General features: G+C 70.8%; 93 protein-coding genes, 1 rRNA gene and 1 pseudogene (3 of these 95 running past the window's edge). 27 read left to right on the forward strand and 68 right to left on the reverse strand.

Annotated features, from left to right (window positions below; translation table 11 throughout):
* The 4 genes from OHS81_RS09135 to thyX form a co-directional block, all read right to left on the reverse strand.
* Positions 1-44: ribosomal RNA gene (locus OHS81_RS09135) — 16S ribosomal RNA — on the reverse strand (it extends 1,485 nt beyond the left edge of the window).
* 679 nt (positions 45-723) lie between these two features.
* Complete coding sequence (locus tag OHS81_RS09140) at positions 724-2,409, reverse strand: ribonuclease J (RefSeq protein ID WP_328384138.1); 1,686 nt, start codon at positions 2,407-2,409, stop codon at positions 724-726.
* A 114-nt stretch (positions 2,410-2,523) separates the two neighbouring features.
* Positions 2,524-3,423 (reverse strand): 4-hydroxy-tetrahydrodipicolinate synthase, encoded by a 900-nt coding sequence (dapA, locus tag OHS81_RS09145; RefSeq protein WP_088800361.1) that lies wholly within the window; start codon positions 3,421-3,423, stop codon positions 2,524-2,526.
* A 197-nt stretch (positions 3,424-3,620) separates the two neighbouring features.
* Positions 3,621-4,379 (reverse strand): FAD-dependent thymidylate synthase, encoded by a 759-nt coding sequence (gene thyX / locus OHS81_RS09150; protein ID WP_328384140.1) that lies wholly within the window; start codon positions 4,377-4,379, stop codon positions 3,621-3,623.
* Positions 4,380-4,611: 232 nt separating this feature from the next.
* Here thyX and OHS81_RS09155 point away from each other — a divergent pair, with 232 nt between their 5' ends.
* Together OHS81_RS09155 and OHS81_RS09160 are read left to right on the forward strand one after the other, a co-directional pair.
* The gene (locus tag OHS81_RS09155; protein WP_088800359.1) at positions 4,612-4,851 is read left to right on the forward strand and encodes a hypothetical protein; all 240 of its coding nucleotides are present in this window, start codon (positions 4,612-4,614) and stop codon (positions 4,849-4,851) included.
* A gap of 99 nt (positions 4,852-4,950) precedes the next feature.
* Positions 4,951-5,508, forward strand: a complete 558-nt coding sequence (locus OHS81_RS09160; RefSeq protein ID WP_328384143.1) for a hypothetical protein — start codon at positions 4,951-4,953, stop codon at positions 5,506-5,508.
* A 115-nt stretch (positions 5,509-5,623) separates the two neighbouring features.
* Here OHS81_RS09160 and OHS81_RS09165 read toward each other — a convergent pair whose 3' ends face one another.
* From OHS81_RS09165 to eccD, 6 genes are all read right to left on the reverse strand, one after another.
* Positions 5,624-6,079 (reverse strand): hypothetical protein, encoded by a 456-nt coding sequence (locus tag OHS81_RS09165; RefSeq protein ID WP_328384144.1) that lies wholly within the window; start codon positions 6,077-6,079, stop codon positions 5,624-5,626.
* 5 nt (positions 6,080-6,084) lie between these two features.
* Entirely contained in the window at positions 6,085-6,837 is a 753-nt protein-coding gene (gene dapB / locus OHS81_RS09170) for a 4-hydroxy-tetrahydrodipicolinate reductase (protein WP_328384145.1), read from the reverse strand.
* 36 nt (positions 6,838-6,873) lie between these two features.
* Entirely contained in the window at positions 6,874-8,253 is a 1,380-nt protein-coding gene (locus tag OHS81_RS09175) for a M16 family metallopeptidase (protein ID WP_328384146.1), read from the reverse strand.
* The gene (locus tag OHS81_RS09180) at positions 8,250-10,469 is read right to left on the reverse strand and encodes a polyribonucleotide nucleotidyltransferase (RefSeq protein WP_328384147.1); all 2,220 of its coding nucleotides are present in this window, start codon (positions 10,467-10,469) and stop codon (positions 8,250-8,252) included. Before OHS81_RS09180 ends, OHS81_RS09175 begins: the two co-directional genes overlap by 4 nt.
* A 293-nt stretch (positions 10,470-10,762) precedes the next feature.
* Entirely contained in the window at positions 10,763-11,050 is a 288-nt protein-coding gene (gene rpsO, locus OHS81_RS09185; RefSeq protein ID WP_006602744.1) for a 30S ribosomal protein S15, read from the reverse strand.
* Between the two features lie 156 nt (positions 11,051-11,206).
* A complete protein-coding gene (gene eccD / locus OHS81_RS09190) occupies positions 11,207-12,670 on the reverse strand; it encodes a type VII secretion integral membrane protein EccD (RefSeq protein WP_328384148.1) in 1,464 nt (487 codons plus the stop codon).
* Between the two features lie 256 nt (positions 12,671-12,926).
* Here eccD and eccCa point away from each other — a divergent pair, with 256 nt between their 5' ends.
* Positions 12,927-16,883: a type VII secretion protein EccCa gene (gene eccCa / locus OHS81_RS09195; RefSeq protein WP_328384149.1), complete on the forward strand. Its 3,957-nt coding sequence runs from the start codon at positions 12,927-12,929 to the stop codon at positions 16,881-16,883.
* A 126-nt stretch (positions 16,884-17,009) separates the two neighbouring features.
* Here the strand turns inward: eccCa and OHS81_RS09200 are convergent, their stop codons facing one another.
* Both OHS81_RS09200 and OHS81_RS09205 read right to left on the reverse strand, forming a co-directional pair.
* Positions 17,010-17,795: a WXG100 family type VII secretion target gene (locus OHS81_RS09200; protein WP_328384150.1), complete on the reverse strand. Its 786-nt coding sequence runs from the start codon at positions 17,793-17,795 to the stop codon at positions 17,010-17,012.
* The gene (locus OHS81_RS09205) at positions 17,792-18,100 is read right to left on the reverse strand and encodes a hypothetical protein (protein WP_328384151.1); all 309 of its coding nucleotides are present in this window, start codon (positions 18,098-18,100) and stop codon (positions 17,792-17,794) included. The genes OHS81_RS09200 and OHS81_RS09205 overlap by 4 nt, the downstream gene beginning before the upstream one ends.
* 238 nt (positions 18,101-18,338) lie before the next feature.
* On the opposite strand from OHS81_RS09205, the gene OHS81_RS09210 reads away from it, so the two are divergent.
* The 3 genes from OHS81_RS09210 to OHS81_RS09220 all read left to right on the forward strand — a co-directional run bounded on the left by OHS81_RS09210 (position 18,339) and on the right by OHS81_RS09220 (position 22,771).
* Positions 18,339-18,746, forward strand: coding sequence for a hypothetical protein (locus OHS81_RS09210; protein ID WP_328384152.1), 408 nt, complete (start codon positions 18,339-18,341; stop codon positions 18,744-18,746).
* A 432-nt stretch (positions 18,747-19,178) separates the two neighbouring features.
* Entirely contained in the window at positions 19,179-21,443 is a 2,265-nt protein-coding gene (locus tag OHS81_RS09215; RefSeq protein WP_328384153.1) for an ATP-binding protein, read from the forward strand.
* The gene (locus OHS81_RS09220) at positions 21,440-22,771 is read left to right on the forward strand and encodes an SUKH-4 family immunity protein (RefSeq protein WP_328384154.1); all 1,332 of its coding nucleotides are present in this window, start codon (positions 21,440-21,442) and stop codon (positions 22,769-22,771) included. The genes OHS81_RS09215 and OHS81_RS09220 overlap by 4 nt, the downstream gene beginning before the upstream one ends.
* 182 nt (positions 22,772-22,953) lie before the next feature.
* Here OHS81_RS09220 and OHS81_RS09225 read toward each other — a convergent pair whose 3' ends face one another.
* Positions 22,954-23,253 carry a hypothetical protein gene (locus OHS81_RS09225; RefSeq protein WP_311625347.1) on the reverse strand — a complete coding sequence of 100 codons (300 nt, stop codon included), beginning with the start codon at positions 23,251-23,253 and terminating at the stop codon, positions 22,954-22,956.
* A 521-nt stretch (positions 23,254-23,774) separates the two neighbouring features.
* On the opposite strand from OHS81_RS09225, the gene OHS81_RS09230 reads away from it, so the two are divergent.
* Complete coding sequence (locus OHS81_RS09230) at positions 23,775-24,104, forward strand: WXG100 family type VII secretion target (protein WP_328384155.1); 330 nt, start codon at positions 23,775-23,777, stop codon at positions 24,102-24,104.
* A gap of 217 nt (positions 24,105-24,321) precedes the next feature.
* On the forward strand, positions 24,322-25,350 hold the full coding sequence (locus tag OHS81_RS09235) for a WXG100-like domain-containing protein (protein WP_328384156.1): 1,029 nt from the start codon (positions 24,322-24,324) through the stop codon (positions 25,348-25,350).
* Between the two features lie 163 nt (positions 25,351-25,513).
* Here the strand turns inward: OHS81_RS09235 and OHS81_RS09240 are convergent, their stop codons facing one another.
* From OHS81_RS09240 to eccB, 7 genes are all read right to left on the reverse strand, one after another.
* Positions 25,514-26,824 carry a S8 family serine peptidase gene (locus tag OHS81_RS09240; RefSeq protein ID WP_328384157.1) on the reverse strand — a complete coding sequence of 437 codons (1,311 nt, stop codon included), beginning with the start codon at positions 26,822-26,824 and terminating at the stop codon, positions 25,514-25,516.
* Positions 26,825-26,914: 90 nt separating this feature from the next.
* Positions 26,915-28,420 (reverse strand): hypothetical protein, encoded by a 1,506-nt coding sequence (locus OHS81_RS09245; RefSeq protein WP_328384158.1) that lies wholly within the window; start codon positions 28,418-28,420, stop codon positions 26,915-26,917.
* A gap of 40 nt (positions 28,421-28,460) precedes the next feature.
* The gene (locus OHS81_RS09250) at positions 28,461-28,808 is read right to left on the reverse strand and encodes a hypothetical protein (protein ID WP_328384159.1); all 348 of its coding nucleotides are present in this window, start codon (positions 28,806-28,808) and stop codon (positions 28,461-28,463) included.
* A 20-nt stretch (positions 28,809-28,828) separates the two neighbouring features.
* Positions 28,829-30,067: a type VII secretion-associated serine protease mycosin gene (gene mycP / locus OHS81_RS09255; RefSeq protein ID WP_443058669.1), complete on the reverse strand. Its 1,239-nt coding sequence runs from the start codon at positions 30,065-30,067 to the stop codon at positions 28,829-28,831.
* A 218-nt stretch (positions 30,068-30,285) separates the two neighbouring features.
* Positions 30,286-30,579: a WXG100 family type VII secretion target gene (locus OHS81_RS09260; RefSeq protein ID WP_006602760.1), complete on the reverse strand. Its 294-nt coding sequence runs from the start codon at positions 30,577-30,579 to the stop codon at positions 30,286-30,288.
* 123 nt (positions 30,580-30,702) lie between these two features.
* Positions 30,703-31,026: a WXG100 family type VII secretion target gene (locus OHS81_RS09265; RefSeq protein ID WP_311625340.1), complete on the reverse strand. Its 324-nt coding sequence runs from the start codon at positions 31,024-31,026 to the stop codon at positions 30,703-30,705.
* A gap of 388 nt (positions 31,027-31,414) precedes the next feature.
* Positions 31,415-33,034 (reverse strand): type VII secretion protein EccB, encoded by a 1,620-nt coding sequence (gene eccB, locus OHS81_RS09270; RefSeq protein WP_328384161.1) that lies wholly within the window; start codon positions 33,032-33,034, stop codon positions 31,415-31,417.
* Between the two features lie 345 nt (positions 33,035-33,379).
* Here eccB and eccE point away from each other — a divergent pair, with 345 nt between their 5' ends.
* The 3 genes from eccE to OHS81_RS09285 all read left to right on the forward strand — a co-directional run bounded on the left by eccE (position 33,380) and on the right by OHS81_RS09285 (position 38,784).
* A complete protein-coding gene (eccE, locus tag OHS81_RS09275) occupies positions 33,380-34,606 on the forward strand; it encodes a type VII secretion protein EccE (protein ID WP_328384162.1) in 1,227 nt (408 codons plus the stop codon).
* Complete coding sequence (locus OHS81_RS09280) at positions 34,606-35,451, forward strand: hypothetical protein (protein ID WP_328384163.1); 846 nt, start codon at positions 34,606-34,608, stop codon at positions 35,449-35,451. Before eccE ends, OHS81_RS09280 begins: the two co-directional genes overlap by 1 nt.
* A gap of 342 nt (positions 35,452-35,793) precedes the next feature.
* A complete protein-coding gene (locus OHS81_RS09285) occupies positions 35,794-38,784 on the forward strand; it encodes an SCO5717 family growth-regulating ATPase (protein ID WP_328384164.1) in 2,991 nt (996 codons plus the stop codon).
* 456 nt (positions 38,785-39,240) lie between these two features.
* Here OHS81_RS09285 and OHS81_RS09290 read toward each other — a convergent pair whose 3' ends face one another.
* From OHS81_RS09290 to rimP, 9 genes are all read right to left on the reverse strand, one after another.
* Positions 39,241-40,188 carry a bifunctional riboflavin kinase/FAD synthetase gene (locus OHS81_RS09290; RefSeq protein ID WP_328384165.1) on the reverse strand — a complete coding sequence of 316 codons (948 nt, stop codon included), beginning with the start codon at positions 40,186-40,188 and terminating at the stop codon, positions 39,241-39,243.
* Between the two features lie 271 nt (positions 40,189-40,459).
* Positions 40,460-44,557 carry a hypothetical protein gene (locus tag OHS81_RS09295; protein ID WP_328384166.1) on the reverse strand — a complete coding sequence of 1,366 codons (4,098 nt, stop codon included), beginning with the start codon at positions 44,555-44,557 and terminating at the stop codon, positions 40,460-40,462.
* Between the two features lie 435 nt (positions 44,558-44,992).
* Entirely contained in the window at positions 44,993-45,976 is a 984-nt protein-coding gene (gene truB, locus OHS81_RS09300) for a tRNA pseudouridine(55) synthase TruB (protein WP_328384167.1), read from the reverse strand.
* Positions 45,973-46,425: a 30S ribosome-binding factor RbfA gene (rbfA, locus tag OHS81_RS09305; protein ID WP_086720471.1), complete on the reverse strand. Its 453-nt coding sequence runs from the start codon at positions 46,423-46,425 to the stop codon at positions 45,973-45,975. Before rbfA ends, truB begins: the two co-directional genes overlap by 4 nt.
* A gap of 63 nt (positions 46,426-46,488) precedes the next feature.
* On the reverse strand, positions 46,489-46,782 hold the full coding sequence (locus OHS81_RS09310; RefSeq protein ID WP_033269483.1) for a DUF503 domain-containing protein: 294 nt from the start codon (positions 46,780-46,782) through the stop codon (positions 46,489-46,491).
* A gap of 176 nt (positions 46,783-46,958) precedes the next feature.
* The gene (gene infB, locus OHS81_RS09315; protein ID WP_328384168.1) at positions 46,959-50,108 is read right to left on the reverse strand and encodes a translation initiation factor IF-2; all 3,150 of its coding nucleotides are present in this window, start codon (positions 50,106-50,108) and stop codon (positions 46,959-46,961) included.
* Between the two features lie 163 nt (positions 50,109-50,271).
* Positions 50,272-50,568, reverse strand: a complete 297-nt coding sequence (locus tag OHS81_RS09320) for a YlxR family protein (protein ID WP_328384169.1) — start codon at positions 50,566-50,568, stop codon at positions 50,272-50,274.
* 137 nt (positions 50,569-50,705) lie between these two features.
* Complete coding sequence (gene nusA, locus OHS81_RS09325) at positions 50,706-51,698, reverse strand: transcription termination factor NusA (protein WP_159469595.1); 993 nt, start codon at positions 51,696-51,698, stop codon at positions 50,706-50,708.
* A gap of 2 nt (positions 51,699-51,700) precedes the next feature.
* Entirely contained in the window at positions 51,701-52,243 is a 543-nt protein-coding gene (rimP, locus tag OHS81_RS09330; protein WP_328384170.1) for a ribosome maturation factor RimP, read from the reverse strand.
* A gap of 160 nt (positions 52,244-52,403) precedes the next feature.
* Here rimP and OHS81_RS09335 point away from each other — a divergent pair, with 160 nt between their 5' ends.
* Genes OHS81_RS09335 through OHS81_RS09345 form a run of 3 tightly spaced genes read left to right on the forward strand, consistent with a single transcriptional unit; the run spans position 52,404 to position 54,480 of the window.
* A complete protein-coding gene (locus OHS81_RS09335; RefSeq protein ID WP_328384171.1) occupies positions 52,404-52,952 on the forward strand; it encodes a hypothetical protein in 549 nt (182 codons plus the stop codon).
* Positions 52,953-53,001: 49 nt separating this feature from the next.
* Positions 53,002-53,520 (forward strand): ferritin-like domain-containing protein, encoded by a 519-nt coding sequence (locus OHS81_RS09340; RefSeq protein ID WP_328384172.1) that lies wholly within the window; start codon positions 53,002-53,004, stop codon positions 53,518-53,520.
* A gap of 48 nt (positions 53,521-53,568) precedes the next feature.
* A complete protein-coding gene (locus OHS81_RS09345; protein WP_328384173.1) occupies positions 53,569-54,480 on the forward strand; it encodes an aminoglycoside phosphotransferase family protein in 912 nt (303 codons plus the stop codon).
* A 106-nt stretch (positions 54,481-54,586) separates the two neighbouring features.
* On the opposite strand, the gene OHS81_RS09350 is transcribed toward OHS81_RS09345, so the two are convergent.
* The 10 genes from OHS81_RS09350 to OHS81_RS09395 all read right to left on the reverse strand — a co-directional run bounded on the left by OHS81_RS09350 (position 54,587) and on the right by OHS81_RS09395 (position 70,712).
* Positions 54,587-56,296, reverse strand: coding sequence for a proline--tRNA ligase (locus OHS81_RS09350; RefSeq protein WP_328384174.1), 1,710 nt, complete (start codon positions 56,294-56,296; stop codon positions 54,587-54,589).
* 339 nt (positions 56,297-56,635) lie between these two features.
* Positions 56,636-57,169 carry a GNAT family N-acetyltransferase gene (locus OHS81_RS09355; RefSeq protein ID WP_328384176.1) on the reverse strand — a complete coding sequence of 178 codons (534 nt, stop codon included), beginning with the start codon at positions 57,167-57,169 and terminating at the stop codon, positions 56,636-56,638.
* A gap of 24 nt (positions 57,170-57,193) precedes the next feature.
* Positions 57,194-58,039: a GNAT family N-acetyltransferase gene (locus OHS81_RS09360; RefSeq protein ID WP_328384178.1), complete on the reverse strand. Its 846-nt coding sequence runs from the start codon at positions 58,037-58,039 to the stop codon at positions 57,194-57,196.
* 172 nt (positions 58,040-58,211) lie between these two features.
* The gene (gene ispG, locus OHS81_RS09365) at positions 58,212-59,369 is read right to left on the reverse strand and encodes a flavodoxin-dependent (E)-4-hydroxy-3-methylbut-2-enyl-diphosphate synthase (RefSeq protein WP_088800325.1); all 1,158 of its coding nucleotides are present in this window, start codon (positions 59,367-59,369) and stop codon (positions 58,212-58,214) included.
* 173 nt (positions 59,370-59,542) lie between these two features.
* Positions 59,543-60,844 (reverse strand): M50 family metallopeptidase, encoded by a 1,302-nt coding sequence (locus OHS81_RS09370; RefSeq protein ID WP_328384181.1) that lies wholly within the window; start codon positions 60,842-60,844, stop codon positions 59,543-59,545.
* Positions 60,841-62,115 (reverse strand): 1-deoxy-D-xylulose-5-phosphate reductoisomerase, encoded by a 1,275-nt coding sequence (dxr, locus tag OHS81_RS09375; RefSeq protein ID WP_328384183.1) that lies wholly within the window; start codon positions 62,113-62,115, stop codon positions 60,841-60,843. The genes OHS81_RS09370 and dxr overlap by 4 nt, the downstream gene beginning before the upstream one ends.
* 150 nt (positions 62,116-62,265) lie before the next feature.
* Complete coding sequence (locus OHS81_RS09380; protein ID WP_328384185.1) at positions 62,266-64,185, reverse strand: acyl-CoA dehydrogenase family protein; 1,920 nt, start codon at positions 64,183-64,185, stop codon at positions 62,266-62,268.
* Between the two features lie 522 nt (positions 64,186-64,707).
* Complete coding sequence (locus tag OHS81_RS09385; RefSeq protein ID WP_328384187.1) at positions 64,708-66,168, reverse strand: aldehyde dehydrogenase family protein; 1,461 nt, start codon at positions 66,166-66,168, stop codon at positions 64,708-64,710.
* A gap of 326 nt (positions 66,169-66,494) precedes the next feature.
* Positions 66,495-68,135: a PucR family transcriptional regulator gene (locus OHS81_RS09390; RefSeq protein WP_328384189.1), complete on the reverse strand. Its 1,641-nt coding sequence runs from the start codon at positions 68,133-68,135 to the stop codon at positions 66,495-66,497.
* A gap of 351 nt (positions 68,136-68,486) precedes the next feature.
* Complete coding sequence (locus OHS81_RS09395) at positions 68,487-70,712, reverse strand: ATP-binding protein (RefSeq protein WP_328384191.1); 2,226 nt, start codon at positions 70,710-70,712, stop codon at positions 68,487-68,489.
* 277 nt (positions 70,713-70,989) lie between these two features.
* Between OHS81_RS09395 and gabT the strand changes: the two genes are divergently transcribed.
* Positions 70,990-72,339, forward strand: a complete 1,350-nt coding sequence (gene gabT / locus OHS81_RS09400) for a 4-aminobutyrate--2-oxoglutarate transaminase (RefSeq protein ID WP_328384193.1) — start codon at positions 70,990-70,992, stop codon at positions 72,337-72,339.
* A gap of 596 nt (positions 72,340-72,935) precedes the next feature.
* A complete protein-coding gene (locus tag OHS81_RS09405) occupies positions 72,936-73,724 on the forward strand; it encodes a phosphatase PAP2 family protein (protein ID WP_328384195.1) in 789 nt (262 codons plus the stop codon).
* Positions 73,725-73,868: 144 nt separating this feature from the next.
* Here the strand turns inward: OHS81_RS09405 and OHS81_RS09410 are convergent, their stop codons facing one another.
* The 6 genes from OHS81_RS09410 to OHS81_RS09435 all read right to left on the reverse strand — a co-directional run bounded on the left by OHS81_RS09410 (position 73,869) and on the right by OHS81_RS09435 (position 81,169).
* Complete coding sequence (locus tag OHS81_RS09410) at positions 73,869-75,287, reverse strand: NAD(P)/FAD-dependent oxidoreductase (RefSeq protein ID WP_443058670.1); 1,419 nt, start codon at positions 75,285-75,287, stop codon at positions 73,869-73,871.
* A gap of 5 nt (positions 75,288-75,292) precedes the next feature.
* Positions 75,293-76,141 (reverse strand): ABC transporter permease, encoded by an 849-nt coding sequence (locus OHS81_RS09415; protein ID WP_328384197.1) that lies wholly within the window; start codon positions 76,139-76,141, stop codon positions 75,293-75,295.
* Positions 76,141-77,079: an ABC transporter permease gene (locus OHS81_RS09420; RefSeq protein ID WP_328384199.1), complete on the reverse strand. Its 939-nt coding sequence runs from the start codon at positions 77,077-77,079 to the stop codon at positions 76,141-76,143. The genes OHS81_RS09415 and OHS81_RS09420 overlap by 1 nt, the downstream gene beginning before the upstream one ends.
* Entirely contained in the window at positions 77,076-78,239 is a 1,164-nt protein-coding gene (locus OHS81_RS09425; RefSeq protein WP_328384201.1) for an ABC transporter ATP-binding protein, read from the reverse strand. The genes OHS81_RS09420 and OHS81_RS09425 overlap by 4 nt, the downstream gene beginning before the upstream one ends.
* 59 nt (positions 78,240-78,298) lie before the next feature.
* Positions 78,299-79,546: an ABC transporter substrate-binding protein gene (locus tag OHS81_RS09430; RefSeq protein ID WP_328384203.1), complete on the reverse strand. Its 1,248-nt coding sequence runs from the start codon at positions 79,544-79,546 to the stop codon at positions 78,299-78,301.
* Positions 79,547-79,651: 105 nt separating this feature from the next.
* Positions 79,652-81,169 (reverse strand): gamma-aminobutyraldehyde dehydrogenase, encoded by a 1,518-nt coding sequence (locus tag OHS81_RS09435; protein ID WP_328384205.1) that lies wholly within the window; start codon positions 81,167-81,169, stop codon positions 79,652-79,654.
* A 201-nt stretch (positions 81,170-81,370) separates the two neighbouring features.
* On the opposite strand from OHS81_RS09435, the gene OHS81_RS09440 reads away from it, so the two are divergent.
* On the forward strand, positions 81,371-81,994 hold the full coding sequence (locus OHS81_RS09440) for an NADAR family protein (RefSeq protein WP_328384207.1): 624 nt from the start codon (positions 81,371-81,373) through the stop codon (positions 81,992-81,994).
* A gap of 180 nt (positions 81,995-82,174) precedes the next feature.
* Positions 82,175-83,197 (forward strand): adenosine deaminase, encoded by a 1,023-nt coding sequence (locus tag OHS81_RS09445; RefSeq protein ID WP_328384209.1) that lies wholly within the window; start codon positions 82,175-82,177, stop codon positions 83,195-83,197.
* Between the two features lie 126 nt (positions 83,198-83,323).
* Here OHS81_RS09445 and OHS81_RS09450 read toward each other — a convergent pair whose 3' ends face one another.
* Together OHS81_RS09450 and OHS81_RS09455 are read right to left on the reverse strand one after the other, a co-directional pair.
* On the reverse strand, positions 83,324-84,505 hold the full coding sequence (locus OHS81_RS09450; RefSeq protein ID WP_328384211.1) for a polyamine ABC transporter substrate-binding protein: 1,182 nt from the start codon (positions 84,503-84,505) through the stop codon (positions 83,324-83,326).
* 154 nt (positions 84,506-84,659) lie between these two features.
* Positions 84,660-86,114, reverse strand: a complete 1,455-nt coding sequence (locus tag OHS81_RS09455; protein WP_328384213.1) for a gamma-aminobutyraldehyde dehydrogenase — start codon at positions 86,112-86,114, stop codon at positions 84,660-84,662.
* 168 nt (positions 86,115-86,282) lie between these two features.
* On the opposite strand from OHS81_RS09455, the gene OHS81_RS09460 reads away from it, so the two are divergent.
* The 4 genes from OHS81_RS09460 (at position 86,283) to OHS81_RS09475 (ending at position 90,244) form a co-directional block, all read left to right on the forward strand.
* Positions 86,283-86,777, forward strand: coding sequence for an Lrp/AsnC family transcriptional regulator (locus OHS81_RS09460; protein ID WP_088800306.1), 495 nt, complete (start codon positions 86,283-86,285; stop codon positions 86,775-86,777).
* Positions 86,778-86,779: 2 nt separating this feature from the next.
* A complete protein-coding gene (locus OHS81_RS09465) occupies positions 86,780-88,141 on the forward strand; it encodes an aspartate aminotransferase family protein (protein WP_328384215.1) in 1,362 nt (453 codons plus the stop codon).
* A 214-nt stretch (positions 88,142-88,355) separates the two neighbouring features.
* The gene (locus tag OHS81_RS09470) at positions 88,356-89,096 is read left to right on the forward strand and encodes an ABC transporter ATP-binding protein (RefSeq protein WP_328384217.1); all 741 of its coding nucleotides are present in this window, start codon (positions 88,356-88,358) and stop codon (positions 89,094-89,096) included.
* The gene (locus OHS81_RS09475) at positions 89,078-90,244 is read left to right on the forward strand and encodes a hypothetical protein (RefSeq protein ID WP_328384219.1); all 1,167 of its coding nucleotides are present in this window, start codon (positions 89,078-89,080) and stop codon (positions 90,242-90,244) included. Before OHS81_RS09470 ends, OHS81_RS09475 begins: the two co-directional genes overlap by 19 nt.
* Before the next feature lie 153 nt (positions 90,245-90,397).
* Here the strand turns inward: OHS81_RS09475 and OHS81_RS09480 are convergent, their stop codons facing one another.
* Entirely contained in the window at positions 90,398-90,556 is a 159-nt protein-coding gene (locus tag OHS81_RS09480) for a hypothetical protein (protein WP_328384221.1), read from the reverse strand.
* A gap of 9 nt (positions 90,557-90,565) precedes the next feature.
* Between OHS81_RS09480 and OHS81_RS09485 the strand changes: the two genes are divergently transcribed.
* The 3 genes from OHS81_RS09485 (at position 90,566) to OHS81_RS09495 (ending at position 93,054) form a co-directional block, all read left to right on the forward strand.
* Positions 90,566-90,781, forward strand: coding sequence for a hypothetical protein (locus tag OHS81_RS09485; RefSeq protein WP_328384223.1), 216 nt, complete (start codon positions 90,566-90,568; stop codon positions 90,779-90,781).
* A gap of 1 nt (position 90,782) precedes the next feature.
* Positions 90,783-91,946: an LOG family protein gene (locus OHS81_RS09490; protein WP_443058671.1), complete on the forward strand. Its 1,164-nt coding sequence runs from the start codon at positions 90,783-90,785 to the stop codon at positions 91,944-91,946.
* A 178-nt stretch (positions 91,947-92,124) separates the two neighbouring features.
* On the forward strand, positions 92,125-93,054 hold the full coding sequence (locus OHS81_RS09495; protein WP_328384227.1) for a hypothetical protein: 930 nt from the start codon (positions 92,125-92,127) through the stop codon (positions 93,052-93,054).
* Positions 93,055-93,229: 175 nt separating this feature from the next.
* On the opposite strand, the gene OHS81_RS09500 is transcribed toward OHS81_RS09495, so the two are convergent.
* The 4 genes from OHS81_RS09500 to rlmN form a co-directional block, all read right to left on the reverse strand.
* Positions 93,230-94,303 (reverse strand): ABC transporter ATP-binding protein, encoded by a 1,074-nt coding sequence (locus OHS81_RS09500; RefSeq protein ID WP_328384229.1) that lies wholly within the window; start codon positions 94,301-94,303, stop codon positions 93,230-93,232.
* On the reverse strand, positions 94,304-96,034 hold the full coding sequence (locus OHS81_RS09505) for an ABC transporter permease (RefSeq protein ID WP_443058838.1): 1,731 nt from the start codon (positions 96,032-96,034) through the stop codon (positions 94,304-94,306).
* A complete protein-coding gene (locus OHS81_RS09510) occupies positions 96,010-97,083 on the reverse strand; it encodes a thiamine ABC transporter substrate-binding protein (RefSeq protein ID WP_328384231.1) in 1,074 nt (357 codons plus the stop codon). The genes OHS81_RS09505 and OHS81_RS09510 overlap by 25 nt, the downstream gene beginning before the upstream one ends.
* Before the next feature lie 257 nt (positions 97,084-97,340).
* Complete coding sequence (rlmN, locus tag OHS81_RS09515; protein ID WP_328384233.1) at positions 97,341-98,447, reverse strand: 23S rRNA (adenine(2503)-C(2))-methyltransferase RlmN; 1,107 nt, start codon at positions 98,445-98,447, stop codon at positions 97,341-97,343.
* 403 nt (positions 98,448-98,850) lie between these two features.
* Here rlmN and OHS81_RS09520 point away from each other — a divergent pair, with 403 nt between their 5' ends.
* Positions 98,851-99,072 carry a hypothetical protein gene (locus tag OHS81_RS09520; protein ID WP_328384235.1) on the forward strand — a complete coding sequence of 74 codons (222 nt, stop codon included), beginning with the start codon at positions 98,851-98,853 and terminating at the stop codon, positions 99,070-99,072.
* Between the two features lie 158 nt (positions 99,073-99,230).
* Here the strand turns inward: OHS81_RS09520 and OHS81_RS09525 are convergent, their stop codons facing one another.
* The 6 genes from OHS81_RS09525 to rpsB form a co-directional block, all read right to left on the reverse strand.
* A complete protein-coding gene (locus tag OHS81_RS09525; RefSeq protein WP_328391010.1) occupies positions 99,231-99,584 on the reverse strand; it encodes an RNHCP domain-containing protein in 354 nt (117 codons plus the stop codon).
* Between the two features lie 524 nt (positions 99,585-100,108).
* Complete coding sequence (locus OHS81_RS09530) at positions 100,109-101,278, reverse strand: phosphatidate cytidylyltransferase (RefSeq protein ID WP_328384237.1); 1,170 nt, start codon at positions 101,276-101,278, stop codon at positions 100,109-100,111.
* A complete protein-coding gene (gene frr, locus OHS81_RS09535; protein WP_030087489.1) occupies positions 101,278-101,835 on the reverse strand; it encodes a ribosome recycling factor in 558 nt (185 codons plus the stop codon). The genes OHS81_RS09530 and frr overlap by 1 nt, the downstream gene beginning before the upstream one ends.
* Positions 101,836-102,010: 175 nt before the next feature.
* Positions 102,011-102,781, reverse strand: coding sequence for a UMP kinase (pyrH, locus tag OHS81_RS09540; RefSeq protein ID WP_088800294.1), 771 nt, complete (start codon positions 102,779-102,781; stop codon positions 102,011-102,013).
* Positions 102,782-102,943: 162 nt separating this feature from the next.
* Complete coding sequence (gene tsf, locus OHS81_RS09545) at positions 102,944-103,780, reverse strand: translation elongation factor Ts (RefSeq protein ID WP_328384241.1); 837 nt, start codon at positions 103,778-103,780, stop codon at positions 102,944-102,946.
* A 108-nt stretch (positions 103,781-103,888) separates the two neighbouring features.
* Entirely contained in the window at positions 103,889-104,821 is a 933-nt protein-coding gene (rpsB, locus tag OHS81_RS09550; protein ID WP_328384243.1) for a 30S ribosomal protein S2, read from the reverse strand.
* A gap of 1,102 nt (positions 104,822-105,923) precedes the next feature.
* Between rpsB and OHS81_RS09555 the strand changes: the two genes are divergently transcribed.
* Positions 105,924-106,751, forward strand: a complete 828-nt coding sequence (locus OHS81_RS09555; RefSeq protein WP_328384245.1) for a murein hydrolase activator EnvC family protein — start codon at positions 105,924-105,926, stop codon at positions 106,749-106,751.
* 353 nt (positions 106,752-107,104) lie between these two features.
* Here OHS81_RS09555 and OHS81_RS09560 read toward each other — a convergent pair whose 3' ends face one another.
* On the reverse strand, positions 107,105-107,644 hold the full coding sequence (locus tag OHS81_RS09560) for a TetR/AcrR family transcriptional regulator (protein WP_328391012.1): 540 nt from the start codon (positions 107,642-107,644) through the stop codon (positions 107,105-107,107).
* 127 nt (positions 107,645-107,771) lie between these two features.
* On the reverse strand, positions 107,772-108,608 hold the full coding sequence (gene whiG, locus OHS81_RS09565; RefSeq protein ID WP_088800290.1) for an RNA polymerase sigma factor WhiG: 837 nt from the start codon (positions 108,606-108,608) through the stop codon (positions 107,772-107,774).
* 360 nt (positions 108,609-108,968) lie between these two features.
* Positions 108,969-110,288, reverse strand: coding sequence for a DNA-processing protein DprA (dprA, locus tag OHS81_RS09570; RefSeq protein WP_328384247.1), 1,320 nt, complete (start codon positions 110,286-110,288; stop codon positions 108,969-108,971).
* Between the two features lie 3 nt (positions 110,289-110,291).
* Complete coding sequence (locus OHS81_RS09575) at positions 110,292-111,953, reverse strand: YifB family Mg chelatase-like AAA ATPase (RefSeq protein WP_328384249.1); 1,662 nt, start codon at positions 111,951-111,953, stop codon at positions 110,292-110,294.
* A pseudogene (locus tag OHS81_RS09580) lies at positions 111,953-112,303 on the reverse strand (YraN family protein); the annotation flags it as partial. The gene OHS81_RS09575 and the pseudogene OHS81_RS09580, both read right to left, overlap by 1 nt.
* Positions 112,304-112,727: 424 nt before the next feature.
* Positions 112,728-113,036, reverse strand: a complete 309-nt coding sequence (locus OHS81_RS09585) for a DUF2469 domain-containing protein (protein ID WP_003980220.1) — start codon at positions 113,034-113,036, stop codon at positions 112,728-112,730.
* Between the two features lie 38 nt (positions 113,037-113,074).
* Positions 113,075-113,611 (reverse strand): NUDIX hydrolase, encoded by a 537-nt coding sequence (locus OHS81_RS09590; protein WP_328384252.1) that lies wholly within the window; start codon positions 113,609-113,611, stop codon positions 113,075-113,077.
* Between the two features lie 16 nt (positions 113,612-113,627).
* On the reverse strand, positions 113,628-114,356 hold the full coding sequence (lepB, locus tag OHS81_RS09595; RefSeq protein ID WP_328384254.1) for a signal peptidase I: 729 nt from the start codon (positions 114,354-114,356) through the stop codon (positions 113,628-113,630).
* A gap of 54 nt (positions 114,357-114,410) precedes the next feature.
* A protein-coding gene (lepB, locus tag OHS81_RS09600) for a signal peptidase I (RefSeq protein WP_328391014.1) crosses the window boundary here: on the reverse strand, positions 114,411-115,343 show its 3' portion. 39 nt of this gene lie beyond the right edge of the window; the window shows 933 of its 972 coding nt (coding positions 40-972); its start codon lies off the right edge, out of view; it ends in the stop codon at positions 114,411-114,413.
* Positions 115,324-115,343: the 3' end of a signal peptidase I gene (gene lepB / locus OHS81_RS09605; RefSeq protein WP_328384256.1), read on the reverse strand. The gene runs 1,165 nt beyond the window's last position; only the last 20 of its 1,185 coding nucleotides appear in the window; its start codon lies off the right edge, out of view; it ends in the stop codon at positions 115,324-115,326. The genes lepB (OHS81_RS09600) and lepB (OHS81_RS09605) overlap by 59 nt, the downstream gene beginning before the upstream one ends.

Genomic DNA, 115,343 nt, shown 5'->3' on the forward strand with positions numbered 1-115,343 from the left:
CGCCGCCAGCGTTCGTCCTGAGCCAGGATCAAACTCTCCGTGAATGTTTACCCGTAATCGGGTGAAACACACACGAGAGCGGAACAACCAGACGGAATAGGTCCGGTCGTTCACAGCGTCCTCGCTGTGTGTGCCACCCCGACCGCTTGGGCCGTGGTGGACTTTCAAAGGAACCTCATCCACCGAAGTGGACGGGGTATCAACATATCTGGCGTTGACTTTTGGCACGCTGTTGAGTTCTCAAGGAACGGACGCTTCCTTTGTGCCTGTTTCACCAGGCTCTCCGGGCGCTTCCCTTCGGTCTTGCGTTTCCGACTCTATCAGATCCTTGCGGGCCCGATTTTCGCCGGTGCGTTTCCGCCTTTCGGCTTCTTCGCGTTTCCAACCTTACCAGATCCGTTTCCGTGTCTGGCTCCCTGTTGGAGCGGGTCGGCCGTTCGGCTTTCGCTTTCCGGCCTTTCCGACTCTAGCAGACCCGATTTCGTTCCGTTGCCGGTTCTCATTCGGTCCGATTTCCCGTCGGAGGGGGTTTGCCTTTCAGCTGATCCGACTTTATCAGATTGCTCTGGGCCGGAATTCCGCCTGGTTTTGCGGGGCACTCCGTACGCAGAGGCGTGCGGTGCTTCCCGTTCAGGAGGAGACGTAAACGTACTGGAGCGGGGCGCCCGGATGCAAATCCGGGCGCCCCGCTCCTACTTGCGTACCTGCGTACTGCCCTGGGCGTCAGACCTCGACGACCACGGGGAGGATCATCGGGCGGCGCCGGTAGTTGTCCGACACCCACTTGCCGACCGAGCGGCGGATCAGCTGCTGGAGCTGGTGCGCTTCCGCGACACCGTCCTGGGCCGCCTTGGCCAGGGCCTCATCGATCTTGGGGACCACGCCCGACAGGGCGGAGTCCTCGATGCCGGAGCCGCGCGCATGCAGGTCCGGGCCTCCGACGATCTTGCCGGTGCTGCTGTCCACGACCACGAAGACCGAGATGATGCCTTCGTCGCCCAGGATGCGGCGGTCCTTGAGATGGGTTTCCGTGACATCACCGACCGAGAGGCCGTCGACGTAGACATAGCCCGCCTGGACCTTGCCGACGATCTTGGCGACGCCGCCGACCAGGTCGACCACGACACCGTCTTCGGCGATGACGATCCGTTCCTTGGGGACACCGGTCAGTGCCCCCAGTTCGGCGTTGGCGCGCAGATGGCGCCATTCGCCGTGGACCGGCATGAGGTTCTTCGGCTTGCAGATGTTGTAGAAGTACAGCAGCTCGCCGGCCGAGGCGTGGCCCGAGACATGGACCTTGGCATTGCCCTTGTGGACGACGTCCGCGCCCCACCGGGTGAGGCCGTTGATCACGCGGTAGACCGCGTTCTCGTTGCCCGGGATGAGGGAGGACGCCAGGATCACGGTGTCGCCCTGGACGATCCGGATCTGGTGATCGCGGTTGGCCATCCGGGACAGGGCGGCCATCGGCTCGCCCTGGGAGCCCGTGCAGACCAGCACGACCTCGTCGTCGGGGAGGTCGTCGAGCGTCTTGACGTCCACGACCAGGCCGGCGGGGACCTTCAGGTAGCCCAGCTCGCGGGCAATGCCCATGTTGCGGACCATCGAACGGCCCACGAAGGCGACCCGACGGCCGTACTCGTGCGCCGCGTCGAGGATCTGCTGGATGCGGTGCACATGGCTGGCGAAGCTCGCCACGATGATGCGCTTCTGGGCGTTCGCGAAGACCGTGCGCAGGACGTTGGAGATGTCCCGCTCGGGCGGTACGAAGCCCGGGACCTCGGCGTTCGTGGAGTCGGAGAGGAGAAGGTCGATGCCTTCCTCGCCGAGCCGCGCGAACGCGGGGAGGTCGGTGAGCCGGCGGTCCAGCGGAAGCTGGTCCATCTTGAAGTCGCCGGTGTGGACGACCATTCCCGCGGGGGTGCGGATGGCGACGGCCAGGGCGTCGGGGATGGAGTGGTTGACGGCGACGAATTCGCAGTCGAACGAGCCGATCCGCTCCGTGTGCCCCTCCTGCACCTCGAGGGTGTAGGGACGGATGCGGTGCTCCTGAAGCTTGGCCTCGATGAGGGCGAGGGTCAGCTTCGAGCCGATCAGGGGGATGTCCGGCTTCTCCCGCAGGAGGTAGGGGACACCACCGATGTGGTCCTCGTGGCCGTGGGTCAGCACGATGCCGTCGATGTCGTCGAGGCGATCCCTGATGGACGTGAAGTCCGGCAGAATCAGGTCGATTCCGGGCTGCTCCTCCTCGGGGAAGAGCACTCCGCAGTCGACGATCAGCAGCCGGCCGTCGTATTCGAAGACCGTCATGTTGCGGCCGATTTCACCCAGGCCGCCGAGGGGGGTGACGCGCAGGCCGCCCTTGGGAAGCTTCGGCGGGGCGCCGAGCTCAGGATGCGGATGACTCAAAAGACTCTCCTCACCACACACGCCACGCTGCCGTCGAGGGCACGTGGCGCGCATGACATTCGTGCACTTGCTATGAGGCGGTTGTTGGTCCGTATTCAGTTGTGAAGTCTGTGATCAGAGCTGTACCCCGCCGGCGGCGAGATCGCGCGTGAGCTGTTCGGTCTCCTCGGGGGAGAGCTCCACGAGCGGCAGCCGCAGCGGACCGGCGGGCAGACCCTGGAGGCCGAGGGCGGCCTTGGTCGTGATCACGCCCTGGGTGCGGAACATGCCGGTGAAGACGGGCAGCAGCTTCTGGTGGATCTCGGTGGCCTTGGTGACATCGCCGTTGAGGTGGGCGTCCAGGAGGGCGCGCAGCTCGGGGGTGACGACATGGCCGACCACGGAGACGAAACCGACGGCGCCGACCGAGAGCAGCGGGAGGTTGAGCATGTCGTCGCCGCTGTACCAGGCGAGGCTGGAGCGGGCGATGGCCCAGCTGGCGCGGCCGAGGTCTCCCTTGGCGTCCTTGTTGGCGACGATCCGGGGGTGCTCGGCGAGCCGGACGATGGTCTCGGTGTTGATCGGGACACCACTGCGGCCGGGGATGTCGTAGAGCATGACCGGCAGGTCGGTGGCGTCGGCGATGGCCGTGAAGTGCCGGAGCAGGCCCTCCTGGGGGGGCTTGCTGTAGTACGGCGTCACCGCGAGCAGGCCGTGGGCGCCGGCGTCCTGGGCGGCGCGGGCCAGCTCCAGGCTGTGGCGGGTGTCGTTGGTACCGGCTCCGGCGACCACAAAGGCGCGATCGCCGACCGCATCGACCACCGCGCGGACCAGCTGGGCTTTCTCCGCATCGCTGGTGGTCGGGGACTCTCCGGTGGTGCCGTTGACGACGAGGCCGTCATTGCCGGCGTCCACCAGGTGGGCAGCCAGCCGCTGTGCGCCGTCGAGATCGAGGGCGCCATCCGGCGTGAACGGCGTGACCATGGCGGTCAGCACCCGCCCGAAGGGGGTCTGCGGTGTGGAAGTCGGAGCCATGGGTCCCACGCTACTCGTAGCTCACCGCGGGATGCGCCTCTGGGGAGCAGGGATGTGGACTCCGGCACTGCCTGCTCGGGGGTTCAAGCAGTGCCGGGTCCGTCTGTTCAGCGTAGATGAACTTCTCAAAATGCCGCAATCCGGACACTTCGCACGTCTGTCCTGCGCGCTCCGGTATCCGGCCCGCAACCTGGGCCTTACGGGGCGATCCGGCCGTTCGCATTGAATGCGCCGTACGTGAGCGGCATGAGCTTCGCCCAGTGGGCCTCCATCTGCTCGCCGACCATTTCGATCTCGCGCTGCGGGAAGGACGGCACCTTCGCCTGCTCGTGCTGGGTGCGCAGGCCGAGGAAGTGCATCAGGGAGCGGGCGTTGCAGGTGGCGTACATGGAGGAGAACAGGCCGACCGGGAGCACCGCGCGGGCGACCTCGCGGGCGACGCCGGCGGCGAGCATCTCCTGGTACGCCTCGTAGGCCCGGCGGTAGGAGTCCTCCATGACGCGGCCGGTGAGCTCGTGCTGCGCCTGGGTGCCCTCGACGAATTCGTACTTCCCGGGGCGGCCCTGCTGGACGAGCTTGCGGGACTCGCCGGGGACGTAGAAGACCGGGTCCAGGCGGCGGTAGCGGCCGGACTCCTCGTTGTACGACCAGCCGACGCGGTGCCGCATGAACTCGCGGAAGACGAAGATCGGCGCGCTGATGAAGAACGTCATGGAGTTGTGCTCGAAGGGGCTGCCGTGCCGGTCCCGCATGAGGTAGTTGATCAGGCCCGTGGAGCGCTCCGGGTCCTTCTGCAGCTCCTCCAGGGACTGCTCACCGGCCGTGGAGACCCGGGCCGCCCACAGCACGTCGCTGTCCGCGGCGCTGTGCTTGACCAGCTCGACCGTCACCTCGCTCCGGAAGCTGACGGCTGCACTGTCGGGGCTCTCAGTGCTCTCGGCGGGGGTCTGGGACACCGGCGGTTCCTTCCAATCGATCCTCGTGCGCGACCACCCTACGGCCCGCCACCGACAGTCCGGGAAACACCGCGTGATGCCGCGTTAGCCGCAAAACGGGCGCGCCGTGGCGGTGCGCGGAGCGGCCGTTGATATTTTTCACAGAAGTCCCTGAAAACGGGCACCAACTGCACGCCACAAACGTCTAACCCTGTGACAGTGCCCACTTCGAGGTTCCTAGGAGAGCCCGCTCATGTTCCGCCGGCGAGAGCCCGTCCCGTTCGCCTTCGTTGCCGAGGCAGACCGGTTCCGCAGCAATGTCACTCCCCCGCCGCGGCAGCGCGCCTCGCGCGCGCAGCTCCTCGGCCAGTCTCTCATCACGCTGACAGTCGTGGGCGGCCTGGCCGGCGCCCTGCTGTTCGGCGTTCCCGCACTGCAGCAGGACAGCTCCGGGTCCAGCCGGGTGCATCAGTCCGAGGCATCACATCGCTGAACGGGCGGGCGGGGCGTGCCGCGAAGTGGTTCCGCTCCGCCGGTCCCGATAGCCTCACCGGTCACAGCTTCCGTGCGTGCCCATGAGTGAGGATCAGCCGTGCCCCTGCCCTTCCTGACGGCCGACCGCGACCTCGATCCCGACACCTGTGCCGCGGATTCGGCCGCGCTTGCGCATGACGAGCCCGACCACTGGCGCCGTCCCTACCGCCCCGGACCGTGGCGGGTAGGGGCGGCGGCGGTGTTTTTGCTGCTCGCCTCGTTCGTGCTGATCTCCGCATTGATCATCGCGATGGCCGGCTCGCTGCCCGGCGCCGCGGCCTGTGCGGTGGTGGGGGCAGCGATGATCATCCTGGCGCTGCGGCTGTTGCGGGTCGGGGTGTGGGTCAGCGCGCACGGCCTGCGGCAGGTGAATCTGCTGCGTACGACGACCGAGCCCTGGAGCGCCGTCGCCTCCGTGCAAACGCGCCAGCAGCCGGTGCGCTGGCTGGGGCTGCCGCGGACGGTGCAGGGACAGGCGCTGATCATCGAGCGGACGCAGGGCGAACCGCTGCGGTCCCTGCTCACCGACCACAACGGCGACTTTCTGTCCCGCCCGGAGGCGTTCGAGCGGGCCGCGGATGTGCTGGAGGCCTGGGCGGCGGAGTACCGCGCCTGAGGCACGGTGCCGCGGGAACGCCCACCGCGCCGACTCCGTGGAAGACCCCGTGGAACCGCCGGATCCGGCCCCCGTGAGAACCGGATCCGTCCGTCCCTGAGCGCCCGTACCCGCCCTACGCGGCCGGTACGGGCTTGTCGTCGTGCAGGGCGATGGCGCGCTGCATCGCCTTCCGGGCCCGCGGGGTGTCCCGGGCGTCGTGGTAGGCGACCGCGAGCCGGAACCACGCACGCCAGTCGCCGGGGGCGTCCTCCGTCTCGGCCTGCCGCCGGGCGAAGACCGCGTCGGCGGCGTCCCGGTCGACCCGGCCGCCGGGGGTCCGCGCCGGCTCGTCGGCCGGCAGGCCGCCCTCGGCCTCGAGGGCGTGCGCCAGCCGGTGGGCATCACGCGCGAAGCGGGTGTTGTGCCGGAGGAACCAGGCGCCGATGCACGGCAGCACGAAGGCCACCGCGCCCATGCCCATGGCGGCAGGCTCGCCGGTCATCAGGAGGAGTACCCCCTCCAGCGCCACCACCCCGAAGACGAGGACCAGCACGGTGGCGAGGAAGAAGTACGTGATCTTTCCGCCCATACCCGTCAGCCCAGGTCGAGGAAGTTTTCCAGGCCCACGGTCAGGCCCGGAGTGGTGACCACGCGACGCACACCGAGCAGGATGCCCGGCATGAAGCTGCTGTGGTGGAGGGAGTCGTGGCGGATGGTGAGGGTTTCGCCCTCGCCGCCGAGCAGCACCTCCTGGTGCGCCAGCAGACCGCGCAGCCGTACGGAGTGCACGGGGATGCCGTCCACGTCCGCGCCACGGGCGCCGTCCAGCGCGGTGGTGGTGGCGTCCGGCTGCGGGGCGCAGCCGGCCTCCTCCCGGGCCGCGGCGATCAGCTGGGCGGTGCGGGCGGCGGTGCCGGACGGGGCGTCCGCCTTCTTCGGGTGGTGCAGCTCGACGATCTCGGCCGACTCGAAGAAGCGGGCCGCCTGCTGTGCGAACCGCATGGTCAGCACCGCGCCGATGGAGAAGTTCGGGGCGATGAGCACGCCCGCCCCGGGCGAGGCGGCGAGTGAGGTGCGCAGCTGCGCAAGGCGCTCATCGGTCCAGCCGGTCGTCCCGACCACCGCGTGGATGCCGTGCCGCACACAGAAGTCGAGGTTGCCCATCACGGCACCGGGGTTGGTCAGCTCGACCACGACCTGGGCGCCGGCCTCGACCAGCGTCTCCAGCTTGTCGCCCCGGCCGAGCCCGGCCACCAGCTCCATGTCGTCGGCGGCCTCGACGGCCCGTACGGCCTCGGAGCCGATGCGTCCCTGGGCTCCCAGTACGGCCACGCGCAGCTTGCTCATCGTTTCCCGTCCTTCTCTTGGTGGTGTCGCGGGGGCCTAGGCGACGATGTCGTCCAGCCGGGCCGCCTGCCGGTCCTTCAGAGGGCCGATGACGGACAGCGAGGGCCGGGTGCCCAGCACCTCGCGGGCCACCTCGCGCACCTCGTCCGGGGTGACGGCCGCGATCCGCGTCAGCATCTCGTCGACCGACATCTGCTCGCCCCAGCACAGCTCACTCTTGCCGAGGCGGTGCATCAGCGCTCCGCTGTCCTCCAGGCCGAGGACGGTGGACCCGCGCAACTGTCCGACCGCGCGGCGGATCTCGTCGTCGGTGAGGCCGTGGGACGCCACCTGGTCGAGTTCGTCGCGGCAGATCTTGAGGACGTCCTGCACCTGGTTCGGGCGGCAGCCGGCGTAGACGCCGAACAGCCCGCAGTCGGCGAAGCCGGAGGTGTAGGAGTACACGCTGTAGGCCAGGCCGCGCTTCTCGCGGACCTCCTGGAAGAGGCGCGAGCTCATCCCGCCGCCCAGGGCGGTGTTCAGTACGCCCATCGCCCAGCGCCGGTCGTCGGTGCGCGCCAGCCCCGGCATCCCGAGGATCACATGGGCCTGCTCGGTCTTGCGGTTGAGCAGTTCGACGCGGCCGGCGGCCTTGACGGTGCGGGTACCGGAGCGGGGCGCGATCGGGGCGGCGTCCGTGCGGTCCAGGGCCCCGGCCTGCTCGAAGGCGCGGCGGACCAGGCGGACGACCTTGGCGTGGTCGACGTTGCCGGCGGCCGTGACGACGAGGTGCGTGGGGTCGTAGTGCTTCTTGTAGAAGCGGCGGATGCGCTCGGGGGTGAGGGCGTTGACGGTGTCGACGGTGCCCAGGACCGGGCGGCCGAGCGGGGTGTCACCGAGCATGGTGTGCGCGAACAGGTCGTGCACACAGTCGCCCGGGTCGTCCTCGGTCATCGCGATCTCTTCGAGGATGACCCCGCGCTCGGCGTCCACGTCCTCGGACTCGACCAGCGAGCCGGTGAGCATGTCGCACACCACGTCGATGGCGAGCGGCAGATCGCTGTCCAGCACCCGCGCGTAGTAGCAGGTGTACTCCTTCGCGGTGAAGGCGTTCATCTCGCCGCCGACCTCGTCGATCGCGGCGGAGATGTCCAGTGCGCTGCGCCGCTCGGTGCCCTTGAAGAGCAGGTGCTCGAGGTAGTGCGTGGCGCCGTTGAGCGACGGGGTCTCGTCGCGGGAGCCGACGTGCGCCCAGATGCCGAAGGTGACGGAGCGGACCGTGGGGAGCGTCTCGGTGACGATCCGCAGCCCGCCGGGGAGGGTGGTCCGGCGGACCGTGCCGGCGCCCGCGGTGCCCTTGAGAAGCGTTTGGGTACGGGCGACGGCCCGCCCCTCCGAAGAGGTGCGGGCCGTCGTCGCGTGCGTACGGGACGTCACTTGGCAGCGTCGTCCTTCGTGTCCTCAGCTGCGTCCTCTTCCTCGATCACGGGGATCAGGGAGAGCTTGCCGCGCTGGTCGATCTCGGCGATCTCGACCTGGACCTTGGCGCCCACCGCGAGCACGTCCTCGACGTTCTCCACGCGCTTGCCACCGGCGAGCTTGCGGATCTGCGAGATGTGCAGCAGGCCGTCCTTGCCCGGGAGCAGGGAGACGAACGCACCGAAGGTGGTGGTCTTGACGACCGTGCCCAGGTAGCGCTCGCCGACCTCCGGCATGGTCGGGTTGGCGATGCCGTTGATCGTGGCGCGGGCGGCCTCGGCGGCCGGACCGTCGGCGGCACCGATGTAGATCGTGCCGTCGTCCTCGATCGTGATGTCGGCGCCGGTGTCCTCCTGGATCTGGTTGATCATCTTGCCCTTGGGGCCGATGACCTCACCGATCTTGTCCACCGGGATCTTGACGGTGATGATCCGCGGGGCGTTCGGGGACATCTCGTCCGGGACGTCGATGGCCTCGTTCATGACGTCGAGGATGTGCAGACGCGCGTCACGGGCCTGCTTCAGCGCGGCGGCCAGGACCGAGGCGGGGATGCCGTCGAGCTTGGTGTCGAGCTGCAGCGCGGTCACGAACTGCTTGGTGCCGGCGACCTTGAAGTCCATGTCACCGAAGGCGTCCTCCGCACCGAGGATGTCGGTGAGGGCGACGTAGTGGGTCTGGCCGTCGATCTCCTGGGAGATCAGGCCCATGGCGATACCGGCGACCGGGGCCTTGAGGGGCACACCGGCGTTCAGCAGCGACATGGTCGAGGCGCAGACCGAGCCCATGGACGTCGAGCCGTTGGAGCCCAGCGCCTCGGAGACCTGGCGGATCGCGTAGGGGAACTCCTCGCGGGTCGGCAGGACCGGCATGATGGCGCGCTCGGCGAGCGCGCCGTGGCCGATCTCGCGGCGCTTGGGGGCGCCCACGCGGCCGGTCTCACCGACGGAGTACGGCGGGAAGTTGTAGTTGTGCATGTAGCGCTTGCGGGTCACCGGGGAGAGGGTGTCCAGCTGCTGCTCCATGCGGAGCATGTTGAGGGTGGTGACGCCCAGGATCTGGGTCTCGCCACGCTCGAACAGGGCGGAACCGTGCACCCGCGGGATGGCCTCGACCTCGGCGGCGAGCGTACGGATGTCCGTGACGCCGCGGCCGTCGATGCGCTTCTTCTCCTTGATGACGCGCTCGCGGACCAGGCTCTTGGTCAGCGAACGGTACGCGGCGGAGATCTCCTTCTCGCGGCCCTCGAACTGCGGGAGCAGCTTCTCGGCGGCGACGGCCTTGACGCGGTCCAGCTCGGCCTCGCGGTCCTGCTTGCCGGCGATGGTCAGCGCCCGGGAGAGCTCGTCCTTGACCGCGGCGGTGAGCGCCTCCAGGACGTCGTCCTGGTAGTCGAGGAAGACCGGGAACTCACCGACGGGCTTGGCGGCCTTGGCGGCGAGGTCCGACTGGGCCTTGCACAGCACCTTGATGAAGGGCTTGGCGGCTTCCAGACCGGCGGCGACGACCTCTTCGGTCGGGGCCTCGGCGCCGTCCTTGACCAGCTGGATGGTCTTCTCGGTGGCCTCGGCCTCGACCATCATGATCGCGACGTCGCCGTCCGGGAGGACGCGGCCGGCCACGACCATGTCGAAGACGGCGTCCTCGAGCTCGGTGTGGGTCGGGAACGCCACCCACTGGCCGTTGATCAGGGCCACCCGGGTGCCGCCGACGGGGCCGGAGAAGGGCAGGCCGGCGAGCTGGGTGGAGCAGGAGGCGGCGTTGATGGCGACCACGTCGTAGAGGTGGTCGGGGTTGAGCGCCATGACCGTCTCGACGATCTGGATCTCGTTGCGCAGGCCCTTCTTGAAGGAGGGGCGCAGCGGCCGGTCGATCAGCCGGCAGGTGAGGATGGCGTCCTCGGAGGGACGGCCCTCACGGCGGAAGAAGGAACCGGGGATCTTCCCGGCTGCGTACATCCGCTCCTCGACGTCGACGGTCAGCGGGAAGAAGTCCAGCTGGTCCTTCGGCGTCTTGGACGCGGAGGTGGCCGACAGCACCATGGTGTCGTCGTCCAGGTACGCCACGGCGGAGCCGGCGGCCTGCTTGGCCAGGCGGCCCGTCTCGAAGCGGATGGTGCGGGTGCCGAAGGGGCCGTTGTCGATCACGGCTTCGGCGTAGTGGGTCTCGTTCTCCACCAGGAATATCTCCTCGTCTGCGTCTGCTGCCCGTATGGCTGCAGACCGTCTTCGGTGGAGCGCCGGTGCGGGCCGGTCTTCGATCGAAGCACCCGGAGTGATGACACATGGCGTCCATGGATCGTCCGGGGGCCACTACCGAGGACCGGCGGCCAGGAGGCGCTCCTACCGCGTTCAGTTTTGCGATATGGCACCAGACTACAAAGCTTCCGTCCACCATGAGGTGGCGCGAGTGTCCGGTGCGTACGGCAAAGGGAGCGGCCCCTGACAGGAACCGCTCCCTTTACGGCGTCTTACTTGGCGCCCGCCGCGCCGCGGCGGATGCCCAGGCGCTCGACCAGCGCTCGGAAGCGCGTGATGTCCTTCTTCGCCAGGTACTGCAGCAGGCGGCGGCGCTGGCCGACGAGCAGCAGCAGACCACGGCGGGAGTGGTGGTCGTGCTTGTGGGTCTTGAGGTGCTCGGTCAGGTCCGAGATGCGGCGGGAGAGCATCGCGACCTGGACCTCGGGGGAGCCGGTGTCACCCTCCTTGGTGGCGAACTCGGCCATGATCTGCTTCTTCGTAGCGGCGTCGAGCGACACGCGGTACTCCTCTTGGTTGCGGTCCGTGAGCGCCCCTGGTTTGCCTCACAGGGAATCTTGGATGACTCGACCGGACCGTCACACAGCGTACCAGCTGAAAACGGCCCCCCGACCGGGTGGTCGGGGAGCCGCGGAGCAGGCCGGTGAGCGGGGGCCTCAGCTGCTGGTGAGGCCGCGTACCTTGCCGTAGACGTCCAGGACCGCCAGGCACAGCGGCACCAGGGAGAGCAGGACCAGGCCGTCGAAGATGTCGAAGATCCGGCCCCAGAAGGGGGTGACACCCTTCTGGGGGACGATCAGGCCGACGGCGACCAGGAGGGCGGCGCCCGCCGCGATGCTGCCGGAGAACCAGACGGTGTGGATGTTCAGCGGACCGGAGTCCTGGTAGCGGGCCAGATCGACGAACATGTCCGTCGGCGGGTTCAGCGCGATGCCCAGGATGAGCAGGACGATCGTGAGGATGCCGGCGATGGTCAGGCAGGCGACCTGCGCGGTGTAGTCGAAGAGCCGGGCGCGGAGCATGATCGTGATACCGGCGGTCAGCGCGAGCAGCTGGGCCCACACGTTGTCCGAGAAGCCGAGGACCACGCCGGCGGAGCCGACGGTCAGGGCGGAGCAGCCGGCGACGAGGCCGAGCAGCAGCTCGTGCCCGCGCTTGGCCTGGTTGCCGATCTTGACGAAGTCGACGGACTCGGTCTCGCCGCCGTTGTCGTAGGAGCCCTTGGCGATCTGGTCGGGCGACTTGTAGCCGATGGGCAGCCGGGCGAAGCGTGCGGAGAGGCCGGGCAGCCAGGCGACCAGGGCGATGGAGACTACGGCGGTGACGGCGGCGACCTCACTGGGTGCGGCGTCGGTGAGGATCGCGGCGAAGACCGCGAGGGTCCCCGTGGCGGCCAGGAACGCGGCGGCGACGAAGGGGGCGTCACCGCGCGGCAGCATGACCACCAGCAGCACGGAGGCGATCAGTACGGTCACACAGCCGACGAGGAGGTGCAGCCGGCCGGGGTCGGCTCCGGCGTCGACGGGGAAGATGCCGGAGCCGGCGAGCAGGAGGTGCGGAAGCGAGGCCAGGCCCAGCGCGATGGAGGAGCCGTGGTCGTCGTAGACACGGGCGCGGACGCCGGACAGCGCGACCAGCACGATGCCGACGACACCCGCGATGATGCCGGGCAGGCGGTGCATATCGCGGTGCTCGGGGTTGGAGACCCACAGGGCGAACGCCATCATGACGAGCAGCAGCACACCCGCGGTGAGGCCGACGACGCGCATGAGGTCGTCGCTCCAGCGGCTGCGGTTGCGCTTGACCGCGGAGGCGACGGCGTCGGAGACATCGTCGAAGACCGGGAGCGGCAGCGACTCGGCGAACGGCTTCAGAAGAAGAAGGTCGCCGTCGAGGATCTGCTGCTGCGCCAGCGACTGCCCGGCGTCAAGAACCGTGCCGTCGCGGCGTACGAGGTGATAGCCGGTCGGAGCGCCCTCCGCCTGCGACTGACCGGAGAGCCTCAGGATCTCCGGATAAATGTCGACGAGTGCGACGTCCTCCGGCAGAGCCACGTCAATCCGTGCATCGGGCGCGGCGACTGTGACCCGGCAAAAGCCGGTGCCAGTGCTCGTGCTCACCTGGCGGTTCCCCCTATCCGTTGGGCGTTTTGTCGCGTCGCGCGCCCTCTATAGAGAGCCGTCACTTCGGGGCTGTGGGCACGCTCGCGAGGCGTCAGCGTACCGTCCAATTCAGCGCTCGCCCCACCCACCCCGAGGCTTGACGGTTAACAGTAGGATCAACGCCTGGTTCGGGCCAAGCACTTGGTCCGGGGGGACCGTCGAATCCAACGGGGGCGGTCCGAGACTGCGAGATGCATGAAGGACTGATGCCTCGGTGAGCGTTGTCATCGTCAAGCGCCCGCCCCGCGCGCTGCCACCCGAAGTTCCCTCCGAGGAGGTGACACTCGAGGCACCCCCGGAGCTTCCGCGTGAGGGCGAATCAGAAAACATGCTGATGACCCTTATGCCCATGATGGGTATGGCGTCTTCGGCGGGATTCTTGTTCATGGGCAACCAGCCGTTCATGAAAATCATGGGCGGCTTTATGGTGGCGTCCACCCTGGCAATGGCGATCGTGCAGATCGTCAAAGCCCGCCAAGGGCCTTCCGGGCAAATGCTCCAGGAACGCCAGGATTACCTCAAGTACCTTACGCAGAAGCGGAAAGAGGTGCGGCGCACCGCGCGCAAGCAGCGGGACGCGCAGTTGTTCACCCACCCCGACCCGAGCCAGTTGTGGTCGCTCGTGGCCGAGGGCAAACGGGTATGGGAGCGCCGGGCGGGCGATCCGGACTTCGGGCAGGTGCGACTGGGGCTGGGGCCGCAGCAGCTGGCCACTCCCCTGCGGGCTCCGGAGACCGCTCCGGTCGACGAGCTGGAACCGCTCACCGCGCATGCGATGAAGGAATTCCTCGACAAGCACGGGCAGCTGGACGATCTGCCGCTGGCGGTCTCGCTGCGCGCCTTCTACCACCTGACCGTCTCCGGCGACCCGGACACGGTCTACGGCGCCTCGCGCGCCATCGTCGCCCAGCTGTGCACCCTGCACTCGCCCGAGGACCTGGTGGTGGCCGTCGTCGCCGCGCCCGGTGCGCAGGCGGAGTGGGAGTGGACCAAGTGGCTGCCGCAGGTGCAGCACAAGTCGACGGACGGCGCGGGCAGCCGCCGGCTGGTCGTCGGTGACCTCGGTGAGGTCGAGGAGCTGCTGGCGGACGAGCTGGAGGGCCGCGGCCGGTTCAACCCGCAGGGCACCCCGGTGACCGACTCCCCGCATGTGCTGGTCGTGCTGGACGGCGGCGAGGTGCCGATGGATTCGGTGATCGCCGGGGCCGAGGGCCTGCAGGGCGTCACCATCCTGGAGGTCGTCCCGGGCGATCTGGACGAGATCCGCGGCGGTCTGGCCGTCCAGGTGCGGCCGGGCAAGCTGGTGCTGGAGTCGGCGGGCGGCGCGGTCTACCACGGCGTCTGCGACACCCTGTCGATCGCCGAGTCGGAGGCGCTGGCGCGCCAGCTGGCCCCGCTGCGGGCGGGCTCCGGCGCGGACGGCGAGGAGCCGCTGCTGTCGAACCTGGACTTCACCGACCTGCTGAACCTCGGTGACGCCGGTTCCGTCGATGTGTCGCGTACCTGGCGGCCGCGCACGCTCCACGAGCGGCTGCGGGTGCCGATCGGTGTCGACAAGGACGGCCAGCCCGTCATGCTCGACATCAAGGAGGCCTCGCAGGAGGGCATGGGCCCGCACGGTCTGTGTGTCGGTGCGACCGGTTCCGGTAAGTCCGAGGTGCTGCGCACCCTGGTGCTGGCGCTCGCGGTCACCCACTCCTCGGAAACCCTCAACTTCATCCTCGCGGACTTCAAGGGTGGCGCCACCTTCACCGGTATGTCGGAGATGCCGCACGTCGCGGCGGTCATCACCAACCTCGGTGAGGACGTCACGCTGATCGACCGCATGCGCGACTCGATCACCGGTGAACTCCAGCGCCGTCAGGAGCTGCTGCGCTCGGCGGGCAACTACGCCAACATCACCGACTACGAGAAGGCGCGTGCCGCGGGTGCCCCGCTGGACCCGCTGCCCTCGCTGGTGATGGTGCTCGACGAGTTCTCCGAGCTGCTGACCGCCAAGCCCGACTTCATCGACATGTTCATCCAGATCGGCCGTATCGGCCGGTCGATGGGTGTGCACATGCTGCTCGCCTCGCAGCGTCTGGAAGAGGGCAAGCTCCGCGGTCTGGACACCTTCCTCTCCTACCGGCTGGGCCTGCGGACCTTCTCCGCGGCCGAGTCGCGGACCGCCATCGGCGTGCCGGACGCCTACCACCTGCCGAACGTCCCCGGTTCCGGCATCCTCAAGTACGACACCGAGACGATGGTCCAGTTCAAGGCCGCGTACGTCTCGGGTCCGTACCGCGGTCCCGGTGCCGGCGGCGGCGGGGGCGGCAGCCGGACGAACCGGCTGCCGGTGCCGTTCACGGCGGCCCCGGTCGTCGAGCAGATCGTCGAGGACCCCACGCCGGTCACGCCGGCCGAGCCGGAGCAGGACGACGCGCTGGCCGACACCGTGCTCGACGTCATCGTCCAGCGCATGCAGGGCCAGGGCCCGCCGGCGCACCAGGTGTGGCTGCCGCCGCTGGACGAGGCGCCGACGGTCAACCAGCTGCTGCCGACGCTCGCGGTCACGCCCGAACGGGGTGTGCACGCGCCGGAGTACACCGCGCTCGGCAAGCTGGTGGTGCCGGTCGCGCTGGTGGACAAGCCGTTCGAGCAGCGGCGTGACGTGATGTACCTGGACTTCTCCGCCGGCGCCGGTCACGGCCTGGTCGTGGGTGGTCCGCAGTCCGGTAAGTCCACGCTGATCCGGTCCGCCATCGCCTCGTTCGCGCTCACCCACACCCCGTCCGAGGTGCAGTTCTACTGCCTCGACTTCGGTGGCGGCGGCATGCTGACCATGGAGGGCCTGCCGCACGTCGGCGGCGTCGCCTCGCGTCTGGACGCGGAGAAGGTGCGCCGTACGGTCTCCGAGGTCGTCGGCATCCTCAACGAGCGGGAGGAGTTCTTCCGCGCCAACAGCATCGACTCGATCGGGACCTACCGCCAGCGGCGGGCCTCGGGCGCCTACCCCGACCAGAAGTGGGGCGACGTCTTCCTGGTCATCGACGGTTGGGCGACGTTCAAGACCGACTACGAGCAGATGGACCCGGTGATCCTGGACATCGCCGCCCGGGGTCTCGGTTTCGGTGTCCACCTGATCATCGCCGGTGCGCGCTACACCGAGGTGCGGCCCGCGCTGCGCGACCAGCTCCTCAACCGCGTCGAGCTGCGTCTGGGCGACCCGATGGAGTCGGAGTTCGACCGCAAGCGCGCGGAGAACGTGCCGATGGGCAAGCCCGGTCGCGGTATGTCCCCGGAGAAGCTCGACTTCCTGGCGGCGCTGCCGCGGCTGGACGGGATGAGCGACCCGGAGACGCTGAGCGAGGGCATCGCGAACCTGGTGTCGACGGTCAGCGAGCACTGGCAGGGCGAGCCCGCCCCCGCGGTGCGGATGCTGCCGACGATGCTGCACGTCAACGAGCTGCCCAAGGGCAACGACTACCCCGATCACGGCATCGCGATCGGTGTCGACGAGACCACGCTGTCGCCGGCGTTCATCGACTTCGAGACCGACCCGCTGCTGGTCATCTACGGCGAGAGCGAGTCCGGAAAGTCCTCGCTGCTGCGCCTGCTGACCAAGCAGATCGCCGAGCGGTACCCCTCCGACAAGGCACTGATGGTGGTCTCCGACTACCGTCGCGCGCTGCTCGGCGAGGTCCCCGAGAGCCACATGTACAAGTACTGTGCAGCGGGGCCGCAGTTGCAGGAGGTCATCACCGGTCTGGCCGGTTCGCTGGGCCGCCGGATGCCGGGCCCGGACGTCACGCCGGAGCAGCTGCGCAACCGCAGCTGGTACGACCTGCCGGACGCGTTCGTGATCGTGGACGACTACGACCTGGTGGCGACCAGCAGCGGCAACCCGCTGCAGCCGCTGCTGGAGTACCTGCCGTTCGCCCGTGACCTGGGTCTGCGCCTGATCATCGCGCGCAGCTCCTCGGGCGCCGGACGCTCCTCGTTCGAGCCGGTGATGCAGCGGACCAAGGAGCTCGGTGCGCAGGGTCTGATCCTGTCCGCCGACCCGGCCGAGGGCCCGCTGATGGGCAACGTCAAGGGCCAGAGCCTGACGCCGGGACGGGCCACGTTCATCACGCGCAAGCGCGGTGCGCAGCTGGTCCAGACGGGCTGGCTGCCGGCGAACAGCCGCTGACCGGTCCGTACGCCACAACGGCGGTGGGGCGCCTCTCCCGGGAGGGGCGCCCCACCGCCGTTTCGTCTGTGCGGCCGGTGCGTCCGCGCAGTCCGTGCGTGCCGGGCCCGCGCCCGGCCGGATGCGTCAGCCGAAAGCCCCGTGCCGGGTGATGTCGGGGCGGGGACTGCCGGGTGCGTCGCGGCCGGACGCCGCGGGGGCCTGGGGTTCGGGGGCGTCAGCCGTGACGTCGGCGGTGGCGGGCGCCGCGGCCCGGGCGGCGGGCTCGGCGGCGGGGGCCGCCGAGCCCTTCTTCTGCGGCCCGGTCGTCAGGTCCCGTTCATGGCCCGGCGCCGGCACCGGATCCGGCTCCGTCCCGGACGGCCGGCTCCGTACGCCCTTGGCAATGCCCCCGCCGCCCCGCCTCGTGGCCTCGCCGCCTTGCGCCGGGCCGAACGGGTCGGGCCCCTGCGCCGCCGCGGAGGTCGCCCACTCGTGCCGTACGGGCGGCCGCTGTCCCTGGCCGCCACCACCGCGCCTGCCGAACGCGCCGCCGAGGCCGTTTGCGAGCTGGCCGAGCGCCATGAAGCCGTAGGCGATCTCGGGGCCGGACGACGACTGCGCGCCGTCGGCCGAGTGGTGCACCGGGGGTGCGCCGTGGTCCTTGTCGCCCTGGTCGTCGGCGGGCTGCGCGGCGGCGGTCTCCAGGTCGGCGGCGGCCAGTTCGAAGACCGGCAGGGAATCGTCGACGGACCGCTTGAGGCGGTGCCACTCCCCCGCGAACGCCTCACCGGCCGGGCCGTGCCAGTTGGCCGCCGCCGCGGTGCCGACGTGCCGGTCCAGATCGCGGACGAGGCCGTCGAGGTGCTTGCCCATCTCCCGCCAGCCGGCCGCCGCGTCCCGCAGGGCCTCGGGATTGCCTCGCTCGTTCACTGGACGCTCCGCATCATCCCGGCCAGCTCTTCCTCGGCCGCCTGCGCATTCGCGACGGTCTCCTTGATCCCTCGGCCGACCTCCGCGAGGCGCTGCTGCAGCTGGACGAGCGCCTGCTCGGCCTGCTCGTACAGCTCACGGTGGGACCGGGCCGCCTCGTCGCTGCCGAATCCGTCCCGCAGGGCCTCGGCATCCGCCCGCCGCCTGAATGCGGCAAGCTGCCGGCTCAGTTCTTCCGCACGTATCTCGAAGGTCGCACCGAGCCTCTGCAACTCCTCGGTACTGAGCCGGACTTCATCGGACATCATTTCTCCCCGAATTGCATGACGGCTACCTGCCGGCATCGCTTCAGGTCTAGCACACCGGCAATAGGCCCGAAGCCCTCTGCGCAGCGGGCGGGCGGCACATCACGGAATTCGGCATGCCGCAATGTCCGGAAATACCGACAACCCCCGCCTTGACGCCCCGTTCACACCCGTCATTAGACTTCGGCACGCCGGTGCCGCACTCGCGGCCTGTGCCATCACGTTCCAGGGGGCAGACATGAGCAATGAGCGGCAGATCCAGGACGAAGACCTGATGGACGTCGCCCAGGATCCCGAGCAGGCGCACCGGCTGCGCAAGGCGCTGAAGGTCCTGGCGGACAATCCCCATGTCGGCGGCAAGCTCCAGGAGATGGCCCAGGAGGTGCTCTCCGGGCGTATCGGTATGAAGGACGCCATCGCGACACCGGGGTACATGGACGCCCTGGGCGACCGGATGAACGAGATCCGGCGGGCCGCGGAGAACCAGACCATGGCCGAGCGCGAGGAGTCCCGCGAGAAGTTCGCCGCGTGGCAGAAGGAGCAGGAGGCCAAGGAGGACGAGGAGCGTGCCGAGCGTGACGGCCCTTCCGGCACCCTCGTGACCGCCCCGCGGCGCGGCGGCCGGAGCGGCGGGCACCGGAACTGACCCGGGCAGGCACCGCGGGGCCGGTCCGCGGTGCTCACCCGGGCGGCTCGGCGGTGCGGCAGGCGACGGCTCGCTCTTCCCTCCGGCCCGGCGCCTGACGCCTCTCGCCTCTCGCCGAAATCCGTTCCCCCAGCACGGAAAGCCGCTACGGAAGAAAGCAGACCGACCGCCGCGTCATTCGGAACGGACCTGCTTTCTTTCCCCACACGGTGATCTCGATTTCTCCACATCGGACCCCGGGAACAACTCACTTCACTCTCCCCCCGCCCGTCTTCCGTTACGACCGCCGCACACCGGCCCCGGCCTGCCGGTTCCCGTTCCGGCACAACCGCCCCGCACCATCCTCCGCGTACGGAACGGACCATAGGATCGGGCCGGAACACGCAGGAATCCACAAAGGTGGAGGCGGGATTGATGGGGGACGAGGAAGCCATGAGCGCCTCAGGCGAAGGAAAAGCCACGACGGCCGGATATGCACCACATCCGTACGTCGGCGGCCGCACCGCCGTGCTCCGCGCGCTCGCGGCCTGGCGCATGCGGTGGCCGGGCGCGCCGCGCGTCATCGTGCTCACCGGCAACCCGGGCAGCGGACGTTCGCGCCTGGTCACCGGCTTCCTGATGCTGTGCGACCCCGCCCACCGCAAGCAGTTGCCGCTGGACGATCTGGACCCGGCAACGGTGCCCCCCGACCTCCCGGAGCCCGCCGTACCGATCCCCGCAGGGCGCACCGCGGCGCAGCTGTTGTGGCTCATCTCCGATCATTTCGGGCTGAGCGCCGACCGCGACGACGATATCTTCACCGAACTCGCCGCCCGTGAAGAGCCGGTGACCCTTGTGGTGCCCGATGTCGACCGGGCCGGTCCGGTACGCGCCGCGAACGAGCCGGCGCGCGTCGTCCGGGACGTCCTCAAGCCGCTCGCCGCCACCGAAACGGTGCACCTGCTCGCCGAGGTGCCGCGCGAACTGGCCGCGGAGCTGGCCGGGGCGCTGCCTCCCGGCCAGGCGCAGATCATCGATCTCGACGCGCCCGAGTGGGCCGACCCCAAGGGCCTGGTGCGGCACGCCGAGGCCGCGCTGACCCCCGACGCGGGGGCGCCGGAACTCCCGTACACCACCGACCCGTCCGCGCGCCGGGCGCTCGCCGAAGCCCTCGCGACGCGCGCGGACGGCAACCGGCTGACCGTCCAGCTCGCCGTGCAGTCGCTGATCGTGCGGCCCGAGGGCTTCGACCCGGCGGACCCGTCCCTGCTGCCCGGCAGCGTCGGCGAGGTGCTCGATCTGCATGCGCGCCGGCTGGGCGCCGATCCGCAGACCCTGCGGCTGATGCTGGCGCCGCTCGCGTTCGCCGAGGGCGAGGGGCTGCCCGTCCAGCTGTGGGGTGCGCTGGCGAGCGCCGTCGCCGGCCGGGACATGAGCCAGGACCTCGCCGACGGCATGCTGCTGGCCGCACCGTTCATCGAGCCGGTCGAGCCGTCCCGGGGCACCGACGACGGGAACGGGGAGGGCGACGGGGACCGGAACGGCGACGGCGAGAGGGGCAACACCGCGGACGGCGGTGGGGCCGGCTCCGGGGCCGGCGAGGGCCGTACGCTGCTGCGCCTGATGCACCCCGGGATCGCCGAGGAGATCCGCTCCGGTCTGCCGGACGTCCGCGACGCCCAGACCAAGATCGCCATGGCGCTGCTGGAAGCGGTGCCCCAGCAGGACTGGGCACAGGCCGATCCGTACCTCCGCGACCACCTCGCGGCGCACACCCTCGATGCCGGTCTCCTCCCCCAACTCCTCACCGACCCGGGCCTGTTCGCCCACGCCGACCCCGTGACGATGCGCGCCGCCGTCGAAGCCGTACCGCTGGAGCAACTGGGCGCGCCGGCCCGTACGTACCTGCGCACCGCCCCGCTCCTCACCCGCTCCGAGGCACCGGCCGATCTGCGGGCGGCGTTCCTGGAGTCCGCGTTCGTCGAGGACGGGCTGGTGGCCTACGCGGACGCGCTGCACACGCTCGGCTTCACCCTGCCGTGGCGGACGCTGTGGAGCGTGCCGCTGGTCGGCGTCCGCGCCGTGACCACGGGTTCCCTGCCCGCGCGGAACGGGGACGGTGCGACGGCGGGCGCGGCCGGGGGCCCGGACGGGACACCGGCGGAGACGGCCCTGGGCCCCGGCGGCGCGGCTGCCCCTGCCCCGGACGGCAGCGCCGGGCCGGTACCGGCGTCCCCCGCCGCCGCTCCCCGCCCCGTGGCCGCATTCCTCGTCCCCGAGGGGACCCCCGGTGCCCGTACGGTGCCCGGCCCGGACGGCGACGCCTCCGAGACGGGCGGCCGGGCGCTCCTCGTCCACGACCTGCTGCGTCCGGGGTATATCGACGCCGATCCGGCACAGGTGCAACTGCCCTCTGCGCAGGCCCAGGAGGCAGCGCCCTTCGGGCTCAGCCGCGGCGCCGACTATCTGCGGGTATGGGCCCGCGCCGACGAGGAAGTGGTGGCCGCGCTACTCTCCGACACCCCGTTCACCGGCGCCGACCTCTCACCGGACGGTGTGCTGGTCGTCGCCACCGCGCGCGGTGTGACCGCCCGGCAGATCCTTGCCGCGACCCCCGCGCCCGTCCCCTCCGTGCCGGCCCAGCGCACCGGCACCGCCGACTCCGCTTCGTCCGACGGCCTGAACGGCCTCGACGGCCTCGAAGGAGACCACTCGTGATCACCCAGGCGCAGGCCCACGCCACCGCGGCCCGCTGGCTCAACCCCGGGGGTCGGCAGGGCCCGCCGCGGGAGGTGGCCATGCAGGAGTTCGACCTCGGCTGGGTGGTGTGGGCGGTGCCGCCGCCCCCGGAGGCCGACCCGCACACCGGGCAGCGACGCCCGCCCGCCGAGGTCGGTGCCGCCTGTGGTGTGGTCGACCGGGCGTCCGGCGAACTGACGGTGTGGCCGCCGGTGCCGGTCGACGAAGTCGTACGGATGTACCGGCAGAAGCACGGCACGGGTGGCGAAGCCCCCCCCTCGGCGCCCGCGGAGCGTCCGGTCACCGGCCCCGGCAACACGGCCGTCGCGACCTACAACGACCCGTCGACCGGCGAGGAGACCAGCGTCGCCCGGGTCTCGGCCCCCGGTCAGCCGCCCGCCGAGTACCAGCTCCACGACGAACTGCGGCGGCTGGGCATCGACCCCGCGGACGTCCGCGCCGTCCACACCGATCTGCGGTCGGCCCTGCTGCCCGGCGGCTACCCCGGTGACTTCATCCTCCGCACCTTCCCGAACGCCGCCTTCTCCTGCACCGAGGGCTACGGCATGCGTCCCGAGGAACGCGCCGAGGGCATCGCCGGGCTGGTACGGCACGTCGGGATGATGCACCAGCTGGCCGGCCGGCCCGCACCGCCGCGGCCGCACCGGCTGCCCGTGCCACAGCGCGTCGAGGCCGCACCACCGATGCGGGACGTGGCCCTCGGCAAGCACCTCGTGGAGGTCTTCGGGCCCCAGGGCGTCCACCGCCCGGACGCCGATGACCTCGCCACGACCCAGCTCCCCGAGGCCACGAAGAACACCCTGGTCTGGGCCGGACTGCCCGCCCAGGTGCCGTACTTCTTCACCGCCGACCGCCCGGACGCCCCGCCGGCCGGCGGCCTGTTCCCGGACGTGGCGGCCCACCTGCGGGAAAGCGGCACCCAAGCGCGCGAAGAGACCCTGACGACCCTCGCCGGCTACGTCCGGATCGGCACCGACGGCCTCTACACACTCGCCGTTCAGTGCACCGCTTCGGAGCAGAACCAGAATCTCGTCGGCACCGTCTGGGCGGTCCAGCCGTCGTCGGGCGGCGGCCGGTTCGTCAACCGCACCGCGTCGGCATACCTGCGCTCACTCGCTGGGTTGGTCACCACGCGCCGGCAGATGCAGGGCATGGACCCGTACGCGGCGGGTGCGGCGGTCGCCGCCTTCCAGGAGCAGATCGCGGCGATCGACTCCTGGGCGCTGGATGACGACGGCAATTGGTGGTCGCTGGTCATCGAGCAGATGTGGCACGGGTTGTTCTGAGGGCAGGTGCAGCCCTCGAGGCGCGCCAACTCGGGGGCTGTGCGTGGGACCGTGCGCGGGGCTGTTTCCGGTCGGGCTACCTCCGGTTCGGTCCCTCCCTGTGGCGATCCGAGGGACCGGGCGGTCGGGCGCAACACCAAAGGCTCACTGAGCTATACGCCCGGCGCCCCCTCCCCAACCCCTCAGGGCAGCAGCAGCCAGTCAGCCGCCAGTGCGGCCGCCAGACCGATGCCCAGCAACCAGGTGCCGAGGCGGGTGCGTCCGTTCCGGCTGAGTTCGATCACCACGCCACAGAGCACCAGCGCGGCCCCGTACACCCCGACCACCAGCACCGACGTTCGCGACGCCAGGCGCACCACGAGCACCCCCGCCATCGCGGCCATCAACACCGAGGCCAGGACGATGCGTATTCGCCTGGCCTGCCGGGGCGTCAGTCCCACTCGGCTCTCGGGAAGGGGCTCTTCTGCACCGGCTGCGTCCATGAGCGGGAATGCTACGGGACGAGTGATCGCCGGGCCGCCCCACTCCCCTGAGCAGCACCAACCGACCGGGCAGCCGGGCCGGTTCGGCTATCCACCACTGACGGGCGGACCGCCGGCCGCCGGGACTCTCACCCGGCGGTCGAATTCCCTGCCTCCGCGCACTCCCAACCGTCAACCTGCCGGGGCCACCCGTACGGCTCATTCCGCAAGGCCCCCGGTTGACGCCCCCATCCCCTGCCCCTCCGGCCCCGAATAATTGACCAACCACGCACCCATACTTAACCTGCCCTTTCAGTACACCGACCGGGGGACACCCCCCAGGCACCCCAGACTCCCCCTCGCGCAAGATTCGCCAATGCCACAGGTGGGTCAATTCCCTTGCATTCGCACGCGGTTGAGCCCCCAGGATGCCCACGTTCTCTCCACACACCTCGCCTTGACATGCCTGCGTTCAGATCGCCTAATGTGTGGTTCGTTAAAGATGCGACAGGTATCCAGGGCGACGCATGACGGGGGCACGGGTGGCAGGCAAGGCATTTGACGTCGATCCGGATGTGCTGCGCAAGCAGGGCGACGCATTCGTCCACATCGGCAGCGATTTCTCCAAGGCGTCGAAGAAGCTTCAAGACGATCTCGAAGGACTCGGCAGCCCCTGGGAAAACTGCGACTTCGGCGACATCTTCGAAACGATCTACACGCCCGTCAGGGACGGCATGTTCGAATCGATGGACTCCCTGGGCGAGCGCCTCGAAAGCATCGGCGACAAGCTCCAGAACATGGCCGGCTCGTACACCGAATCCGACGAGCAGGGCATACACACCATCAGCGCGGTCGGCCGCCCCGCCATCTGACGCCCGGTGGGCATCCCGCCCATGAACCCGGGCGCCGGGGCCCCCGGACAACCGACCGAGGCCCATCTCGGCCGCATTCCCGCAGCGCCTTTTGAGGGCGCGGCCGAGCACCAGCGGGACCTCCCCACGGGCCACCGCCTGCCACCCCTCTCACGCTTTCCTTCACCGACGCCATTGCACTCCGCAATCGGCTACCACTGCACGGGGGACGATCACTGTGTCATTGACGCTGCCAGGCGAGGTTGCTTGGGTCCTGGATTTGCTCGGCTACAACTGGCCCGATGCCGACGAGGACAAGCTCCACGAGTGCGCCCAGACCTGGCGCAACTTCGCCGAGGCGGTCAATCAAGCGTCCACCAAAGGCTCTTCGGCAGCCGGTGAGGTCGTCTCCGCCAACTCCGGAGAGGCGATCGAGGGCTTTTCCCACGAATGGGGTTCCTTTTCCGGCGGCGGGGACAGCGGCGACCACTACCTTCGTGACGCCGCCGCGGCAGCCGAGGTGATCGCCGTCGCCTTCGATGCCGCCGCCATCGCCGTTCTCGCCGGCAAGATCGCCGTCATTGTCCAGCTCGTCATGCTGGCCACCGAGCTCATCGCGGCACAGGCCGCTGCCCCCTTCACCCTGGGCCTGTCCGAACTCGGTGCCGCGGGCGCCACCCAGGCCACCCGCCTGATCGTCCGCCAGATCCTCGACAAGATCAAACGCGAGGTCATGGAGGCGGCCACCAAGGCCATGGAGCACGCCACGATGGATGCCATCAAAAAGATGGCGAAGAAGGCCGTCTCCAAGGAAGCCCGCAAAATCGCGGCGGACTACGTCAAGAAGACGGTCAAGGAGACCGTCAAGGACAAGGTCATCGATCAGGCGAAGGAAATCGCCAGGGACAAGATCGTCGAAGAGGGCAAGGCAAAGGCCCAAGAGGCCGCCACGGAGATGACCCAGAACGTCGCCCAGCAGGGCATCGAAAGCCACTTCGGCGCCCGCGACGGAATCGACTGGGGCGAAACCGCCGACATCGGCAAGGAAAAAGCCGGCGAATACGTCGACGGCATCAAGGAAGGCGCCCAGGAGTACAAGGACGGCGTCACCAGCCTCGCCGACCCCACCACCTATGTCGACCACGCCAAGGAAGACCTCACCAACCGGGGCCTGGACCACGCACAGCGCCATGTCGACCGCCGCACGGGCGGGGCGGCCACCCGCCACCAGGACGTCACGGACGAGGTGCGTTCGGTGTTCGGCTGAGCCATTCGGTACCGGCTCGTTCGTTCCGCTGCCCGGACCACAGCAGGGGTGGGACCGCAGTCATCAACTGCGGTCCCACCCCTGCTGCCATCTGGCTGCGATCTGGCTGCGCTCCCCGGCTCATACCGGCGGATGAGCTCACCAAGCCTGCAAGCCTGCGTCCCTACTGACGAGGCGGATAGTTGGGCGGTGCCGACTGGTACCCACCAGGGCCGCCCGGCTGCTGGTAGGCACCGGGATACTGCGGGGGAACCCCCACACCACCGTGAGGACCGCCGAAGCCGCCACCACCCGGAGGCGGACCATTCCGGCGCTTCTTGTTGGCGACGATCACCCCGATGACAATCCCCAGCACAACGAGCACACCCACCGCGATACCGACAACCGCAAGGGGGCTCACACTCACACCACTGCTCTCCTCAGCACCGCTGCTCGCCGAAGGGCTTCCTCCGGGCGCATCCGCGCCGGCACCGGCGGAAGGCTCCGTGTCCTTCGGCATGGTGAGGGGCCCGTTCTTCGAACCGGCAGGGATCTTCTCCGAGAGGGCACGGTACGGGCGAATCACTCCGTAGCCGTACTTGGGATCAGGAGACGTGACGCCCGTCTTGCCGTCCGGGGTAATCGCCGTCTTCGTGAGGCGATTGGCGACCTGACCTGCGGTGAGATCCGGGTACTTCGAGCGAACGAGGGCTGCGGCGGCGGATACGTAGGCCGTTGAGTCAGACGTTCCGGTGGCCTGGCGATACTTCATCGAGGTGCCCGCAGAATAGATTTTCTCGCCAGGGGCAATCAAACGGATGTGGGGGCCGTAATTTGACCGAGAAAGGACCTTTCCGTCCTCCCCCACTGCTCCTACAGCCAGAACACCGGGCGCCGCAGCGGGGTAAAGAGGCTTGCTGGAGCCATCGTTACCGGAACCAGCGACCAGCAGCACGTCCTTCTTGAGGGCGTAGCTGACTGCACTCTTCTCCTGGTCGTCCAGCGAGGCACCGGCAAAAGACATGTTGATGACCTTTGCGCCGTGATCAACCGCATACCGAATAGGGCCATCGATGCCTGTACCGGCGCCAATTTCATTGGTCTTGATGGGGAGGATTTTCGCATCCGGCGCCAGCCCCATGATTCCATCGGCACGCTTAGGACCGTGCCCATGCCCCGCGATCAAAGCGGCCATGGCGGTTCCGTGATCATCACCGGTTTCGTGATCTGCCGTACCGCCCCCGCCGGTGAAGTCCTTCCCCGGAAGGACATTGCCCTTGAGATCGACGTGGTCTCCGTTGACACCCGAGTCAATGACCGCCACGATGACGTTTTTGCCGGTCGACTCTTTCCACACCTTTTGCGGATTGAACGCATCAAGCGCCCATTGCCCGTCCCTGATGTAGTCCGCCGAAGCGGTCGGCGCGGCGGTGAAGAGCAGTGCTCCTGCCACCGCCACGCCGCCAACTGCACGCAGCGTCCGCGTGAAGCTCATGCTGCAACACCTCTCCTCAACAGGTTGCGGCCCGCAGCCCGAAGACTGCGGGCCCAACTCGTTTCCGCCGCTGTCACACCCGAAGGCTAGCTACTCAATCACCTTCGGAGCCACATTGCGGTCGGTCGTCCACGTCTCCTCGTCCTCGACCAGGTAGTCCGGCCGCTCGCCGTTCTGGCCCTTGTCGTTCTTGCCCTTGGCTCCGTGCATACCGTGCGCTCCGGGCATCCCGGCCGGCCGACGACCACCGGAAGCCGCAGCGCCCGACTGGCCACCCCCGCGGCTGCGGTGCAGACCCGATCCGCCCTGGGAGCCACCGGCCCCCTTGCCTTCGGCGCCGCCGCCGATGACGCCACCCTTCTGGCGCGCGAGGCCAAGGCCGCGCCCGGCTCCCCCGGCACCCTTGGCGCCACCCTTGGCACCTGCCGCACCGACGCCACCCATACCTGGCATGCCGGCGCGTCCGGTCCCACGCCCGGTGGCCCCGGGGCCGGTGCTCCCGCCAGTACGACCACCAACGCTCCCCGTCGTCCCACCAGTACGGCCACCAGCGCCACCGTTCATGCCGCCCGGCACACCGGGAAGCCCCCCGGATCCGGGCCCGGTACCGCCGCCAGGACCGGGCCCACCGCTCATGCCTCCAGTGCCGGGGCCAGTACCACCACCGCCTGGGATGCCTCCTCCGCCTCCACCGGGGCCCACGCCGCCTTGCGGAGGAGTCAGGCTTTCAAGACCAGTGCCCACATGCGGCGTCAGGGAGCCCGGGGCCGGCATCGTGTTGCCGATACCCCCGCTGATCCCCGGCGTCTTCACACCGTCGCCCGAGAACCCCGGACCCTTCTCCATGGGCTTCATCGAGCCCTTAGACATTCCCTTGGGCCTGGTGACAGCGGCCGGCAGGGGGTAATGAACCGGCGGGATACCCGGGTTGTCGGGCGGCGGGATGCTGGACGAATCGTCGTCAACCCTTCCGCGCGGCTTCCCGATAGCTACCGCATTTGTCCGGTAGGCAGCCCCGAGGTACTCCATGGTCGCCGCAGCCTTCAGCTGCGTCTCCTTCTGCGCCGACAGGTCGTCTTCATTGTCCTCAACGACCTGAGTCGCGCTCTTTCCACCCGCCAGCTGTGCATCAGCGTTCTTGTCCTGGCGCTCGATGTGGTCCGTCGCCCAGTCCCAGGCCCGGTCACCCCAGTCGGGCATCTCCATGCCATCGAGGTGCTGCTTGTACGAGCTCAGAGCCTCGTGTGCGCGGCCCATGCCTTCGCTCACGTTCTTGGCGTACAGAGCACCGTTCCCGATGTTCTCGCTGATCATCTTGGCGCGCTCGCGAAACGCCTTCGCGGCAGCGCCATCCCAGTGCTGCAAGACCTCGTCGATGGCCTTGTCGAAATACGCGCGGATGCCACCGCCGTTGTCGACCACCATCGTGTTGTGCACCTGTCCCCAGGCGTGGGCGACCCCGGCGACCGTCTCCGGCTTCGCATCGGCCACCATGGCCTTCAGTGACGTGAAGTCAATCTTGTAGAACTTCGTGGTGTTCTCGATTGCGTAGCACTTGTCTTGTGGTGCGTACTTGCCATCCGCGTAACTACCCACGTCCCTGCCCCCTCTTCCTCTGTGAGCTCATGGCTGCCGCTCAGGAGTAGTTGTTGTGCGACGAAGACTGACCCTTCTTCATCGCATTGCTCGTGTCCTGCTCCTGGTCCTGGTAAGCGCCATGAGCCTGCGAGGTCTTCTTCTGAAGATCACCGATCAAACGCTCGAGCTTACCGAGCACATCCGTCTCGATGAAGGTCTTCATGTCGGCATGCGTCTGCCGCAGGGCGGCCTCCTCCTCGAACCCCTTGCCCAGCGAGCCTTCCGGAAGATGTGTCCCGCTCTTCGCCTTGCCCGAGGCGCTTTGCATGTCCTTGAGCACGCTGTTGAGCTTCTTGACGACTTCATCGAGCCTGTCAAGATCGACGCGGTAGGAATCGTTAGCCATCCTTGGCCTCCCCGTGTTTGCTATGAAGTTTTCCGACGCCAGTCACGAAGTGCGATGGCGCAACCCACCACCGTACCGACGGCCAGAAGTCCGCCGCCGACAATGTAGACGGCCACACGGGCACGCCGGTCCTCGGGGCTTTCGCCGAGTGTGACCGCGACCGGATGGATATCGGAGCCGTCAGCCATATTCGAGGGCTTGTCCGGCTTGGGTTCGGCAGTGGGCTCGGTGTCGTCGTTGAGAGCTGCCACCGGGTCGACGACGCCCCAGCCGATGAAGTTGTCGCGGTCCTTGCGCACACGCTCGGCGGTCTGCTCGAGATGCCAGATGAGCTGCTGCGGCGACCAGTCCTTGTGCTTTGCCTTGAGAAGGGCCGCGGCTCCCGTGACATACGGAGCGGAGAAGCTGGTGCCCTGGTCGACGCAATTGCCGCCATCGGGGACCGTGGAGACCATGTCGACGCCGGGGGCGGCGATCTGGACGAAGGGCCCGGACTGCGAGAAGGGCGCGCGCTCGTTGTTGCGGTCCGAGGCGGCCACGGCCAAGACATTGGGGTACTTGTTCGAGTACGCGGCGGGGAACATGTTCTTTTCGCCGCCGTCGGCGCCACCGTTGCCGGCCGAGGCGACCACCAGAATGCCCTTGGTGTTGGCGCGGGCGATCGACTGCTCGAGGGTGGGCAGAAGGCGTGGGTCCGCGCCGGTTCCCTGGGAGATGTTGATGATGTCGACGCCCTCCGCCACGGCCTTGTCCACGGCCTTGGCGAGGCTGTCGGCGGTGCCGGCCTTCTCGTCCGAAGTCTGCTGGAACGGGATGACGGTGGCCTTGGGCGCGATCCCGAAGAAGCCGGAACCCTTGACCGGGCGGGCGGCGATGATGCCTGCGACCTTGGTGCCGTGGCCGACCTTGTCCTCGGTCGGCTTGCCGTTGACAAAGGACTTGCCGCCGCTGCCGATCGCGTGTTTCAGCTGCTGATTACCGTCGTCGATACCGGTGTCGATGACACCGACACGGATCCCCTGCCCCTTCATTCCGTTGGCCCACAGCTGATTCGTCAGGAGGCGCTGCAGTGACCACGGGGTCTCAGCGATGTTGTCCGTGCCGAACTTGCACTCACCGCTGTTGAGCGGCACGTTCTCGTCCGCGATCGCCGGCGCGGCGGTCACGCTCGACAGGCCGGCAATGCACACCGCCAAAACCAGTGCGCTCGCCGCTCGGCGACGGTGCCCGGCTCGATGACCAATGGCGCGAGATCCCACGGGTTGTCTGCTCTCCATGTGTGACGGAACGGTCGGGGCGAGAGGTGAGGAAACGGCGGAGAAAGGGGCGGTGTGGAGGAGATGGCGGGGATATTGCGGAGCGGTATCGGACGGCAGAAGGGCGAGCGCACTGATGCAGCGCGCTCGCCCTCATTGACCACTGTGCGAGCCTTCGGGCTGCTCAGCCGGTCGCTATCCGTACCGTTGCTGCCGTGAGGTCAGCCCGCCCAGATACCGGAGTTCTTGTGCTCGGTGGCCTGGTAGTTCTGGGCGGCCTGGTCCAGCGCCTTGGCGATGGCCTCAAGCGTCGAGTGCAGGGAGGCCGCGCGCTGGTCCCACTCGCGCTGGCGGGCCTGGTAGCCCTCCTGCGCGGCACCTTCCCAGCTGGCGGCGATCTTCTTGACGCCCGCCTCGAGGTCGTCGAGCTGCTGGCGGATGTTGTTGGCAGTACCGCGCACGTCGGAACTTGCCTGCGAGATCGTCGCGAAATTAACGAGGATCTGGCCTGACATGGTGTCTCCTCAGGAGTTGATGAAGCCTGGTCGATGCAGGTGCCACAGCGGGCCGGCGGGCGAACCGGCGGGCCCGGGCTGTGGCGGCTGGGCCGTTGCGTCGCGGTCAGCGACGCGGCCCCATCATCCGAACGGGGAAGCCGAGGCGGAGATGTGCGAGATCGACTGGGCCTGCTCCTCTTCGGAGGCGGAGTAGTTCTTCGTGGTCGCGTCGATCGCTTCCTTGATCTCACCCAGCAGCTGGTTGAGACGGGTGGCGTCCTCGTTCACCTGGGACTGGAGCTGGTTGTACGAGGAGGCCGCAGCACCCTTCCAACCAGACGTGATGGTGTCGACGACCGTGTTCAGGCGCGAGATCTCGCCCTGGATCGACTGGTTGACCGAGGAGATCTTGCCGCTGAACGCGACCATCTCCTCCTCGGTGGTTGTGTACTGCTGACCAGCCATAGTCAACGTCCCCCATGAGACTTGTACGTCGTACCGCGGCATGCCGCCACAGGCGCTCGCGCGGTAGGCATCTCCTGCTGACGCCTTTGGCTACTTTAACCACTCCATATGCCTGTTCCCAACAGGGGGAGCGTTCTTGTGACGGGATCACAACATCGTCAACTGGCCGCCATGGAAACGCCGTTCAAAAGAACCGGACGAAAGCGATGCTATCGGTCAGGTCCGGGCGTTCGGAAGTAACGAAGATCGCACCGGAAGGCCACGGTGATCACCGTGAATTCTACGGTGCACGGAATACGGACGCCGAAGTCCGCGCCGATTCCCGTGACGGAACCGGCGCGGACCTCGTACCGCTCAGAACCTCAGACCCTCGGGCCCCTGGTGCCTCTCAGGACGACTGCGGCTTCCTGGCGCTGCGGATGTCCAGCGCCGGCCCCTCGGAGAGCAGCGAGGACCAGGCCTTCAGAATCAGTGGCGGGTGTGTACCCCCGTAGCCGAGGTGAACCATCGACTGGTCGACTTCCTGCTTGTCGTTGCCGGCCTTGCCCCCGCCGTCGTTGTTCCGCGGAACGGAGTAGCGCAGCCCCGTGTCGGTGGCCAGGAACAGGCTGCCGTTCTTCGACTGGGGAGTGGGCACCTCCGTGTACAGCAGGCCGCTGCCGGGGGTGACGTACGAGCTGGCGCCGCTGGCGAGCTTGGCCGGGTAGTCCTTGCCGACCCAGGTCTGCATGTCCGGCACACCGTTCGGGTAGCCGAGCTGCTTCTCCTCGCCTCCCGGGTACTTGTTGTCGGTGCCGTTGTAGACACTGCAGGACACGCCGCTGCGCGTGGGCGTGACCAGCCCGCCGTCCTGGGAACCGAAGTTGTTGGCCGGGGAGACCGCCTCCTTCGGCCACGGCGAGTCGAAGTCGCCGAAGGTCTTCCCGAGGAACGTCGTCAGGTTCCCCGAGTCATCCTTCTTGGGGGAGATGCTGCTGGCGGCGACGGGTACGGGGACGATCGGCGAACCGTCGGAGTGCAGCTTCCTCGCGTTCGAGCCCTGCTCCAGGAGCCTGGCGACGAACTTCGTCACCTGCTCGACGCCGTCCTTCTCCACGACGTACTTCTGGCCGTCGCTGTCCTCGAGGATCGAGCCGACCCGCTTGCCCTTCTCCGGGACCTTCGGGTCGTTGGTCATCGTTCCCGCCTGCTCGACCTGGGGCATGCTGATGGACAGCTGGTCCGGGAGGGTGAGGAGGGTGTCCATGTACTGCTGCGACACCTTCTGCGGCTGGGTGTTGGGGCCGAAGACGATGCGGCGCAGAAGGGCGTCGCCGTCCGCCCTGCTGCCGGACCACCCGCCCATACGGGTCGAGTTGAACCCGAAGGCCATGCCGTTGTTGTCGACCAGCCACCTCTTGCCGCGGGGGTCCTCGACGTACAGGGCCTGATGGACGTCGAGCTTGCCCTTGCCCTCGACGAGCTTCTTGTCCTTGCCGGCCAGCACGAAGACGGCCTGCTGCGGCTTGGCGTTCACGCTGGCGCCAGGGCGGTTGCACACCGCCCAGGTCTTCGGCTTGTCGGCATCCTTGGTGCCGGGCAGCCGGTCGGGTGCGTACGGAATGCCGAGAGCGGGCCCGTGCGGAAGCTTTCCGTCCAGCTCGGATTCCTTGACCTTGACGACTTTGAAGTTCGGGTCGATAAGAAGCCGGGCGGAGGCGAGATTCAGGATGGGATGCAGCAGTTTCTGGTGGTGGCTTTCCAAGACGATGTAACGCGTGGTCGATTCGTCCCCGACGACGACATTCTTGCCGACCTCGTCCCATCCCTGCGGAGCAACCGGCTTGAGAATGCCGCACGCGCCGAATCCCACGAGCATCACGACACCCATGACGATACTCGGCACGACCGCCTTGAGCGGCTTGGGGGCACTCTCGATCGATCCGTTCGGCAGCGGCTTCAGAAATGCCGCATTCGTGCGCTTTCGAGCAAACGAATACGCATTCAGCTCGTCCCGACGTGATGCCATTGTTGCTTTCTCTCCCCGCCTGTCGGATCTACCTCGACCGCCCCCGGCACTCACGCCGTAGCGCCCTCTACTATGCCGTGTGTCGATCGACCCGTACGGTACGGGTGCCACCTTCCAACGCACCAGTCTCAGCGGGCGACCGACACGTCCAGAGGCCACACCACCAGTAGAGGAGCAGGCCGGGGGATGTCCAGCGCCACCAGGGCTCGACGCCGCAATGGGCGGCAACAGCAGCAACAGCCTTCCGCTGCCCCGCAATACGCGGGAAATGCTGACCAAAACGGTACAGCTTCGGGCAACAGAGGAAATGGCGGCGGGGATTCCGCGGCCCGTCCGGCCGGTCCGGTGGCACCGCGGCTGCGCCAACAGGCCGGAACCATCGGCGGGGTGCGCGTCCAGCAGCTGGCCATCATCGAACTCGCCGCGGCGCTGGTGCTGGTGGGCTGGACGATCCACCCGGCCGCGCTGACCGCGGCCATTGTGATCGCGGCTCTTCTGGTCATTTTCGCGCTCGGCCGGCGGCGGAGGATTCCGCTGCCGGAATGGATCACGACCGTGCGCGCCATGAAGCGCCGCGGCAAGGACAGCAACTCCGCGCTCGCGGCGACGCAGGGCGTGGACCCCGCGTTCGCGCCGGTGGTGGAGTGCGAACCGGCCCTGCGGACCTATGAGTTCACCACCGAATCGGACCAGCGCGCCATCGGGTTCGTCGGTGACGGGACGTTCCTGACGGCCCTCGTCCAGGTGGACGCCCGTGACGAGCCGCTGCGGCCGCAGCGCGGCAGCCACATGCTGCCGCTCGAGGTGCTGCACACCGCGCTCGACATCGAGGACATCCACCTCGAATCGGTGCAGTTCGTTCAGTACAGCCAGCCCGCGCCGGCCCCGCACCTGCCCGAACAGGCCGTCGCGGCCCGTTCGTACGCGCCGCTGCAGGCCCAGTCGCAGACGCCGGCGCTGCAGCTGACGTGGATCGCCCTCAAGCTGGACCCCGAGCTGTGCTCGGAGGCGATCGAGGCCCGCGGCGGCGGGATGGAGGGCGCCAAGCGTTCGCTGCTGCGCGCCGCCGACCAGCTCGTCAGCCGGCTGACCGCACACGGCGTACGCGCCAAGGTGCTCGCCGAGCGGGAGATCGTGGCCGCGATCGGCACCGCGGTGTGCGTCAGCCCGCGGGCCGCCAACGGAGCGATGGGGCGCGACGGCCGGGCGGCCCGCCGCACCCAGGAGACGACCCGGGCGATGCGCTGCGACGACCGCTGGCACACCACCTACTGGATCGGCCGCTGGCCCCAACTGGGGCAGGGCGGTGCCCCGTTGGCGGCCATCACCCAGCTGCTGACCAGCACCAGGGCAATGGCCAGCACCTTCACGCTGACCGCCACGCACGGCGGTGGCCGCGCCCCGGCCATCTCGGGTTACGTCCGTCTTTCCACCCGCAGTGAGAACGAACTCTCCGCCGCACAGAGCGAGTTGGAGCGCCGCTCCGGTTCCGTGAAGGTCGGGCTCGTACGGCTCGACCGGGAACAGCTGCCCGGCCTGCTGGCCACGCTTCCCCTCGGAGGTACCCGCTGATGGCCTCTCCCACCTATCAGCCCCGCGTCAACACCAGCGGCAACGGCTGGCGCAATCCCCCCGTCGCGGGCGGCGGCACCGGTGGCGGCCGTCTCTCACACCAGCCGCGTCCGGACGAGGGGCAGTCGGGTCCGAACGGCCCGAAGCCCCGGCCCGGTTTCGGCCTGCGCGGCCCGCGGCGCAGCCCGCACATCCTCACCGCGGAATCGCTCGCCTCGCTGACCCTGCCGGTCGGCGACGACGGCGTGATCATTGGCATCGACCCGCAGAACCAGCCCGCCGTGCTGAGCCTGCTGCGGCCGGCGCCCATGGAGATCGCGCTGGTCGGCAGCATGTGGATGGCGCAGGTGCTGGCGCTGCGTACGGTCGCCACCGGCGCGCGGGTCGCGGTCGAGACGGCGCGGCCGCCGGCCTGGGGGCAGATGGCGCAGGCCGCGGGCGGCGGGCAGCAGTGCGTCTCCGTCCACGATGTGCGTCAGATCGCGCCCCAGGGACCGTCGGTTTCCAGCCCGGTGCTGGTCGTACGGGACATGGGGGCGCGGCCACCGCGCAATCAGCTCGCCCCGAGCCCCTGGCAGTCGGTGCTGACCGTGCTGCCCTTCCTCGGTCCGCGGTCGCCGCAGATGCTCAGCCGTGCCGATCTGGTCGGTCTGCAGCGGCTTTCGCCCGAGGAGAGCGAGGTTGTGACGCGAATCATGCGGCTGCCCGAGCAGGTCGGCTCGGTGCTGCCGACGCTCAGCGACAACGCCATGCTGTGGTGTTCGCGCGACGGCCACCAGTTCGTCATGACCCAGCCCACGGAGGCGGAGACCAACCTGCTCGGCGGCCCGCGCCGTATGGACTGATGGACTGACCGACGCTGCGGGCCGGTTGCCCTTCGGGGCACCGCGCACCGCACGTGCACCACCGGCCCCAGGCACGGCGTGACGGGCGCACCCACGGGTGCGCCCGTCAGCGTGCCGAGGGGCTTGAAGACGATATGACACCGACTGCCGCTATGGGCCGAGTCTTGATTAGGCTGTGCAGGAGAGCCGCAGGAGCACAGCACGACGGCAGTCGAAACGGGGACGGAGACAATTAGTGTTGGCGCAACCCCGGGTGGTGTGTTCCGACTTCCGCTACATCCGATCGATCCGCCTGTATCCGGTCCTGCCGTTCAGGTGCGTTGCAGTACACCAGGAGGCACAGTGAACGAGCAGGAGGCTTTCCGTCCGGACGGAAACGATCCTGACGACGACCAGTCCGAGTTCGACCTGACCGGTGAGTTCAAGATCGATTTCGCCGCACCGGCCTGGTACGCGAGCAACGACACCAGCGGTGGGGGCACGAGTGCCGCTTCCCCCGCGACTCCTCCTGCGTCTTCGCCCACCGCTCCGCCCGCCGCCGCCCAGCCCCCGCTCGACCCGCCCACCGGCCGGCCCCTGCCCGGGCCTGCCCAGGGGGCGCCCGGAATCCAGGGGGCGCCCGGAATCCAGGGGGCGCCCGGCATTCAGGGGGCGCCCGGCATTCAGGGGGCGCCCGGCATTCCGCCGCAGCAGAATGCGCCCGGGATTCCACAGCAGGGTGTACCGGCGGCCCCGCCGCCCGTGGACGCCGCCCCGCCGAGCTTCCCGACCCTGCGCCCGCAGGGCACCGGCAATGACGCACCGGCCGCCGGCAGCGACGCACCGGCCACCGCAACTCCCGGCCCCGAGCCGACCGCGGAGGCCGCACCGGCCACGGACGACGGTGCGGACGCCGGCAATCGCCGCTCGGGCACGGGTGTCGACCCGTCGATTTCCCTCTGGGGCGACGACGATGACGACGAACCGGAGGCGACGGGCGCGTCCGAGCCCGAGGCCACGCCCGAAGCCGAGGCAAAGCCCGAGGCCGACGCCGCTCCCGCGCCGGCGCCGGAGACCGCACCCACCGCGGTGCCGCAGCCCGAGGCCGCCCAGCCGCCGTACGCCGCCGAGGGCGGAGCTCCGGCCCCTGAGGCGGTCACCCCCGCCCAGCCCGCCCCCGAGGCCACGCCGCAGGGCGGACAGCCCGCACCGGCCCAGCCGCAGCCCCAGCCCCAGCCCCAGCCCCAGCCCCAACAGCCCGCACCGCAGCAGGGCATGCCGCAACAAGGCGCGCCCCAGCAGGGCATGCCGCAGCAGACCGCTCCGCAGGGCGTGCCTCAGCAGGGGGTACCTCAGCAGGGCGCTCCCTGGGGCGCTGCGGCCGAGGGCCGGCAGCAGGGTGTGCCCGGGCAGGGCACCCTGCCGCCGCTGCCGGCGGAGTTCCAGCCGGCGGACCCGCGGATGGCTCAGGCTCAGGCGCAGGCCGCCCAGCAGGCGCAACAGCCCCAGCAGGGACAGCAGCAGGCGCCGGCCCAGCAACAGGCGCCGGCTCACCAGCAACAGCAGGCGCAGCAGCCGCAGGCCGGCTATCCGCAGGGACAGCCCGCTCAACACGGTGGCTACCCGCAACAGCAGCAGGGCGTCCCCGGCCAACAGCAGTCCGGTTACGGCTATCCGCAGTCCGGTTACGGCTACCCCCAGCAGGGCCAGCAGCAGCCGCAGCAGCACGCAGCGGCGCAGCAGTCCGGTTACGGCTATCCGCAGACCGGTGCGCAGGGCTACCCGCAGCAGGGCCAGTACCCCCAGCAGGCGCAGGGCTACCCGCAGCAGGGCCAGTACCCCCAGCAGGCGCAGGGCTACCCGCAGCAGGGCCAGTATCCCCAGCAGGCGCAGGCCGACTACGGCCGGCAGCAGGCCGCCGCCCAGCAGGCGGCACAGGCACAGGCCGCCCAGCAGGCGCAACAGGCCCAGCAGCAGGCGCAGCAGGCGCAACAGGCCCAGCAGCAGGCGCAGCAGGCGCAGCAAGCTCAACAGGGCCAGCAGCCCCAGCAGGCCTACCAGCCGCTCCCCGGTCAGCAGACCGGCGACCCCAACGCGGCGGCGAACTACGCGTCGTACTCGCAGCCGGGTCAGCAGCAGCCGCAGCAGCGGGCCGCTCCCGGTGCGCCGCTCGGCTACAGCGCCGCGGTGGAGCTGACCTCCGACCGGCTGCTGCGCAACCAGCCCAAGAAGCGCAAGCCGGGCGCCAACGCCCAGCCGTCCAAGTTCAAGCTGGGCGCGAAGAAGGAAGAGGCGGAGCGCCAGCGCAAGCTGGAGCTGATCCGTACGCCGGTGATGTCCTGCTACCGGATCGCGGTGATCAGCCTCAAGGGCGGTGTCGGCAAGACCACCACGACGACCGCGCTCGGCTCCACCCTCGCGTCCGAGCGGCAGGACAAGATCCTGGCGATCGACGCCAACCCGGACGCCGGCACGCTCGGCCGACGGGTGCGGCGCGAGACCGGTGCGACCATCCGTGACCTGGTGGGTGAGATCCCGCATCTGCACAGCTACATGGACATCCGCCGGTTCACCTCGCAGGCCCCCTCGGGCCTGGAGATCCTCGCCAACGACGTGGACCCCGCGGTCTCCACGACGTTCAACGACGAGGACTACCGCCGGGCGATCGACGTCCTCGGCAAGCAGTACCCGATCATCCTCACCGACTCGGGTACGGGTCTGCTCTACAGCGCGATGCGCGGAGTGCTCGACCTCGCCGACCAGTTGATCATCATCTCCACCCCGTCCGTGGACGGTGCGAGCAGCGCGAGCACCACCCTGGACTGGCTGTCCGCGCACGGCTACGCCGACCTGGTGCAGCGGGGTATCACGGTCATCTCGGGGGTCCGCGAGACCGGCAAGATGATCAAGATCGATGACATCGTGTCGCACTTCGAGACCCGCTGCCGCGGTGTGGTGGTCGTCCCCTTCGACGAACATCTCGCCGCCGGTGCCGAGGTCGACCTGGACATGATGCGGCCCAAGACCCGTGAGGCGTACTTCAACCTCTCCGCCCTGGTGGCCGAGGACTTCACGCGGGCGCAGCAGGCGGCGGGGATGTACCCGCAGCAGCAGATGGGCGGCGACCCCTACGCCCAGCAGCAGTACGCCCAGCAGGGCCAGCCGCAACAGCAGCCGCAGCAGGGCACACCACCACCGCCGCCGACCGGTTACAGCCAGCAGCAGGGCGGCTGGACCCAGCAGCCCGCCCAACCGCCGGCCCACTGGCAGCAGCAACAGCCCGCTCCGGACGCGCCGCAGCCGGAACACCCCGGCCTGGCGCCGGGATGGCAGCAGCAGCCGCCTCCGCAGTGAGGCGGGCATAACGGCACGGCCATAGCGCACTACGGGGCGGGGCCCGGCATCAGCGAGATGCCGGGCCCCGCCCCGTAGCACGTCATCCCTCGGACGAGTGAACCCTTCTTAGCCGAACTGCACCTGCCATCAGCCGAGTTGGCGACACCGCACCTCACGCCGCCCGGCCCCGAGTCGGCGATGCCGGTCCTCCACACCCGCCCACCCCCCGAAGGGGGGTGGGCGGCGGGGAAAAACCTGGGGGAGGGGAGACCGGCGGGGGGGGAGGAAGGCCGGACCGGGGAAGACCGGCGGAGGGAAGGCCGGGCGGGGAAGACCGGACGGGGAAGACCGGACGGCGGGAAAAACCCGGGGGAGACCGGAGGAGGGAAGGCCGGGCGGGGAAGACCGGGCAGCGGGCCCCTGGGGGGGAGGGTGGCCGGCCCCGAAGGGAGGAAACGCGAGAAGCGCGAAGCCTCAGCCCGCGTCCGCGATCAAGCCCCGGGCCAGCTTCACATCGACCGCCATCCGCTCCAGCAGCGCGTCGAGCGTGCCGAACTTCTCCTGGCCGCGGATGTAGGCGACGAAGTCCACCCCGACGTGCAGCCCGTACAGATCCAGGCCGACGCGGTCGATGGCATACGCCTCGACGGTCCGTGCCGTGCCGTCGAACTGCGGGTTGGTGCCGACCGAGATGGCCGCCGGCATCGCCTCCCCCTCGACCTGCAGCAGGCCGGCGTAGACGCCGTCGGCCGGGATCGCGGTGTGCGGCAGGGTCTCCACATTGGCCGTCGGGAAGCCCAGTTCACGGCCGCGCTGGGCACCGCGTACGACGACGCCCTCGACCCGGTGCGGCCGTCCGAGGACTTCCATCGCGCCGGCCACATCGCCCTCGGCGACCAGGCGGCGGGTGAGCGTGGAGGAGAACGGCTCGCCGCCGCCCGCCGCCCCGCGCTCGTAGAGGTCGATGACCTCGACGGTGTAGTCGTAGGTGGTCCCGAGCTCCGCGAGGGTCGCGACATTGCCGGTCGCCTTGTGCCCGAAGCGGAAGTTGGGGCCCTCGACGACGACCTGGGCGTGCAGCTTGTCGACCAGTACCTTGACCACGAAATCGGCCGGCGCCAGCTTCGAGAACTCCTTGGTGAACGGGAGAATGAGCACCGCGTCCACCCCCAGACCGGCCATCAGCTCCGCACGCCGGTCGTGCGGCGCCAACAGCGGCGGGTGGGTACCGGGCCGCACGACCTCGCTCGGGTGCGGGTCGAAGGTGACGACCACCGCGGGGACCCCCAGCTCACGGGCGCGCGCGACGGCCTTGCCGATGATCAGTTGGTGGCCGCGGTGCACTCCGTCGTAGGAGCCGATGGTGACGACGCTGCGTCCCCAGCCCTCGGGGATGTCCTCCAAGCCACGCCAGCGCTGCACAGTGCCCGCTCCTCGCCCGAACCCTTGTCCGTCCATTGCGCCAATTCGGCATGGCGCAGGTCTAAGACTGCCATGCCGCGGGTGATGCTCCGCGCGAAGGGTGGCTCAGGGCACCCGTCCCAGCCGCTGTCCGACCCTGATCCCACAGACGGTCTCGCGGGACGCGGAGCCCGGCTCCGCCGGGCCGGCCCCGGCCCCGCAGCCCCCCTTCGCGCCCCGCAGCCCCTTCCGCCCCCAACGCCCCTTGGCGCGCCCCGACAGCCCTTGCCCGTCAGCTGTGCGACCCGGCGAGCGTGGCACGGGCACCGGGGCCCACCACTGCCGCCCACTCCCCCGGCTCATCCGTCACCCAGTCCTGCACCCGCCGCGCGAAACCCGGCAGCCGCCGCCCCAGTTCCACCAGCCGCCGGTCGAAGCACGCCGCGCCCGCAGGCGTGCGCACCAGCAGCATCCCGGTGCGGTGCACCAGCTCCCTGGTGCGCTCCGCCGGCCGCCGCTCCGCGCCTTCGGCTGCGGCTTCCAAAAGTGCCTCCAGCACACGGGTGTCCCGGCCCCCGCTCTCCTCGTAGGCGCGGTGCGGCGCCGCGTACGAGGCCTCCTGCGCCAGCAGCGCATCGAGCAGTTCACGGCGCAACGCAACCGAGTCGCCACGCCCGGTCTCGGCCACCACGGCCGCGAGCGCGCACCGGACCGCTACGGGGGAGCCGGTCAGCAGCTCCACGGCGAGCGGGCGGAGCTCGGCGCGGGCGGCCGGGCCCCGTTCGAGGCGGCGGTCGATGAACTCCGCGACCGGCCGTGCGGCACGCTCCGGGCAGTGCCGGGCACAGTCACGGACGAGGTCGGCGACGCGGGTGACGAGGTCCGGCGCATCGGTGCGGGCGAGCATGCGCAGCAGGGCGGCCGCCACCGGCGGACCCGCGCCGCCGATCAGCCGGGCCCGGAAGGCGGTCAGTACCGGTTCGGGGTGGTCGGCGAGGGCGGCGGTGAACGCCGTGGGCGGCAGCTGCGGATCCCCCGCGACAAAGCGGGCCAGCGCCCGGTCCAGGAAGCGGGAGCGGGTGGCCGGGTCGCCCATCAGCAGGGCCAGCGCGGACCCGTGGTGGGCGCTGTCGGCGCTCCGGGCGAGAAGGCAGAGGGCCGCGTAGCGCAGCAGGGCGCGGTCGGCTCCGGCGGTCACGTACCGGGCGGCCCGCAGACCGTACGACACGGCGGCGGCCCGCCGCTCGGGGCGCGCGTCGTGCGCCCACCGGTCCACGGCACGGCACACCGCGGCCGGCTCGTCCTCGGCCAGCGCGTCCATCAGTTCGTCGCCCCTGGGGTGCGCGGCCTGCACCAGCGCCTCCGTGAGGGCGTCGAGCGCCCGGTGGCGATGGGTGTGCAGCAGCGCCTGCGCTGCGGTGGCCACGGTGATCTCGCCGGGCACAGCCTCTGCGGGGTGGGCCGGACCGCCGTCCTCCGCGCCGGGACGTTGCAGCGGGCGGGTGTCGTCGAACCAGGCGCACAGCAACGGCTGCATCCGCTGCGGGTCCGCGCACAGCAGTGCGGCCGCGGCATCGAGAAACCGGGGCGAGCGTGCCGCGATGCGCCGGCTCCCGGTGGCGGGGACCGCTGCGGACGCGCTGCCGCCGGTGTCCGCCCGGACGGGGGTGGAGCGCGGGCCACCGGTGGCGTCCGGCCGGCCGTCGCCGTCCCGGTCGGACGCCGGGTCGTCGGCGGGGTGGACGCGTACCCGCGGCGGCGGCGCGAAGCGGTGGCCGGCACCCGGACCGCCGGCGGATACGGCGGGGGACGACGGATTACCCGGCGCGGGGCCGGACGCCCCGGGCGGGCCTGACGGTGATGGCAACCGGTCGGACCACGAGGACGGACCGGACGACAAGGACATACCGGGTGAAGAGGGCGAGCCGGACGGCGGCAACCGGTCGGACAGCGATGACGGACCGGGCCCCGACGACTGCGACGGCACCCCGGACGGCACAGCTCCCGCGGCCCCCGCCCCCACCTCCGCCCCTGCCCCCGCATCCGCCTCCGCGTGCCGCCCCGCGCCGGCCGCCCTCCACCCCGCCCCGCACGGCGGCCCATCGGCCGGCAGCAGGCGGCGCAGCAGGTCCATCCGGTCCTCGTCGGCCAGCGCCAACCGCTCCCAGAACCACGGCCCGAAGGCCTCCAGCCCCGTCTGCACGAAGCCGCCCGCCCGGAGGGACCGTTCCGTGATCCGGTCGGCGAGCAGCCGTAGGACGCCCGTGTACGGCCTCGCGTCGGGGACCCGGAGCAGCACACCGGACAGCAGGTGAGCGGCCCACCAGCGGCCGTCCACGGCCCGCGCGGCCGGTGAACCGCCGGCGGGGGCGGCCGCGGGGGCGGTCGCCATCGGCACCAACTCGGCCAGCCGGAAAGTCAGTTGCACCGTCCCCTCGCGTCTGCCGAGCAGCAGCAGCGCCTGGACGGCAGGACCGACGCGGTGTCCGGGGACGGGCAGCAGGTCGAGGTCGGCATGGGCGCCCTGCAGCCACTCCGCGAACTCCTCGTGGGCGAAGCGGAATCCGGTGCCGGCCGGGACCAGCAGCCCCTCGGCCAGCACCGCACGGGCCCAGCCGGGCTCGCGCGGGAACACCTCCTCGAAGGACGTACGGTCCAGCGCGCCGGAGCCGGGGCCGAGGCAGCGGCGGGCCGCCTCGTGCACCTGCCCGGCGACCTGGGCGGCCAGCCGGCGCACGGCGGTGCCGCGCGGCGCGGGCCGGTGGCCGGCCGCGAGCCGTACGGCGATGCGCAGGCACACCAGGTCCAGGTAGGCGTCGAAGATCTGGTGGCGGTCGGGTGTGCCGAGGCCGGGCGCCTCGCCGGCGCACCGCCCGGACCCGTCCCCCTCGGTGAGTGCCGCGCCGACCTCCGCGAGCAGGCGCAGGGCCAGCGGATGGCGGGCGTCCGGCCCGGCCGGTGCGCCGGACGGCAGGCCGTAGCGGCCACGGGCGCGCTCCGCCTCCTCCTCGGTGAGGTCACCGAGCTCCACGCAGGCGGGCAGCGCGGGCGCCGGACGCAGCGGCCGGTGCAGCACGCCGGGCGGGAAGAGCGCACCGGCCCGCTCCCAGTACTCGGGGCGGCAGGCGACCACCAGCCGCACACCGGCACTGCGCAGCCAGTCGGCCGTCGCCGCGGTCCACCCGGCCAGCCGCTCCCCCTGTGCCAGGGCCGCCGGCATCTCCTCCGGCCCGTCGAGGAGCACCAGCAGCGGACGGCCGGCCGCGGCCGCCGCCCGCGCGACGTCATGGGCGGTGGTGTCCGCCGGGTCACCGGCGGTGCGGCCCTCCCGGGCGACGATCCGGCCCGCGGACCGCAGCGCGCGTTCGACGGCGGTACGTACCCCGTCGTCGTCGGGCCGCAGTTCCGCGCCGCGCAGCCGGATGGTCGCAGCGGGGCGGGGGCTCTGGGCCCGGCGTGCCGCGAGCCCGGCCAGTTCCGTGCTCCGTCCGCATCCCGGCTGCCCCACCAGCCCCAGCACGCATGCCGCCGCCGTCCCGTGGCCCTCCTCGAAGCGCACGAACTCGGCGGCTGCCTCCGGCCGTTCGACCGGCTCCCGCCACAGCCGCGGCCGCTCGGCGGAGCCCATGGACAGCTCGGCAAGATGCCGCGCGCCGGCCGGGTTCAACTCGCTGCCGTAGGCCGGGACGGTCGCCGCATTGCGCTCCAGCAGCGCGGCCAGCGCGCCCTGTGGCGCGGCTTCGGCGACCGCGCGCAGCGGAATCGCGAAGCCGCCCGCCCGGCGCCCGAAGGCGTTCTCCCCCGGGCGGCCGCGGCCGGGAGCCTGGGGGTGCAGTGCGGTGCCGAGGATGCCGAGCACCGCGCCGGTCCGGGCGTCCAGCACCGGCCCGCCGACCGCCAGACCGCGCAGCCGCAGCGCCTCCCGGCCCCCGGCGCACAGGCCGAGCTCCAGCGTGTCGTCGAGAAGGTGGACGCGCTCGGCGGCCGTGTACATCACCCCCGCGCCCGGCCCGACGACCGTGCCGTCCAGCCAGCCGCCCGCCCAGAGCCGCGCGGTGGTGCCCGCGGCCGGCCGGGCCGCGGCGATGGGCAGCGGCGTGAGCCGGTGCGGTCCGAAGCCGCCGGCCCGGACGAGGGCGAGCCCGGCCTCCGGCAGGGGCGTCAGCGCATCGGCCGCCACCACGCACGTCCATCCGCCGCCCCCGGCCGCGCCGCCTCCGGCGCCGTCCGCCATGGGCTGCAGCACCAGTTGCGTGGCGCCGTCCACCGCTTCGTGGCTGGTGATCACGGTGCCGTCGTGGTCCGCGAGAAACCCCGTACCACGCGTCCGACCTGCCAGATCGCGGATCCGCACCAGTGCCGTGTCCGCATCGGCATCCAGCAATGCCATCGCCGGTCCTCTCACCCTGTGCCGTCCCCCGCACGGTAAGCAGGCGGTGATCGTCTCGACAGGGCCCCATGGCAACGCGCCCCCGTCCGCGCCTTGATTCACTTCAAGCGCCTCACCGAATGAGTGAATAGGCGGAACCCCCGCAGAACCGGAGTACCGGAGTACCGGAGAACCGGAGAACCGGAGAACCGGAGTACCGGAGTACCGGGAGCATCAGCAGAACCGCGGGGGCCGGGAGAACCGGAGGGTCCGGAGTACCGGCCGGAGGGTCCGGAGTACCGGAGCGACAGCAGGTGAGGCCGGACAGCGGGCAGGAAGAGGGCGCACGGACCGCATACGGGCGCGCAAAGGGCCGGGCCCGGAGCGCGTCTGCGCGTCTCCGGGCCCGGCCCCACGGGTGCCTGCTCGCCGGCCCCTGGCACGGCAACTGCGGTACTAGACCGCGAACACCGCCAGGCTCTTCGCCTTCCCGCCCTGGTTCTCCACCAGCGCGAGGAACCGGCCGTCCGGCCCGAACGCCGCGACCGGGCCGTTGCCCTCGAAGCGCGGCATCGGGATCCGTGCGCCGTTGAGCAGCAGCCGGGCCTGCGCCTCGGGCACGTCCCAGCGGGTGAAGGCCGCGGCGGCCGCGTCCCCGAGCGGCATGACCGGCAGGCCCTCCCCCTCGGTGTCGTCCACGGCGGCCTGGAGCTGGTCGAGGGTGCGCGCCCGGTCCAGCTTGTACGGGCCGACGCGGGTGCGGCGCAGCGCCGTCAGATGACCGCCGACGCCAAGCCCCTCCCCCAGGTCGCGGGCGAGGGCGCGGATGTACGTACCGGACGAGCACTCGACGGAGACCAGCAGATCGGTCACCGGGGTGCCGTCCTCGGCCTCGGCCTCGTGCGCGGAGTGCACCACGAACGAGGAGACGGTGACCGGCCGGGCCGGGATCTCCACGTCCTCGCCGTCGCGGACCCGCGAGTACGACCGCTTGCCGTTGATCTTGATGGCGCTGACCTTCGACGGGACCTGCATGATCGCGCCGGACAGCCGGCCGACAGCCGCGTCGATGTCCTCGCGGGCGAGACCGTGCGCCGCCTTCGACGCGGTGAGCTCGCCCTCGGCGTCATCGGTGACCGTCGTCTGGCCGAGCCGGATCGTGCCGACGTACTCCTTCTCCGTCAGCGCGAGATGGCCGAGCAGCTTGGTGGCCCGCTCGATGCCCAGGACGAGCACGCCCGTCGCCATCGGGTCGAGCGTGCCGGCGTGCCCGACCCGGCGGGTGCGCGCCATCCCGCGCATCTTCGCCACCACGTCATGCGAAGTGAAGCCGGACGGCTTGTCGACGATGACGAGGCCCGCCCGTCGCCCACCACCACCCTTGCCGGAGAGCGCATCGCGCTCGCCCCTTTGGATGGGCTTGTTGCTCTCACGCTTCATTCTGCCGCGGTGCCCTCGTCGTCGTCCTCGCCCGGCTTACGGTACGGATCGGCCTCGCCGGCGTACTGGGCGCCCGAAGAGACCTCGCGCACCTTGGCGTCCGAGGCCCGTGCCTTGTCGAGGAGGTCGTCGATCGTCTTGGCGTTCTCCGGCAGGGCGTCCGGCACGAAGGCCAGGGTCGGCGTGAACTTCGTCCCTGCCGCGGCCCCGACCGCGGAACGCAGGATGCCCTTGGCGCTCTCCAGCCCGGCGGCGGCGCTGGCCCGCTCCTCGTCATCGCCGTAGACCGTGTAGAAGACCGTAGCCTCCCGCAGGTCGCCGGTGACCCGGGTGTCCGTGATGGTCACGTGCGAACCGAGCCGCGGGTCCTTGATACCGCGCTGCAGCTTCTGGGCGACCACCTCCCGGATGAGGTCCGCCAGCTTCTTCGCCCGCGCATTGTCGGCCACTGGTCCGTCTCCTTCTTTCTTCCACAATTGTGCTTCCACCGGCGGCGGCCTGCCCGGTCCGGGTCAGTCGTCGTCGCCGTGCAGCCGCCGGCGTACCGACAGCAGCTCCACTTCGGGCCGTGCGGCGACCAGGCGCTCGCAGCGGTCCATGACATCGGTCAGATGCCCCGTGTCCCCGGAGACCACCGCCAGGCCGATGGTGGCCCTGCGGTGCAAATCCTGGTCCCCGACCTCCGCGACGCTCACCGCGAATTTGCGGTGCAGCTCGGCGACGATCGGGCGGACGACGGAGCGCTTCTCCTTCAGCGACCGTACGTCGCCGAGAAGCAGGTCGAAGGACAGCGTCCCTACGTACATGCAAGACGGGCTGAGCCGCCCGTGGGGCCTTAGGTGTCCGTTTCAGTTCGAACCGTACACGGAACGGCCGGGGCCGATCGACGGAAATATTCTCCGCCGACCGGCCCCGACCGGACGCCCGCCCGTCGCCCGGCCACCACACCGGTGGACCGCGCTACGGGCGGGCTGCTGCACGATCAGCCGCGCGGCTTCTCGCGCATCTCGTACGTCGCGATGACGTCGTCGATCTTGATGTCGTTGAAGTTTCCGAGGTTGATACCGCCCTCGAAGCCTTCGCGGATCTCGGTGACGTCGTCCTTGAACCGGCGCAGACCCTGGATGTTGAGGTCCTCCGCGACCACCTTGCCGTCGCGGATGAGGCGCGCCTTGGTGTTGCGCTTGACCTCGCCGGAGCGGATGAGCACACCCGCGATGTTGCCGAGCTTGGACGAGCGGAAGATCTCGCGGATCTCCGCGGTACCGAGCTCGACCTCCTCGTACTCCGGCTTGAGCATGCCCTTGAGGGCCGCCTCGATCTCCTCGATCGCCTGGTAGATGACCGAGTAGTACCGGACGTCGACGCCCTCGCGCTCGGCCATCTGCGTCGCGCGGCCTTCGGCGCGCACGTTGAAGCCGATGACGATCGCGTCGGAGCCGGACGCCAGGTTGATGTCGGTCTCGGTGACCGCACCGACGCCGCGGTGCAGCACCCGGATGTCGACCTCTTCGCCGACGTCGAGCTGGAGCAGCGAGGACTCCAGTGCCTCGACGGAACCGGAAGCGTCACCCTTGATGATGAGGTTGAGCTGCTGGACCTCGCCGGCCTTGAGCACCTTGTCCAGGTCCTCGAGGGACACCCGGCGGGTGCGCTTGGCGAAGGCGGCGTTGCGCTCGCGCGCCGCGCGCTTCTCGGCGATCTGACGGGCCGTACGGTCCTCGTCGACGACCAGGAAGTTGTCGCCGGCACCCGGGACGTTGGTCAGACCCAGGACCAGGACGGGGGTCGACGGACCCGCTTCCTCGACGTTGTTGCCCTTGTCGTCGAACATCGCACGGACCCGGCCGTACGCGTCGCCGACCACCATCGTCTCGCCGACGCGGAGCGTGCCGCGCTGGACCAGGACGGTCGCCACGGCGCCGCGGCCACGGTCGAGGTGGGCCTCGATCGCGATGCCCTGCGCGTCCTGCTCCGCGTTGGCGCGCAGGTCGAGCGAGGCGTCCGCGGTCAGGACCACGGCCTCGAGCAGCTGCTCGATGTTCAGACCCTCACGGGCGGAGATGTCGACGAACATGGTGTCGCCGCCGTACTCCTCGGCCACCAGACCGAACTCGGTGAGCTGGCCGCGCACCTTGGTCGGGTCGGCGCCCTCGACGTCGATCTTGTTGACCGCGACCACGATCGGCACCTCGGCCGCCTTGGCGTGGTTCAGCGCCTCGATCGTCTGCGGCATCACACCGTCGTTGGCCGCCACCACGAGGATCGCGATGTCGGTCGACTTGGCACCACGGGCACGCATGGCGGTGAACGCCTCGTGACCAGGGGTGTCGATGAAGGTGATGCGCCGCTCTTCGTCGTTGACCTCGGTCGCGACCTGGTAGGCACCGATGTGCTGGGTGATGCCGCCGGCCTCGCCCGCGATGACATTCGTCTTGCGGATCGCGTCGAGCAGCCGGGTCTTACCGTGGTCGACGTGACCCATGACGGTCACCACCGGCGGACGCGCGACGAGCATGTCCTCGCCGCCCTCGTTCTCACCGAAGTCGATGTCGAAGGACTCGAGCAGCTCGCGGTCCTCCTCCTCCGGGCTGACGATCTCGACGACGTAGTTCATCTCTTCGGCGAGCAACGTCAGCGTCTCGTCGGAGACCGACTGGGTCGCCGTGACCATCTCGCCGAGGTTCAGCATGACCTGGACCAGCGACGCCGGGTTGGCGTTGATCTTCTCGGCGAAGTCCGTCAGCGAGGCACCACGCGACAGGCGAACCGTCGCGCCGTTGCCGCGCGGCAGCATGATGCCGCCCACCGACGGGGCCTGCATGGCCTCGTACTCCTGACGCCTCTGCCGCTTCGACTTGCGGCCACGGCGCGCCGGACCGCCGGGACGGCCGAACGCACCCTGCGTGCCACCACGGCCACCGGGACCGCCGGGACGGCCGGCGAAGCCGGGACGACCGCCGAAGCCGCCGCCACCACCGGGACCGCCGCCACCGGGACGACCGGCGAAACCGCCGCCGCCACCCGGACGACCGCCGCCGCCACCACCGGGACGACCGGCGAAGCCGCCGCCGCCACCCGGACGACCGCCGCCGCCACCGGGACGACCGGCACCGCCGGGACCGCGACCGCCGCCACCGCCGGGGCCCGGACGCGGGCCGGCAGCGGGACGCTGCGGCATCATGCCCGGGTTCGGGCGGTTACCGCCGCCACCGCCGGGACGCGGGGCGCCACCGGGAGCGGCACCCTGCGGACGGGGCATGCCACCGGGGGTGGGACGCGCGCCGCCCTGGCCGCCCTGGGGACGGGGGCCACCCTGGCCGCCGCCCTGCGGACGCGGACCGCCGGGACCACCCTGGCCGCCGGGACGCGGGGCGCCACCGGGACGGGGGGCCTGCGGACGGGCCATGCCCGTGGAGCCACCGGACGTGAAGGGGTTGTTGCCCGGACGGGGGCCGGAGGCACGGCCGCCGGGACGCGGGGCCGGACGCTCGCCACCGGGACGCGGAGCGTTACCGCGGCCCTGACCACCCTGACCACCCTGACCACCCTGGCCGGGCGCCGGACGGGCCGGACGCGGGCCGGGGGCACCGGGACGGGGAGCCGACTGGCCGGCGGCGGGAGCGGCCGGCGCGGACGGCGGAGCCTGGAACTCGGGCTGCGCGGGGGCGGCCGGAGCGGGCTTGGGCGCCGGAGCCTTCGGGGCCGGCGTGGGCCGCGGACCCGGGGTGGGGCCGGCGGCGGGAGTGCTCTTGGGAGCCACCGGGGCCTCGGGGGCCTTCGGTGCCTCGGGGACTGCCGGAGCCGCGGGGCCCGGCTTGGGGGCGCCCGGCTTCGGGGCAGCAGGACGCTCCCCCGCTGCCTTGGCGGCAGGGGAGGTGCCACCGGCCTGCGCCGGGGACGGCGCGGACGGCTTCGCGGGGGCCGACTTGCGCGGCGCCGCGGGCTTACCGGCGGCGCGGCCATTGCCACTGCCTGCCTGGAAAGCGTCGGTCAGCTTGCGAACAACCGGCGCCTCGATCGTCGAGGACGCCGAACGGACGAATTCACCAAGTTCTTGGAGCTTGGCCATGACGACCTTGCTCTCAACGCCGAACTCCTTGGCGAGTTCGTATACCCGGACCTTAGCCACTTCGCTCCTTCTAGGTCCGGGTTGTCCACCGGACCGTCGCTACTTCATGGGCGTACTCATCGCGTACTCATCGAGTGCTCATCGCAATCTCGACCTACTTCCGACTCGCGAGGTACCTGACCGCACGGTTTTCCGTGCGCTGTGCGTTTCGTGCTGCTGTGCGTTATTGCAACGGCGGCTGCTCGACGGGCGTCCGCTCGAGGAACCGACGCAGCTCCGTCGTGTCGAACGGTCCCCGGGCCCGGTAGGCCCGGTTGAACGCCCGGCGGCGAACCGCCAGGTCGAGGCAGACCAGTGTCGGGTGCACGTAAGCACCCCGGCCGGGCAGCGTACCGCGAGGATCGGGGACACACTCACCCTCGATCTCCACGATGCGCAGCAAATCGCCCTTGGCCGCTCGCTCCCGGCATCCCAGACAGGTGCGCTCAGGGCATGCGCGGGCATGCGTCCGGCCAGACACGGCTTAAGTCTACCTCCCCGCGCCGGCCCGACCCCTATGGGGTAAAGACGGAACGGCTGCTCAGAATTCCGGTCGGAGCGCCGCGGCACCACCGATTTTCGCCGGGCCGCGGCGTCACCGCCCGTAGTGGAACGGTCTCAGTCCTGCGGTGCGGGCTGCTCGGTGTCCGGACGGATGTCGATCCGCCAGCCCGTGAGACGGGCGGCGAGCCGGGCATTCTGCCCTTCCTTGCCGATGGCCAGCGACAGCTGGTAGTCGGGGACGGTGACCCGGGCGGAGCGGGCCGCCAGGTCCACGACCTCGACCTTGCTGACCCGGGCCGGCGACAAAGCGTTCGCCACCAGCTCGGCCGGGTCGTCCGACCAGTCCACGATGTCGATCTTCTCGCCGTGCAGCTCGGCCATCACGGCGCGCACCCGGCCGCCCATCGGGCCGATGCAGGCACCCTTGGCGTTCAGGCCGGAACGGGTGGACCGTACGGCGATCTTGGTGCGGTGGCCGGCCTCGCGGGCGATGGCGGAGATCTCCACCGAGCCGTCCGCGATCTCCGGGACCTCCATGGCGAAGAGCTTCTTCACCAGATTGGGGTGGGTGCGCGACAGCGTCACGGACGGGCCGCGGACGCCCTTGGCCACCCGTACGACGTACGAGCGGAGCCGGGTGCCGTGCGCGTAGTCCTCGCCGGGGACCTGCTCCTGCACCGGCAGCATGGCCTCCATCGGGCCGATGTCCACCAGCACGTTCTTGGGGTCCTTGCCCTGCTGGACGACGCCGGTGATGACATCGCCCTCACGCCCGGCGAACTCGCCGAAGGTGATCTCCTCCTCGGCGTCCCGCAGCCGCTGCAGGATGACCTGCTTGGCGGTGGTCGCCGCGATCCGCCCGAAACCGGAGGGGGTGTCGTCGAAGTCGCGGGGCTCGGCGCCCTCCTCCAGGTCCTCCGGATCCTCCTTCGCCCACACCGTCACATGGCCGGTGTTGCGGTCCAGCTCCACCCGCGCCCGCCGGCGGCTGCCCTCGGTGCGGTGGTAGGCAATGAGGAGGGCCGACTCGATCGCCTCGACCAGCAGGTCGAACGAGATCTCCTTCTCCCGCACCAGTCCCCGCAGGGCACTCATGTCGATATCCACGGCTACGCCTCCTCCTTGTTCTCGTCGGTCTTCTCGTCGTGCTGCGCGTCACGCTTGTCTGTCTTGTCGGACTTACGGCTGAATTCCAGCTCGACACGCGCCTTGGCGATCTCGTCGAAGGAGACCCGGCGGGTGGTCGGCTTGCGGCCCTTGACCCCCGGCACCTCGAGGTCCAGTCCCGAGTCGTCGACGGCGGTGATCCGTGCCACCAGCTCCCCGCCCTCGTGGAGTTGGGCCTTGATGAGGCGGCCGACGGCGCGGCGGTAGTGCCGCAGCTCGGTCAGCGGGCGGTCGGCGCCGGGAGAGGTCACCTCAAGGGTGTACGGGGCGCCGCCCATCACATCGGAGTCGTCCAGGACCTGGGAGACCTCGCGGCTCAGCTCGGCACACTCGTCCAGCTGGACGCCCTCGTCGGAATCGACCACGATCCTCAGCACCCGCCGCTTGCCTGCCGGCGTCACCTCGATCTCTTCCAGATCCAGGTCTCGCGCGGCGACGAGCGGTTCAAGCAATCCGCGCAGCCTCTCGCTCTGGGTCGTGCTCATCCGGGTGACTCCTCGGCCGCGTGTGCTGTTGTGGGTGGGTCGCGTGTCGGGTCAAAGCCTATCGGTTCCGGCGGGGTACTGACGATTCGGTGGGCGGTCACGGATACTCTCGCCTGCGGTGATCACGACGAAAGACCCCGGGAAGTGCAACGTGCCGAAAGTGGCGCTCACACGCAGAAGAACCCTGCTGGCCGGCGCCGCCCTCGGGGGCGTGGCGCTGCTCACCGGCTGCTCACAGGACGACGGCCCCGGCCGGACCGAACATTCCCGTGCCGCCGACCGGCTGCGCCGGCGCTCCGCCCGCGACAGCACGGCCCTGCTGGCGCGTTACGACGCCACGCTGGCCGCGCATCCGGCGCTGGAGCCGCAACTGCGCCCGCTGCGCTCGGAAGTCGCCCGGCACGCCGAGGCGTTCACCGGTGAGCGGGCCGCCCCCTCCCCCGGCGGCGGGGCGGGCGACGACCCGGCGCGCGATGCCGGTGCGCCCGCTTCCGGTCCCGCGCCGCACGGCTCCCGGCGGCCTTCCGGCCCCCAGGTCCCCCGGGACGAACGGGTCGCACGCACCGCCCTGGCCGACGCTGAACGCAAGCTCGCCGACGTCCGCACCAAGGCCCTGGCCGCCGCGCCCCCGGAGTTGGCCCGGCTGCTCGCCTCGGTCGCGGCGGCCGGTGCGGCGCATGCGTATCTGCTGACGGAGCCGGCCGGATGACGGGCAGGGCTCAGGGGCCAGGAGCAGGGACCGGCGAAGGGGTGAGCGGATGAGGGCCACAGCGGTGCACGGCAGGAACGGGCGCGAGGAGGCGGACGGCGGGCACGACGAGCTGACCGCGGTACAGGCCGCGCTGGCCGCCGAACATGCGGCGGTCTACGGCTACGGCGTGGTCGGCGGGCGGATCGCAGGCGGCCGGCGGAGCGAGGCGCAGGCTGCGTACGACGGGCATCGTGCGCGCCGGGATGCGCTGCGCCGCGAGGTGCGTGACCTGGGCGGTACCCCGCGTGCCGCGGCCGCCGCCTACGAACTGCCCTTCCCGGTCCCGGACGCGGCGGCCGCCCTCCGGCTGGCGGCGGAGCTGGAGGACCGGCTGGCCGCCGTCTACGCGGATCTCGTACGGGCCGGTGCCGCGGCCCGGCGCACCGAGGCGGCGGCCGCGCTGCGCGAGGCAGCGGTGCGGGCGGTGCGCTGGCGCGGCAGCGGCGTAGCCTTCCCTGGGCTCGTGGAGCGGGCCGCGGCCGCCACCGGGTCCGGCGCCGCGAGCGCTTCCGCGGGCGCGCTCTGAACGACCGGCCGCGGTGCGGTCACCGCCCAGGAAGGGGACGGCTCAAGCATGGCAACGGCACCCATCGAACCACCGCAGCGGTTGGTGAGTTCGCTGAGCGGCGATCCGGAAAGTCCCGTACGGCAGTGGCTCGATGCGCTGCCGACGCTGGTTCAGCAGCGGCTGGAGGCCTGGGATCTGACGCTGGAACGGGTGCAGGCCCCCGGTGGCCGCAGCAGTCTGGTCGCCCTCGTACGGCAGCAGGACCAGTCGCCCGCCGCGCTGAAGTTCCCGGTGCCCGGGCGGGTGTCCGCGCATGAGGGGGCGGTGCTGGAGGCGTGGGACGGCTGGGGCGCGGTGCGGCTGCTGCGGTCCGATGCCACCAGCGGTGCGCTGTTGCTGGAGCGGCTGCAGGGCGGGGTGTCGCTGCGGTCGCTGCCGGAGGCCAAGGCGCTGCTGGAGGCGGCCGGTACGGTGCGGCGGCTGTGGGTGCCGACGGCCCCGGAGCACTCGTTCGAGACGCTGGCCGGGCGTACCGAGGAGGCCGTGGAGGCGCTGCGGACGGCCGGGGCGCTGACGCCGGCGGCCGGGCCGCTGGTGGACCGGGCGCTGGAGCTGCGGCGCGCCCTGCCGGACGGGTCCGACGAACAGTTCCTGCTGCACGGCGCGTTCCGGCAGGGCAAGGTACTGGCCGGTGAGCGGGCGCCCTGGCTGGCGGTCGGCCCGTCGCCGGTGGTGGGCGAGCGGGCGTACGACCTGGCATCGCTGGTCCTGGACCGGTTCGAGGACCTGGCGGCCGGGGCCGGCGCGGCTGCCGCGGCCCGCCGCAGGGTGGCCAAGCTGGCCGACTCCCTGGAGGTGGACCGGGACCGGCTGCGCGACTGGACGCTGTACCGGGCGGTGGACACCGGTGTACGGGAGGTGGCGGTGGGCGACCGGCAGCGCGGCGAGCTGCTGCTGGAGTTCGCGGCCTGGCTGTAGGGGGCCTCTTCCTCTGAGGGGATCCCGCTGGTGGGATCCCCTGGCGGGACGAACGGGCCGGCCGCCGGGGTGTGCCCGGCGGCCGGCCCGTTCGTCCGTGCGGTGGTTACGCGCCGAGGCGGGCGACGGCCTCCTCGACCGTCAGCTCCTCACGCTCGCCGGTGCGGCGGTCCTTGACCTCGACGACGCCCTCGGCGGCGCGGCGGCCGGCGACGACGACGGTCGGCACGCCGAGCAGTTCGGCGTCGGTGAACTTCACGCCGGGCGAGACGCCCGCCCGGTCGTCGACGAGGACCCGCAGGCCCGCGGCGCCGAGCCGTTCGCCGACCTCCAGGGCGAGCTCGGTCTGCTTGGCCTTGCCGGCCGCGACGACGTGCACATCGGCCGGGGCGACCTCGCGGGGCCAGCACAGGCCCTTCTCGTCGTGGGTCTGCTCGGCGAGGGCGGCCACCGCACGGGAGACGCCGATGCCGTACGAGCCCATGGTCACCCGGGCGGGCTTGCCGTTCTGGCCGAGCACATCGAGCCCGAAGGCGTCCGCGTACTTGCGGCCGAGCTGGAAGATGTGGCCGATCTCGATGGCGCGGTCGATCTTCAGGCCGGTGCCGCACTGGGGGCAGGGGTCACCGGGCTCGACGACGACCACGTCAAGGTAGTCGTCGACCTCGAAGTCCCGGCCGGCGACGACGTTCTTGGCGTGCTTGCCCTCCTTGTTGGCGCCGGTGATCCAGGCGGTGCCGGGGGCGATACGCGGGTCGGCGATGTAGCGGAACGCCTTGCCGGCCAGACCCTGCGGGCCGACGTAGCCGCGGACCAGCTCGGGGCGGCCGGTGAAGTCCTCGGCGGTGACCAGCTCGACGGTGGCCGGTGCCAGGTGCTCGCCGAGCTTGCCGAGGTCGACCTCGCGGTGGCCGGGGACCCCGACCGCGACGATCTCGCCGTCGACCTTGACCAGGAGGTTCTTCAGGGTCGCCGAGGCCGGTACGCCAAGGTGCTCGGCAAGGGTCTCGATGGTCGGGGTGTCGGGGGTGTCCAGCTCCTCGACGGGGCCGTGCGCGGAGCCGTCGGCGGCCTCGACCTTGACCGTGACGGCCTCGGTGTTGGCGGCGTAGTCGCAGGCCGGGCAGTCGACGAAGGTGTCCTCACCGGCGGCGGCGGGGGCCAGGAACTCCTCGGAGGCGGAGCCGCCCATCGCGCCGGAGACGGCGGAGACGATGCGGTAGTCCAGGCCGAGCCGCTGGAAGATCTTGGTGTAGGCCTCGCGGTGCAGGGCGTAGGACTGCTCCAGGCCCTCGTCGGTGGTGTCGAAGCTGTACGAGTCCTTCATCTGGAACTCGCGGCCGCGCAGCACACCGGAGCGGGGACGGGCCTCGTCGCGGTACTTGGTCTGGATCTGGTAGAGGATCACCGGCAGGTCCTTGTAGGACGTGCACTGGTCCTTGACCGTGAGGGTGAAGATCTCCTCGTGGGTGGGGCCGAGGAGGTAGTCGGCGCCCTTGCGGTCCTTGAGGCGGAAGAGCAGGTCGCCGTACTCCTCCCAGCGGCCGCTGGCCTCGTAGGGCTCCTTGGGCAGCAGGGCCGGCAACAGGACCTCCTGGCCGCCGATGGCGTCCATCTCCTCGCGCACGATGCGGGAGACGTTCTCCAGGACCTTCTTGCCCAGCGGCAGCCACGTCCAGATGCCGGCGGAGGAGCGGCGGACGTAGCCGGCGCGGACGAGCAGCTTGTGGCTGGCGGTCTCGGCGTCGGCCGGGTCGTCGCGCAGTGTCTTGATCATCAAGCGGGACATGCGCTGGACCTGTGCGGCGTGGGCCATGGGAGTTTCTCCTGCGTAAGAAAGGTGACTCCCTGGAGGTTAGCTGTAGGGGTGTGGCGCAAGGAAATGCGTATCCGCTGCGCTGGGCTTGCTTCCCACGTTTTCGGCTTTCCCGCCGTGGAGCTTTGTCGCCGTTGCTCCCCCACTGCCTAAAGGGCGTGGGAGGTACCCCCAGCGGCGGGCCGGTCCGCTGCGCGGGGCTGTGGGTGCGGTGACGGGCCGGAGGGGCCGGTGTGTGGGACTGCTTCGCTTTACGTCCCACACACCGGCCCCTCCGGCCCGTCCCCTCCCGTGAGTGGAGTGAGTGACGGTGAGTGGGGGCGGGCCACTCGTGGTGGGTCAGCGCTTCAGCGGGAGCGGGGCGCCCATCACCGCATACGGGGTCGGGGCGCTCGGGAACAGGACGCGGCGGGCGAGGTCCTGGTAGCCGAGGGAGCGGTAGAGGCGGCGGGCGGGGCTTTCGGTGTCGATGGCGGAGAGGATGGAGCGTGGTTGGGCGGCGCCGTCGGTGATGCGGGTGATCAGTGTCCGCCCGATGCCGCGGTGCTGGTAGTCGGGGTGGACGTGCAGCTCGGTGATGGTGAAGGAGTCGTCGAGCCAGTGGTCCAGGCCCTCGCCCCGGAGGTAGGGCTCGACGACGGTGGACCACCAGTGGGCGCGGTCGTTGGGCATGCCGTAGACGAAGCCGACCAGCCGGCCTGCGGGGGTGGTGGCGCCGAGGGCGCGGGCGCCGGGGCAGGTGAGGTGACGGAGCACGATGTGCCGGCGGACGGCGATCTCCTCGGCGCTCAGGCCGAAGGCGAGTGCCTGGACGGCCAGCGCGTCGTCCACGCGGGCAGCGAGATCAAGCGGGCCGACCGCGACGTCATCCATGCCCGGAGCGTACAAGGCGGCGGGTCAGAAAAGTACGCTCATGAACGCGCCGACTTCCTCGAAGCCCACCCGCCGGTAGGAGGCGCGGGCGGCGGTGTTGAAGTCGTTGACGTAGAGGCTGACGACGGGGGCGACGTCGTTGAGGGCGTAGCGCAGCACGGCGGCCATACCGGTCTCGGACAGGCCCTTGCCGCGGTAGGCGGGGTCGACCCACACGCCCTGGATCTGGCAGGCCCGCTGGGTGGCGGCGCCGATCTCGGCCTTGAAGATGACCTTGCCGTTGTCGATACGGGCGAAGGAGCGTCCTGAGCCGACGAGTTCGGCGACCCGGGCCTGGTAGAGGAGCCCGCCGTCGCCGGCCATCGGGGAGATGCCGACCTCTTCGGTGAACATGGCCACGCACGCGGGCATGATCAGGTCCATCTCGTTCTTGCGGATCCGCCGGACGTAGGGGTCGGGGGCGATCTCGGCGGCCGGTGCAGTGGTGACCATCAGCGGCTGGTGGGCGCGGATCTCGCGGGCCGGTCCCCAGGAGGGCTCCAGGAGCGACCACAGCTCGGCGGTGGCCTCGGCGGGGCCGACGATGGAGGAGCAGCGGCGGCCCTGGCGGCGGGCGCGTTCGGCGAAGCCCCGGACGGCTTCGGGGGTGGCGCAGACCGGGACGAGGTTGGCGCCGGCGTAACACAGCGACTCCAGGCGGCCGCCGACGTACCAGCCCCACATCTCGCCGCCCAGCCGCCAGGGATCGAGGCCGGCGACCTGGACGCGGGCGGCGACGAAGGCGTTGGCGACCGGGTCGCGGTCCAGGACCGCGAGCGCATCGTCGAGGTCCCCGGGCTCGAGGACCTTGATGGTGGTGGTCGTCAGCACGTGTCGGAAAGCCTCACCGTTACGGGCCTGGGAGGCCAGGCGGAAGCAGGTCCTGGCACTTTACCTCCACCTGCGCGGAAGCACCCGGGCGCCGGGGACGCATTGTCCCGGGCAGCGGCGAGCCCCGCGGCCCGGTGCGGGCGGCGGGGCTCGGGGGCTGGGCGGCGCAGGCTCAGCCGGCGATGGCCACGGTCGGCTCGCCGGAGGCGATGCCGTCCTTCTCCATCTGCTCGGCGATCTTCATGGCCTCTTCGATAAGGGTCTCGACGATCTTCGATTCGGGGACGGTCTTGATGACCTCGCCCTTGACGAAGATCTGGCCCTTGCCGTTGCCGGAGGCGACGCCGAGGTCGGCCTCGCGGGCCTCGCCGGGGCCGTTGACGACGCAGCCCATGACGGCGACGCGCAGCGGCACCTCCATGCCGTCCAGGCCCGCGGTGACCTCGTCGGCGAGCTTGTAGACATCGACCTGGGCGCGGCCGCAGGAGGGGCAGGAGACGATCTCCAGCCGGCGCTGGCGCAGGTTGAGCGACTCCAGGATGGAGATGCCGACCTTGACCTCTTCGGCGGGCGGCGCGGAGAGCGAGACGCGGATGGTGTCGCCGATGCCCTCGCTGAGCAGGGCGCCGAAGGCGACGGCGGACTTGATGGTGCCCTGGAAGGCGGGGCCGGCTTCCGTGACGCCGAGGTGGAGGGGGTAGTCCGACTGGGCGGCGAGCTGGCGGTAGGCGTTGACCATCACGACCGGGTCGTTGTGCTTGACCGAGATCTTGATGTCGCGGAAGCCGTGCTCCTCGAAGAGGGACGCCTCCCACAGCGCGGACTCGACCAGCGCCTCGGGGGTGGCCTTGCCGTACTTCTGCAGCAGGCGGCGGTCCAGGGAGCCGGCATTGACGCCGATCCGGATCGGGGTGCCGGCGTCGGAGGCCGCCTTGGCGATCTCCTTGACCTTGTCGTCGAACTGCTTGATGTTGCCGGGGTTGACGCGGACCGCGGCGCAGCCGGCGTCGATCGCGGCGAAGACGTACTTCGGCTGGAAATGGATGTCCGCGATGACCGGAATCTGCGACTTCCGGGCGATCACCGGCAGCGCATCGGCGTCGTCCTGCGTCGGGCAGGCGACCCGGACGATCTGGCAGCCGGAGGCCGTCAGCTCGGCGATCTGCTGCAGTGTGGCACCGATGTCGGACGTCCGCGTGGTCGTCATCGACTGCACCGAGACCGGTGCGTCTCCGCCCACGGCGACCGTTCCGACCTGGATCTTGCGGCTGACCCTGCGGTCGGCAAGCTTGGTCGGTACGTCCGGCATTCCCAGTGAAATGGCAGTCATCTGGCGAGCAACCCCAAGGTGTGGATCTAGGCCCCGCAGCGGCGGGCTCCGGTCTTCGAGATTACGGCACGGGGGTTGCTATGAGCACATCGCGCCCCTGTGGCGCCACGAAAGGAGACGGCCGGACACCTCCAAACGCCACGGAGGTGTCCGGCCGCCGCCAAACGTGCTTTCTAGGTCAGCTTCACCGGATTCACCACGTCGGCGACGAGCACCAGCAGCGTGAAGCAGATGAAGATCCCGGCGACGACGTACGCGACCGGCATCAGCTTGGCCACGTCGAAGGGGCCGGGGTCGGGACGCCGGACGATCTTGGCGAAGGCCCGCCGGACCGACTCCCACAGGGCGCCGGCGATGTGCCCGCCGTCCAGCGGCAGCAGCGGCAGCATGTTGAACAGGAAGAGCGAGAGGTTGAAGCCGGCGACCAGGAAGAGCATGGTCGCCACCCGCTGCTCCGGCGGGATGTGCAGGGAGAAGACCTCGCCGCCGACCCGGGCCGCGCCGACCACGCCCATCGGGGAGTCCTGCTTGCGCTCGCCGCCGTTGAAGGCCGCGTTCCACAGGTCCGGGACCTTCGCGGGCAGGTTTATCAGCGAGGAGACGCCCTGCTCGACCATGTTGCCCATGCGGTCGACGGACTGGCCGAAGGACTGCGGGACGACGCCGCTGGCCGGGGTGAAGCCGAGGAATCCGGCGGTGACGAACTGTCCGGGGACATAGCCGCCGTGGCCGTCGGTCTTGGCGACCTTGTTCTCGATCAGGTTGGCGTGCAGCGTCTGGCGCGCCCCGTGCCGTTCGACGACGAGGGCGGCAGGCCCCGTGGTGTCGCGGATCTGCTGCTGCAGTGCGCCCCAGTCGGGGACGGCGTGGCCGTTGAACGAGACGATCTTGTCGCCGGCCCGCAGGCCCGCGGCCTTGGCCGGGGAGTCCTTGGCGCCGTGCGGGCACTTGTCGGTCTTGGCGGCCGCCGAGATGACGCAGTCCGAGACGGAGCCGACCGAGGTCGTCTGGGTGTTGATGCCGAAGCCCATCAGCACGCTCATGAAGATCACGACCGCCAGGATCAGGTTCATGAACGGCCCGGCGAACATCACGATGACGCGCTTCCAGGGCTTGCGGGTGTAGAAGAGCCGCTTCTCGTCGCCGGGCTGCAGCTCTTCGAAGGCCGCCGAGCGGGCGTCCTCGATCATGCCGCGGAACGGCGAGGTGGAGCGGGCCTGCAGCTTTCCGTCGTCGCCGGGCGGGAACATCCCGATCATGCGGATGTAGCCGCCGAGCGGAACGGCCTTGATGCCGTACTCGGTGTCGCCCTTCTTACGGGAGAAGATCGTCGGCCCGAAGCCCACCATGTACTGCGGCACGCGGATACCGAACAGCTTGGCCGTGGAGAGGTGGCCGAGCTCGTGCCAGGCAATGGAGAACAGCAGACCGACGACGAAGACGACTATGCCGAGGATGGTCATCCAGGTCGTCATGCGCGAGCCTCCGAAGGTGTCCGTGCCGCACGGGCGGCCAGTTCGCGGGCGCGGGCGCGCGCCCAGGTCTCCGCCTCCAGGACGTCGGCGACCGTCAGGGAAGTTCCCCGGGCCGGCGTCCCGTGCTCGGCGACCACTGCGGCGACCGTATCCACAATCCCTGTGAAGGGCAGCCCGCCCTGGAGGAACGCGTCCACACATTCCTCGTTCGCGGCGTTGAAGACGGCGGGGGCGGTGCCGCCCAGATCACCGACGTGGCGGGCCAGCGGGACGGAGGGGAAGGCCTCCTCGTCCAGCGGGAAGAACTCCCAGGTCTGCGCCTTCGTCCAGTCCACGCCCGGTGCGGCGTCCGGGACCCGCTCGGGCCAGCCGATGCCCAGCGCGATCGGCATCCGCATGTCGGGCGGGCTGGCCTGGGCGAGGGTGGAGCCGTCGGTGAACTCCACCATCGAGTGGATGTAGGACTGCGGGTGGACGGCGACCTCGATGCGGTCGAACGGGACGTCGAAGAGCAGATGCGCCTCGATGACCTCCAGGCCCTTGTTGACCAGGGTCGCGGAGTTGATGGTGACGACCGGGCCCATCGACCAGGTGGGGTGGGCCAGCGCCTGCTCGGGCGTGACACCGGCCAGCTCCCGCTTCGTACGGCCGCGGAACGGGCCGCCGGAGGCGGTGACCACGAGCTTGCGGACCTCGGCGCGCTCGCCGCCGGCCAGCGCCTGGAAGAGCGCGGAGTGCTCGGAGTCGACGGGGATGATCTGGCCGGGCGCGGCGACGGCCTTGACCAGCGGGCCGCCGACGATCAGCGATTCCTTGTTGGCGAGGGCCAGCACCCGGCCCGCCTTCAGAGCGGCCAGGGTCGGGGCGAGGCCGATGGAGCCGGTGATGCCGTTGAGGACGGTGTGGCAGGGGGAGGCGGCCAGGGCGGTGGCCGCGTCGGGGCCGGCCAGGATCTCGGGCAGCGGCTCGCCCGCGCCGTAGCGGTCGGCCAGGGCGGTGCGCAGCGCGGGCACCGCGTCCTCGCGCGCCACGGCCACGGCGCTCACCCGCAGCTGGTGCGCCTGGTCGGCGAGCAGCCCGACCCGGCCGCCGGCCGCGGAGAGCGCGGTCACCCGGAACCGGTCGGGGTTGCGCAGCACGATGTCGATCGCCTGGGTGCCGATCGACCCGGTCGAGCCGAGGATGACGAGGGAACGGGGGCCGCTCGGGCCGTCGGGATCGGCGGCGGCCGGCTCGAAGCGCAGATGCGGGTGGGCGAGGGAGTCCGTCATGTGGTCCATTGTGGCCGGTTGCCGGGGGGCCGCGGACACCCAGGGCATGTCATGCCGATCATGCGGGCCGCTGACCGCTGCGGGCCGCACGGCCCCGGGGCCGGTCCGGACTTCCGGACCGGCCCCGGGGCGCGGGCAGCCGCGGGCCGCTCAGCGAACGGGCCGCCGGACGTTGTCCGTCCGGCTCGGGCCCGGGGTGGCATCGGCGATCCAGGGGCCGTCGCCGCTGGGGTCGGTCATGCCCTCCTCCAGCCAGGTGTAGCTGCCGTCGAGGACCCCGTCGACGACCTTGCGGTCGAGCTCGTCGGTGTTGGTCCACAGCCGGCCGAACAGTTCCTCGACGCGGATCCGCGCCTGCCGGCAGAACACATCGGCCAGCTGCTGCGCCTCGCGGCCGTGGTCACCGGTCTCGGTCAGGTACTCGGCCCGTACGCAGGCGGCGCTCATCGCGAAGAGTTCGGCGCCGATGTCCACGATCCGGCCGAGGAAGCCCTGTTTGGTCTCCATCCGGCCCTGCCAGCGGGACATCGCGTAGAAGGTGGAGCGGGCGAGCTTGCGGGAGGTCCGCTCGACATAGCGCAGATGGCCGGCCAGCCGCCCGAACTCCTGGTAGGTGCTCGGGAGCTGTCCGGGTCCGGCGACGAGCTTGGGCAGCCAGCGGGCGTAGAACCCGCCGGCCTTGGCCGCCGCCCGGCCCTTGTCGGCGAGCGACTTGTCGGGGTCGATGAGGTCACCGGCGACCGACAGATGGGCGTCCACCGCCTCGCGGGCGATCAGCAGGTGCATGATCTCCGTGGAGCCCTCGAAGATCCGGTTGATGCGCATGTCGCGGAGCATCTGCTCGGCGGGGACGGCGCGTTCGCCGCGGGCGGCGAGCGAGTCGGCGGTCTCGTAGCCGCGGCCGCCGCGGATCTGGACCAGTTCGTCGGCCATCAGCCAGCCCATCTCGGAGCCGTAGAGCTTGGCGAGGGCGGCCTCGATGCGGATGTCGTTGCGGTTCTCGTCGGCCATCTGGGAGGAGAGGTCGACGACCGCTTCGAGGGCGAAGGTGGTGGCGGCGATGAAGGAGATCTTGGCGCCGACGGCCTCGTGCTTGGCGACCGGCCGGCCCCACTGCTCGCGGGCCGCCGACCACTCGCGGGCGATCTTCAGGCACCACTTGCCGGAGCCGACGCACATCGCGGGCAGCGAGAGCCGGCCGGTGTTGAGGGTGGTGAGGGCGATCTTCAGGCCGGCGCCCTCGGGGCCGATGCGGTTGGCGGCGGGGACACGCACCTGGTGGAAGCGGGTCACCCCGTTCTCCAGGCCGCGCAGGCCCATGAAGGCGTTGCGGTTCTCGACCGTGATGCCGGGTGAATCGGCCTCGACGACGAAGGCCGTGATGCCGCCCTTGTGCCCCTCGGAGGCGGGCACCCGCGCCATCACCACCAGCAGGTCGGCGACCACGCCGTTGGTGGTCCACAGCTTGACCCCGTCGAGGAGGTAGTCCGTGCCGTCCGGGACCGCCAGGGTCGCCAGCCGGGCCGGGTCCGAGCCGACATCGGGCTCGGTCAGCAAGAAGGCCGAGATGTCCGTACGGGCACAGCGCGGCAGGAAGGTCTCCTTCTGCTCCTTGGTGCCGAACAGCTTCAGCGGCTGGGGCACGCCGATCGACTGGTGCGCGGAGAGCAGCGCGCCGATGGCGGGGCTGGCGGTGCCGACCAGGGCCAGGGCGCGGTTGTAGTAGACCTGGGTGAGTCCGAGGCCGCCGTACTTCGCGTCGATCTTCATGCCGAACGCGCCGAGCTCCTTGAGCCCGTGCACGGTCTCGTCCGGAATCTTTCCCTCGCGCTCGATCCGGGCGCCGTCGATCTCGCTCTCGCAGAAGTCGCGCAGCGTGGCGAGGAACTTCTCGCCACGGCGTACGTCGTCGACCGCGGGGGTGGGGTGCGGATGGATGAGGTCGAGCCGGAAGCGCCCCAGGAACAGTTCCTTGGCGAAGCTGGGCTTGCGCCAGTCCTGCTCGCGGGCCGCCTCGGCGACCTGGCGTGCTTCGCGCTCGGAAACGTTGCGGATGGATGGAGCGGTCATCAGGAGCTCACCTCGCCGCGGGATCGGGAGTTCAGCGCCGGCGGGCCGGTCGGCCGCTGGACAGCGCTACTTGTGAGAGTTACCCGATCCGCGCGGGTTGCACCACGGGAGGCGGCGGGAGAGGGCCGCACGGAAGGCCACTCCCTACCAAGTGGGACATACCCCCCTGGCGCCGGTCCGGGACCGCTCGCCGCCCTCCGCCGTTCGGGGGGTACGGCATACCGCGCTGGTTGTACGCAGGGCCCCGGCGCCTCCCCCGGAGGACCGCCGCGGCTCCCTCTCAGACAGGAGGAAGGGAGGGGCCCGTGCCGCTTACCGTCAAGATCCGGCATGACGGGAGAGGTGATGCCGGAAACGGGGGACGCGGCGCGCTCCGGAAACAGGGTGCCGGAGCGCGCCGCGCCGGGGGCCGGCGCCGGGAGTGCCGGCCCGGGTCCGGTTGGTGTGACGGCCCAAGGGACGGCCGCCGCTGTCCACCGGTCCGGACCGGGTCGGGTGGGACCAGAGCGGATCGGGCGGTGATTACAGCGCGAGGCCGGTGAGGACCAGCACCCGCTCATAGGTGTAGTCGTCCATCGCGAACCGCACGCCCTCGCGGCCCACACCGGACTGCTTGACGCCGCCGTACGGCATCTGGTCGGCACGGTAGGACGGCACATCGCCGACGATCACACCGCCGACCTCCAGCGCGCGGTGGGCGCGGAAGGCGGTCTGCACGTCGTGGGTGAACACGCCTGCCTGGAGGCCGAACTTGGAGTCGTTGACGGCCGCGAAGGCCTCCGCCTCCCCGTCGACCTTCTTGAGGGTGAGCACCGGGCCGAAGACCTCTTCGCAGGCGAGGGTGGCGTCGGCGGGCACGTCCGCCAGCACGGTCGGCGCGTAGGAGGCGCCGTCGCGCTTGCCGCCCGCGAGCAGCTTCGCGCCGCGCTCCACGGCCTCGTCGACCCAGGACTCGACGCGCTGGGCGGCGTTCTCGTCGACCAGCGGGCCGACCTCGGTCGCGTCGTCCGACGGGTCGCCGGTGACCTGCGCCTCGACGGCCGCCACGATCTTGGGCACCAGGCGGTCGTAGACGGAGGCGTCGGCGATCACCCGCTGCACCGAGATGCAGGACTGGCCGCCCTGGTAGTTGGAGAAGGTGGCGATGCGCTGCGCCGCCCAGTCCAGGTCCGCCTCGGAGGAGTAGTCCGGCAGGACGACGGCCGCGCCGTTGCCGCCGAGCTCCAGGGTGCAGTGCTTGCGCGGCACCGAGTCGAGGATCGCGTAGCCGACCTTCTCGGAGCCGGTGAAGGAGACGACCGGCAGCCGCTCGTCCTGGACCAGCGCCGGCATCCGGTCGTTGGGCACCGGGAGGATGGACCAGGAACCGGCCGGCAGCTCGGTCTCGGACAGCAGCTCGCCGAGGATCAGGCCGGAGAGCGGCGTGGCCGGCGCCGGCTTGAGGATGATCGGGGCGCCGGCCGCGATGGCCGGGGCGATCTTGTGAGCGCAGAGGTTCAGCGGGAAGTTGAACGGGGCGATGCCCAGGACCGTGCCGCGCGGGAATCGGCGGGTCAGGGCGAGCCGCCCTGCACCACCCGCGTCGGTGTCCAGGCGCTGCGCCTCGCCGCCGTTGAAGCGGCGGGCCTCCTCGGCGGCGAACCGGAACACGGAGACGGCCCGGCCGACCTCGCCGCGCGCCCACTTCATGGGCTTGCCGTTCTCCGCGGAGATCAGCCGGGCGATCTCCTCCGTACGCTCCACCAGCCGGCGGTGCACATGGTCCAGCGCGGCGGCCCGCACATGCGCGGGGGTCGCGGCCAGCTCGTCCAAAGCCGCGACGGAGGCGGCGACGGCATCCTCGACCTGGGCCTCGGTGGGGACGCTCACCGTGCCGACGAGGCGTCCGTCCCAGGGGGAGGTGACGTCGAAGGTGGCCTCGCCGGTGGCCTCGCGGCCGGCGAGCCAGAAGGCGGTGGGGGCTGCATCAGTGGGGATCGGCACAGTGGAACCCGGCCCTTCAGAAGTGGTGGGTGATGCGCATGGCTCAGCGAGCGGCTCTGCGGTTTTGACTCGGGATCCACGGTAGGGGTGCGGCGGCGCCGTGGCGTTTGTCCGAAGCGTAGAAATCGGTGGGGCCGTCTCTCCGTGGTGGAGGGGAGCGTACGGGCTGCGGTGAAGGGGCGTACGGGCCGCGGTGAAGGGCGCGGAGGGAGCGTACGGGCCGCGGTGAAGGGGCGTACGGGCCACGGTGGAGGGGCGTACGGGTGCTTGCCCGGGGCAGGCCCGGCCCCACACTCCCCCCTGGACGGCTGTTCCTCCTGGACGGGCTACTCCCCCGGGGCGCCCGACGTCGCCTTGAGCGCCAGCCACAGCTCCATCCGGACGTCCGCGTCGTCCAGCGAACGGCCCAGGATCTCCTCCACCCGCCGCATCCGGTAGCGCAGGGTGTGGCGGTGTACGCCCAGGTCGGCGGCGGCCGCGTCCCACTGGCCGTGCCGGGCGAGCCAGGCGCGCAGCGAGGCCACCAGATCGCCGCGGCCCCTGGCGTCGTGCTCGCGCAGTGCCCGCAGCAGCCCGTCCGCGAAGGCGCGGACGGCGTCGTCGGCGAGCAGCGGGAGCACGGAACCGGCCGCCACGTCCTCGTGCTCGACCAGCGCACGGCCGCGCCGGCGGGCCACCGACAGCGCCTGCTCGGCCTGGCGGTAGGCGTTCGCGGCGGCCGTCGGCCCGGTCGGCGCCGACAGCCCGACGGTCACCCCCTCCGCGTGGCCCGCCTCGGCCCGTCCCGCCCGGCCATGCGGCCGCGGCTGCGCAGCGGTGCGGGCCTCGGCCGCGGCGGCGTACGCCGCACAGGCGTCCGCGGCCGCCCCGCCGTCCGCCACCAGCACGATCAGCCGGCCGCCGTCCGGCACCGCGAGCACCGCCTCGCCGGTCCGCGCGGCCGCGGAGTCCATCGCATCGGCCAGCCCGTCGAGGACGCCCGATCCCCCGCCGCCCGCGGCCGCCGCCTGCGCGTCGCCGGCCACCGCCTCCGCGACCACCATCCGGAACGGCGCGTCCAGCAGCCCGCCGTAGAGCCGGCCCGCCACCGCCCGCGCATGGTCCGGCTCCCCCGCGAGCAGCATCTTGAGCACCGCGGCGCCGAGCCGCTGCTCGGCGTCCTGCAGCGCCCGGGACCGCTCGGTGGTCAGGGTGAGCAGCGCGACCGCGGAGTGCATGGCATAGCGTTCGGCCGTGCCGAGCGGCGCGGCGGTCCCGACCGCGAGCACACCGCGGGCCCGGCGCCCGGTGCCCAGTGACTGCAGTTCGACCCGGTCGTCGCCGTCGGTGTCACTGACGACCGAGCTGGCGGGTGCGGGCCGCTCACGCAGCCGCCCGACGTCGTCGGCGAGCCGGGCCGCGCGGCGGGCCGCCCAGTCGGGGGCGGCGGCCACCACCGCGCCCGACGCGTCGTAGAGCGCGGCCCAGCCGTCCAGATGCGCCGCGAGCCGGGCCAGCAGCTCGGCCGGCCCCTCGGCGCTGAGCGCCGCCCGGGTCAGCTCCCGCTGCGCCTCGAACCCCGCGGTCACCGCGCGGTACTGATCGGCGGCGACGGCGGCCGAGACCGCTTTGCTGATCGCGATGAACGGCGTCCTGCGGGGTACTCCGAGCAACGGCAGATCCTGCTCCGCGGCCGCCTCGACCAGCGCCTGCGGAACGCCCTCGTAATTGACCCCGACCGCGAATCCCAGCCCGACGACCCCGGCCTCCGCGACCCGCCGCACATACCTGCGGGTCGCCTCCGCGTCCTCCGCGTCCAGTTTGAGCGCGGTGATCAGCAGCAGCTCCCCGCCCTCCATGTAGGGCACCGGATCGATCAGCTCGCTGGCGTGCGCCCAGCGCACCGGCACCTCCAGCCGCCCCTCCCCCGCGAGCACGGTCAGCTTGAGCGCGGTGTGGTTGACCAGGGAAGCGAGGGTGTGCGGCATGGAACCTTCATGACGTCGACGACTGCGAGGGACGACCGGTCGGCAACCGGTCACCGGCCGGTCGCTCAAGGACCGGCCACTGACCGCTCGACGACTACCGACGACCGCCAACGACTGCCGACGACTGCCGCTGACCGGTCACCGACCGATTCTTTACGCCGCCTCGTATGAACGGCCACTGCCGATTCTGCCTCAATGGAGGAATCCGGGGGAGCTCAGCTCCGGCCAAATCCGCTCGGGCCCTGCGAGCACGGGTCCACGACGAGGGGGCGACGGGGGCCTTGCCACCCCCGTCGCACCCGCCGAACCTCCCCCACCGACCGCCGGCCGGCCGACCGGCGCCCACCACGCTCAGGACCGCAGATCCACCAGCACCGGCGGCGCATGCTCCCCGGCCACCGAGGTCACGGAGAGGACCGCATGGCCGGGCGGAACGGCATTGGCCAGATCGGACGCGGACCAGCGCTCACGTTCCACGGTGCGCACGGTGACGGCCTTGGCGGTGACCGCTTTGCCGGTGACCAGGTGACGGAAGAGGTGGAACGCCTTCATCGCGGCGCCCTCGGCAATGATCTGACGGTCCGTGACATCGCGGGTCTCCACCCACTCCTTGCCCCACACCTCGGCGAACCGGGCGCCGTCCCATGTCGTCACGCCCGCGAACGCCATCCGGCAGCCGACGGTGCCCAGCAGCGTGCCGCGCAGCGCATCGGGGATGTCGTCCAAAGAGCGCAGTGTCAGCACCGCGCCGGCGTTCGCCGAACGCAGCCGCTGCAGACCGCGCAGCGCCTCGGCGGTGATCGTGTGGGCGGCCTCGTCGAGCACCAGACAGGCGAACAACGAGCGGTCGCCGCGGGCCACCGCACACTCGGTGAACTGCGCCAGAACCAGCCGGGCGAGGATCCGTGACGCTTCCGCGTGGCCGCGCTCGGGCAATTCGATACGGACCCGCAGCGGATGGTCGAGTGCACGCAGGGAGACCTGGCGGGTGCCTCCCGTGGGGTCGAAGAACGCGGCGAAGGCGGGCCGGTCCAGGAGGGCGAGGCGGTCGGCGAGGAGCACGCCGGGATCGCCGGGGCGCTCCGACTGGCGCACCCGGGCGTCCAGTTCGCGCAGCAGGGTGTGGGCGTCCCCGTCCTGCAGGGCGGTGCGCAGCGCGGACATCGCCGAGGGGGCGCCGTCCAGCAGTTCACGCAGCTCGGGAACGGTGGGGAAGCGGTCGTGGACGGCCCGGAAGGGGCCGAGCAACTGGGCCAGTGCGGTCGCCGCGCGCCGGCTGTCACCGCCCGCCAGCTGCTCGGCGAGATCGCCGACCAGTGCCTCCGCCAGGATCCCGGCCGCCTCGTCCGGGTCCGTGGTGCCGCCGTACAGGTCGAGGTCGCAGTCCGGATCCGGGCGGCCGACCCTGACCACCACGTCGAACGCCTCGTCAGGACCGAGGTCGGAACCGGCCGGTCCGACGGCGATCACCGCGGCCTGCCCGGCCAGCGCCTGCAGGCACATCGACTCCACCACCGGCCCCACGACCCGGGTGGTCTTGCCGCTGCCGGCGGGCCCGACCGCCAGCAGCGAGGTGCCCAACACCCCCGGATCCAGCGCGCATCCGGCGCCGCGGTGCCGATACGGGTTGCGGTGGTGGTCGGCGGCGGTGCCGATACGGACCTGGTGGGCGAGCAGATCGTGGTGGGCGGTGCGCCGCGGCAGGTCGCGCCGCCCGGACGGATGCGCACAGGCCGCCGCCCCGTGCCGGAGCACGGTGTCGGTGAAGGAGGCCAGGGAGTTCTTGCCGGACCGCACCGAGCGCCAGGCGCGCTCGATCCTGGCCACGTCCACATCGTTCATCCGGCCGGCCCGCGCCTCGGTGGTGAGCTTGTCGGCGGCGTCCGCGGCACCGTGTGCCCGCAGATCGGGCCACTGCGCGCGGTCGGCGGCGGGCTGGGGCCTGGGGACGGCGGGGCCGCGGTTGCGGAAGCGGCCGAGGACCGGCCCCAGGAAGCGGCGGACGAGCTCCGGCCAGCGGCCCATACGGCCGAAGACGACGACCAGAAGCGCCAGCACCAGCCCGTAGTAGAGATAGGTGGCCCAGACGTAGACCATCTTGTCGCCGCCGGCCGACCGCCAGGAGTCCGGGGTGAGCAGCAGCAGCGGCCAGAGCCAGTAACCGCCGAGATACCCGTTCCACAGCAACGACCACAGCAGCCACCCGCACAGGAACGAGATCGCCGCTCCGCTGATCAGCTGCCGTCCGGGGACCCGGTCGGACTCCTGCGCGGGGCGGGGCCGGTGACCGTAGGTCCAGATGCCGGGTGCGGCGCCCGGGCGCGGGGTGCGCAGCCAGCTCAGCAGCGCCGGTTCGAGGGCCGTGGAGCCGCGGGGCGCGGCGGCCGGCGGGGCGGCGGGCACGGCCGGCACGACCGGCACGGCCGGCGGGGCGGCGGGCGGTGGCGGGGTGCGCGGCCCGGCGGCCGGCGGGGTGGGCGGTGCCGCGGGGCGCGGCACCGCGGGTTCGGGTCGGTGCGCTCCGTCCGCCCGCTGGGGAGCGGTGTGCTGTGCGTCGTGCGTGCCCTCGGTGTCCATCCGGTGCCCCTTGTCCCCCTTGAGCCGTGGCCTGCTGCGTCCTGGCGCCGCCGGCCGCGTCGTACGGCCGCGGTGCCATTGTCATGCCCGCGCTGGTGTCCGCCGCTGCCGGGCGCGCCGCCGCACAATCTACTGGCCGTGGCCCGCCGCTATGTCCGGTGCGGACAACGCAACACGCGCACTTCTCCCGAACGGAACATGCCAGACCCGCCCGGCCGCCCCTAGCCTGCGAGAACAACACCTCTGTACGTCCCCCGTTCCACTCCAGGAGACTGCCATGACCGAACTGTCCGGAGGCCCGGCCCTCCCCCAGGAGCGTCGCGTCGTCACCGCGATCCCCGGCCCGAAGTCGCAGGAGCTGTGGGCCCGTAAGCAGGCCACGGTGGCCGCCGGCGTCGGCGCCGTGCTGCCCGTCTTCGTCAAGCGCGCGGGCGGCGGCGTCCTGGAGGACGTGGACGGGAACTCGCTGATCGACTTCGGCTCCGGCATCGCGGTGACCTCGGTGGGCAACAGCGCGGAGGCGGTCGTACGCCGGGCCACCGCGCAGCTGGCGGCCTTCACCCACACCTGCGCCATGGTGGCGCCGTACGAGCCGTACATCGAGGTCTGTGAGCTGCTGGCCGAGCTGACGCCGGGCGACCACGCGAAGAAGTCGGCGCTGTTCAACTCCGGCGCGGAGGCCGTCGAGAACGCCGTCAAGATCGCCCGCGTACACACCAAGCGCCAGGCGGTCGTCGTCTTCGACCACGGCTACCACGGCCGCACGAACCTGACGATGGCGCTCACCTCCAAGAACATGCCGTACAAGCAGGGCTTCGGACCGTTCGCGCCCGAGGTCTACCGCGTCCCGGTGGCCTACCCCTACCGCTGGCTGACCGGCCCGGAGAACTGTGCGCAGGAGGCCGCCGACCAGGCCATCTCGCAGATCACCAAGCAGATCGGCGCGGAGAACGTCGCGGCGATCATCATCGAGCCGGTGCTCGGCGAGGGCGGCTTCATCGAGCCGGCCAAGGGCTTCCTCCCGGCGATCGCGAACTTCGCCAAGGAGAACGGGATCGTCTTCGTCGCGGACGAGATCCAGTCCGGCTTCTGCCGTACGGGCCAGTGGTTCGCGTGTGAGGACGAGGGCATCGTCCCGGACCTGATCACGACCGCCAAGGGCATCGCGGGCGGCCTGCCGCTGGCCGCGGTCACCGGCCGCGCCGAGATCATGGACGCCGCGCACGCGGGCGGCCTGGGCGGCACCTACGGCGGCAACCCCGTCGCCTGCGCCGCGGCGCTCGGCTCGATCGAGACCATGCGCGAGCAGGACCTCAACGCCAAGGCCCGCCGGATCGGCGAGGTCATGAAGGCCCGGCTGAACGCCATCGCGGAGAAGTACGACATCGTCGGCGAGGTCCGCGGCCGCGGCGCGATGATCGCGATCGAGCTGGTCAAGTCCGGTTCCAAGGACCCGAACCCGGAGGCCACCGCCGCGCTGGCCAAGGCCTGCCACCAGGAGGGCCTGCTCGTCCTGACGACCGGTACGTACGGCAATGTGCTGCGCTTCCTGCCGCCGCTGGTCATCGGCGAGGACCTGCTGAGCGAGGGTCTGGACATCCTCGAAGGCGCCTTCGCCTCGCTCTGAGCGGCACGCACGCCCCCAACGGACACCACGGGGCGGCAAGAACCCCGGCACGGCCCGGGACACGGCTTCTCCCGTGTCCCGGGCCGTGCCCCGCTTCGCGCCGGTGTAGGTGACCCCTGTACGCGCACCCGTGAAGGCGTCCCCGTATGCACCCCGTTCTGTGCCCATTTCTCTGCTCATTTCCGTGCGGACGCGCGTAACTGGAGGCATGGCGTGAAGAAGATGTGCGGGGCCGATGGCGGCCGGGTGATGCGACTGTCGGGGGCGCTCGCGGTGCCGTACGGTTCCTGCAGATGAGAGAAACACCCCGCTCGCAGGGGACTGCGGGCGACGCCCGGTCGGCACTTCCCCGGTTCCGATCAGGCCGTGCCCTCGCGCACAACACCGGGGCCCCTGGCAAAGGGGGTTCCGGGAATCCTCACCGATCGGATGTCCGCCCGCCCCATACCCCCCGGGGCGCGCGGGACACCGGTCAGCGCGGCCGCCTCGGAACCACCCCCCCTGTTCCGAGGCGGCCGACCCTTTTTCCCTCCGCGGACCCGTCGGGCCGCGGCTTCCCGCGTTTCCCGCCCCTGACGGCCGGTCTGCTCAGCGCCTTGCTCTTCGCCGTGCTCACCTGGCAGGTGGCCGGTCACGGCCCGCTGCGCACCCTCGATGAACGGCTCGGCCGCGTCGTTGCCGGCGGGAGCATCCCCGCCGGGCTCGCCGAGTTCTTCGCCGATCTCGGCAATACGGCCGTGGCACTGCCGGTGCTGTCGGTGGTCATGGTGTGGGCGGGGTGGAGGGGGTGGCTGGGCAGACAGGGTGTCAGGGGCATCGAGGGCGCCAGGGGCAAGGAGGGCGGCGGGGGCAGCGCGGGCACGGTCCACGGCCCCGCTCCGGTGCGCTGGTGGCTGCCGCCGCTCGCCGCCGGCCTCGCGCCGGCCGCGGTGCCCGCGCTGGTCGTCCCGCTCAAGCTGTGGCTCGCCCGGCCGGGCCCGCCGCAGATGGCCGGTGCCGCGCCCGCCTTCTATCCGTCGGGCCATGGCGCCACGGCGGCCGTGGTGTACGGAGTGGCCGGGCTGTTGCTCATCCGCGGCCTGCGGGGGATGCGGGCCGGAGACGGCGCGGCCGCCGCCCGTCCACACCCTCCGGCGGCCACGGCCACGCCCTCAGCCTCGGTCACGGCCACCGTCGTCACCGTGGTCGTCACCCTGCTCAATGCGGGCGTCGGCATCGGCCTGGTGCGCCGGGGCTATCACTGGCCGCTGGATGTCCTCGGCAGTTGGTGTCTGGCCGGCGTGCTGCTCGCCGGGTGGTGTGCGGTGTGTGACCGGTGGGACGGTGGCGGGGGCCGGGCGGTGCGCCGGGAGGCGTCCGACGGGGCGGGGCCGGACGGCCCCTGACCCCGGCCGTGGCGTGCCGTCCGGCCGCACAAGGGCCGTAGAAAGGGCATACACGGGACGCGCGAGGGGCGGGCAACGTATCGTCGCCCGCCCCTCGTGGGGCGTCAGCTGCCGGGCTCCGTCGTCGCCCGCCCCCGTTGCACGTCAGCTGTCGAAGCCCAGCCCCACCTTGTCCATGGCCTTCAGCCACAGGTTGCGGCGTCCGCCATGGGTGTCGGCCCGGGTCATCGACCACTGGGTGATCCCGATGCCGGCCCAGCGCAGCGGCTCGGGCGGGAACGGCAGTGGCTTGCTGCGGACCATCTCCAGCTCCGTACGCTCGGTGCGCTCACCGGAGAGCAGATCGAGCATCACCTCGGCACCGAAGCGGGTGGCGCCCACGCCGAGGCCGGTGTAGCCGGCGGCATAGGCGACCCGGCCGGCGTGTGCGGTGCCGAAGAAGGCCGAGAAGCGGGAGCAGGTGTCGATGGCGCCGCCCCAGCTGTGGGTGAAGCGCAGCCCCTCCAGCTGCGGGAAGCAGCGGAAGAAGTGCCGGGCGAGCTTCTCGTACGTGGCCGGGTGGTGGTCGAATTCGGCACGGATGCCGCCGCCGTAGCGGTAGACGATGTCGTAACCGCCCCACAGGATGCGGTTGTCCTCGGTGATGCGGAAGTAGTGGAAGTGGTTGTTGGAGTCCGAGAGGCCCTGGCGGTTCTTCCAGCCGATGGCGGCGAGCTGTTCGTCGGTCAGCGGCTCGGTCATCAGGGCGTGGTCGTAGACCGGGACGATGTACGGGCGGATCCGCTTGACCAGCGACGGGAAGGCGTTGGTGCCCAGCGCCACATGGCGGGCGAAGACCCGGCCGTAGGGCGTACGGACGGCCATGCCCATGCCTTCGGAGGCGAGGTCGGTGGCCCGGGTGCGCTCGTAGATGCGGACGCCCAGCCCCAGGCAGGCCTGCTTCAGGCCCCAGGCGAGGCGGGCCGGGTTGAGCATGGCGACGCCGTCGCGGTCCCACAGGCCGGCGAGGAAGGTCGGCGAGTCGACCTGGGCGCGCAGGGCGTCCTGGTCGAGGAAGGTGTGCCGGTCGAGCCCGAGGCCCGCGGCGTCCTCGGCGAACTCCTCGAGTTCGGCGATCTGGTGGGGCTCGGTGGCGATGTCGATCTCGCCGGTGCGCTCGAAGGCGCAGTCGATGCCGTAGCGGGCGACGGCCTCCCCGATGGCGTCGAGGTTGCGGATGCCGAGCTCTTCGAGGGTGGCCAGTTCGTTCGGCCAGCGGGCCAGGCCGTTGCCGAGGCCGTGGGTGAGGGAGGCGGCGCAGAAGCCGCCGTTGCGCCCGGAGGCCGCCCAGCCGATCTCGGCGCCTTCGATGAGGACGACATCGCGCTCGGGGTCGCGCTCCTTGGCGATCAGTGCGGTCCACAGCCCCGAGTAGCCGCCGCCGACGACGAGCAGATCGCAGGTCTCGTCGCCGACGAGGGCCGGCCGGGCGGCCGGGCGGTCCTTGTCGGCCAGCCAGAAGGGGGTGGGTTCGGCGTCCGCGAGCGCATGCGCGGCGGACGGGGTCATGGCAGCTCGTGCCATGGTTCTCAGCTCCTTTTGCTCCTCTTGCGGCGGGCCCCGGCCAGCTGGCCCATGACTACGCACAACACGGCGACCAGGAACATCGCGGTGCCGATGACATTGATCTGAACGGGAGTGCCCCGCTGTGCCGATCCCCAGACGAACATCGGGAAGGTCACGGTGGAGCCGGCGTTGAAGTTGGTGATGATGAAGTCGTCGAAGGACAGGGCGAAGGACAGCAGGGCGCCGGCCGCGATGCCGGGTGCGGCGATCGGCAGCGTCACCCGCAGGAAGGTCTGGACGGGTGAGGCGTAGAGGTCCTGGGCGGCCTGCTCCAGTCGCGGGTCCATGCTCATCACCCGGGCCTTGACGGCGGTGACCACGAAGCTCAGGCAGAACATGATGTGCGCGATGAGGATCGTCCAGAAGCCGAACTGGATGCCCATGTTGAGGAAGAGGGTCGCCAGCGAGGCGGCCATGACGACCTCGGGCATCGCCATCGGCAGGAAGATCAGGGTGTTGACGCCGGAGCGGGCGCGGAAGCGGTAGCGGGCCAGCGCAAACGCGATCATGGTGCCGAGGACGGTCGCGCCGACGGTGGCCCAGAGCGCGATCTGCAGGCTCAGACCGAGCGAACCGCACAGGTCGGCGACGCCGCACGGATCGCTCCAGGCGTCCGTGGAGAAGCGCTGCCACTGGTAGTTGAAGCGGCCGTTGGGCTTGTTGAAGGAGAAGACCATCACCACGAGGTTGGGCAGGATCAGATAGCCCAGCGTGCACAGGCCCGCGATCACGATGATGTTGCGGCGCAGCCAGCGCAGGCCCCGGTTCGGGGTGCGGGCCGCGGCGGCTCGGGTGGTCTCGTGGACGGCCATCAGACCAGATCCTCCGTCCCGGACTTGCGGATGTAGAGCGTGACCATGGCGAGGATGGCCGCCATGAGGAGGAAGGAGAGGGCGGCGGCGGTCGGGTAGTCCAGGACCCGCAGGAACTGCGACTGGATGACGTTGCCGATCATCTTCTGATCGGTGGAGCCCAGCAGTTCGGCGTTGATGTAGTCGCCGGCGGCCGGGATGAAGGTGAGCAGGGTGCCGGCGACCACACCGGGCATGGACAGCGGGAAGGTCACCCGGCGGAAGGTGGTCGACGGGCGGGCGTAGAGGTCACCGGCGGCCTCGTGGAGGCGCGGGTCGATGCGCTCCAGTGAGCTGTAGAGCGGCAGGACCATGAACGGCAGGAAGTTGTAGGTCAGTCCGCAGACCACCGCGAGCGGGGTGGCCAGCACCCGCTGTCCTTCGGTGAGGCCGAGCCAGCTGGTGACGTCCAGGACGTGCAGCGCGTCCAGGAGGCCGACGACCGGTCCGCCGTCGGCCAGGATGGTCTTCCAGGCGAGCGTACGGATCAGGAAGCTGGTGAAGAACGGGGCGATGACCAGGATCATCACCACGTTGCGCCAGCGCCCGGCCTTGAACGCGATGAGGTAGGCCAGCGGGTAGCCCAGCAGCAGGCAGAGCGCGGTGGCCACGGCGGCATAGCCCACCGAGCGGACGAACTGCGGCCAGTATTCGCCCAGCGCGTCCCAGTAGGTGGCGAAGTTCCAGGTGACCTTGAAGCCCTCTTCGAGGGAGCCGGTCTGGATCGAGGTCGACGCCTGGTAGACGAGCGGGGCGGCGAAGAACACGATCAGCCACAGGATGCCGGGCAGCAGCAGCCAGTAGGGGACGAGGCGTTTGCGGGCGGGGGTCTTGCGCACCTCCAGGGGGGCGGCCCCGGCCTGCCCGTCCGGTGGCGCGGGCGTCGCGGTGGTGGTCACGCGGCCTCCTCGTCAAGGTCCGCGCCGGCCTGGATGTCCTGGGTGGCGTCCAGCCCGAAGGTGTGTGCCGGGCTCCAGTGCAGGACGACCTCGGCGCCGGGGACCAGGCGCCCGTCGCGCTCGATGTTCTGCTCGTAGACGGCGAGTTCGCCGAGGCCCGGAGCCTCGATCACGTACTGCGTGGAGACCCCGATGAAGCTGGCGTCCTTGATCCGCGCGGGCAGCCGGTTGCGGCCGTCGGCGATGGCCTTGGCGTCGTCGGCGTGCGCCAGGGTGACCTTCTCGGGCCGGAATCCGGCGAGCACCTTCCCGCCGGTGCGGGCCGTGGCGCTGCACCGGCCGGCGGGCAGTCGCAGCGTGGCGTCACCGGCCTTGAGGACCAGCTCCTCGCCGCCTGCCTCGACGACCTCGGCCTCGATGAGGTTGGAGGTGCCCAGGAAGTTGGCGACGAAGGTGGTGGCGGGGTTCTCGTAGAGGTCGGCGGGGGCGCCGAGCTGTTCGACCCGGCCGCCGTTCATCACGGCCACGGTGTCGGCCATCGTCATGGCCTCCTCCTGGTCGTGGGTGACGTGTACGAAGGTGATGCCGACCTCGGTCTGGATGCGCTTGAGCTCCAGCTGCATCTGGCGGCGCAGCTTGAGGTCGAGGGCGCCCAGCGGCTCGTCGAGCAGCAGCACCTGCGGGTGGTTGATCAGCGCGCGGGCGACCGCGACCCGCTGCTGCTGGCCGCCGGAGAGCTGCTGCGGTTTGCGGCGCGCCATCGGGCCGAGCTGGACGAGGTCGAGCATCTCCTCGACCTGCTTCTTGACGGACTTGATGCCGCGGCGGCGCAGGCCGAAGGCGACGTTCTCGTAGATGTCCAGGTGCGGGAAGAGGGCGTAGTTCTGGAAGACGGTGTTGACCTGGCGCTTGTAGGGCGGCAGGACGGTGACGTCCTCGCCGGAGAGCTCGACCATCCCGGTGGTCGGCTCCTCCAGTCCGGCGATCATGCGCAGGGTGGTGGTCTTGCCGCAGCCCGAGGCACCCAGCAGCGCGAAGAAGGAGCCCGCGGGGACGGTCAGGTCGAGGGGGTGGACGGCGGTGAAGGAGCCGTAGGTTTTGCTTATCCCGTGGAGGCGGACGTCGCCGCCACTGCTCTGGGGGGTCGCGGTCTGGGTCATGTCGGTCGTCCCGTGGGTCGGAGGGCGAAACGGCTCGGGCGGGCCCGGCAGGCGGGGGATCAGGCGCCGGTGAGGTCGGAGAACTTCTGGGCGAACACCTTGTTCTCCTTGGCACTCAGGGCACGGAAGGAGTGGGACCGGGCCGCCATCTCCTTGTCCGGAAGGATCAGCGGGTTGTCCGCCGCCTTCTTGTCGATCTTGGCGAGTTCGTCGCGCACACCGTCGACGGGGCAGGCGTAGTTGATGTACGCCGCGAGCCGGGCCGCGGCCTTCGGCTCGTAGAAGTAGTCGATGAGCCGTTCGGCATTCTGCTTGTGGCGGGCCTTGTTCGGCACCATGAGGTTGTCGGTGGACACCATGTAGCCGGACTTGGGGACGGCGTAGGCGATGTCCGGGTTGTCGTTCTGGAGCTGGACGATGTCGCCCGCCCAGGCCACACAGGCGGCCAGGTCGCCCTTGTCCAGGTCGTTGGTGTAATCGTTGCCGGTGAAGCGGCGGATCTGCTGGGTGTCGACGCCCTTCTGGAGCCGGGCGAGGGCCGCGTCGTAGTCGTCCGCGGTGACGTCCTCGGGCCGCTTGCCCATGTCCAGCAGGGTCAGGCCGACGCTGTCGCGCATCTCGGAGAGAAAGCCGACCCGGCCCTTGAGCTGCGGGTCCTCCAGCAGCTGGCTGATGGAGTCGACCTTCTTCCCGCCGGTGGCCTTCTTGTTGTACGCGATGATCGCCGGGATGCCCTGCCAGACGTAGGAGTGCGCGCGGCCCGGGTCCCAGGCCGGGTCGCGGTACTGCGCCGAGAGGTTGGCGTAGGCGTGCGGCAGGTTGGCCGGGTCGAGCTGCTGGATCCACCCGAGGGAGATCATGCGTGCGCACATCCAGTCGGTGAGCACGATCAGATCGCGGCCGGTGTCCTGGCCGGCCGCCAGCTGGGCCTGGATCTTGCCGAAGAACTCGTCGTTGTCGTTGATGTCCTCGGTGTACTTGACGGCGATCCCGGTGCGCCGGGTGAAGCGCTCCAGCGTCGGCCGGTGCTTGCCGTCCTTGCTGACGTCCATGTACTCGGTCCAGTTGGAGAAGTTGAGGCGCTTCTCCGCCCTGGAGTGGTCCTCGGAGCGGCCGGCGTCCGTACGGCCGGCGGGCGGGATTCCGCAGGACGCCAGGGCGCCGAGGCCGCCGGTCACGGCCGCCATGGCGGCGCCCGCGCGCAGCAGGGAGCGGCGGGTCATGGCGAGCCGGCCGTCGGTCGCACTGCGTCGCATGGCGGTGAGTTCGGCCGCGGACAGGGGTTCGGGCTGCTCGTGGTGCTCCATGCGCAGTGCCCTTTCAGGGGATGAGCCCGGCACTCGGCCGGTGGTGACGAGGCCCGCGGCGCCGGCCGCAGGGGAAGGGCCCCAGGGGCCCCGGCGGGGCGTCCGTTACGGGCGGTCCCCGAAGACCGTGCGGTGCCAGTCCTTGCGCGCCACCGCGGTGTTGTCGTACATGACGTGCTTGACCTGCGTGTACTCCTCGAAGGAGTAGGCCGACATGTCCTTGCCGAAGCCGGAGGCCTTGGCCCCGCCGTGCGGCATCTCGCTGATGATCGGGATGTGGTCGTTGACCCAGACACAGCCCGCGTTGATCTCGCGGCTGGCGCGGCCGGTGCGGTAGACGTCCCGGCTCCAGGCGGAGGCGGCCAGCCCGTAGGGGGTGTCGTTGGCCAGTGCGATGCCCTCGTCGTCACTGTCGAAGGGCAGCACGACCAGCACCGGACCGAAGATCTCGGACTGCACGATCTCGCTGTCCTGGGCGGCCCCGGCGATCAGCGTGGGCCGGTAGTACGCGCCCTTGGCCAGCTCCCCCCGGGGCGCCTCGCCGCCGGTGACGACGGTGGCGTACCCGCGCGCCCGCTCGACGAAGCCGGCCACCCGGTCGCGCTGCGCGTGCGAGATCAGCGGGCCCAGGTCGGTGGACGGGTCGAAGGGGTCGCCGAGCCGTACGGTCGCCATCAGATCGGCGACGCCGCTGACGAAGGCGTCGTAGAGCGGGCGCTGGACGTAGGCGCGGGTGGCTGCGGTGCAGTCCTGGCCGGTGTTGATCAGCGCGCCGGCGACCGCTCCGTGGACGGCGGCCTCCAGGTCCGCGTCGTCGAAGACGACGAAGGGGGCCTTGCCGCCGAGTTCGAGATGCAGCCGCTTGACGGTGCCGGTGGCGATCTCGGCGACGCGCTTGCCGACGCCGGTCGAGCCGGTGAAGGAGGTCATCGCCACGGAGCGGTGGCCCACCAGGTGCTCACCGGCGTCCCTGCCCGCCCCGGAGACGATGTTGATGACGCCGTCCGGCAGCCCCGCGCGCTGCGCGGCCTGTGCGAACAGCAGCGAGGTGAAGGGGGTGATCTCGGCGGGCTTGAGGACGATGGTGTTGCCCGCGGCGATGGCCGGCAGCACCTTCCAGGCGGCCATCTGCAGCGGGTAGTTCCACGGGGCGATGGAGCCGACGACGCCGATGGGCTCGCGGCGGATGACGGAGGTGTGATCGGCGCTGTATTCGCCGGCCGCCTTGCCTTCCAGGTGGCGGGCGGCGCCGGCGAAGAACGCGGCGTTGTCGACCGAACCCGGTACGTCGAACTCCTTGCTGAGCTTGACCGGCTTTCCGCAGTTCAGGGATTCGGCACAGGCGAGGTCGGCGGCGTCCTCGGCGAGCGCGGCCGCGAAGCGGTGCAGCGCGTCGGAGCGCTCGCCCGGGGTGGCACCGCCCCACTCCCCAAACGCCCGCTGCGCGGCCTGCACGGCGGCGTCGACATCCGCCGTACCTGCGAGTTCATAGGAGTACACCGTCTCGCCTGTCGCCGGGTCCACGACGGCCTGGGTACGGCCGGAACTGCCGCTCCGGAGACTTCCTGCGATGAATTGGGCGCCCGCGGCGAACCGCTCGGTGGCATCGAATCGGTGATCCATGGTGTTCTCCTCCGCCGGGCACCGAGGCCGCTCAGCGGCACTGCCTGGCGTAGCTATTTCCGGAATCGATGGCCGATCTTGACAGAGTAGAAGGGTCTCAACAAGGGATTCCGTTGTTGCCTTTTGGTTACGCGACGAATTCTGCGATTCTCGTGGTACGCGCCCCGACACGTTGTCAGTGCCCGCTGACAGAATCCCGGCATGATGCACGACGACACGGGGATCGCCACGGGGGAAGGTGCCGGACGCGCTGCGGACGGGCCGCGCTCGGTCGAGGAGCTACGCCGCGCCACTGCCGCCGGGAAGAGCGTCAGATACGTCCGTTTCTGGGGCCACAGCCCCCGGCGCGACGGCAGCCTCGGTGCGAGCTGCTTCAGCCAGTGGTGGCCCTCCCCTTTCACCGTCGACGGGGTCCGGTACGCCACTGCCGAGCACTGGATGATGGCCGGCAAGGCCCGGCTGTTCGACGACGCGGAGGCGGAGCGGCGCGCGCTCGCGGCAGGGCACCCCAAGCAGGCCAAGGACGCCGGGCGGCGGGTCCGCGGCTTCGACGAGGAGACCTGGCAGCACCACCGCTTCGGCCTGGTCGTCGAGGGCAGTGTCCATAAATTCGGCCAGGACGCCGCGCTGCGGGAGTTCCTGCTGGGCACGAACTCCCGGGTGCTGGTGGAGGCCAGCCCGATGGACCGCATATGGGGCATCGGGCTCGCCGCCGACGACGAGCGGGCCGCGGACCCGGCCCGCTGGCGGGGTCTGAATCTGCTGGGCTTCGCGCTGATGGCGGCGCGGCAGACACTGCGGGAGGGGGACGGCCCGCAGCCGTAGCCGGGCGCCCGGCTCGAAGCCGTAGGCCGGGCTTCCCGGGGGGCCGGGCTTGGGGCCGGGATACCGGGGGGCCGGGCGCGAGTCCCGTCCGCAGACCTGCGCCCCGCGGCCGCCCGCGCCCCGCTTAGCATGACGGGGCCTCTCCGCGCACCGCGCGCATCCCTTGACCAGGAGGAACCGTTGTCCGATCTCGATGCCTTCATCGCGGGCCTGCCCAAGGCGGAGCTGCACGTCCACCACGTCGGGTCGGCCTCACCGCGCATCGTCGCCGAGCTGGCGGCGCGGCACCCCGACTCCGCCGTCCCCACCGACCCCGAAGCGCTGGTCGACTACTTCACCTTCCGCGACTTCGCGCACTTCATCGAGGTCTATCTCTCCGTCGTGGACCTGATCCGCGACGCCGAGGACGTCCGGCTGCTGACCTACGAGGTCGCCCGGGACATGGCCCGCCAGCACATCCGCTACGCCGAACTGACCGTCACCCCCTTCAGCTCGACCAGCCGCGGCATTCCGGACGCCGCCTTCGTCGAGGCCATCGAGGACGCCCGCAAGGCGGCGGAGTCGGAGCTGGGCGTGGTGCTGCGCTGGTGCTTCGACATCCCCGGTGAGGCGGGCCTGGCGGCCGCCGAGGAGACCGCCCGTATCGCCTGCGACCTGCAGCCCGAGGGGCTGGTCTCGTTCGGGCTCGGCGGCCCCGAGATCGGTGTCGCCCGCCCGCAGTTCAAGCCGTACTTCGACCGCGCCATCGCCACCGGTCTGCACTCCGTGCCGCACGCCGGGGAGACCACGGGCCCCGGCACGATCTGGGACGCGCTCACCGACCTCCGCGCCGAGCGCATCGGCCACGGCACCAGCGCCCCCCAGGACCCGGCGCTGCTCGCCCATCTCGCCGAGCACCGCATCCCGCTGGAGGTCTGCCCCACCTCCAACATCGCCACCCGCGCGGTGCGCACCCTGGAGGAGCACCCGCTCAAGGAGATGGCCGACGCGGGCCTGCTGGTCACGATCAACAGCGACGACCCGCCGATGTTCGGTACGGATCTCAACACCGAATACGGCGTCGCCGCCCGGCTGCTGGACCTGGACGCCGAGGGCGTGGCCGGCCTCGCCCGGAACGCCGTCACCGCCTCCTTCATGGACACCGTCGCCAAGACGCGGCTGACGGCCGAGATCGACAGCTACACGGCGGCGTGGCGCGGATAGCCACGACGACGGCCGGCGGGACGGCGCAGGGGGCACACCGCTCGGGGCACACGGCACAGGTCCGGCCCTGCGCCGTGTGCCCCTACTCCCCTACATCCCTTACAACCCCTACAACCCCTACAACCCCTACAACCCCACGATCCCGTTCCACTCCTTGGCGAACGCGGACCGCTCCTTGGACGTGATGTCACGGGCGATGGCCAGCCGCTTGCGCATCGCGTCATCGGGGAAGATCAGCGGGTCCTCGGCGAGCGCGGCCCGCTCCTTGTCCTTGGACGAGGCCAGCACCTCGCGTGCGGCCGGTACGGGACAGACGTAATTGACCCAGGCGGCCAGCTCCGCGGCGACCTCCGGCCGGTAGTAGTAGTCGATCAGCCGCTCGGCATTGCGCTTGTGCTCCGCGAGGTCGGGGATCAGCAGACTCTCCGCCCAGAGCTCGGCGCCCTCCTGCGGCACCACGAACTCGATGTCCGGGTTGTCCGCCTGGAGCTGGATCACATCGCCCGAGTAGGCCTGCGCGGCGAGCACGTCCCCGGAGTCCAGGTCCTTGATGTAGTCGTTGCCGGTGAACCGCCTGATGTGGCCCTTGCTCACCAGGCGCCGTATGCGGTCGGTCATCCGGTAGAAGTCATCGGCCTTCCAGCGGGTGATGTCCACCCCGTCGCCCTGCATCAGCAGCGCGAACGACTCGTCGAGCCCGGAGAGCAGGGTGACCCGGCCGCGCAGATCGTCCTTCCACAGGTCGGAGGTGTGCTTGATCTCCCGGCCGAGCTTCTTGCGGTTGTAGGCGATGCCGGTGATCCCGGACTGCCAGGGCACGGAGTGCGTACGGCCCGGGTCGAAGTGCGGGGTGCGCAGCAGCGGATCGAGGTGCGCGGCGACATGCGGCTGGGCCGCCCGGTCCATCTTCTGGACCCACCCCAGCCGTACGAACCGGGCGCACATCCAGTCGCTGATGACGATCAGGTCCCGGCCGGTGCTCTGGTGGTTCATCAGCGCGGGGCTGATCTTGCCGAAGAACTCGTCGTTGTCGTTGATCTCCTCGGTGTACGTCACGGAGATCCCGGTGCGCCGCTCGAAGGCGTCAAGGGTGGGCCGGCGCTGCTTGTGCCGGTCGTCGACGTCGATATAGAGGGGCCAGTTCGCGAAGACGAGCTTGTGGTCCTGTGCCGACCGGTCCGCTCCCCCGCGCTCCGCCTCCTTGACGTACGCGGGCGGCACCCCGCAGCCGGTCATGGCGGCCAGCGCCCCCGTCACACCCATTCCGCCCACACCCCGGAGCAGCGCACGCCGCGAAAGATCAGCCATGGCGTGCACTCTCACGTGCCGCGGGCGGAGGCGGCAAGAGACAGAGCGTCCATTGCCGGGCCTCCGCCCGCGACGGTGTGTCGAGCGTTCCGCGCCGCCCGGCGGTGCAGATCCCCGGATCAGCCGGCCGGACCGGCCCGCCAGGCCTGCCGGATCAGCCGTCCAGCGAGGTCATCACGTGCTTGATGCGGGTGTAGTCGTCGAAGCCGTAGGCCGAAAGGTCCTTGCCGTAGCCGGACTTCTTGAATCCGCCGTGCGGCATCTCGGCGACCAGCGGGATGTGGGTGTTGATCCACACACAGCCGAAGTCGAGGGTCTTGGACATCCGCATGGCGCGGGCGTGGTCCTTGGTCCACACCGAGGACGCGAGCGCGTACTCGACGCCGTTGGCCCACTGGACCGCCTGCTTCTCGTCGGAGAAGGACTGGACGGTGATGACCGGGCCGAAGACCTCGTGCTGGATGATCTCGTCGTCCTGCTTGAGGCCCGAGATGACGGTCGGGGCGAAGAAGTAGCCCTTGTCGCCGACCTGTTCGCCGCCCGCCTCGATCTTGGCGTGCGCGGGCAGCCGCTCGATGAAGCCCTTGACCTGCCCCAGCTGGTTGGCGTTGTTCAGCGGGCCGTAGAGCACGTCCTCGTCGTCGACCGCGCCCGTCTTGGTCTCCGCGGCGGCCTTGGCCAGCGCGGCGACGAACTCGTCGTGGATGGACTCGTGGACGAGGACACGGGTGGCGGCCGTACAGTCCTGGCCGGCGTTGAAGTAGCCGGCCACCGCGATGTCCTCGACGGCCTTGGGGATGTCGGTGTCCTCGAAGACGACGACCGGCGCCTTGCCGCCCAGCTCCAGGTGGACCCGCTTGAGGTCCTTGGAGGCGGACTCCGCGACCTGCATACCGGCGCGCACGGAGCCGGTGATCGAGGCCATCGCGGGGACCTTGTGCTCGACCATCAGGCGGCCGGTCTCGCGGTCACCGCAGATGACGTTGAACACGCCGCGGGAGTGGCCCAGTTCGTCCAGCACACTGCCGATGATGTCGGCGATCAGCACCGTGGAGGCCGGGGTGGTGTCCGACGGCTTGATGACGACGGTGTTGCCCGCGGCCAGCGCCGGGGCGAACTTCCACACGGCCATCATCATCGGGTAGTTCCACGGCGCGACCTGGGCGCAGACGCCGACCGGCTCGCGGCGGATGATGGAGGTGAAGCCCTCCATGTACTCGCCGGACGCGCGGCCCTCCAGCATCCGCGCGGCACCCGCGAAGAAGCGGATCTGGTCCACCATCGGCGGGATTTCCTCGGACCGTACGAGCGCGATCGGCTTGCCGCAGTTCTCGGACTCGGCGGCGATCAGCTCCTCCGCCCGCTCCTCGAAGCGGTCGGCGATCTTGAGCAGGACCTTCTGGCGCTCGGCCGGGATCAGGTCACGCCAGGCGGGGAAGGCGGCCTCGGCGGCGGCCATGGCCGCGTCCACGTCGGCGGCGGCCGAGAGAGGGGCGGTCGCGTACGCCTCACCCGTGGCGGGATTGACCACCTCCGTGGTCCGCCCGTCGGCGGCGTCCCGGAACTCCCCGTCGATGTAGTTGCGCAGACGACGCAGTGCGGTGGTCACTGTGCGCCCCCTTCAGTCAGATATCCGGTGATGTGGCTCCACCCTAGCCATGCAACCCACGTTTTCGACACACCCGCCACTCAGGAACAACGGAATCAGTGAAATTTCGATCGCGACACGACTAATTTCATCGTCCGGGGGTTGCAAGACAGACGAGGCTCGTGCACAGTGAACGGCGTGGCGGCCTCTCGAAACAGTCATGACAGAACCGGAACCCCGTCGATCGACTCCGTCTCCCTGGCGATCATCGAGCAGCTCCAGGAGGACGGGCGCCGTCCGTACGCCGCGATCGGCAAGGCCGTCGGCCTGTCCGAAGCGGCGGTACGCCAGCGCGTACAGAAACTGCTCGACCAAGGCGTGATGCAGATCGTCGCGGTCACCGACCCCCTCACGGTCGGTTTCCGTCGGCAGGCAATGGTCGGCATCAACGTCGAAGGTGACCTCGACCCCGTGGCCGACGCCCTGACGACCATGGAAGAGGTCGAGTACGTCGTCATGACGGCAGGCTCCTTCGATCTCCTCATCGAGATCGTCTGCGAGGACGACGACCACCTTCTGGAAATGATCAACAAGCGGATCCGCACGCTTCCCGGCGTCCGATCCACCGAGAGCTTCGTGTACCTCAAGCTCCGGAAGCAGACCTACACCTGGGGAACGAGATAACGATGAGCGGCGACCTCTCCAAGACGGCCTACGACCACCTGTGGATGCACTTCACCCGCATGTCGTCGTACGAGAATGCCCCCGTGCCCACGATCGTGCGCGGTGAGGGCACCAACATCTACGACGACAAGGGCAAGCGCTACATCGACGGCCTGGCCGGCCTGTTCGTGGTCAACGCCGGTCACGGCCGGGTCGAGCTCGCCGAGACCGCCTACAAGCAGGCGCAGGAGCTGGCCTTCTTCCCCGTGTGGTCCTACGCCCACCCCAAGGCCGTGGAACTCGCCGAGCGCCTGGCCCACGAGGCCCCCGGCGACCTCAACAAGGTCTTCTTCACCACGGGCGGCGGTGAGGCGGTCGAGACCGCCTGGAAGCTGGCCAAGCAGTACTTCAAGCTCGTCGGCAAGCCGATGAAGCACAAGGTCATATCCCGCGCGGTGGCCTACCACGGCACCCCGCAGGGCGCCCTGTCCATCACCGGTCTGCCCGGCCTGAAGGCCCCCTTCGAGCCGCTGGTCCCCGGCGCGCACAAGGTGCCGAACACCAACATCTACCGCGCCCCGATCCACGGCGACGACCCCGAGGCCTTCGGCCGCTGGGCCGCCGACCAGATCGAGCAGCAGATCCTCTTCGAGGGCCCCGAGACCGTCGCCGCGGTCTTCCTGGAGCCGGTGCAGAACGCCGGCGGCTGCTTCCCGCCGCCCCCCGGCTACTTCCAGCGGGTCCGCGAGATCTGCGACCAGTACGACGTGCTGCTCGTCTCCGACGAGGTCATCTGCGCCTTCGGCCGCCTCGGCACGACGTTCGCCTGTGACAAGTTCGGCTACGTCCCGGACATGATCACCTGCGCCAAGGGCATGACCTCGGGCTACTCCCCGATCGGCGCCTGCATCATCTCCGACCGCCTGGCAGAGCCGTTCTACAAGGGCGACAACACCTTCCTGCACGGCTACACCTTCGGCGGCCACCCGGTCTCCGCCGCCGTTGGCGTCGCCAACCTCGACATCTTCGAGCGCGAGGGCCTCAACCAGCACGTCCTCGACAACGAGGGCAACTTCCTGAGCACCCTGCAGAAGCTGCACGACCTGCCGATCGTCGGCGACGTCCGTGGCAACGGCTTCTTCTACGGCATCGAGCTCGTCAAGGACAAGGTCACCAAGGAGTCCTTCAACGAGGAGGAGACCGAGCGCGTCCTGTACGGCTTCCTCTCCAAGGCGCTGTACGACAACGGCCTCTACTGCCGCGCCGACGACCGCGGCGACCCGGTCATCCAGCTCGCCCCGCCGCTGATCGCGGACCAGCCGGTCTTCGACGAGATCGAGCAGATCCTGCGCTCCGTCCTCACCGAGGCCTGGGCCAAGCTCTGACCCTCGCGTCACCTCCTGGTGCACTGATCCACAACTGAACATCCAGCGGCTCAGATTCACTCACTTCAAGCCATACGAGTGAATCTGGGCCGTTGTGCTGCCAAGCCACGAATACCGGGGGTCACCAGTCCTTACCGTGCTAGTGACCGATACCCTCCATGGTCGTTCACCCGGTCGGGGGAACGATTCGACGCCTACAACAAGAGGTGCGCAGATGGTGGCCCCGCCTGACAACGACGTTCTCTGGGCCCGCGGCCTGCACCACACGCACGGCGGCACCTCGGCCCTCGCCGGAGTCTCCGTCGGCGTCCGCGAAGGCGAGATCCTCGCCGTCACCGGCCCGCGCGGCAGCGGCAAGACCACCCTTCTGAAATGTCTCTCCGGTCAACTCGTCCCCTCCGAGGGCGAGGTCTGGTTCAACAGCGCCCCCGTGCACACCCTCTCCTCCCCCAGCCGCGAACGGCTGCGTCTGGACCGGTTCGGCTGGATCGACACCGAACCGCATCTCGTCCCCGAACTCACCGCCTGGGAGAACGCCGCCCTCCCCCTCCTTCTCCGCGGCACCGGCACCCGCTCCGCCAAGCACACCGCCGTCGAATGGCTGGACCGCCTCGATGTCGGCATGTGCGCGAACCGCCGTCCCGCACGGCTCGACCAGTCCCAGCGCCAGCGCATCGCCCTCGCCCGCGCGCTCGCCACCACCCCCCAGGTGCTGTTCGCCGACGAGCCGACCGCCCCCCTGCACCGCTCCGACGGCACCCAGGTGCTGCGCACTCTGACCACCGCGGCCCGCTCGCACCAGATCACCGTCGTCCTGGCGACCCATGACCCCGAGGTCGCCACGCTCGCCGACCGGTCCCTGGCGCTCCTCGACGGCCGCCAGTCCAGCGCCGCGGCCGAGGCCGCCGGTTCCTCCGATGAGGAAAGCAGGGCAGCGTGCTCGCTCTCCGTCTAGCCCGCGGCTCTCACCCCCTCGTCCTGCTGCGCCGCCTCTGCGTCGCCGTCGCGGCGGCCGGCACCGGCTTCCTGCTGCTCTCCACCGTCGGCCACGCCGCCGGTCATCCGTCCGCGGCCGACGAATCGCTGGTACGCCTGCTGTGGTGCACGGCCCCGCTCGCCGCCACCGCCCAGTTCGCGGTGTCCACGGCCCGTACGGATCCCGCCGCCCGCCTCCAGCGCGGTATGACCGCCGCCGGCCTGGGCCCGCTCCGCCTCACCCTGCTCGCCACGGTCTCCACCGCTCTGACCTGTGTGCTCGGTGTCCTCGCCGCACTGCTCGTCTTCCTCCGCCTCCGCGGCGACCTCGGTGGCCCGTCCGCCGTCCCTCTCTTCGGCGCCGACCTGCTCGGCGCCGGCCATCCGGTACCGCTCGTCGGCGCCCTCATGCTGCTGGCCACCGTTCCGCTGACCGCCGCGGCGGCCACGGCCGTCGCCCTGCGCCCCCGCCACGAGGCCGGCGCCCCCGAGGACGTAAGCCGCCCCACGATCGCCCCGCCCTCCGGTCTCCCGTGGGGCATCGCCCTGGCCGCGGCCGGCCTGGCGATCGAGGCGTACACCAGCCGCGCTCCCGGCGCTCACAGCGGGCTGCTGCCCCTCCCCGGCCGGCTGATCGGCAGCCCGCCGGGAGTCCTGGCCGGCTGGGCGCTGTCGGCCTTCGGCCTGGTGCTGGCCGGCCCCGGGCTGGTGCATCTGTGCGGCCGGCTCCTCTGCGCCGGCCGGCCCGGCGCACTGCGCCTGCTGTCCGGGCGGGTACTGCAGGAGGAGTCGCACCGCCTCGGGCGTCCGCTCGGCGTCCTGTGCGCGGTCGGCTCCGCCGCGTACGCCGCGCTGAAGGTGTACGAAGCCTCGTCCTCCCGTCCTTTCGGGCCGCTCACCGCCGTCGGCGCGGCCGTCGTCCTCGCCTGTGTCACCGCCAGCGCGCTCACCGCCGCAGTGGAATCCCGCTCGGCCCGCGCCCACACCACGGCCGCCCTCCGCCGCCTGGGCGCCTCCGCCTCCGTCCTCTACCGGGCAGCGGCCCTGCGCACCCTGGCGCTGGTGATCGTCCTGGCTCCGCTGACCTGGACGGTCGCGGAGATGGCCACGCTGCCGCTCGTGCACTGAGGGTGCGGGCGGACCGGGAAGGGCCGGCGCGCCGAGTGCGCGACGGCTCCCGCCCCGACTCCGCCCGCACCACCCCTCTCACCCCGGCCCGGCCCGGCACGGCCGGCCCGCCGTGCCGCTGCCGCCCGCCCCGGAAGGTGACGCTCGCCCCCCTCAGCGGGCAAGGGCCGTGACCTCGACCTCTATCCGCCGGTCCGGTGTCGTGGCGATCCGTTCGATCTCCGGCCGGTCCGGTGTCCCGGCCGCGCCCTCCGCCGGCGCGGACGACGGCGAGCTGCGCATGCAGGAGTCGCCGACCTCATCGGCCTCCACCAGAGCTCCGTGAGCCGCCTGCCCTCCCGCCTGGAGTCGTCCGGCCTGACCCGCCGCGGCCTGTGCCCCGGCGACCGACGCGGGGTGTACAGCGTGATCACGGATCAGGGCCGGGACCTCCACTCACAGGCGCGCCCGACCTACGACGGCGCACTGCGCGCCGCACTCGACGCGGCGGCCGCGGACGGGCACCTCGGTCCCCTGGTGGCATCGCTGCGGTCCTAACATGACGGGCGTGTCGAATGCAGAGTCTTCAACGTCCCGCCGTTTCCCGGCCCACGACGACAACCACGACCACGAAATCGAATCCCTCGCCGAGTTCGACCGGGTGGTCACCGCCGGCAGCCTCGCCGGACACCGCGTCCAGTCGGTGGATCTGACGGACCGTACGTTCGCGCTGCTCAGCACGGACACCACGGAGTCGGTGTTCCTCGGCTGCGTCATGGAGCCGGACGCCGCCGCCAAGATACGGGCCGGGGGCTCCCTGGTCTTCCCGCCCGTACCGGACCTGCCGTTCGACCCCTACCGTGGCAGCCTGTACGGCCCGGACGAACTCTTCGCGCAGCTGGCCGAGGCCGGCTACGACGCCACCCCGGACGCCCGCGCGTACCGCTGGTACCAGGAGACCAAGTCGGACGGCGACATCTTCGCCTCCATGCTGCGCAGCATCCACGACGACGCCGTCTCGGACGCCCTGGACGAACACCTCGCCGGCGCACAGGTGGTGGGCATCATGGGCGGCCACGCCCTGCGGCGCGATGATGCGGACTACGCGGGCGCGGCCCGGCTCGGCCGCCGGCTCTCCCGGGACGGCCTGACCGTCGCGACGGGTGGCGGCCCCGGTGCGATGGAGGCGGCGAACCTCGGGGCGTACACCGCGCCCTTCGAGGACGGCATGCTCGACGCGGCGCTGGAATGTCTCGCCAAGGCACCGCACTTCACCGAGTCGATCACCGAGTGGGCGCGGGCCGCCTTCGGCATCCGGCACGACCGGCCGGGCGGCGGGGCCTCGGTCGGCATCCCCACGTGGTTCTACGGCCATGAGCCGCCGAACGTCTTCGCGTCCCACATAGCGAAGTACTTCGTCAACGCGGTGCGCGAGGACGGCCTGCTGGCGCGCTCCAATGCGGGCGTCGTCTTCCTTCCGGGCGCGGCCGGGACCGTACAGGAGATCTTCGACAACGCGACGCCCAACTACTACGGGTCGCGGGGCGAGCCGACCCCGATGGTGCTGGTGAACCGCGAGCACTGGACCGAGACGCTTCCCACCTGGCCACTGCTCCGGGCCCTCGCGGCCGACCGCCCCATGGCGGCCAGGATCGCCCTGGTCGACTCGGTGGACGAAGTTCCCGAGGCGCTGTCCCGCCTCCGGTCCGGGAGCGTTTCCTGACCCACCGGCGGGTCCTCGCCACGTCCCGTGCCCTCCCGGGGCCCGGGCCCCGGGGCGGCCTCCCCCGGCCGGCCGGACAGCGGGTTCGACCGGCGAGGCAACGCCCGTCCCCAAATGCGCGTCTGCCAGGCCGGGCGGGTAACAGACGGTTTCAGACAGCGGGCGAACGGAGCTCTTGGTGATCATCGGTCTTCTGACGGCCGTGGCGGCGTCGGCCTGCTACGGCACGGGATCGGTCCTGCAGGCGGTGGGCTCCCGCAAATCCGCCCGCCGGGAGGCGGCCGAGGCCTCCACCACCGGTGTCACCCAGCACGGCGGCCCCAGCCTGTCGTCGACCGCGAAGGCGGCCGTGACCTGGGAGTTCATGGTCGGCACGGTGCTGGACTTCCTGGGGTTCGGGCTCGGTGCGCTGGCCGCCAGGCTGCTGCCGCTGTTCCTCTCCCAGACCGTGATCAGCGCCAACCTCGTGATCACGGCGGTGCTGAGCATCAAGCTCCTCGGCATCCGGCTCTCCCGGGCCGAATGGAGCTCCATCGGCGTGGTGTGCGGGGCGTTGGTGCTGCTGGCCACGGCCGCCGGGCCGGAAGGCAGCGGCCACACACCGATCGCCGCCCACTGGTGGCTGCTCGCTGCTTCCGTCGTGCTCATCCTCGGCGGCACCCTGATCGTGCGGCTGCTCGGTGGGCGGGCCGCGATCCTCGCGGGCCTGCTCTCCGGCCTGGGCTTCGGGGCGCTCGGGGTCGGCGTGCGCGTGCTGAACGGCGTGGACCCCTTCCATCTGCCGTCGCTGCTCGGCGACCCCGCCCTGTACGCGATTCTGGTGGCCGGAATCGGGGGCATGTATCTGCACACCGTCGCCCTGCAGATCGGCTCGGTGAACGGCGCCACGGCTGCGCTGGTGGTGGGCGAAACGGTGATCCCGGGAATTCTCGGGGTGCTGTGGCTGGGCGACTCCTCGCGTCCCGGCTTCGCCTGGGTCGCCGCCCTCGGGTTCGTGGTGGCCGTGGCGGGCGCCGTCGCCGTCGCCTGGTTCGGCGAGCCGGAGCCGGGGGACGGGCCCGGCGCGCGGACCGCGGATGAGGCGAAGACGGAAGCGGCGGCACGCTGAGCCCCCGCGCCCCACGCCCCGTGGTCCGGGAGCCCAGGGGCCCGCTCCGCGTAACCGGCCCGCGGTCTCCGGCATGATCAGTCCGTCCGCCCCGGCCTGATCAGTCCGTCCGCTCCGGCCAGATCAGTCCATCGGCTCCGACGTGATCACGATCAGCCCGTCGTATCCGAGGTGATCAGCCCGCCGCATCCGGCGCGCCCAGCACCACCACGTCCTGTGCCGCGAAGGAGATGCCCACCCGCTCCCCCGCCTCCGGCGCGTCCCGCAGTGCGCAGGCCGCCTCAACCGGCGGACCGCCGGCCGGCTGGAGCAGCAGCGCGACATGGGTGCCACGGAAGGTACGGGCCGTGACCGTACAGGGCAGGCCCTCGGGGGCGCCGGTCAGCCGCACCCCGGCCGGGCGGACGAGCAGGCGGCACGGCCCGTCCGCCGTACCGTCCGGGACCGGCACCTTGCCCCAGGGGGTGGCAGCCGCCTCGCCCTGCACCGTCGCCGCGACCACGTTGTCGAAACCGAGGAAGCGGGCGACGAATTCGGTGGCGGGCCGCTGCCAGACCTCCAACGGGGTGCCGGTCTGCGCGATCCGGCCGTCCTGCATCACCACGACCCGGTCGGCGAGCGCGAAGGCCTCCCCCTGGTCGTGGGTGACCGCCAATACGGTGGTGCCCAATTCGCGAAAGAGGCGGCGGAGTTCGACGACCAGCCGTTCGCGCAGCCCGCGGTCGAGCTGGCCGAGAGGTTCGTCCAGCATCAGCAGGCGGGGGCGGGGGGCCAGCGCGCGGGCCAGCGCGACCCGCTGCTGTTCGCCGCCGGACAGGGAGGCCACGGCGCGCCGCTGGGCGCCCGGCAGTCCGACGAGGTCCAGCAGTTCGGCGACCGTGCGCTGCCGGTCGGCGCGTGCGGAACCCCGCATCCGCAGCCCGAAGGCGACGTTGCCCTCGACGTCGTGCTGCGGGAAGAGCTGGTGATCCTGGAACATCAGGCCGACCCCGCGCCGGTGGGCCGGCACCCCGGACTGCTCCCGCCCCTCCAGCAACACCGCTCCCGCATCGGCCTGTTGGAGCCCGGCGACCACCCTCAGCAGGGTGGACTTGCCGCTGCCGCTCGGCCCCAGGACGCACACGATTTCGTGCGCGGCGACGTCCAGGTCCACCGCGTCCAGCGCGGGGCGCCCCGCCGTGCCGAAGCGGACGGTCACCCCGCCCAGCCGCAGCAGCTCCTGCCCGGTGGTCCCGGCCCGTGCCGTCATCTAGAACTCCCCGGAGTGGTCGAGGGGGCGCAGGCGCTCCAGTACCAGCAGGGCACCGGCGCACACCACCATCAAGAGGGTCGACAGGGCCATCGCCTGCCCGTAGTTGAGCTCTCCCGCACGTCCCAGCAGGCGTGCCACGGCGACCGGCAGCGTCGGCTGGTCCGGCCGCGCGATGAAGACCGTCGCGCCGAACTCACCGAGGGAGACGGCGAAGGCGAAGCCCGCGGCGATCAGCAGGGCCCGCCGCACCATCGGCAGGTCGACCTCGCGCCACACCCGCCACGGCGAGGCGCCGAGCACGGCGGCCGCCTCGCGCAGGCGGCCGTCGACCGCCCGCAGGACCGGCAGCATCGTCCGGACCACGAACGGCACCCCCACCAGCGCCTGGGCGAGCGGCACCAGCCACCACGAGGCGCGCAGATCGAGCGGCGGCGTGTCGAGACTGATCAGGAACCCGAAGCCGACGGTCACCGCGGACACGCCGAGGGGCAGCATCAGCAGGGCGTCAAAGCCCCGGACGAACCGGCTGACCAGGGCCGTCCGCCCGGACGGGCCCCTGCCCAGCCGGGGGAGGGTCAGCGCGGCGGCCGCCAGTCCGCCCACCACCAGCGCGATCGCCGTGGCGGCCGCCCCGTAGGCGAGCGAGTTCCACAGGGCGTCCAGGGGCGCGACGGCGAAGGTGCTGTCGGCGCTCGCGGCCGACCGCAGCGAGGTGTAGAACACCGCTCCGTAGCCGTCCGGCCCGGCGAACGACCGCTCCACGAGCACGAGGAGCGGCACGATGAGCAGGACGGTGATGACGGCGAGCGTGCCCCACAGCAGGGTCCACTGGCCACGGCCGCGCGGCCGGTGGGCGGTCTGCGAGGCCGGCACGAGCCGCAGGGCGGTTTCCCGGCGGCGCACCGTCCAGGCATGCAACGCCAGCACGCCCAGCACCGCCGCGAACTGGACCATGGTGAGGACGGCGGCCGTCGGCAGGTCCAGGAACTCCGCGGTCTGCCGGTAGATCTCCACCTCCAGCGTCGCAAAGGTGGGCCCGCCCAGAATCTGCACCACCCCGAAGGAGGTGAAGGTGAAGAGGAAGACCATGAGCGCGGCGGCCGCTACGGCGGGCCCCAGGGCGGGCAGTGTCACTCTCCGCCAGGCCGCGAACCGTCCGGCCCCCAGCATCCGCGCCGCCTCTTCCTGGCGCGGGTCGAGCTGGGCCCAGAGCCCGCCGACGGTCCGTACGACCACGGCGTAGTTGAAGAACACATGCGCGAGCAGGATCGCCCACACCGAGGTGTCCAGGCGCAGGCCCCACAGCTCGTCCAGCAGTCCGCCCCGTCCCGCCAGCGCCAGGAAGGCCGAGCCGACGACGACGGTCGGCAGCACGAAAGGCACCGCCACCACCGCCCGCAGCACCTGCTTGCCGGGGAAGTCGAATCGCGCGAAGACGTAGGCACCGGGCAGCGCGATCAGCAGGGTCAGCCCTGTGGAGGCCGCCGCCTGCCAGACGGTGAACCACAGCACATGGACGATGTCCGGGTCGCTCAGCACGGCACCGAACCGGCCGAGCTGCCACTGCCCGCCGTCCTTGAGCCCGCGTCCGACGATCGCCACCACCGGATAGGCGAAGAACAGCGCGAAGAAGGCGAGCGGCACCGCCATCAGGCCGAGCCGCGCCGCCGTCCCCCGCACGGGCCGCGGGCGCCCGCCGCGGACTACTTCAGAACGAGCGAGGACCACTGCTTGATCCACTGTTCGCGGTTCTTGGTGATCGTCTCGGGAGGCAGCGTCGTGGGCTTGTCGATCCTCGTGCCGTACTTGGTGAACAGCTCCGGCACCTTGGCGTCCTCGCGTGCCGGGTTGACGAACATCTGCAGCGGTACGTCCTCCTGGAACTTCTTGCTCAGCAAAAAGTCCAGCAGCGCCTTACCGCCCTTCTCGTTCTTCGCTCCCTTGAGCAGGCCGCCGAATTCGATCTGGCGGAAGCAGGTGCCCGTCGCGACCGCGGTCGGCGCCTCCTTGGGCGCGGGCTTCTTGTCCAGCACCTCGGCCGGCGGGCTGGAGGCGTAGGAGACCACCAGCGGCTTGTCGCCCTTGCGCTTGCCGGCCGCGGATCCCGTGAACCGCTCGTAGTAGGCCTGTTCCCAGCCGTCGACGACCTCGGCGCCGTTGGCCTTGAGCTTCTTCCAGTAGCTCTGCCAGCCGGCCGGCCCGTACTTCGCGATGGTGCCGAGCTGGAAGGCGAGCCCCGGGGAAGAGGTGGCGGCGTTCTCCGTCACGAGCATCCCCTTGTAACGGGGCTTGAGCAGATCGTCGAAGGTCTTCGGCGGCGGGGTCTTGTGCCGGGCGAAGTAGCCGCGGTCGTAGTTGACGCAGATGTCGCCGTAGTCGAGCGGGGTGACGCGGTGCTCGCCCTTGTCGAGCTGCAGCCCCGCCGGCACATCCGCCAGCCCCTTGGCCCGGTACGGGCTGAAAAGCCCCTCGCGCAGACCGCGCGAGAGCAGCGTGTTGTCGATGCCGAAGAAGACATCGCCCTGCGGATTGCCCTTGGACAGGATCGCCTGGTTGACGGCTTTCCCGGCATCCCCGCCCTTGAGGATCCTGACCTTGTAGCCGCTCTCCTTCTCGAAGGCGCTCAGGACCGACTTGGAGACATTGAACGAGTCATGGCTGACGAGGGTGACGGTCTTGGCGTCCGCGCCCCCGCCCGGGGCACCGCATGCGGCCAGCGCGGACATGCCGACCGCGGCGGCGACCGCCGTGGCGGTGATTCTGCTCGTGGTGCTCACTGATTTCCTCCTGGCTGGCCAGGAAGAGACGCGGCCCCGCCCGGTGTCCACGGCTCTCGGCGTCCGATGACGGAGGGAGGGGACCCGGTGCGGGGCGCAACAGCATGAGTGACGACCGAACTTCCTACCCGGAATGACCCGGGCGAGGTTCAAGGGTCTGCGGGCACCGTAGGTCTACGACGCTTCCGCACTCTCAGCGCTGTGGCGCTCCCCTGTCGGATGGTGCATTTGTTCGATCACACAGTACCAGCGGGCGGTCAGCGTTCCGAGGCCGCGAGCTGCCCGCAGGCGCCGTCGATCTCCTGGCCGCGGGTGTCGCGGACGGTCACCGGCACGCCGTGTGCCTCGATGGCCTGGACGAACGCCCGCTCGTCCTCGGGGCGCGAGGCGGTCCACTTCGAGCCGGGCGTCGGATTCAGCGGAATGAGGTTCACATGGACGCGCTTGCCCTTCAGCAGCCGTCCCAGCAGGTCACCGCGCCACGCCTGGTCGTTGATGTCCCGGATCAGCGCATACTCGATCGAGATCCGCCGCCCGGACTTCTCCGCGTATTCCCAGGCCGCATCCAGCACCTCACGCACCTTCCAGCGCGTGTTGACGGGCACCAGGGTGTCGCGCAGCTCGTCATCGGGCGCATGCAGCGACACCGCCAGACGGCACTTGAATCCTTCATCGGCGAACCGCAGCATCGCCGGCACCAGCCCGACCGTCGAGACGGTGATCCCCCGCTGCGACAGCCCCAGCCCATCGGGCTCGGGGTCGGTCAGCCGCCGGATCGCCCCGACCACCCGCTTGTAGTTGGCGAGCGGCTCACCCATCCCCATGAAGACGATGTTGGACAGCCGCGCGGGCCCGCCCGGCACCTCGCCGTCGCGCAGCGCACGCATCCCGTCGACGATCTGGTGCACGATCTCGGCGGTCGACAGATTACGGTCCAGACCCGCCTGCCCCGTCGCGCAGAACGGGCAGTTCATTCCGCACCCGGCCTGCGAGGAGATGCACATGGTGACCCGGTCCGGGTAACGCATCAGCACGGACTCGACGAGCGTGCCGTCGTGCATCTTCCACAGCGTCTTGCGCGTGGTGTCGTCGTCGCACGAGATGTGCCGGACGACGTTCATCAGGTCCGGCAGCAGCTCTCTCGCCAGCTTCTCGCGCGCCGCCGCCGGGATGTCGGTCCACTGCGCAGGGTCGTGCGCATAGCGGGCGAAGTAGTGCTGCGACAGCTGCTTGGCGCGAAACGGCTTCTCCCCGATCGCGGCCACGGCTTCGCGACGCTCGACGGGGCTGAGATCGGCAAGGTGCCGCGGAGGCTTCTTGGCCCCACGCGGCGCGACGAAAGTAAGTTCTCCGGGTGCAGGCATGGTGCGTCCAGTGTGGCAGATCGTCCAGGGAGCCCCAGGCCGGAGCGGTGAGGGGTCCATCACCCACTGTGGCCTTCTGCCATTGACGGCCCGCCTCGCACGGCCCACGGACGACCCAGGGACGGCTGGGTCATCGGCCTGACCTCGGCTCGGCGCTCAATTGTGATCGCTCCATGGGACCTGAGAGCGGCGGACGGAGACCTCCGGCGCCAAGGGACGGAGGCTCCCGGGTCGGCGGCCGGTGAAGCGACCCGAGCCCGCCGAGCCGGTGGTGCGTCCGCAGCGTCGCGGAGCCGGCGGAGGGGAAACCGGCTGAGCAGTGGCCGCCGACGGCGATCTCGGCTTGGTTGCGTTAGCCGGCGGGATGGGTGGCAGCTCGCTCTCCAGGCGCATACTGCTGGTAATGACAAAACCTGCCGTAGCCCGGCGCCATCTGCCGTCCAGCCCCTTCAAGCCCCCGGTCACGCGCCCTCCCAAGCAGTTCGCGATGGGCGACCGGGTCACACACGATGAATACGGCCTCGGCCGGGTGATCTGTATCGAGGATGAGATCGCAGTACTTGTCGACTTCGGTTCGCTGCAGGCACGGATCATGACTCCGTACGCCAAATTGTCCAAGCTCTGAGCCCTCGCGACGTCCAGGGCAGCCGCATGCTCAACCACGACGGCGGGATGCCCAGCGGAGCACGCACGCTGCGCCACGCCACATCGCGGCAGCAGCCGCTCCCCCCGACGGACGGCCCCCGCCTCGGCGGGGGCCGTCCGTCGGGGGCCGATGAGCCGTCAGGGCCGGGAGTGCCGGCCTGCTTCGTGACGGCTGATCCCCCTGCGCATCACGGTGAGGACCTGGTCGAGGTCGTCGCCCTGGTGGGGATCGTCGGCCATGCGGTGGCGACGGCGGACGCCGCAGCCGGTGCAGCGGTGGACGATCATGTAGCCCTTGGTGGGTTGGTGGTCGACGGCCACCGGGCGCATCAACGCCCGGCAGTCGCCGGCACGGTCTCCGGGCCTGACGTCCACATGAAGCGAATGCAGACACTGCGGGCAGTGGTTGCGGTAGCTCCCGTTGACGAGGGGTGCGACCTCTTCACCACAGTTGCTGCACGTGAAGCCGGTGTTCTCGGTGGTTCTGCTGATGTGCTGCTCCTCAGCGAGTCGAAGGGATCTTCAACTCGCAGGCGCAGGGTTCCGTTGGCTCTCCCCCTTTTCAGGGGTCTCAGGCTCGGCTGGGGAGGGACGCGGTTCACCGCCCGCTTCTCGGGCGGGCGATTACTTCCGGCTCCAGCTTCATCAGGGCGTGCTCGCAGCCCTGAATCCGGACCACGACCGGGTTTGTCGGTTTGTCCCGGCCACTGTCACGCGGGCATCGCCACGTGCCGCCGGTAGGTGTCGGTCCAGCCTCACTGACGTCGGCGCCGTCCCCCGTCAGGCAGCACCGGCAGCGGTACAGCGCTTCTTGATCACGCCACCTCCTCGTTCGTGTCGCGTCGGGTTCCGCAAACCGCCTGAACGGCTTCGGAGGGCGAGGCCTATCTCAAGGCGGTACGGCACCTGTTTCAAGGCGGTACGGCACCTGACCGACGGTGGCGGAGGAAGACCTGCAGAGACGCGAAGAGGGGGCTCCCGCTCGGTGCGGCAGCCCCCTCATGCAGTCCGTGCGGTCAGCCGGACCCCACGAAGATCACGAACAGCAGCCAGACGATCGGGGCCGTCGGCAGCAGGGAGTCGAGGCGGTCCATGATTCCGCCGTGGCCGGGGAGCAGGGTGCCCATGTCCTTGATACCGAGATCGCGCTTGATCATGGATTCGCCGAGGTCGCCGAGGGTGGCGCTGGCCGCGACCGCAAGGCCGAGGAGCAGGCCCTGCCACCAGGCGCCGTGCACGATCAGGAATTCCATGCACAGTGCGCCGGCCACCATCGCGAAGAGCACCGCACCGATGAGGCCTTCGCGGGTCTTTCCGGGGCTGATGCGCGGTGCGAGCTTGTGTCTGCCGAACCGCCAGCCGACCGCATACGCGCCGGTGTCGCTGACGACCGTCAGCATCAGGAAGGTCAGCACCCGCTCCGGCCCGTCGGGCTCGGCCGCGAGCATCAGCGCCACGAACGTCGCGAGGAAGGGCACATAGAACGCCGCGAAGACACCGGCGGTGACATCCCGCAGATAGTTCTCGGGTGCCTCGGTCATCCGCCAGACGAGGACGGCCAGCGCCGTGAGCGCCATCGCCACCCAGGCACCCTCGGCACCGCGGATATATCCGGCGGCCACCATGGCGGTCCCACCGACTGCCAGCGGCACCAGCGGCACCTTGATGTCCTTGCGCTCCGCCAGCCGCGAGGTCAGCTCCCACAGGCCCACCACTACGGCGATCGCTATCACGCCGATGAAGACAGGCTTGTAGACGAAGAGCGACGCAACGATGATCGCGCCGAGGCCGATGCCGACCCCTATCGCGGCGCGCAGATTGCGGCCCGCGCTCTTCTTCTTCGGCTTCTCTGAGTCCGGCGAGCTGTCGGACCCGGAAAGAGAGGTGGGCATGGGCTCCTGCGGCTTTTCGTCGCGGAACAGGGGGCCGCTCGGTCGAGCAGCCCCCCGGTCGTCCAGGTGATCCCGGCTATCCCGGATGTCCCGATATTCCCGGTCGTCGTCCTGGTGTCCGCCCGGCCCGGGCACGAAGGGCAGGGGCCGAGTCCGGTCCGGGTCACCCCAGTCGTGCCCGGGACCCGCCGGGGCGGGGGGCGCCACCCCGCGAAGCGAGGAGGCCGGTCCGTGGTCGGACGGTGCCCAGTGTCCGGCGCCGGGCGGGGCGGCCCCCCAGGAAGACTCGTTCATCAGACCTCGAGGAGCTCGGATTCCTTGTGCTTGAGGAGCTCGTCCACCTGCGCGACGTACTTCGCGGTGGTGTCGTCGAGCTCCTTCTCGGCGCGGCGCACCTCGTCCTCGCCGGTTTCCTTGTCCTTGACGAGCTTGTCGAGCGTTTCCTTGGCCTTGCGGCGGACGCTGCGGATCGAGATCTTCGCGTCCTCGCCCTTGTTCTTCGCGACCTTGATGAACTCCTTGCGGCGCTCCTCGGTCAGCTCGGGGAACGTCACCCGGATGATATTGCCGTCGTTGCTCGGGTTGACGCCGAGGTCGGAGTCGCGGATGGCCTGCTCGATGTTGCGCAGCGCGCTCTTGTCGAACGGGGTCACCACGGCCATCCGCGGTTCGGGAACCGAGAACGACGCCAGCTGGTTGATCGGCGTCATCGCGCCGTAGTAGTCCGCCACGATCTTGTTGAACATCGCCGGGTGCGCACGCCCGGTGCGAATCGCGGCGAAGTCCTCCTTGGCGACCACGACGGCCTTCTCCATCTTCTCCTCGGCCTCGAGGAGGATCTCTTCGATCACCACTTGCTCCTGGTCTTTTCGGTAAGAAGCAGAGCCTCGCCCCTGCCGCGCGTCTTCTCCTGCACGGTGTCCGACCGGCAGGCCGTTGTCCATCCCCGTACCGGGGTCTTCCCCGGTACGGGAGCTGCCGCCCGTACCGGCCGATGCCCGTACGGAACCGCGGCAGTTGGGGCCGTCAGGCCCGGGTGCCCTGATCGCTGACGAGCGTGCCGATCTTCTCACCCTTCACCGCGCGCGCGATGTTGCCCTCGGCGAGCAGCTCGAAGACGAGGATCGGGAGCTTGTTGTCCCGGCAGAGCGTGATGGCGGTGGCATCGGCGACCTTCAGGTCCCGGGTGATGACCTCGCCGTATTCGAGGGCGTCGAACTTCACCGCGTCGGGGTTCTTCTTGGGGTCGGAGTCGTAGACCCCGTCCACCCCGTTCTTGCCCATCAGCATGGCCTCGGCGTCGATCTCCAGGGCGCGCTGGGCGGCGGTGGTGTCGGTGGAGAAGTACGGCATGCCCATGCCGGCGCCGAAGATGACGACCCGGCCCTTCTCCAGATGGCGCACCGCACGTAGCGGAATGTACGGCTCCGCGACCTGGCCCATGGTGATCGCCGTCTGGACGCGGGAGTCGATGCCCTCCTTCTCCAGGAAATCCTGGAGGGCCAGACAGTTCATGACCGTGCCCAGCATGCCCATGTAGTCGGAGCGGGCGCGGTCCATGCCGCGCTGCTGGAGTTCGGCGCCACGGAAGAAGTTGCCGCCGCCGATCACGATGGCGATCTCGTAGCCGTCGCGCACCACGGCGGCGATCTCGCGGGCCATCGCGTGCACGACGTCGGGGTCGACGCCCAGTCCGCCGCCGCCGGCGAATGCTTCGCCCGACAGCTTCAGCAGGAAGCGTCGCCTGCCACCGTGGCCGGCATGGTCTGCGTGCGCGCCGTCGGCACCGTGAATCATTGAGCTCTCCTCGTGCACATACGAAGAAGGCCATTGCCGTGGGTCTGGTCCAGATCCCTGTGCGGCAATGGCCTCCTCGTCACATCTGCGGCCGGCCGTTGAGCGGCCGACTGCCTACGACCCTAGCGGGGTCGTAGGTCATTCGCTGCCTTCGCGACAGGCTCAGATGCCGACCTTGATGCGCGCGAAGCGCTTCAGGGTGACACCGGCCTCCTGCAGGACCTTCTCGACGGACTTCTTGTTGTCGAGCGCGTACGCCTGACCGAGCAGCGTCGCGTCCTTGAAGAAGCCGTTGAGGCGACCCTCGACGATCTTCGGCAGGGCAGCCTCGGGCTTGCCCTCCGCACGCGTGGTCTCCTCGGCGACGCGGCGCTCGGCCTCGACGACCTCGGCCGGGACGTCGTCCTTGGCGAGGTACTTCGGGGCGAACGCGGCGATGTGCTGCGCGATGCCCTTGGCGACCTCGGCGTTCTCCTTGTCGAGCTCGACAAGGACACCGATCTGCGGCGGCAGGTCAGGCATGGTGCGGTGCATGTAGACCGACACGAAGCCGTCGGAGAACTGCGCGAAGCGGTCCAGGACGATCTTCTCGCCCAGGGTGGCGTTGGCCTCGTCGACGAACGCCTGGACGGTCTTGCCGGCCTCGATCTCGGAGGCGAGCAGGGCCTCGATGTCGGCCGGAGAGGTCTTCGCGATGTGCGCGGCGATCTCGTTGGCGACGGCCTGGAACTTCTCGCCCTTGGCGACGAAGTCCGTCTCGCACTTCAGCTCGACGATGACACCGGAGGCGTTGTCGTCGCCGACCAGGGAGACCACGGCGCCGTTCTCGGCGGAGCGGCCCTCGCGCTTGGCGACGCCCTTCTGGCCCTTGATGCGCAGCGCCTCGACGGCCTTGTCGACATTGCCCTCGGCCTCGTCCAGGGCCTTCTTGCAGTCCATCATGCCGGCGCCGGTGAGCTCGCGGAGCTTCTTGACGTCAGCGGCGGTGTAGTTCGCCATGGTCTGTGAATCTCTTCTCGAAATCTCGAAGTCGAAAGATCTACGGGTGGACGGCGGGGGCGGCGCTTGTGGCGCCCTCCCCCGCCGTCATCAGCCGGATGCTGCGGGTCAGGCCTGCTCGGCGTCCGCGGCCGGCTTCTCGGCCTCGGCGGCGGGGGCCTCGGCGGCCGGGGCGGCCTCGGCGGCGGGGGCCTCGGCGGCCGGGGCGGCCTCCTCGGCGGGCTTCTCCTCGGCCTTGGGGGCCTCGTCGTCAGCCTTCTTCTCGCCCTCGAGCAGGTCGCGCTCCCACTCGGCCAGCGGCTCGGCGGCAGCAGCCTTCTCACCGGGCTTCTGGTCGCCGGTGGCGGCACCGGAGCGGGCGATGAGGCCCTCGGCGACGGCGTCGGCGATCACGCGGGTGAGCAGGGTGACGGAGCGGATCGCGTCGTCGTTGCCCGGGATCTTGTAGTCGACCTCGTCCGGGTCGCAGTTGGTGTCGAGGATCGCGACGACCGGGATGTTGAGCTTGCGCGCCTCACCGACGGCAATGTGCTCCTTCTTGGTGTCCACGATCCAGACGGCGCTGGGCACCTTCTGCATCTCGCGGATACCGCCGAGGGTCTTCTCCAGCTTGGCCTTCTCGCGGGAGAGGACGAGGAGCTCCTTCTTGGTGAGGCCGGAGGCGGCCACATCCTCGAAGTCGATCTGCTCGAGCTCCTTCAGGCGCTGCAGGCGCTTGTAGACGGTCGAGAAGTTGGTCAGCATGCCGCCGAGCCAGCGCTGGTTCACGTAGGGCATGCCCACGCGGGTGGCCTGCTCGGCAATGGCCTCCTGGGCCTGCTTCTTCGTGCCGACGAACATGACCGAGCCACCGTGGGCGACGGTCTCCTTGACGAACTCGTAGGCGCGGTCGATGTACGACAGCGACTGGAGCAGGTCGATGATGTAGATGCCGTTGCGCTCGGTGAAGATGAAGCGCTTCATCTTCGGGTTCCAGCGGCGGGTCTGGTGCCCGAAGTGGACGCCGCTCTCCAGCAGCTCCCGCATCGTGACGACGGCCATGGCCGTACTCCTTGTTGTACTCGGTTCCACTGCGGCCGGTCGGCCGCGGTGCCTGACGCCCCGACGCGCCTGCCGGGGAAAGCACCTTGCGGGGCCGTCCGAGGACCGAGGAGCGCGGCCGTCGTGCTGCCCGAAAGGGACTGGTGCACTGACGGCGGGGCGTGCGAAGTCGACCCGGTGACCCGGATCGCCATCAGAAGTGTACGGGACTGCCGATGCACCGGGCGACACACACCATTTCGATCCCCGCGCGGGTGACACCGTTGTCCACAACCGCCCGCTCATCCACAGCTTCTGACCAAGATCCCCACGCCGCCGCGGACTGCGCCACCGTCGGGACATGCGACGGAACACAGAACCGAACCCGCAACGCACCCCACGACCGGACACTCGACGAAGCCCTGGACCACACTCCGGCTCGACCACGATCCGCCATGCCGTCAGCCGCTTCCGCGGACGCCAGCCCGGACCGGCATACGGCGGGCGGCGCGGCACCGCCCGCAGCGGCTGGCTCGGGCGGGCCCGCAACGGGCGGCACGAGCCGGACCGCAACAGGCGGCACGAACCAGGCCGCAGCCGGCTGAAGCGCCGGACGGGCCTCGCCCCGTCTCCCTCCCCGTTCCCGTCCTGGCCCCCGTTCGCCTCCCCGCCCCTGTTCCCTCCCTCTCCTCTTTCGCCTTCCCCTCCTCTTTCGCCTTCTCCGCCGGGCTCTCCTCTCCCTCCCCCGGCTCTCCCTCCCCGGCCACGCTTCCGGCCGTCGACACCCTTACCGCCGACGCCGCGCGCAGAACCGGCCGGCTATGGGCCGAGCTGCTTCTTCCCGGCCCGTGCTCTGGGTGCGCTCCTGGCCCCCGCCGCGGCCGCGGTGCTCACCGCTCTGGTTCCCGTACCGGCGAGCGCTGCCGCCGCTCCGTCCTTGGCCGTGAGGGCGGAGCACGGGATGGAGCACAGGGTGGAGCAGATGGCGGAGGGGCCTGCGGGTGCTGCGGGTGCTGCGGGTGCTGCGGGTGCTGCGGGTGCTGCGGGTGCTGCGGGTGCTGCGGCGCGTAACGACGGAGCGAGGCCGCCGGAGAGGGGAACACACGCCCAGGAGGTGCCGGAAATGCCCCGTGACGAGCCGGTGACACGCCCCGGACCGGCGGCACGTCGCGAAGCAGTAGCGCGGGCCGACCCCTCTGGTGGGGACAGAGCGTGGCCGGTGGGAGGGGCCGGAAGAGGCGTAGGGCCCGCGGTGGTACGCGGATGGGAGCCGCCTCCTTCGCCCTGGGCGGCCGGGCACCGGGGTGTGGACCTGGCCGCGCCCGCCGGCGCGCCGGTACGGGCAGCGGCACCCGGCCGGGTTGCGTATGCCGGAACCGTCGCAGGCCGTGGCGTCCTGACGATCGAGGTATCCCGCTCGGGCCGTCCCCCGTTACGCACCACCTACGAGCCCGTACGGCCCACGGTCCGCAAGGGCCAACGCGTCACCACAGGTCAGCCGGTCGCCGTCCTGCAGCGCGGCCCGTTCCACTGTCGGGCGCCATGCCTCCACTGGGGCCTGCGCCGCGGCAAGAGCTACCTGGATCCGTTGTCCCTGCTGCCCGACAGCATGCTCCGCGGCGGCCCCTCGCGGCTGCTGCCGGTCTTCGGGGTTCCTGTACCCACGGCCGACCGCACGGCCCCCCGGCATTCGGGAGCAGCAGGACCGGCGCATTCAGCGGTGCCGACGAAACCAGCAGCCCAGCAGCGAAGGCCGGCGCCGACAGGAGCTGCCCTCATGGAAGCAGCCGGGCTCGTGGCAGCGGCCGTCTGGGCTCTGGGCCGGCTCCACCGGAGGGCTGGGTCGACCGAGGACGAAAAGAACGTGCCCAGGCAGCCGGATGGCCGGATGGCCGGATGGAGAGTCGCACGGCCATCGGCAGGAAGGTGGGTGATCACGAGGCAGCCCTGACAGCCGGGAGCGGGAGCCGAAGGAGCAGAGCAGAGGAAGCGTTGACGCTTCGGTCGTAGTGCTGGTCTGCCGCAGAGGCGGCAGCCCCGTGGGACGAGGCGCCCATCGCTGCACGACGAGGTCGACGACCGACCGGCTGCGGGCTGCGGGCTGCGGGCTGCGGGCTGCGGGCTGCGGGCTGCGGGCTGCGGGCTGCGGGCTGCGGGCTGCGGGCTGCGGGCTGCGGGCTGCGGGCTGCGGGCTGCGGGCTGCGGGCTGCGGGCTGCGGGCTGCGGGCTGCGGGGCCAACGAGCGTGGAGGTGGTGGAGGTGGGTGGGTGGGCCGGGGCCCGGGGGGAGAGAGAAGCCCCCAAGTCAGCCACGAACCCCCCGGAGCGCCATAGACACCGCCGCCTCCGTGATCTCGTCCGGGTCTTCTGCGGCACCGAGTTCGATGCGGCGGACCGCGGCGTCGACGACTCCTTGGAGGAGCATGGCCGCGAGTCGGGGCTGTGCATGGCCGAGGGCGGCCAGCGCCTCGACGATCATGGCGATCAGTCCGCCGTGGGCCGCGCGGATCTTCTCGCGTGCGCCGGCGTCCAGCTCACCGGCCGAAATGGCGACAACGGCGCGGTGGCGCCGGTCGCCGACCAGGGCGAGCTGCCGTCGTACATATGCCTCGACCTTCTCCTCGGGCGTGTCGACGCGCTCCATCGCGGCCTCCACCTCAGCGGCCCAGACCGGGAAGTCGACGGCGCACAGCTCTTCCACGACAGCGGCGCGGGAGCGGAAGTACTCATACACGGAAGAGCGCGCGAGGCCCGTGCGCTCGGCGAGGGCGGGGAAGGTCAGTGCTTCCGTTCCGCCTTCGGACAGCAGGGTGCGGGCAGCGTCCAAGAGGGCGCCGCGCTGCATCGTCCGGTGCTCGGCCACAGAGGCCGCTCGAATCCTGGGCACGTCCCCACTCTACGGATGGCACGCCCCGCGTGGCACTCCGCATGGCGACACGGCACGCGGAAAACCCGGGCGCCCGGGGGGTGACTCAGCGTCCGACGTCAGCGAGCTTCGCTCTGAGCTGGAGTACGGACTTGGTGTGGATCTGACTGACCCTGCTCTCCGTGACGCCGAGGACGTTGCCGATCTCGGCGAGCGTGAGCCCTTCGTAGTAGTAGAGCGTGACCACGGTCTTCTCGCGCTCGGGGAGGGTGTTGATGGCGCGCGCGAGCAGCCGCCGCAGCTCGCGGTCCTCGGCGATCTCGACGGGGTTCTCGGCGGCCGTGTCCTCCAGAGTGTCCATCAGGCTCAGCCGTTCGCCCCCCTCGCCGCCGACGTGCAGGAGCTCTTCCAGGGCGACCACGTTCGCCAAGGACAGCTGGCTGAACACACCGTGGAGTTCCTCCAGCGCAATGCCCATCTCCTCGGCGACCTCCGCCTCGGACGGGGTACGGCGCAGCTGCGCTTCGAGGGTGGCGTAGGCCCGTTCGACGGCACGGGCTTTCTGCCGTACGGAGCGCGGAATCCAGTCCAGGGCACGCAGCTCGTCGATCATTGCGCCGCGGATGCGGGTGATGGCGTAGGTCTCGAACTTGATGGCGCGTTCGGGTTCGAACTTCTCGATGGCGTCGATCAGTCCGAAGACTCCGGAGGAGACGAAGTCGGCCTGCTCGACGTTGGGGGGCAGGCCGACGCTGACGCGGCCGGCGACGTACTTGACCAGCGGCGAGTAGTGCAGGATCAGCTGTTCTCGCAGCCGCCCGTCGCCCGACGCCTTGTAGGAGCGCCACAGCTCGTCGAGCGAGGTGGGCGGGGCGGGGCGCACGCTGCCGCGCGCGGCGGGTGGTACAGCCGCACGATCAGACCCGGAGGTGTGCTGGGGCATTCGTCGCCTTGAGCCGTTCTGCCGAGACGCGGGTGGATGGATGTATGAGGGTGGAATTGCCTGTGAGCGTAGCGTGACCGAAGCGTCGCGGTGCGCGAGGACGGCAGGTTCGGGCGTGCGCAGATACGTTCCGCTGCCCGCACCTCAGGGTTACCTCGTACGGCGTGGCGACACCCGGACAAGGGGCCGGATGCGGCCCCCGAAGGGCCGTGCGGGCGGACGCGTTGACACGGTGCACGGGACCCCGTCCATCCCCTGCGCCACATCGCCGTCTCCTCATGGATCGGCCCCGCGCCCCGAAGCACGGCAAACCTGGATTCTGCGGTCATTCCCCTCACCCTTTCACCCGTTCGCCCCAGGTCAAGTACCGCCTCGCCGGGAACCCTCAGTCCTCTCGGCGCGTCGCGCCAACTCCCAGCGATCACCGCACCTTTGCACGAATCCGAGGGACAACAGCTCGAAGAGTTTGCGCTGCGTGACCTCACGGGGCGTGGCGGCCTCCTCCGCCAGACGGCCGGTGTCCGTGCCGCCGTGCGCGGGCAGCGCCTCCAGTACGCGGGTCGCGAGGGGATCGAGGAGGTCGCGGATGCGGGTCGGGCCCTGCTGCTCGGGAGCGAGGTCGCCGATGCTGCCGACGAGTTCGATGACTTCGTCGGCGCCGGTGACCACCGCGGCCTCGCCGCGCAGGAGTTGATGCACCCCGGCGGACAGACTGCTGGTGACCGGACCCGGCACGCCCATCGTGAAGCGGCCGAGGGCCAGCGCTCGCCGGGCGGTGACCAGCGAGCCGCTGCGCAGCTCGGCCTCCACGACGACGGTGCCTCTGGTGAGTGCGGCGATGACGCGGTTGCGCTGGATGAAGCGACTGCGGGTGGGGTGGTCGCCGGGCGGCAACTCGGCGACCACCAAGCCCTGTTCGGCGATCCTGCCGATCAACTCGGTGTGGCCCCGGGGGTAGGCGTGGTCGACCCCGCAGGCCATGACGGCGATGGTTGCGCCGTCCGCGGCCAGCGCGCCGCGGTGAGCCGCGCCGTCGACCCCGTATGCGGCTCCGGAGACAACGGCCCAGCCGCGGTCGGCGAGTCCGGCGCTGAGGGTGGTGGCGAGGTGCGCGCCGTAGTCGGTACAGGCCCGGGCGCCGACGACGGCGACGGAGCGCAGCGCCCACAGCCTGAGGTTGGCCGTCCCGCGCACCCACAGGCCGATGGGGCGGGCGTCCCCGAGGTCGTCGAGCTGGCCGGGCCATTCGTCGTCCCCGGGGCAGAGGAACCGGCCGCCGAGGGCGGTGATGGCATCGAGGTCCGCGGTGGGGCGGGCCCGGGCGGCCCGTAACCGCAGGCCCGCGATCTTGGCCGGGGTGGTGCCCGTGGGCGGGTCCGCCGCGTCGTCGGAGAGGGCGCGCCAGAGGGCCACCGGGCCCATCTCCCGCAACCAGCGGCCGGCGGTTTCGTCACCCGGTTCGAGGATGCGGGTCAGGGCGGCGCGGGCGGTGCGCTGCGGTTCGTGTCCCTCGCGGCGGGCGGTCCGCCGGCCGGCTGCCACCGGCCGTGCAGGTTGCGGCTCGGTCGTCGTGTGTGCGGCGGGGCCCGGCCTGGCGGTCGGCGCGGGCCCCTGGCTCCGGTCCGGCGTGGCGGTGACGGGTTCCCCCGTGGCGAAGCCCCATGCGTCGGTGGTGGTCATTGCTCACACCTGTCCCTGCGGCTGCGCGGCGGTCGTCGTGGTCGTGCGTTTGCCCCCGCGCCCGTTCGCTGCTGTCGGCGCGCCGCGGCGTACCCCCGTACGGAGTTCCAGGGCCCAGTTGACGTCTTCGCCGGTGGGGCGGTCGCGGCCGGACAGGTCGGCGGCGGTCCAGGCGACGCGGAGGACTCGGTCGAGGCCGCGGGCCGTGAGCAGACCGCATTCGAGGTCACGTTCAGCCGGGGCCAGGGCGCCCGGGTGGACCTGCCAGCGGGTGCGCAGTTCATGGCCGGGTACCTCGCTGTTGGTCCGCCACGGAGTGCCGGCGAGACGGGCGGCGGCACGCTCGCGGGCGGCGTGGACGCGTTCGGCCACGGTCGCGGTGGATTCGGCACCGCGGCCGAGGGCGACCAGTTCGGAGCGGGCGACCGGTTGAACGGCGATCCGGAGGTCCACTCGGTCCATCAGGGGCCCGGAGAGCCGGGCTCGGTAGCGGCGGATGGACGACGGCCGGCATTCGCAGCCACCGCCGGGGGTGCCGTGCCGTCCGCACGGACAGGGGTTGGCGGCGAGGGCGAGGAGGAAGCGGGCGGGCATGCGCATCATGCCCGCCGCCCGGGCGACGACGACATGGCCGGATTCCAGTGGCTGGCGCAGCGCGTCAAGGACACGTGGGCTGCATTCGGCGGCCTCGTCCACGAACAGCACGCCGTGATGGGCCAGGGAGACGGCTCCGGGGCGCGGCAGTCCGGTGCCGCCGCCCACGAGGGATGCCATCGTCGCGGAGTGGTGCGGGGCACAGTAAGGCGGCCGATGGAGGAGCGGCTGTCCCGGCGGGAGGGTGCCGGCCACCGAATGGACGGCGGTGACCTCCAGGGATTCCTTGGGGGACAGCCGTGGCAGCAGCCCGGGGAGGCGTTCGGCGAGCATGGTTTTGCCGGCGCCGGGCGGGCCTTTGAAGAAGATGTGGTGGCGTCCGGCGGCGGCCACCTCCAGGGCGCGGCGGGCGCTCTGCTGGCCGGCGACGTCCGCGAGATCGGGGGCGTGGTCGCCGGCCGGCAGGCCCGCGCCGATGCCGGTGCCGGGCATCACCAGTCCGGCGAGCAGCGGGTCGGGGCGGCCTTCCTCGCAGGGGTCTTCCTCGTCGGGTACCGGTTCGTCGGCGAGGACGGCGATGAGCTGACGCAGGCTGCGGACGCCGAGGACGGAGACGCCGGGGACCAGCGAGGCCTCGGCCGCGGTCTGCTCCGGGACGACGACCTGGCGGTATCCGGCGTCGGCGGCGGCCAATACGGCGGGCAGCACTCCGCGTACGGGCCGGACGCGGCCGTCCAGGCCCAGTTCGCCGATCATCATCAGGTCGGTGAGTTCGCGGGGGTCGAGGCGTTCGGCGGCGCCGAGGACCGCGCAGGCCACGGCAAGGTCGAAGCCGCTGCCGCCTTTGGGCACGGAGGCCGGGCTGAGGCCGACGGTGAGCTTCTTCTGCGGCCACTCGGTGCCGGAGTTCACGACCGCCGCCCGCACCCGCTCGCGGGACTCGATGAGACTCTTGTCGGGCAGCCCGACGAGGGTGAAGGCCGCGACGCCGGGTTCCAGGTCGGCCTGGACCTCGACGACGACGCCTTCGACGCCCACCAGCGCGACGGAGCAGGTCCGGGCGAATCCCATCAGGCCACCCCTCGGGCGTGCTGGACGACCGGGGCACCACGGGCCGGCAGGAGGACGCCGATCACATCGATCCGTACGCCTCCGGGTGGCGGGCCGCCGTGCCGCTCCAGCCAGCGTTCCGCCAGCAGCCGCAGGCGGGCGGTCTTCTCGGGGCGTACGGCCGCCATGGGGTGTTCGTACCAGCCGGCGCGGCGGGTCTTGACCTCGCAGACCACCAGGGCGTCGCCGTCGGCGGCGACGATGTCGATCTCTCCGTCGCGGCAGCGCCAGTTGCGGTCCAGGATGCGCATGCCGGCCTCGATGAGCCGCCGGGCGGCCAGGTCCTCGCCATAGCGTCCGAGGGCGCGCCGTCGGGTGTCGGCCGGCTTGGCCGCCGTAGGGCCGGGCTTCGTTGGTGTGGCCGTCTTCGGACCGGGCGCCGGTGGCGTGGCGGCTCCCCGTTCGGCCGCCGGTGCCATGGCTGCTGTCCGTTCGGCGGCCGGTGGCCGGGGGGCGGGCGGCTCGATGGCCGGCCGCCTGCCCGCGGGTGGCTTGTGTTCCGTGGGCGGCGCTCCTGCGTGCGCCCTCCGCGCCGGCTCCGCGGTCCGTGCGTCGTCCTCGGCCCTGCGGCCGGCCTGCATGGCGTTCATGCGGTACCACCTCCGGCACCGACTGTGACGCTCCCGCCCCGACCTGTTGGATCTTGGTGGACAGTGGGCCGGTTGTGGATAACCCGCTCATCCGTCCGGGTGCGGCCGGGCGCGGGGCCCGCCCCCTCCGCCGCTTCCGGCCGCCTCAGCTCCCCGGAAGGTCCAGGTCGCTCTTGTTGAGCTCTTCGATGTTCACGTCCTTGAATGTGAGGACGCGCACCTGCTTGACGAAGCGGGCCGGGCGGTACATGTCCCAGACCCAGGCGTCGGCCATCGACACCTCGAAGAACACCTCTCCCTGGACCGAATGCACCTGCATCTCGTAGTCATTGGTGAGGTAGAAACGCCGTTCGGTTTCGATCACATATTTGAACAGCCCGACGACGTCGCGGTACTCCCGGTAGAGCTTCAGCTCCATCTCGGTCTCGTACTTCTCGAGGTCCTCGGCGCTCATGGCAGATCCCCTTCAGCCGTGCGTCCCCCCATTGTGCGTCAGACCCGGTCGGTCTCCAGGAGCACCGGTGCATCGGGGGGCCCTTCGTCGAGCAGCCTGCGCAGCAGCTCGGCGAGTCTGGTTGGATACACCGTCTCATGCGAGGCGGACAGTTCCTCCGAAGTCCACCACCTCAGTCCCGAGACGCTGCGTCGCTCCAGGTCAGTCTGCCCGCCGGTGTCGGTGACAGTCCGATCGGTCCTTCCCAGGTAATACCACTCGTCCTGCTCCCAGCGCCGCCCGTCGAACGGGAAGGCACAGCGGCGCTTCCACAGGACGGGGCCGAGGACGGCACCGGTGATGCCGGTCTCCTCGGCGAGCTCCCGGCGGGCCGCCTCTTCACGGGTCTCCGTGCCTTCCAGGCCGCCACCGGGGGTGAACCACCACCTCTCGGCGGGGCGGGCCGGTTCGAAGCCGTGGAGCAGCAGGATCCGGTCGTCGGGGTCGAGCAGCACGATGCGGGAGACCGGACGCACCAAGGGCGCGTCCGGTGTGTCACCGGCCGCCGCCCCCTGGGACGCGGTCGGTCCCTCCACGCCCCGTCGTGGCCCCTCAGGCACCCTTGCGCGCCTTACGCCGGGCCAGGGGCCCGTAGGCCGCACCGACGAGGATGAGGACCGCGCCGGCGACCACCGCGAGGGTGATGGGCCGCACCGGACCGGGCTGCGAGGTGCCGCCGGGGAAGGCCGAGAATGCCGCCGGGCGCTGCATCACGCCGACGCTGCCGAGCGGCCAGGCGCGTGCGTCGACCCGGGCATTGACGGCGCTGCGCGGTACGGAGCCGTGGTCGCCATCGGTGAGGTGGACGCGGGAGTCGAGGGAATCGCTGCGGTGGTCACCGAGCAGGAAGAGCTGGCCAGTGGGGACCTTTGCCTTGAAGCCGATGGGTGAGGCGGGCCCGCTGCCTTGCAGATACGGTTCCTCGACGGGGGTTCCGTTGATCGTCAGCCGGCCCTGCTCGGTGCAGCAGGCGACCTTGTCACCGCCGACGCCGACGACGCGCTTGACCATCGGCAGGTTGCCCCAGGTGGAGTCCTTGAAGACGACGATGTCGCCGCGGCGTATCTCGGAGCCGTCGACCTTCTCGGCCAGGACCCGCGCCCCGACCGCGATCGTCGGCGTCATCGAGTCGGTCGGCACCGTATAGGGGCGGTAGATCAGCGCCGCCCATACGAAGCCGCCCAGGAACAGCACACAGCCGACGGCCACGGCCAGACCGGACAGCACACTGCCCGTCGTCCGGCCGCGGCCGTCGGTCCTGCTTTCCGTACTGCTGCTCATCCCAGCGCTCCCACCCCGCGGACCGCGCCCGCGTCGAAGATCCGGGACGGCACCTTACCTGGGGTTACGTGTTCCGGTCAGCCTCCGGCGACGCCAGATCACGATCGGCACCGCACCGGCGAGGCCGAGGGCCGCCGGCGTCGCCGCCATGGCCTTGTTGATACCGGGCTGGTCGAAGGTGTCCGGCACGGGCAGCGTCGCCCAGCGGTTGACGGGCCAGGCAATGGTGAACGCCCGGCCGACGACCTCGTTCTCCGAGACCGTGCCGTTGCCCTTGAGGTTCTGGTGGTAGCGGGAGTCGAGGGAGTCGTCGCGGTGGTCGCCCATCACCCAGATCCGGCCCTTGGGGACGTGGATCGGGCCGAACGCCCGGTCGCCGCAGGGCGTGGCCCCGGGGAAGACGTACGAGTCCTCGTCGAGCGCCTTGCCATTGACCTTGACGGGGCCGGTGCCATGGCACTCGACGGTGTCGCCGCCGACCGCGATCACCCGCTTGATCAGGTCCTTCTCCTCGGCCGAGGGCATCAGGCCGATGAAGCTGAGGACCTTCTGGACGGGGTTGGGCTCGGGGGTCGGCGTCTCGTTCAGCCAGCCGCCCGGGTCGTGGAAGACGACGACCTCGCCGCGCTGCGGCTTGGAGCCGAACCACGGCGTCAGCTTGTCGACCAGCACCCGGTCCCCGCGCTGCAGGGTGTCCTGCATCGAATCGGACGGGATCGAGAACGCCTGGACCAGGAAGGTCTTGATCAGCAGCGCCAGGAGCAGCGCGATCCCGATGAGGATCGGCAGCTCCTTCCAGAAGGCGCGCGGCTTCTTGGCCTTCTTCATGCCGCCGCTCACCTCCTTGCCCGCTGACATGTCCAACGTATCGGACGTGTCCGACGAGTCCGCCGAAGGTGAACTCTGGGCCTGCGCCCCTGACCGAGCTGGTGACTGATGCACGGAACTCGTCGCCGGCCGCGTGGTCTCACCACGTCCTGCCGGCTC

Source organism: Streptomyces sp. NBC_00400, from assembly GCF_036048035.1.
Taxonomy (GTDB): Bacteria; Actinomycetota; Actinomycetes; order Streptomycetales; family Streptomycetaceae; genus Streptomyces.

What these genes read in the sequence shown, in the direction of transcription:
- tsf (WP_328384241.1), bottom strand. Translation starts at nt 103,780, where the DNA reads ATGGCGAACTACACCGCCGCTGACGTCAAGAAGCTCCGCGAGCTCACC.
- OHS81_RS09410 (WP_443058670.1), bottom strand. Translation starts at nt 75,287, where the DNA reads ATGGCACGAGCTGCCATGACCCCGTCCGCCGCGCATGCGCTCGCGGAC.
- OHS81_RS09500 (WP_328384229.1), bottom strand. Translation starts at nt 94,303, where the DNA reads ATGACGGCACGGGCCGGGACCACCGGGCAGGAGCTGCTGCGGCTGGGC.
- rpsB (WP_328384243.1), bottom strand. Translation starts at nt 104,821, where the DNA reads ATGGCCGTCGTCACGATGCGGGAGCTGCTGGAGAGCGGCGTCCACTTC.
- OHS81_RS09390 (WP_328384189.1), bottom strand. Translation starts at nt 68,135, where the DNA reads ATGCCGCACACCCTCGCTTCCCTGGTCAACCACACCGCGCTCAAGCTG.
- OHS81_RS09280 (WP_328384163.1), top strand. Translation starts at nt 34,606, where the DNA reads ATGGCCTCTCCCACCTATCAGCCCCGCGTCAACACCAGCGGCAACGGC.
- truB (WP_328384167.1), bottom strand. Translation starts at nt 45,976, where the DNA reads ATGAAGCGTGAGAGCAACAAGCCCATCCAAAGGGGCGAGCGCGATGCG.
- dxr (WP_328384183.1), bottom strand. Translation starts at nt 62,115, where the DNA reads ATGACGGACTCCCTCGCCCACCCGCATCTGCGCTTCGAGCCGGCCGCC.
- OHS81_RS09450 (WP_328384211.1), bottom strand. Translation starts at nt 84,505, where the DNA reads ATGGCTGATCTTTCGCGGCGTGCGCTGCTCCGGGGTGTGGGCGGAATG.
- OHS81_RS09530 (WP_328384237.1), bottom strand. Translation starts at nt 101,278, where the DNA reads ATGAACGAGTCTTCCTGGGGGGCCGCCCCGCCCGGCGCCGGACACTGG.
- OHS81_RS09350 (WP_328384174.1), bottom strand. Translation starts at nt 56,296, where the DNA reads ATGGCCCACGCCGCACAGGTCCAGCGCATGTCCCGCTTGATGATCAAG.
- OHS81_RS09370 (WP_328384181.1), bottom strand. Translation starts at nt 60,844, where the DNA reads ATGACGACCTGGATGACCATCCTCGGCATAGTCGTCTTCGTCGTCGGT.
- OHS81_RS09155 (WP_088800359.1), top strand. Translation starts at nt 4,612, where the DNA reads ATGTTCCGCCGGCGAGAGCCCGTCCCGTTCGCCTTCGTTGCCGAGGCA.
- OHS81_RS09355 (WP_328384176.1), bottom strand. Translation starts at nt 57,169, where the DNA reads ATGGATGACGTCGCGGTCGGCCCGCTTGATCTCGCTGCCCGCGTGGAC.
- pyrH (WP_088800294.1), bottom strand. Translation starts at nt 102,781, where the DNA reads ATGATTCACGGTGCCGACGGCGCGCACGCAGACCATGCCGGCCACGGT.
- OHS81_RS09215 (WP_328384153.1), top strand. Translation starts at nt 19,179, where the DNA reads ATGAGCGCCTCAGGCGAAGGAAAAGCCACGACGGCCGGATATGCACCA.
- dapB (WP_328384145.1), bottom strand. Translation starts at nt 6,837, where the DNA reads ATGAGCAAGCTGCGCGTGGCCGTACTGGGAGCCCAGGGACGCATCGGC.
- OHS81_RS09310 (WP_033269483.1), bottom strand. Translation starts at nt 46,782, where the DNA reads ATGTACGTAGGGACGCTGTCCTTCGACCTGCTTCTCGGCGACGTACGG.
- OHS81_RS09575 (WP_328384249.1), bottom strand. Translation starts at nt 111,953, where the DNA reads ATGGGATTCGCCCGGACCTGCTCCGTCGCGCTGGTGGGCGTCGAAGGC.
- OHS81_RS09435 (WP_328384205.1), bottom strand. Translation starts at nt 81,169, where the DNA reads ATGGATCACCGATTCGATGCCACCGAGCGGTTCGCCGCGGGCGCCCAA.
- OHS81_RS09265 (WP_311625340.1), bottom strand. Translation starts at nt 31,026, where the DNA reads ATGGCTGGTCAGCAGTACACAACCACCGAGGAGGAGATGGTCGCGTTC.
- ispG (WP_088800325.1), bottom strand. Translation starts at nt 59,369, where the DNA reads ATGACTGCCATTTCACTGGGAATGCCGGACGTACCGACCAAGCTTGCC.
- OHS81_RS09210 (WP_328384152.1), top strand. Translation starts at nt 18,339, where the DNA reads ATGAGCAATGAGCGGCAGATCCAGGACGAAGACCTGATGGACGTCGCC.
- OHS81_RS09260 (WP_006602760.1), bottom strand. Translation starts at nt 30,579, where the DNA reads ATGTCAGGCCAGATCCTCGTTAATTTCGCGACGATCTCGCAGGCAAGT.
- dprA (WP_328384247.1), bottom strand. Translation starts at nt 110,288, where the DNA reads ATGACCACCACCGACGCATGGGGCTTCGCCACGGGGGAACCCGTCACC.
- OHS81_RS09295 (WP_328384166.1), bottom strand. Translation starts at nt 44,557, where the DNA reads ATGGCATTGCTGGATGCCGATGCGGACACGGCACTGGTGCGGATCCGC.
- OHS81_RS09340 (WP_328384172.1), top strand. Translation starts at nt 53,002, where the DNA reads ATGAGGGCCACAGCGGTGCACGGCAGGAACGGGCGCGAGGAGGCGGAC.
- OHS81_RS09345 (WP_328384173.1), top strand. Translation starts at nt 53,569, where the DNA reads ATGGCAACGGCACCCATCGAACCACCGCAGCGGTTGGTGAGTTCGCTG.
- OHS81_RS09250 (WP_328384159.1), bottom strand. Translation starts at nt 28,808, where the DNA reads ATGGCTAACGATTCCTACCGCGTCGATCTTGACAGGCTCGATGAAGTC.
- gabT (WP_328384193.1), top strand. Translation starts at nt 70,990, where the DNA reads ATGACCGAACTGTCCGGAGGCCCGGCCCTCCCCCAGGAGCGTCGCGTC.
- OHS81_RS09205 (WP_328384151.1), bottom strand. Translation starts at nt 18,100, where the DNA reads ATGTCCGATGAAGTCCGGCTCAGTACCGAGGAGTTGCAGAGGCTCGGT.
- OHS81_RS09560 (WP_328391012.1), bottom strand. Translation starts at nt 107,644, where the DNA reads ATGCAGCGCGGCGCCCTCTTGGACGCTGCCCGCACCCTGCTGTCCGAA.
- rlmN (WP_328384233.1), bottom strand. Translation starts at nt 98,447, where the DNA reads ATGCCTGCACCCGGAGAACTTACTTTCGTCGCGCCGCGTGGGGCCAAG.
- OHS81_RS09225 (WP_311625347.1), bottom strand. Translation starts at nt 23,253, where the DNA reads ATGGACGCAGCCGGTGCAGAAGAGCCCCTTCCCGAGAGCCGAGTGGGA.
- OHS81_RS09415 (WP_328384197.1), bottom strand. Translation starts at nt 76,141, where the DNA reads ATGGCCGTCCACGAGACCACCCGAGCCGCCGCGGCCCGCACCCCGAAC.
- OHS81_RS09470 (WP_328384217.1), top strand. Translation starts at nt 88,356, where the DNA reads ATGGTGGCCCCGCCTGACAACGACGTTCTCTGGGCCCGCGGCCTGCAC.
- whiG (WP_088800290.1), bottom strand. Translation starts at nt 108,608, where the DNA reads ATGCCCCAGCACACCTCCGGGTCTGATCGTGCGGCTGTACCACCCGCC.
- OHS81_RS09520 (WP_328384235.1), top strand. Translation starts at nt 98,851, where the DNA reads ATGACAAAACCTGCCGTAGCCCGGCGCCATCTGCCGTCCAGCCCCTTC.
- rimP (WP_328384170.1), bottom strand. Translation starts at nt 52,243, where the DNA reads ATGAGCACGACCCAGAGCGAGAGGCTGCGCGGATTGCTTGAACCGCTC.
- OHS81_RS09240 (WP_328384157.1), bottom strand. Translation starts at nt 26,824, where the DNA reads ATGAGCTTCACGCGGACGCTGCGTGCAGTTGGCGGCGTGGCGGTGGCA.
- eccB (WP_328384161.1), bottom strand. Translation starts at nt 33,034, where the DNA reads ATGGCATCACGTCGGGACGAGCTGAATGCGTATTCGTTTGCTCGAAAG.
- OHS81_RS09395 (WP_328384191.1), bottom strand. Translation starts at nt 70,712, where the DNA reads ATGGACACCGAGGGCACGCACGACGCACAGCACACCGCTCCCCAGCGG.
- OHS81_RS09380 (WP_328384185.1), bottom strand. Translation starts at nt 64,185, where the DNA reads ATGACCGCTCCATCCATCCGCAACGTTTCCGAGCGCGAAGCACGCCAG.
- dapA (WP_088800361.1), bottom strand. Translation starts at nt 3,423, where the DNA reads ATGGCTCCGACTTCCACACCGCAGACCCCCTTCGGGCGGGTGCTGACC.
- lepB (WP_328384254.1), bottom strand. Translation starts at nt 114,356, where the DNA reads ATGAGCAGCAGTACGGAAAGCAGGACCGACGGCCGCGGCCGGACGACG.
- OHS81_RS09465 (WP_328384215.1), top strand. Translation starts at nt 86,780, where the DNA reads ATGAGCGGCGACCTCTCCAAGACGGCCTACGACCACCTGTGGATGCAC.
- OHS81_RS09440 (WP_328384207.1), top strand. Translation starts at nt 81,371, where the DNA reads ATGATGCACGACGACACGGGGATCGCCACGGGGGAAGGTGCCGGACGC.
- OHS81_RS09490 (WP_443058671.1), top strand. Translation starts at nt 90,783, where the DNA reads ATGACGGGCGTGTCGAATGCAGAGTCTTCAACGTCCCGCCGTTTCCCG.
- OHS81_RS09555 (WP_328384245.1), top strand. Translation starts at nt 105,924, where the DNA reads ATGCCCCGTGACGAGCCGGTGACACGCCCCGGACCGGCGGCACGTCGC.
- OHS81_RS09430 (WP_328384203.1), bottom strand. Translation starts at nt 79,546, where the DNA reads ATGGAGCACCACGAGCAGCCCGAACCCCTGTCCGCGGCCGAACTCACC.
- OHS81_RS09425 (WP_328384201.1), bottom strand. Translation starts at nt 78,239, where the DNA reads ATGACCCAGACCGCGACCCCCCAGAGCAGTGGCGGCGACGTCCGCCTC.
- OHS81_RS09165 (WP_328384144.1), bottom strand. Translation starts at nt 6,079, where the DNA reads ATGGGCGGAAAGATCACGTACTTCTTCCTCGCCACCGTGCTGGTCCTC.
- OHS81_RS09585 (WP_003980220.1), bottom strand. Translation starts at nt 113,036, where the DNA reads ATGAGCGCCGAGGACCTCGAGAAGTACGAGACCGAGATGGAGCTGAAG.